This window comes from Streptomyces sp. SID13666 (assembly GCF_010548325.1).
GTDB classification, from domain to species: Bacteria; Actinomycetota; Actinomycetes; order Streptomycetales; family Streptomycetaceae; genus Actinacidiphila; species Actinacidiphila fildesensis.
Genome location: NZ_JAAGLX010000005.1, coordinates 1 through 112714, shown reverse-complemented (window position 1 = coordinate 112714; position 112714 = coordinate 1). Strand labels below are relative to the sequence as shown.

Sequence of the window (112714 nt, the reverse complement as noted above, 5' to 3'; positions counted from 1 at the left end):
GATGCGGCATCAGCTCAGCGAGCTGCGGGCCCGAGGGGAGTTCCTCTCCGTGCTTCTGGCCTCCGAGGCCCTGATCTACCGCAGGTTCGGCTACGGTCCGGCGACCTACACGCAGCGGCTGACGGTGCCGCGCCACCAGGCCGGGCTCGCCCTCCCCCGGGCGCAGCGAACGGCCGACGCCACCGCGACCGGCTCGGACATCGGCGCGATCGAGCTGCTGCGGCGTGCCGAGTGCGGCGAGATCCTCGAAGAGGTCTACGACCGGTACCGTCGCGCACAGCCCGGCGCCCTGTCCCGGCCGCACCGCTGGTGGGCCTCGGGCGCGGGACAGCCCCCGATCTCTCCGGCGCCGCGCTACGTCGCAGTCCACCGGGACGCCGACGGCATTCCGGACGGGTACGCCAGTTACTCACTCGACAAGCCCGACACCCTGACGGTCGACGAGACCATCGCGACCGACGATGCCGTCTCCACGGCCCTGGCCCGGTTCGTGCTCGGGCACGACCTGGTCCATCAGGTCGTGTTCAAGCACTTCCCGCCGGAGCACCCGCTGCGCTGGCAGTTTGCGGACTTCCGCGCCGGCGAGGTGAGCGGCGACACCGACTGGCTCTGGGTGCGGCTGCTGGACATCCCGCGTGCGCTGACCGCGCGCGGCTGGTTCACGGACGGCGAGCTCGTCCTCGACGTCGACGACCCGTTCCTCGGCGAGCACGGCCGCTACCTGCTGACCGTCCGGGACGGCAAGGCCGAGTGCGTCACGACGGACCGGGAGCCCGACCTGTCGCTGGACGTGAGCGACCTGGGCTCGGTCTACCTCGGCGGCACCACCCCGAGCACGCTCGTGCGTGCCGGACACATCCGCGCCCACCACCCGGGCGCGGCCACCCTCGCCGACGCCCTCTTCCGCTCCGAACGGTCCCCGCACTGCCTGCACTGGTTCTGACCGCGCGCTCGCCAACCTGCACAGGACGCGATCGGGTAGCAGCGTCGTCCTCCGGCGCGCGGCCGACGACTGACTCCCGGGTTGCCTCCGTACACTGACACGCATGGCATGCCGCATCAGTGAACTGGTCATCGACTGCGCCGACCCCGAGCGGCTCGCCGCTTTCTGGAGCCAGGTCCTCGGCTACGTCGAACTCGGCCGGGAGGACGACGGAAGCATCGAGATCGGGCCGCCCGACGCCGGCTTCGGCGGCCCGCAGCCCACCCTCGTCCTCAGCCCCAGCAGCGACCCGCGGGCCGGCAAGCTCCCCCTGCACATCGACGTCAACGCCACCGACCGCGACCAGGACGCCGAGTTGGAGCGGCTGCTCGCCCTCGGCGCCAGACACGCCGACGTCGGCCAGACCGGCACCGAGAGCTGGCACTGCCTGGCCGACCCAGAAGGCAACGAATTCTGCCTCCTGCGCACCCAACTCCAGCCACTCTGACCACCTGGGCCTGGCGCCGAGCCGGTCGCGGGTGACCGGCAAGTTGCCGCAGCCGCCCCACCCGCAACCAGCATCCCGACAAAGGCGTCGCACCACCCATGGAACGTGAATGGCTCTTCTCGCTCATCCCGCTGACGATCGGCGCGGTCTTCCTCAGCTTCGGCGTGTACGGACTCCGCCGCTCCAGCGCGCTCCGTCGCACAGGTGTCATCGCAGAGGGGCGAATCGTCCGCCACGATGTCAGGCGCGACAACGAAGGCGCCACGTTCCACCACCCGGTCGCAGCCTGGACGACCCGGGACGGCCGCGAGTATGAGTACGCATCCAGGTTCGGCCGCGGCAGCGTTGGGGGCGACTTCGGAGTCGGGAACTTTGTCACGGTCCAATACGACCCGGAAGATCCCCGTCGGTTTGCGATCAAGGGCTGGGACGTAGCGACGGTCGACCGGCTGTTCACCGTGCTGGGGTCGGCTTTGGCAGCAGGCACGTTGGTCGCGTTGCTTGTCCGCGTACTCATTCTCTGACCGCAGCCGACCCGACGTCGAGAACCTAGGTGATCATGCCGTTGACTCGGGCTTTCCAGAGCAAGGTCCGGGCCTCGGGGGTGTCGAGCTCGGTCAGGCCGGCGGCCGCCCGGAGTCGTAGGGACTCGTCAGGGCTGTTGAGCTGGGCGCCGAGAGTCGGCAGAGCGGCGGGAGATCGGGCTGCCCCGATGAGCTCGAGCAGCCAGCAGCGCAATCCGTGATCGTCCTGCTCCTGTTCGAACTCCTCGATGAGCTCGTCGACATGCTCTGCGGCGTGCGGTAGGAGTTGGTGGAACCCGTCCTCACGACGTTGCGGATCGCGAGTTCGCATCAACCGCATCGCCTCACGGAACCTGTGCGTCACACCCGTCAGGCTATGACCACGATCGGGGCTGTGACACCGAAATGCGTACATCGTTTCGGTGAGCTGTCCGCCCGCGGAGCAGCTACTGCGCACGCTCGCACCCCGATGGATCGACGCGTCTCAGCCCACTCCATCCGCCACCTTGGAAGCTGCGAACGATCACCACGTCCCCCGACCGTCGATGCGGGCCCGATGGGTGATGTTCGTGCGGGTCGGGTGGCCGCTGAGCCGGTCTCCGGGCACTCCAAGCCGATACTGCGCCCATGAGACCAGCCCGCCCGATTACGCTGCTGCGCCTCGCCGCAGCCACCGCCCTCCTTGCCCTCTGCGCCCCGGTCACGACCGCCAGCGGTGCGGCGAGCGATCGCGATCACCGCCACCGGCCCTGCGTCAGTTCTCCGCTGCCCGGCCGCGGCCCGGCACGGGACATCCTGCGGATCGCCGAGCAGGCCAAGGCCGAGATGGATCTCAAGTCCGTGATCCTGCGGGTCACTGTCGACGGTCGCGAGGTCATCACCACCGCGCTCGGCGAGTCGATGACAGGGGTCCCGGCCGAGCCCGCCATGCACTTCCGGAACGGCAACGTGGCGATCAGCTACATGGGCACGGCGCTCCTGCGGCTGGTCGACGAAGGCAGGGTCGCCCTCGACGATCCCGTCGCGCGCTGGCTGCCCGACCTTCCGCACGGCCACCAGATCACGCTGCGCATGCTCGGCGCCTCCACCTCCGGTCTCATCGACTACGTCACCTCCCCCGGTTTCTCCGACGCCGTCTATGCGGACCCGTTCCGCCAGTGGACGGCCAAGGAGCTGGTGGCCATCTCGACCAGTAAGCCGCTGTGGTACGAGCCGGGTACCAACTGGAGCTACTCGCACGCCAACTTCGTCCTCCTCGGTGCCGCCCTGGAGAAGATCACCGGGACCCCGCTCGACGTCCTGCTCCAACAGCAGGTCATGGGCCCGCTCGGGCTGAGCGAGACCCGCAACAGCTTCACGCCCGACATTCCGACGCCCGTCCTGCATGCCTTCACCTCCGACCGCGGAAAGTACGAGGAGTCCAGCTTCTGGAACCCCTCATGGACCACTGCCCCCGGCGCGGTACAGACCACGGACATCTGCGACCTGGCCCGCACGGCCGCAGGCATCGGCTCGGGCGAGTTGCTCTCCCCCGCCACCTACCAGGAAATGCTCAACCCGGGGACGGTGGGCCTGGGCCATCCGACCAAGACCTGCCCGGCAACGGTCTGCATCGCGAACACCGAGGCCACCCACTACGGCATGGGTCTGCTCGTCCTGAACGACTGGGTCTCTCAGCACCCGCTGTTCTTCGGCTACACCGCCGCCCAGGCATACCTCCCCGCTGAGCATCTGGCCATCGCCGTCTCAACCACCAACGGCACCAAAACCCCCGACGGCCACACCGCCCAGACGATCACCCAGCGAATCGCCGCCGCCCTGGTCCCGGACCACCCGATTCCCGACTTCGGCTGAGCCGCACCTCATGGCCTCCGTCACCGCATGAAGTAGTGGCCGATGCAGCGACAGCAGCTGCCGCTCCATAAGAAGACGATCCGGCCGGTCGACCCTTCGAACCGCTCATCCACTTTCCCGACTCGAGTGAGCCTCCCACCCCTGACCGGGCGGGAGGCTCACTCGCGGTTGGCGATCCTGTGACGGTCCGGAGGCCTGCGCTGATCAAAAAGCGGCAACATGCGCCAGGGCGGCGTGTGGTGCCCCACGTAGCGGGCCCGCCTTGATCCGCAGGACATACTCTGGGCCCGTGCCGGCCGGTGCCGGCCTCGACCCAGCCAGGAAGGCACGCCATGTTCGACCCCGCCCGGAAGTACCCGTTTCCCGATGCCTTGGGACCGGACGAAGCGCCGGCGCCACACGCACTGCTCGCCCCGGTGAGCGGGCTACTGGGGACCTGGGCCGGCCGGGGCCGCGGCGGGTATCCCACGATCGGCGAGGAGTTCGAGTACGCGCAGGAGGTCACCTTCAGCCATGACGGGCGGCCCTTCCTCCACTACGAGTCGCGTGCCTGGCTGCTCGACGCGGACGGCGCCCCGCTGCGTCCGTCAGCCCGGGAGAGCGGGTGGTGGCGCATCCAGCCCGAGGGGCGCGTCGAGGCGCTGATCACCCAGCCCACCGGCATCGCGGAGATCTCGGTCGGCAGCGCGGCCGCAGGTGTGATCGACCTCGCCAGCGATCAGGTGGCCCTCGCCCCCACCGCCAAGAAGGTCACCGCCACCCGCCGTCGCTACACCCTGGTCGACGAGGACACCCTCGACTTCGTCCACGACCTCGCGGCGGTCGGCCAACCGCTCCAGCACCACCTCGCGGCCCGGCTCCGTCGCGAGCGCGCCGAGTAGCCCCGAGACCGCCAGCGATCCCGCAGCACCGCCGCCGCTCTCGCGGCCTTGCTGCACCTGTGACGGCCCGTCATCAACGCAGCGCTGCACGGCAATTCGCGCGTTCGCGGCGCGGTACCGGCCCGACGAGGGGCTGGTGCTTTCGGCGATCGGCCTGCGCCCCGGGGCGGGATCGGCCAGGATACTCACGGGTTCGACGGCGCCGACGAACCGGGGGGTGGGGGCGATGACTGCTGCACGGCCAGGCCTGGCCGTGTTCCTCGCCGCGAAGGCGGCGTCGGACACCGGGTACGCGCTGGACTTCGTCTGTCTGTCGGTGTTCGTCTGGGAGCGGACCGGCTCCGCGCTGGCCACCGGGTTGGTCAGCGTCGCGCTCTACGCCGGGGCGATCCTCGGCGGGCAGGCGGGCAACCGCTACGGGCGCGCCTGGAACCGGCGCGGGGTGATGATCGGCGCGGACGCCGTCCGGATGGCGGTCCTGGTGCTGCTCGCCGTGCTGCCGGCCGGGGCGCAGTTGGCGTGGCTGTACCCGGTGGTGTTCTTCCTGGGGGTCGGCCGCTCGGTCTTCGAGGCCACGTTGTCGGCGGCGACGCCGGTGCTGGCCGGCGATCGGGTGCAAACCGTCAACAGCGTGCTGGCCGGGCTCAAGGGGATCGCGTTCGTGGTGGGGATGGGCGCGGCCACGGTCGTCGTGCCGGTCCTCGGCTTCCGGGGCGTGTTCGCGCTCGACGCGGGCACGTATGCGCTGTCCGGGGTCGTGCTCATCGCGTTGCGGCTGCCGCTGCGGGAGGCGGCCGCCGTGCCGGTGCCGGCCGGCGCCGGGGCGGCGGGCCGGGATGTTGGTCGGCCGACGTGGCCGCTGTTGGTGCTGACCGGGGTGGCGTCGCTGGTGGTGCTGCGCGGGTTCGACGCGTTCGGCAGCGCCTCGCAGCAGGTGGGCCTGCCCATTCTGGGCAGCCGGTTGCGGCCGGACGAGCCGGCGCTGTTCGCCGGCACGATGTGGAGCGTCTGGGCGATCGGGCTGTTCGTGGCCGGGTTCCTGCTGCGGCCGATGGCCACCCAGATCGTGGCGCGGGCTCCCGCGCTGGTGTTCTGCCTGTCGACCATCGTGATGTCGCTCGGGTTCATCGGGGTGTTCTGGCTGCCGGGTTGGTGGCTGCGGCTGCTGGCGGCGCTGGTCGCCGGGGTGGGCGACGCGTTCAGCGAGATCACCTTCAAACAGGCCCTGCAGCAGCTGCCGGACGAGGAGCGAGGGCAGGCGTTCGGGTTCTGCCAGATCGTCGTCAACGGCGGTCTGATGGCGGGGCTGGCGGTGACGAGCGTGGTCCTGACCCCCGACCTGGCGGCCCGCTGGGTGCTGCTGCTGCACGGCCTGCCGATCGTGCTGGCCGGCTGGCTCGTGCTGACTTCCCGGCGGTCGCGCCGGGTTCAGGAGCAGCCCACATGACCGCCGCCGACGGGCGTGACCAGGCGCCGCGCGCCTACCTCGACCACGCCGGGCTCGGCCGGGTCCGCGCTCCGGCCGCCGACGCGATGCGCAGCGCCCTGGACGAGGTCTATCCGCACGGCAGCGCCCGGATGGGGCGGATCTTCCCGGCCCGGGCCGCGGCCCGGGCGACCGCGGCCGCTCTGTTGGAGTGCTCCCCGGACGAGGTGGCTCTGGTGCCCAACACCTCCACCGGCCTGCATCTGGTGGCCGATGGGCTGCGCTGGGCGCCCGGCGACGAGGTCGTGGTCTTCGACCGGGACTTCCCGGCCAATGTGCACCCTTGGCGGGCCCTGGAGGAGCGCTGGGGAGTGCGGTTGCGGTGGGTGGCGATGCGCCACGGCGGCTATGAGCCGGACGACATCGCCGCCGCGATCGGGCCGTCGACCCGGCTGATCGCGGCCAGCCACGTGAACTTCGCGACCGGTTTCCGGCTCGACCTCGACCTGCTGTGTGCTCTGGCCGCCCCGGTGGGCGCGCTGGTCTGTGTGGACGCGGTGCAGGGGCTGGGCGCGCTGCCGCTGTCGACGGCCCGTACCCCGGTGGATTTCGTCGCCGCCGGGGCGCACAAGTGGCTGGGCGGCCCGCCGGGCACCGGCCTGTTCTACTGCCGGGCCGGGCGGCTGCCACTGTTGCGCTCGGTTCCCGCGGGCTGGTTCGGCTACGACGGGGCCAACGACATGCTCAGCAAGGGCCCCGGTCACTTCCGGTACGACCTGCCGCTGCGGTCCGGCGCCGGCCGCGTGGAGGGGGGCATGTACGACGTGCTGGGCATGGTGGGGCTGTCGGCCGCACTGGACGAACTGGCGGCGGTGGGCGCCCGAGCGGTGGCGGAGCGGATCGAGTCGCTGACGGGGCGGTTGCGCGAGGGGCTGGCCGCAGGGGGCTATCGGGTCGAGTCCCCGGCGGGCGCGGGCGCGTGGTCGGGCATCGTCAGCTTCACCGATCCGCGAAGGGACGGTGGGCGGTTGGTTCAGGAGCTGGTGGCGCGCGGCATCCATGTGTCGTACCCGGACGGCATGATCCGGGTCTCGCCGCACTACTGGACGGACGGGGCCGAGGTCGAGCTGTTGCTCGACGCCTTGGCCGGACCCATGGCGGGCTCGGATGCCCGCCCCTGAAGGGGCAATCGGCGTGGCAGCAACTGCCCAATGTCTTGCGGCCGTTGGCTGGCCGTGCGACAAAGGACGCGTACCCGCACAGACATGTGCGGGTCTTGCTGCGACGGAGGGGATTCCCGATGGAAAAGGAATACGAGAGCTGGGAGCAGCTCGAGGACGAGGTCGAGATCACGACCGGTGCCGCTGACTGCTGGACCTGTCTGATCGACAGCGGCGCCTGACCGTCGCCCCGCACACCACGCTCCCCGCGGTCGCGCCCTGTGCGCGGCCGCGGGGAGACCTTTTCTCACCCGGGAGCTGCGGATGGAACGGTGGCGGTTCAGCCACGGCGTGGTCGGTGTCAACGCCCCCAGCTGGTTGACGTTCGAGGTGCACCGGCCGTATCTCGATGGCGCCGATTCGCCGTTGGCCGAGATCCAGGCCCGCGCCCCGCTGCTGGCCGCCCGCCGGTTCGACCAGCGCGCAGCGACCGCCCTGCGGTTCGGGATGAACATGCCCACCAGCTACCGCCGGCTGCTGATCGAGGAGTCGCGGCTGCGCGAATACCGGGCCGTGGTCCCCACCGACCTCCCGGCGCACTTGGCTTCGGCGTCCTGGACCCGGCTGACGCGGGCGTACATCCGCCGCGCGGAGCTCGACCCCGTCGACCGGGCCACGTTGGCCCAGTGGCTGGTGGCGGTGTGCCTGCCGGCGGCGGTGCTGGAGGTCGTGCCGGACGATCTGGACCGGTTGCGCTGCCGCGACGAGGTCGAGGCCACCGCGCAGGCCGCACGGGCCGCCGCGCTGTTCCAGGCCGAGGGGCTGTCCGCGCGCACCGCCGCGGCCTTTCAGGTTCTGGTCGAGGACCCGCCGGACACCTTGTGCCACGCCCAGGCCGCCGGTTCCTGGGGCTACCTGCTGGCCCGGCACGCCGGCGACGACGCGGCAGCACCCGATCTGGCCCGCCAGGCCCGGGAGCTGCTGGCGCGAGCGGCCGGCGGGCGCACCGCGTTCGAGTGCGCGATCGCGGCGGTCCGGCTGGACCTGCGCGAGGTCATGCGCGCCGAGCGCGAGGAGGACTTCGACGGCGCCGCGACGCTGCTGGCCGCGGCGGCCGCTTCGCTGGAGCCGCTCACCCCGGCCGGCCCGGATGACGAGTTGCTCCTGCTGGAGGCACGGCGGCGGCTGATCGACCGCCGGCTGGAGATCGCGGTGCGCCGCCGCGAGGACGCCGCAGGCGAGCAGCAAGCGCTGGCCGAAGGCATCGCCCTGGACCCCTACTCGGTCAAGATCCGGATGCAGGCCGCGCAGGCGCAGCAGCGGCTGGGCCGGCCCGATCGGGCACTGGCCGGCTATCTGCACGCCGCCCGGCTCGGTCCGCTCGGCACCGGTTTCGCGCTGGTGGCAGCCGCCGAGTGCGCCCGGCAGGCCGGCCACGAGGAGTTCGCGTTGCTGCTCGCGGAGCGGGCCTTTCGGGCCGCGCCGCGCTCAGCCAGGACCAAACAGCTGCTCGTCGACGGCTACGCCCGGGTCGGCGAGGAGGCGCTGGCGAAGGTGGCGCGCCGGGCCGGCCGCCGCACGTGCCGGCCGCCCGGGTACGAGAACAACTGGCACTACCAGATGTACGCGTCCTACTTCAATCTGGGCCGGTCCCGGTCACCGAACCTGTACGCCGAACTGCCCACGCTCGCCTACCGGCACGCAGCGGCGGGCACCGCTCCGGAGATCACCTACCAGCGCCTGATGCCACCGGCCTTCCGCGGCAACCTGGTGCGCGAGTCCGGGCTCGCGGAGTTCGCCGTCGCGCATCCGGCGGAGCTGCCCCAGCACCTGCGCACCCCCGCCTGGGAGCACCTGTGCGAGTGGGTCGACGGCTTCGAGAAGGCGGACCCGGACCGGCAGCTGCTCACCTCCGCGCTGCTGTTCCGGCTCGGCTTCGGCCGGCTGGTGCTCGACCTCATCCCGCAGCGCCCCGCCGCTGAACTGTCCGGTCCGGCCGAGTTACGGCTGCACCACTGGCGCGACCTGGTGCGCTATGTGGGTTCGGTCGGCGGCGGCCGGCAGCAGGTGGCAGCCCCCACCACCTCCTTCGACGTCGCCCGGCACCCCGACTGCCCACGGCGGCTGCGGTTCGTGATCGCGGTGTTCGCCGTGGTCTTCCACGCTCGGGAGACGAAGTCGCTGGACGAGGCGCTGGCCTGGCGGGCCATAGCCGAGCAGGCGCTGACCGAACTGCTCGCCGACCCCGACTGCACACCGCTGGACCGGCTGATGCTGGAGAGCAGGTTCTACCGCAGCGTCACCTACGTACCGTTCCTGCAGCGCGACGAGGCGCGGTTGACCGCCGAGATGGATCGGGCCGAGGAACTGGCCAGGGCGATCACGTCGGCCACCCCGTACGAGGAGTTCCTGCGGCGGGAGAACCTGCGCGCCTGTTTGGAGAGCCGCTCCAAGGAGGCGCTGGGGTTCGGCCGCGAAGACCTCGCCCACCGGCGGATCACGGAAGTGATCGCCCTCGACCCGTACGAGCCCAAGAGCCATATCGAGCTCGCCGAGTCCCTGGTGCGCCAGGGCCTGCACCGGGAGGCCGCCGACGCCTACCTGCGGGCCGCCCGGCTCGGGCCCACCTCGACCGCGATGAGCTACGGCCTGGCCGGCGAATGCCTGGCCAAGGCCGGACTGCCGGAACTGGCCGAGGACTGCTTCATCCAGTCCCTGCGCATCGACCCGTACGCCGTCTCGTCCGCCCGCGGTTGGGCCAGAACCGGCCGCGATGACGGCATGGGGGCGCTGGGCCGGGAGTACCGCGACGGTCTGGAGGCGTGGGCCGCGACGCGACGCGCGGCCAGGACCGAGGCCCGCAAGGGGATGACGGCGGGCGGGGGTACCGCGGCGCACGCGGTGTCGGCGGACGCGGGCGCCGCTGCGCACCAGGTAACGGCGGTAGGCGGCACGGGATCGGCGGGCGCGGGATCGGCGGACGCGGGCCAGGGGAACCGGTCCTGATGCGCTGGTCGCTCGCGGAGAAGTCCCGGCCCGGCACCGACGCGGTGGTCGTGCCCGCTTTCACGGACCGGCCGGGGCAGGTGCCCTCCGCCGGGTTCGTGGCGGCCTGCGGCTTCACCGGGCGGCCCGGTGAAGTGCTCCGGCTTCCCGGAGAGGCGGGCGGTCCGGCGCAGGTGCTGCTCGGCTTCGGGGCTGGCGCCACCCTGGACGACGACACGGTCCGGTCCGCTGTCGCCGAACTGGCCCGGGCGGTAAGCGGGTTCGGACGGCTGGGCCTACCGCTGCCCGCGCCCGGCGGACGGGCGCCCGGCCCGTCGGCAGTGCGCGCCGCCGTCGAGGGATTCCTGCTCGGCGGCTACCGCTTCACCCGCCACAAGTCCGCCGCCGCGAGCGGCTCGTGCGGGCCCGACCACGTCGACCTGCTCCTGCCGGGCGGCGGCGGGGCGGCCGAGCGCACCGCACTGGACGAGGGCCAGCGGCTGGCCGCCGCCACCCTGCTGGCCCGGGACCTGGTCAACGAGCCCGGCCAGGACCTGACGCCCGCACTGTTCGCCGAGCAGGCGGCGAAGGTCGCGGCCGACAGCGGGCTGCGATGCGAGGTGTGGGACGAGGAGCGCATCGCCGCCGAACGCCTTGGCGGCCTGCTCGCGGTCGGCCGCGGCTCGCTGCGCCCGCCCCGCCTGGTCCGGCTGACCTACCGGCCGGACCGGCCGGTGGGCCGCTACGCGCTGATCGGCAAGGGCGTCACCTTCGACGCTGGCGGACTGTCCCTCAAGCCCAGCGCCGAGATGCTCACCATGAAGGCCGACATGGCGGGAGCCGCGGCCGTGCTCGGCGCGATGTCGGTACTGACCGGGCTGGGGTGCGGCACGCAGGTCGACGCCTGGCTGCCCCTGACGGAGAACATGCCCAACGGCGACCCGGTACGCATCGGCGATGTGCTGCGGATGCGCGGCGGCCGCACGGTCGAGGTGCGCAACGCCGACGCCGAGGGACGGCTCATCCTGGCCGATGCCCTGACCCTGGCCGGCGAGTGCGCGCCGGACGCGATGATCGACGTGGCCACCTTGACGGACGCCGCCCCCATCGCCCTGGGCCGGAAGATCGCCGCTGTGATGGGCACCGACGACGTCCTGGTGGACCGCATCCGACAGGCCGCCGGGCGGGCCGGCGAGCCGGTCTGGCCGCTGCCGCTGTCCGACCGCTACCGCTGGCAGTTGGAGTCACCGGTCGCCGACCTGGTCAACTACACCATCGGCAACCGGCACGGCACCGCGCTGCTGGCCGGCCTGTTCCTGCGGGAGTTCGTCCCTGCCGGCGTCCCCTGGGCCCACCTGGACATCCAGGGCACCGCGTTGTGCGACGCCGAGGACGGCGAGTGGGTGCACGGCGCCACCGGCTTCGGCGTGCGCACCCTGGCCGCGCTGGTCCGCGAACCTCCGGCGACCTGACGCCCACGTTCCGGCACCACCGTGGGCAGCACCGGCCGGACGGGCGGCGCGCCGTCGTCACCGGTCCTCTGATCCGTCGCTCCGGCACGGTACCCGCCGCGCCCGGTAGCAGTTCCGCACGGCGTGCGGGGCCTCTCCGAGCGGCGGGGAGCAGAACGGAGAGGCCCTCAATCCTCCTCAGTGACCGAAGTCGAACAGTTGGCATTGACGTAGTCGGCCGGCTGGCCGCTGGTGAAGGTGAGATACACGTTGTGCGTGCCCGTCACGGCGGAGATGTTCGCCGGCACCGTCTTCCAGGCCTGCCAGCCAACGGAGTTGGCGACCGAGAAGCTGCTGATCGGTGCGGCGGTCTGGCTGTCGAGCCGGACTTCGACCAGGCCGCTGACGCCGCCGGCCGCGCAGCTGGCGACCCGCGCCCGTCAGTCGACGGGCCCCCTCTGCCGGGGTATCCGCGCGGGAATGCCGTACGAGATGAACAAGTCGATGACCGTCGTCGCCCGTTCCCGCGCAGCATTCGCGTCGAGGCCGTCGCTGTCGGGATGGAAGCGCCAGATACCGGGAGCCGGGACGCTGACGGCCCCGGTGGCCGCGATCGTGGCCAACGCCGTGAGCACCATGCCGTCCGTCAGGTTCGTGTGCCGAGCCACCCACTCCCGGTCGGGGATGGGAAACTCCCCCTCCACCAGACCCGCGGGCCGCGGCCCGCTCATGATCCACTCACAGAGCGCCTCATGTACCCGGTCCACGTTCGCCAGCACGATGTCCAAGAGCTGCTCGCGTTCACGGCCGATTCCGAACGGACTCACGCAGATCCCCCCTCCGGGTCCGCGGGCGCGGGCCTCCACCAGTTGCAATGCGGTGGCCCACCCCTTCCGTTGCACCCCGCGCGACTTCAGCCCGAAATGGCTGCCGGAGCCTCCCCCGTCACCCGCTCGCGGGCGGCTGCGTCACCGTCTTCCCGCCCCACTCCTCCGGCGCCACATCGGCCAGCGTCTGCGAGAACGTCCATTGATGCCCCGCCGGGTCCTCCGCCGCGTACTGCCGCTCCCCGTACTCGAAGTCCGTCGGCTCCATGACGATCCGCGCCCCCGCCGCGCGAGCCCGCTCGCAATGCGCCCGGACGTCCTCCACCCGCACCATCACCGCGTGCGTCACTTCTCCCGCCCGCGGCGGCCGGCGATCCTGGCGCACGTCGCCGACGATCACGGCTCCCTCCCCGAAGGCCAGCTGCGCCCGGTGGTCCTCACCGATACGGACACGCTCCACGAACCCGAAAGCCGCACCGAGCCACCCGACGGCCGCACGGACATCTGGATAGATCAGGACGGGGACCACCGTGGCCGCGGGAATGGAACGGTTGGCCTTCATACCCGGCTCCAGACGTTCAACTGGCCTCGCTCGAACCGCCACACTAAACGCACGCAGGTGCCGCCACCGCTCACCCTCGCCGCGTCAGGGGGCGTCGATTTCACGGACACCGCACGTGGAAGGCCGGCCCCCTTCGGGCGCCGCACGGTGGGAGACGATCAGCCGAAGCGGCGGAAGAGCTCCTCAAGGTAGTCCTCCAGCCTGCTGGCGAGCAGGTCCGGAGTCAGGTCATCGCGTCCCACTTCCCGCCAGGGCACCGCGACCTTCTCGGCGTCCGGCGCGAAGGCGAGCGCATCCAGGACGCGCCAGTACAGGTGAGCTGCCGGGTCCTCGTCCAGCGTGCCTCCGGATGCCAGATACCGATCGGCCAGCCGCATTCCCTCCTGGGCGCCGTGCAGGAGAGCCAGGGCCGTGGAACAGTGCGCCACGTCCAGATCGGCAGGGCCCCAGGACGTCTCCACCCAGTCGACGACGCCGGTGATCTCCAAACGGGCGCCCTGCCCGGTGAAGAGCACGTTGCCGGGGTGGAAATCCCGGTGCAGGAAGCAGGGCCGGTAGTCAGGGGGATCGCGCCGGATGACGTCCACAGCGCGCTGCCACAACTCCAGCCGCTCGGTGGATTCGGGCAGCCGCACCCGATCGGGCGACGTCCAGGCCTGGTACACGCGCGGCCGGGACGCGACCGGGAGCCGTACCTGGTGAATGGCGACGAGTTGGCGGGCCAGGAGCTCGGTCCGCAGCCCCGCTTCCTCTTTCCCCAACCGCACACTGCCGGGCAGCAGCGACATCAGCAACGACGGGTGGTCGCAGTACGCCGCCGTCGCATCAACCCCGTGGAATGCCGCCACCGGCACATCGGTATCGCTGAGCAGGCGCAGGATGTCCGCTTCGCGAGTGAGCAACCCCTCGGCGTGCTGCACGAAGAACGGCTTCACGAACGACCTCAGCACCAGCCACTGCGGCTCTCCCGTTCCGCTGATGCGCACCCGCCGCATTTCCGAAGTCCATCCACCACGCAACCGCTCGGCGGCGTCGACGCGGCACCCCGCGCCGACACGCTCCTCCACCCAGGCCCGCGTGGCGGACCATCCCTGGTCATCAACATCCGCCCCGGCAAAGGCCTCACCCTCATTCGCAATCATGCGAACAACCTATCGATCACCGCAGGCGCGGTCCCCGTCGACTCGATGTGGGGCTCGTCATGCCATGGGGCGTTCCGCGGTGACCGTGAAGTAGTCAAGGGTGCCTTCGTGGAAGGCATGCAGGAAGTTGCGCGGCCAGGTGCCCGGCTCCCAGGTTCGCGCCAGCCAGCGGTCCCAACCGGGCCACACCGACGCCCCGATCGAGGTGACACGCACCTCGGCCAGGCCGGCCCCTTCAAGGCTGCCGACCAGCAACGGGATGGTGTGCGCGACATCCAGACCGTTCGCGAACGTTTCGAGCAACTCAGCCAGCCGACCGGCGCCGGCGGGATCGGCGCCGGGGACGAAGAAGCTGGCGACGACGACGCGGCCACCGGGCCTCAGCACGCGTGCGGTCTCTCGGGCGAACGCGCCGAGGTCGCGGAAGTGCTGGGCGGCTTCGACGCTGTACAGGCAATCGAACTCGCCATCACCGAACGGCATCTCCTCGGCCGCGCCCTGTGCGAAGCGCAGCTGCTCGGGGTCACGGGCCAGCAGATCGGCGTTGACCCGCCCGGCGCGCTCGAGCTGCTGTGGATGGATGTCCATACCGGTGACATGCGCCAAGCCGCACTCCTCGAGCGCCACCCCAGCACCGACCCCCAGCCCACAGCCGACCTCCAGAGCCCGTAGTCCCTCCGTGGGCGCCAAGGTACTGAGCACATGGCGGTACAGGGCCTGCTGACTGCTGATCCGGTCGTGTTCGGTCAGCGGCCGGTCCAGGTCGATGCCCTGCCAGTAACCGAAATTGATGAACCCTCCGCCGAACAGCGACAGCGAACTGAGATCGGCCGGACCGTACGTCTCCTGGACCGCGGGCGGGATCGAGGGCTGCGTCGCCCCGGAACGCTGCGTCATCTGCGCCACCTCCATGCTGAAGAGCACCCCGCCCCTCGGCGGACCGCACCCTCAGGTATCGGCGCATTCCGGTCATGGCACAACCCCCGTGGCGGGTGATGTTGCCATCCTCGCCGATCGGCAACGCAGCGGGCCGCCTCCTGATGGGGCCGTCGCAGGGGCAGCCTTGGGCTCCCGCAAGTCCACCGGGAATGCGTCACCGCTGTGGGGTCACCGCGGCCGGGGAGTTGGCGTCGTGGATGAGGAGACGGGGGGCGCCGCTGCCGTCGGCGGGGGCGGACCAGACGTCCCAGCCGCCTCCGTGGCGGGGCAGTCCGTACATCACGGTGTGGTCGTCGAGCCAGGCGGCCTGGTCGTCGACGCTGTGCTCCTCCGCCAGCGGGGTCTCCTTCATGGTGGCCAGGTCCAGGACGTAGAGGCGCCAGGGCCTGTTGGCGCTGGCGTTGACCCGCTTCTTGAACACGATGCGGGTGTTGTCGGGCGACAGGGAGGGGCATTCGACGTTGGTGCGCAGGGTGTGGGCGGTCCACTTCCGGAGGTCGCCCTGGATCAGGTAGGTGCGGCCCGAGGTGCGTGCCGTGGCGTAGAAGGTGTTGTCGTCGGAGGCGAAGGTGACGCCCCAGTAGTTCAGGTCCGCGGCGTGGTACGGCTTTCCGTCGAGGGTCAGCGGGATCTGCTCGATGCTGTTGACCAGGTGTCCGGTCCTGGTGTCGAGGATCGAGGTACGGGTCGAGAAGTCGTCCCGGAGGTAGGAGTCGCCCTGGACGAAGGTCGTCCAGGAGAGCATGGCTCCGCTGGCCGAGACCCGGGCCCGGTTGGGGAAACCCTCGGTCTTGACCTGCCGTACCTGGTGCAGGTCGCGGTCGAGCACCGTGACGTGGGTGGAGGGGACCGGGCCCTTGCGCTGCATGCAGATGCCGGTGCCGTGGGCGGCGTAGAGCCGGTCGCACAGCACGGTGCCGGTGGTCCGTGCCGCGTCGGGGCGGTCGCGGGGTACCGAGGCGATCCGGCCGAACGAGGCGCCCGGCGAGGTGTCGCGGAAGAGGATCTGCCCGGACATGTCCAGCCGTACGATCCCGCTCGCACCGCCGGCGGCGCTGTCGGCACGCGACCGGAGCACGTACCCGGTGACGGTGGTGGCCGCGACCAGGGCCGTCACCAACAGGATCAGAAGCCGGTTCCTGGCACTCATGCCGTGCTCTCCTCACGCAGGGGAAGGGTCATCAGGGCCGCGGCGATCGCGACGGCCAGGACGGTGAGGGCCACCGCGAGTGCGGTGTGCAGGCCCCACGCCGACCAGGCGGCGCCGAACAGCACCGAGGACGCCAGCGTGGCCAGTGACTGGCCGGTCTGGATCAGCGACATCCCTGCGGCCCGCAGGTGTTCGGGCACCATCGGACCGATGGCCGCCATGAGCACCCCGTCGGTGGCCGCGTAGAACAACCCGTGCAGCACCAGTGTGGTGATCACCAGCACGGGGCCGCCCACCGGGCCGAACAGCGCCAGGTAGGCGAGGAGCAGTGCCCCGTAGCCGGCGACGAACACGCGCAAACGCCCCAGCCGGTCGGCGAGTTGCCCGAGTGGCATCGCCATCAGCAGGTAGACGCCGGTGGTGCCCAGGGGCAGCAATGGGAAGTACTCGGCGGAGATGTCCAGGCGTTGCTGGATGAGGAGGTAGACGAACGAGTCGCTGAGCGTCACCGCGCCGAGCAGCAGCACGCCGATGCCCACCCGGCGGAATCCGGGCCGGAGCAGCAGGCCGAGCACGTCGCGTACGGTCGCCCGCTCGTGCTCTTCCAGCGGCTGTCGCCGGTCGCGGACGAACAGTGCCAGGATCACGCACGCGAACGCGGCGATGCAGAAGCTGGCCACGAACACCGTGTCGTACCGGCCTGGCGTCGCCAGCAGCAGTGCGAAGGCCGCCAGCGGTCCGAGGAAGGCGCCGGTGGTGTCCAGCGCCCGGTGCGCGCCGAAGGAGCGGCCCAGTGTCTCCGGGGTGCTGCTCAGCGAGATCAGCGCGTCGCGGGGGCCGGTGCGCAGGCCCTTGCCCGTACGGTCGGCCGCGATGACCGCGCCGAGCGCCGGTACGGAGGAGCCGGCCACGAGCAGGCCCAGCTTGCACAGTGCCGACAGCGCATACCCGCTGCCCGCCACCAGCTTGCGGCGCTGCCAGCGGTCCGCGGCGTGACCTCCGGCGACGCGGACCAGGGCGGTCACCCCGAAGTACATGCCGTTGAGCGCACCGAACTGCAGGGGGCTGAGACCGAGGGTGAAGATGACGTACATCGGCAGTACCGCGGTGATCATCTCGGAGGAGATGTCCGTGACCAGGCTGACCGATCCGAGCGCGAGCACATTGGAGTCCACGCCGGCCCACGCCCGGCGCCGGCCGGAGGTGACAGGGGCGGCAGGGACAACAGGAGCGGCAGGAGCCTCGGAGGATGGAGGACGCGCGGCCCGGCTCGTCGAGATGTACATGACTGTCCTCTCTTGCAGGAGCCTTCACGGGGCGGGGGGCCGCCGGCCGGACCGTTCCGGCCGGCGGGCCCGTGAGCAGGAGATGGATCAGTCGTTGATCGTGTACGGGTCGCCGTAGACCTTCCACTGCAGCGGCGGATTCAGGTTGAGGTTGCCGTTGTTGAGGAAGACCCGCTGTTCGGTGTCGACCCGGCTGGTGTCGCTGTGCGCCTCCTCGGTCTTCATCGCCGCCGCGCGGGCGTCGAGGAAGGCATTCAGGTAGGTGGTCTCGTTGCCGCCCTGGGCCGGGGTCTTGGCCTTCTTCATGGCGGTCTTGCGGATCCCGCCGAAGCTGGTCGCGTCGTCGCCGGGGCCGTGCATCACGATGGCGTCGTAGTAGGCGAACTGGCCGAGTGCGTGCAGGCCGTCGGTCATGGCCTGGCTGACGGCCGGGTTGAAGTACACCCGGTCGCGTTCGTCGTTCTGCGCCCGCTGGAACACGGTGTCCTTGGCCGCGGTGTGCCAGGCGGCCTCGAAGTTCGGGTCGAGTCCGGTGTGCGAGGCGCTGCCGTTGACCTTCTCCAGCGCGGGGAGGTACGCGGCCAGGACGTTCCCGGGCTTGAGGTCGGTGTAGTGCCGGACCAGGTCGAGCATGTCCCCGGTGCCGGAGCAGAAGCCGACGATCCCGGCGGTGTAGCCGCGGCCGTCACCGATGTCCTCGATGTACGTGTACTGCGACTTCCAGTCCAGCGAGGAGTTCTCCGCGCTGGAGACGAGCTCCATCGCGATTTCCTTCTTGTGCGGGTCCGTCAGATCGGCGCTCGACCCCCCGGGCGGGGTGGTGGGAGGTGTGGTCGGCGGCGTGGTGGGAGGAGTCGTGGGCGGTGTCGTCGGGGGCGTGGTGGTGCTCCCGGCGCCGTACACCTCGAACTCGTACAGCGAGTAGCCGTAGGCGGTGCCGCGCTGGCTGGCGGACATCCGCACGTAGCGGCCGTGACCGCTGATGGCCAGGTCGTCGGTGCCACCGTTGCCGGTGGTCGTGGAGTAGGCCGTCGTCCAGGTGCTGCCGTCCGTCGAGGTCTGGATCTTGTACGACTTCCCGTACGCCGATTCCCAGGTCAACTTGACGCGGCTGAGCGCGGTGTCGGCGCCGAGGTCCACCGATATCCACTGCGCGTCGGAGCCCTCCTTGCTGGCCCATCGCGTGGTGGCGCTGCCGTCCACGGCCTTGGCGCCGGAGTACGACGTGCTCTCGGTGGACGAGGTGCTGGTCGGCTTCCCCCGAGCCAGGTTCACCGACCCGGAGGGCGGTGTGGTGGGCGGGGTGGTGGGAGGAGTCGTGGGCGGGGTGGTGGGCGGCGTGCCCGTCACGTCCCAGATGTCGGTGATCGGCTTCGCCGTTGCCGCGCTGCCCAGGGCGGGCAGCCCGTACATGTCCTCCAGCGTGCGCAGGATCGAGTAGTGGTTGTACTTGGTGCTGGAGGTGACGCCCTTCTTGACGTTCGCACCGACGACCATGGTGGCGATCTTGTTGTCGGAGTCGTCGCCGTCGTCCTCGTCCCAGGTCAGGATGAGTGCGCTGTTGTGCGTCTTGGCCCACTGGACGTAGCCGTCGAAGTTCTTCTTCAGCCAGGCGTCGCCCTGCTTGACGGTGCCGTCGTGCATGTCGTTGTCGAGGTTCGGCGTCACGAACGACACGTCGGGGAGCTTGCTGTAGTCCGTGGGGAAACGGCTGTAGCGCAGGTTCGAGGTCGCCGGGACGTTGGTGAAGTTGACCCAGCCGTTGTGCTTGCGGGCGTAGCCGTTGCTTCCGTCGTCGCCGCAGTCCTTCGATCCGTCGGCCGGCAGGTCCTCGGAGTAGCCGACGAAGGAGTGCCCGCTCGTCAGGAGCTGGTTGCCGAGGTTGTCCGACGTGTAGTCGTGCGGACAGTCGTCGTCGTTGACGCCGTGCGTGGAACCCGAGAAGAGCGCGATGTAGTTGCCCTGGCTGGGGTGCGTCGTGCCGTGCATGTTGGAGAACGACGCGCCCTGAGCGGCAAGGGAGTTGATGTACGGGGCGTTGGAGCTGCCGACGACGTCCTCGTAGAACTTGTTCTCCTCCGTCACGACCACGACGTGGTCGAACTGGGGGATCCCGTTGGCGGTCACAGCCGCCGGGGACGCCGTGGCGCCCTTCGTGCCGGCGGAGGACGCCATGGCCGTCGCGGTCAGACCGAGCAGGCCCACAGCCACACTCATGCCGGCGGCGATGAGGGCGCGCCGCGACCGCTCGCCGCGCCGCGCGTGTGCCCCGTGCCCCCCGGGTGGGGGTTCGGTGCGCCGGGAGCGCAGGGGAGGGTAGGGAGGCGTCATGCTGATCTCCTTGAACAGGCGGAAGTGCTGTCGGTGCGATGGACCGACCTGAGCAGCGCCTGGGCGACATCCGGCAGGGCGGCGAGCCGGCACGCGCGGCATGGTGAACGCGTGCGGGACAGACGGCACTGCGGCAACAGGCATGGCGGGATACGACCGCGACGGCCGGGTCAGCTGCATGTCCACGCATGCAGGTGAGCGCGTCAAGTTCGGAACGTCCGCGCCGAGCCGCTGACCGGATTCTTACGCGGCTCGACGATGCCCTGTCAAGCGGTCCGGTTCGACTTGGCGCAGCCTCTTGACGAGGTATCGCAAGCGCTGATAATTCTTCCGGATAGGAAAGTTAACTAACAGATGTCTCCCGAGGGGAACCACGGAACACGGCGAGGTCAGGGCACGCGGCGACCGTGACCCCGGCCGCGCACACCCCCCGGAGCGACCGAAAACCGGCATGCCCGACCGCGGTGGCGAGGTGCTCCAGCCCGCAGCATCGGCGCCTCCCCTGGGCAGGCCGAGTTCGCCGTGGAACAGGTCATGTTCGCCGTGGGGCGGGCCGTGTTCGCCGTGTTCACCGAAGCCGATCCGGCGGCCGGGGACCGGAAGCAAGCCCGTTCCATAACTCACCCGCACCGTTCGCAGCCCGCTCAGCCCCTGGACGCCGGCATGCCCGAAGCTTCGCCGGGAGCGCGAGCGCGCTTCCCCCTGCCCGACTCCTGAAAAGAGACCGGCCACCTTGCGTACACACTGGCACACACAAGCCCGCAACACCGCCGCCGCCCTGACCGTCCTCGGGCTCGCCCTTGGCCTGTCCGGCGCGCCGGCCTCGGCGCAAGCCCAGTCCACGGTCCGCATCAACGAGGTCGAGTCCAACGGCGGCAGCCCCGGCGACTGGATCGAACTCGTCAACACCGGCACCGCCGCGGTCGACGTGTCCAAGTGGATCGTCAAGGACAACGACAACTCCCACTCCTACAAGATCCCCTCCGGCACATCGCTGGCCCCGCATGCTTACCTGGCGCTGAACGTCGAGTCGTCGTTCGGCCTGGGCAGCTCGGATGCGGCACGGCTGTTCAAGGCGGACGGCTCCACCGTGGTGGACTCCTACACCTGGACCTCCCACGCCACCACCACCTACGGACGCTGTCCGGACGGCACCGGCGCGTTCACCACCACCACCGCCCCGACCAAGGGCGCGGCGAACGCCTGCGGCGGGGGCGGACAGCCGTCCGACACCGTGTGGCCGGGCGGCGCGGGGGTCACCATCGCCGACACCTCGAACGCCTTCGGGGAGAACCTCAGCGGTCTGTCCTTCGAAAGCCCCGGTGTGCTGTGGGCGGTGAACAACGGCCCGGGCAAGCTCTACCGACTGGTCCCCAACGGCACGACGTGGCGTCCCGACACGGCCGGCGGCTGGTCCTCGGGCAAAGCCCTGCACTACGCGGGCGGCAGCGGTGACCCCGACGCCGAGGGCGTGGTCGTCACCCCCGACGGAATCTTCGTCGCCACCGAACGCGACGGCAGCCACGATTCCACCAGCCTGCCGAAGATCCTGCGCTTCGACGCCTCCTCCACCGCGTCCTCACTGAACGCGACCGCCGAGTGGAACCTCACTTCTGACCTGCCCTCCCTGCCGGCCAACTCCGGCCCCGAGGGCATCTCCTGGATCCCGGACACCTTCCTGACCGCGTACGGCTTCCACGACGAACACGCTGGCGCCACCTACAACCCGGCCGCCTACCCCGGCCACGGCAGCGGCCTGTTCTTCGCCGGCGTCGAGGACAACGGCACCGTCTACGCCTACGCCCTGAACCTGTCAGGCGGCGGTTACACCCGCATCGCCACCTTCGCCAGCGGCTTCCCGAGCGTGATGGACCTGGAGTTCGAGCCCGCCACCGGACACCTGTGGGCGGCCTGCGACGACACGTGCCAGGGCCGTACCTCGACCCTCGACATCAACGCCCAGGGCAAGTTCGCCGTCACCCACACCTACAACCGCCCCACGGGAATGGCCAACTACAACAACGAGGGCTTCGCCATCGCCCCCCAGACGACCTGCACCGCCGGCCACAAGCCGGTCCTCTGGTCCGACGACAGCAACGACGGCGGCCACGCACTGCGCGCCGGCACCCTGAACTGCACCCCCTGACACCCACCGGACGGGACGGGGCGGCCGTCAACCGCCCCGCCCCGGTGCCGGAGGTGCCGGAGGTGCCGGAGCTCCGACGGAGGCCGTGGTCCACAAGGACCACGGCCTTCGTGATGTCCCCCAAGACGCTGCTCCCCCATCTGCTGTCGGCGGATTGGCATCGGCGGTGCGAACGCGGGGGGGCGGATCTCGTGTCCGATGTGCGTGGGGAGTTCCATCACCGGTGCCGGGCCATGCCGGTAGTAGAGGTTGGGGGCGAGCACGTAGTACCCGTGCCGGGCCGGTTCGCGGGCCCTCTCCTCCAGCTCGGGCCGCACGCCGAAGACGTCCGTGTACAACAGCACCCCTGGGTGCCGCTCGCCATGGTCGGGGAAGGCGGCGAAAGCGTCGGCCTGGCCGTCCGGGGTGGGAATCCGCAGTGTTCTGGTGGGCAAAATCTTCCGTCCTTGGAGTTCACCCAGACAACGTTTGTTGCACTAACGTTTGTGGCGCGAATGAACGTATATCGCTAGTCGAACTAACGCAACGGGTAGGATGGGCGCCATGAGCAACGCCGAAACAGCCGACATGCCCGACGACGGCGCGCCCAAGACGCCCGACAGGCTGCGTCGACGGGCGAGCCGACTGTTGTCGCAGCTGTCCACGCGGTCGGACCGGCTGATGACCGAGGGACTGGCCCAGGCCGACGCCCGCAAGTGGCACTACGCCGCGCTCGCTTCACTGCAGGAGTACGGGCCGGCCAGCCAAGCGGCGCTGAGCAGGCGCACCGGCATCTTCAGCAGCGACATGGTCGGCGTGCTCAACGAACTGGTCGCGCGTGACCTCGTCGAGCGGGGGCCGGACCCCGACGACCGGCGCCGCAACATCATCACGATCTCCGCCCAGGGCCGCCTTCACCTGCTGCGCCTCGACAAGGTCCTGGACGGCCTCCACGACGAACTGCTCGCGCCGCTGAGTCCGGCCGAACGCGACCAGTTCGTGGAGCTTCTCAACCGCTTGCTGGACCACCACACCCGGAGCTCCTGACCCCGAGGGGCCTCCGACGCCCCTCCCCGCACACCGGCCGGACGAGCGCGGCATGCGGACGTCAGCTCCGCGACGACATTTGTACAAGACGGGTGGTCCGCGGCCCATGCATCATCCGTTGCATGAGTCAGGACGACGTTGAGTACAACGCGCACGGAATGCATGTGGTCCACAACGGCCCGCGGCACGCGCCGCCGCTGTTGCTCATCCACGGATCAGGCGCCTCGGGCGCCTCGTGGAGTCCCTTGGTCCCGGCACTGGCTGGCCACCATCACGTCATCCGGGTCGACCTCCCCGGGTGCGGCCAGTCCCCGCCCGCATCGTCATACGACGTGCCCGTGCAGGCGAGCCGGGTTGCGGCGCTGCTCGACGATTCCGGTCTTCGTCGCGTCAATGTGGTCGGGCACTCCAGCGGCGGCTACGTCGCCACCGCGCTCGCGGAGCAGCGCCCCGATCTGGTGGGGTCGCTCGCGCTGATCAGCACCGGCCCGAGCATCGATGCGTTCCTTCCGCAGCCGCTCATCCTGCGGGTCATGTTGACCCCGCCCTTCGGGCCGTTCGTGTGGTCGCGGCGTTCGGACGCGATGATCCGCAAAGGGATCAGCGCGACGCTCGCCCGCCCGGTCGACATCCCGGACGCTGTGGTCGCCGACCTACAAGGCACCACGTACCGAGCGTTCAGGACGGTGCTTCGCCGGAACCTCGCGTACATCACCGAACGGAACGTACCCGAGCGTCTGACCACCCTCGATGTCCCCGTGCTGGCGGTCTTCGGCGCCGCCGATCCCCGCTGGGAGCCGTCCTCGGCCCATCAGTACGACGCGGTGCCGACCGCGCGGGTCGAGCTGCTGCCGGGCGTCGGCCACATACCCATGTGGGAGGCGCCCGAGACGACCGGCCGACTGCTGCTGGGCTTCGCTGCGGAGGGCGCCGACACCCCCTCCGCGATCCCCTCAAAGGATTAGGCTGGTTGCGTGTTATCGACCGGGGTTGCCTTCGACTGGGCGAGCGTGGACGTCACGGTCCCCCGCCCCTCTGATCGGCTGCCGGGAATCAGCATGGCCGGGTTCGGCCAGCGTGTCCCCACCTTCGTGGACATCGCCATGGTCGCGCACCCGTCCGTCGCCCTGCTCGTCGATCTCAGCGAGGGAGAAGGCCTCGTCTACGGCACCGCTGGTCGGCACGGGCGCGGCAGTGTCATCGTGGGGCTCCTCCCCGGAGATCTTCGGGCCTCGGGCCGGGTGGGCGAGTGCCTCCAGATCCGGCTGGACCCGGTCGCGGCGGCCGCGGTGCTCGGCTCGTCGACGGAGTTCTGCGGGACGGTGGAGTCCCTCAGGGATGTCTGGGGCCACGACGCCGAGCGGGCCGAGGACCGACTGCGCGCCGCCGCCTCGTGGGACGAGCGCTTCGCGATCGCGGTGGAATTCCTCGGCCGACGGATGACGGACCGCCGCCCATCGGTCGATGCGGAGGTCGCCCACACCTGGCGGCGGACGCTCACCAGCCGGGGGCGTATGCGGGTGGACGGCCTGGCGGACGAGGCCGGCTGGAGCCGCAAGCGCCTGTCGGCCCGCTTCCGGTCCCAGCTCGGCATCACACCCAAGCGAGCCGCCCGGCTGGTCCGGTTCGACCATGCCGCTCACCTCCTCGCGGCGGGCTTCGCTCCTGCGAGCGTCGCCTCCGCCAGCGGCTACGTCGACCAGTCCCACCTCCACCACGAGGTCAAGGCCTTCACCGGGCTCACCCCCACAGCCGTGGCCGCCGCACCGTGGCTCGCCATCGACGACGTCGCATGGCCGGGGTCATCGCCGACCAATCAACGCAGTACGGCCGCCCTCTACGGCTGTGGCCCGGAGCGGCGGGTATCGGAAGCCGGGACCGAACGTGGCGGCCGCGGGGCCGGAGCGCGGTGACGTCCACGTGCCGCGGCAGGGGCCGGTGGTGCCCAACGTTTCTACGCCCGCCCCCGGGGCACGTCACCCGCCCGCGGCGTCCTCGGCCTCCCAGCGCAGCAGGTCGCCCGGCTGGCACTTGAGCACTTCGCAGAGCGCGGCGAGCGTGGCGAAGCGTACCGCCCTGGCGCGGCCGTTCTTGAGTACCGCCAGGTTGGCGGGAGTGATCCCTACGCGCTCCGCAAGCTCACCCACGGACATCTTCCGCCTGGCCAGCATCACGTCGATGTCGACGGTGATCGGCATCAGATCACCTCGTCCAGCTCGGCCTGCATCTGCGCCGCTTCGACGTCGCGCACCACGGCCTGGGCGAGCAGCATTCGCAGCACGAGCACGATGAGCGCGACCCCCAGGATGGCCACGCCGATCCCGGCCATGATCACGGTGACACCTGGGTCCTCCCGCTGGCCTGGCGCGTTGATGGCCGTGACCGCGAACCACACGAGGGCAGCCCCCACGATCGCGCCGATCACGCCGTCCACGTAGCGGAAGGCGGCGTGGGAGAACACGGTTCCGCGTCGCACCATCGCCACCAGCCGCCATACACAGACCAGGGCGACCTGGGCCGACACCATCCCCAGGATCGTGATCACGCGCAGTGGGGTCAGCGGGATCGATCCGTCCTCCGGGTCGTTCCCGCTGATCAACGTCCACAGCATCAACACCTGTACGAGCGCGGTGCCGGTGATCACCACCACGAGCACGGCGCGCAGCGCACCCACTGCCAGCTTTCCCATGACCCATCCCTCCATCGAGCTACGATGGGAATCTATCGATTTTCGATAGGCCAGGCAAGTCCTGGACCGGAGGTCGGGCGGCGGTTTCACCTCGCGGCGGGAGCCGACCGTTCCGCCACCCGCGCCGGCCGGACACCTACGCCCATCTCATGGCGGCAAGGACGAGAGAGGCGACGGCCCCAGAAATGTAGGCGCATCGCCGTCGCTCCCGAATCCGCCGCCCGCCTATACGCCCGCCCCGGCGTCACCTACCGACCCGTCAGCGGCGTCAGCCCGAGTCAGGTCGGCGTCGCTTGGGCACCCGCCGACGACACCAATCCCGTCATCCAGGACTTCGTCCACTGCTGCCTGGACACCTGACCCCCAACGACGTGAAAGTGCCCAGCCCCTTTCCCGCTCAACGGGCCGACTTCGCGGCACTGGCCTCGCGCCACTAGAACGGGCGGGCGTACGGCTGCGCGCTCACGTCGTCGTAGATCCGGTGCAACCAGGGCTGACGGACGGCGGGCAGCCGGGCCAGCGTGCTGCGGAAGACTCCCGAATCGGGCCGGAACGGCCCCCATGGGTGGAGCGGCAGGGGATCATCGCGCAAGACGCCGTCGGGCAGTCGACCACTCGCGGGAACCAGCAACTGTTCGCTGTGGAAAGCCAGATACGCCCACACCTCGACGGCCAATGGCACGGTGTCCGCGGTGCCGGACGGCTGCCATGCCCTCCCCGTCTGCGGATGCCGCGGAACCAGGACGATGTCGGCGGCGGGGTCCGGGGCCGGCAGGCCCGGTCCGGCCAGGACGGCGGTCTTCGCCGTCGGCCCGGACGGAAGCAGCGCGTCGAGCGAACGTCGGAAGATGTCCGCGACAGGGCCGTCGGGGACGGACACCGCTGTGCCCGCCGAGGCCGCCACCAGGTGGGCCAGCGCCCGCCGACCGCCGCCGCCCATCGAGGGCTCCAGGCCCCGGACGGCTCGACCGGCGGTGTGCCCTCCCGGCCGTTCGCCAGTGCCTCCCAACCGATCCACTCGGTCTCGGGGCCGTCAGTGGGAAGCCGGTGTACTGCCTTCGGGTCGAGCCACACCGCCTGCCAGCGCGAGCAGTCGTCGATGCGGGTCGCCACCGCCCGCCCGCACCCCTCGCATGCCAGATTCGGGCCGTCCCTCCCGTCCAGCCCGCAGCAGCCGCCATCACACTGCTCGAGCATCAGGACGGTACCGCGGGTGTCACCGGGGCTGACGAGGATCGCTCCGGGCGCCCCGAAGGACAGGGCAGAGACCGGCGCGAACACACCGCGGATCTCCGCCTCCCCCTCACCGACCTCGTCCCACAACCGCCACGGTGGCCCGGAGGGCTCCGGATCGACGGCGTACGTCCCCGGGTCCATCAGCACGGGGAACAGCCCGTATCCATAACTCTGGTGAGCATGGTCGGGAAGCGCCACCCGCGACAGAGGAGCAGTCAGCACGGCGCCGCACCCCACACACGCGAACACTCCGGCCATACGCACTCCCCCGCCCCTGGAAAGCCGGATTATCCCGGCCCGACGATCGACCGCCAACACCTTTTGTGACCGCGCGGGGCTCAGGACGGGGCCGGCACCCGCCGACCAGATGATCGGCGGTCGGCCCGGGCCCTGTGCTCCTCCACGAGCCGCACCCTTCCCGATCGCGGCAGATGCCCCCCGCCCGATCGAGCCGGCCGGGGCGGACCGTTCAGCTGTGCGCGAGTTCGGCCAGGGCATCGAGACGGGTGGGCGTCCAGCCGAGCTCGCGTTGGGCGCGGGCGCCGGTGAGTTGCTGGTCGAGTGCGAACACCTCGGCGATCGGACCCATCTGCTGCAGAGCCTCGTCCAAGGTCAGCGACCGGACGCTGCCGGGGCACCCGGCGGCGCGGACGGTCCGGAGGTGGCTCCGGGCGTTGCGCGGTGCCACCCGCGAAGACAGCCGCAACCGGGAGGTCAGTGGTCGTGGGGGACCGAGCGGTGGACGGGTCCGTGGGAGTCGTCGCAGTGCGGGTCCTCGTCACCGCCGGGCGGCGTGGTGATCTGCAACAGGTCCGAATTGTCCTCCTCGCCGACGTGGTCGACCTGCAGGGTCGCGTGCTCGATGCGGTACTCGTCCTGGAGCAGCTGCCGCAGCGTGCGGCGTACGGCGTGGCAGTCCTTGCCGGGCTGGACCAGCACGTGGGCGGACAGGGCGTTCTGGCCGGAGGTGATCTGCCAGACGTGCAGGTCGTGGATCTCCACGACGGTGTCCTGCGCGGCGAGGCGGTCGCCGAGGGCGTCGGGGTCCACTCCGACGGGCGCGGCTTCGAGGAAGATCCGCGCCGAGTCACGGATCAGTCCGTACCCGGCCTTGAGCATCAGCGCGACGACGAGAAGGGAGGCGATGGCGTCCGCGCGCTCGAACCCGGTGGTCAGCACGATCGCTCCGGCGACCGCGGTCGCGATGAAGCCGAACAGGTCGGTGAGGATGTGCTGGTAGGCGCCCTCGACGTTCAGCGAGGTGCGGTTGGCCTTGGAGATCGACCAGGTCGCGACGAGGTTGACCGCCACGCCGACCAGGGCGGTGATCAGGACGAGGCCGCCGGTGACGGCGGGCGGCGAGATCAGCCGCTGGACGGCCTCGTAGGCCAGCCACACCGACAGGAGCAGCAGCGTCAAGCCGTTGGCCTGTGCGGAAAGGATCTCCACGCGCTTGAGACCGTAGGTGTAGTGCCCCTTCGCCGGCCTGGCCGCCAGGCGCATCGCGACCAGTGCCAGCACGATCGAGACGACGTCCGTGAGCATGTGCGCGGCGTCCGAGATCAGCGCGAGGGAGTTCGCGGCCACCCCGACGACAACCTCGGCGCACATGAACACGCCGATCAGCACCAGGGCGATCGTCAGCCACCGCCGGTCCGCATCCGCGGCCACCCCGTGCGAGTGCCCCGCATGACCGCCCCCACCGCCGTCGGGTCCGGCGGCGTGATCATGCTCGTGGTCACTCACAAGGACCTCCAAGGTGTGCGGACGGATGCGGCTGGGGTCAAGTGAACCGCAGCAACGCCGCTTCCACCAAAGGTTGTAATGGGGACCGTTACCACTGTCACCTGCGGCGATGTGGCAGTACTCGCGGCGCACCGGCCGGCTCGACGGGTTTCGCCCGGGTGGCCGCGACGGAGCGGGCACCCGGGACGGACCTTCGCCGTCCGTCGCCCACGTCCGTGGTCATTGCGCCGCCACCTCCTCTCCCACAGGGAGCGTGAACAAGTGGCGTAGGTGGTCGTCAGGGTCCAGGTCGCGGCCCTGCTGGAAGGCGGTGGCGAACGCGTCCGTGCCCAGGGCCTCGGTCGCGCGCGCGGTGGCGCGGGCGACGTCGCCGCGTTCGGCTGGGGGAAGCGGGGTGCCGACCGACTCCCGGAGGGCGGCGGCCGTGCCGAGCAGGCCGGCGGCGGGGGTGGATCGGCTCGCCAGTGCCTGAGCGCCGGCCAGCCCTTCGAGTGCGAGCGCGACCGCCCGGGGATCGCCTGTCCTGCGTGCCGCGGTCAAGCCCTCCAGGTGCAGTACGTACGCCTGCTGGGCGTCGCCGCGCTGCTCGGCGACGAAGCCGAGCTGCTCGAGGATCAGCGCCATTCCGGAACGCACACCCATCCTGCGGTTCCAGTCCAGCCAGGGCCGCAGGTGCTTCTCCGCCGCATCGAGGTCGCCCTGCCGACGGGCTCCGAGGGCGAGTCCGGTCTCAGCGAACTGCTCGGCGGGTCGGTGGGACTGCTCGGCGGCCAGCCGTCGGGCCCGTTCGTGGAGCTCTGCGGCGGACCCGTACTCCGCGGTGAGCAGTGCGATCCTGCCCAGTCTGGACAACCGGAACGAGACATCCGTCCACAGCTGGAGTTCCTCCGCGATGCGCACGCCGTCGCCGTGCAGACGCGCGGCCTCGTCGTAGTCGCCGGCGATCTCGGCCAGGATCCCCAGTTGTTCGGCGGACTGCAGTTGGCCCCATCGGTCGCCGAGTTCGGCGAACCGGGCCGCACTGTCGACGGCGTGCTCTCTGAGGGCTGTCAGGTCGCCCCGGTAGATGGCTTCCGTGGCGCGGGTGCTGTGCGCCGCCGCGATACCCCAGGAGTCGCCGGCGGCGTGGAACTCGGCCAGCAGTTCTGCCGTCGGAACCCCATCGGACGGGACCCCATCGGACGGAACCCCATCCGACGGGATCTCATCGGACGGACCGGCGAAGCCGCACCGGGCGTGGGCCAGGAACCATCGCGCCCTGGGGTCGGCCGCGTCGTACTCCCCGCCGTTCGGCTGCTTCGGTTGCGCGTGGTCGCCGGCCAGCAGCGCGAACCCGGCCTGCCGCGCCAGCGCGCTGCTGCGGCCCGCGGAACGCCGGTCGAGGGCAGGGACGTCGTCACCGAGGACGCCGCAGCCCCCGCAACCCAGTGCCAGGTCGAACGATCGCCTGGCCTCGCCCATGCGACCGCGCAGAAACCAGTACCAGGCCAGCGCGTTGACCTGCCGCACCGCCAGACCCGCATCCCCGTCGGCGCCGCCGTCCAGGCTGGACCCGGATGTGGCATCGGCCAGCGCGCTGCGCAGATTGGCGCTGTCGCTGTCGAGCCGACGCAGCCAGCGGCGCTGGTCGGGGCCGTACAGCCACGGTTCGGCGCGTTCGGCCAGCTCGGTGTAGTGGATCCGGTGCCGTCGGCGGGCGGCCCGGGTCTCACCGGCCTCGTCGAGCCGTTCAAGACTGTAGGCGGCGATCGACTCCAGCATCCGGTAGCGGGGCCCGTCCTCGCTGTTCAGCAGGGTGACCAGCGAGCGGTCCACCAGCCGGGTCACGACGTCGAGGACGTCATCGGCGGGTACGTCCTGCGCGGCGCAGACCTCTTCGGCTGCGGGCAGCGTGCATCCACCGGCGAAGACCGCCAGGCGGCTCAGAACGGAGCGCTCGGAGTTCGTCAGCAGCCCCCAGCTCCAGTCGATGACCGCGCGCAGGGTCTGGTGGCGCGCCGGTGCGTCGCGGCGCCCCGCGTTCAGCAGGCGGAAGCGGTCTCTCAGGCGCTCGGCCAGCTCGTGGACGCCCAGGGCGCGCACCCGGGCGGCCGCGAGTTCCAGCGCCAGGGGCATGCCGTCGAGACGCTCGCAGACCAGTGCCACCGCGTCGGCGTTGGCAGGGCCGAGGGCGAATCCCGGGGCGGCAGCCGCCGCCCGTGCAGCGAACAGCTGCACGGCGTCGGACTCCCGCAGCGGCTCGACCGCGTGCAGTGTCTCGCCGGAGATCGCCAGCGGCTCCCGGCTGGTGGCCAGAATGCGCAGTCCGGGAGCGTGCCGCAGCAGGAACTCGGCCAGGTCGGCGACCGGCTGGACCAGGTGTTCGCAGTTGTCCAGGACGAGCAGGAGGCGTCGGGTGCCGAGCGCGTGGGCGAGCCGGTCTTCGGTCCGCGAGGACGGCGGGTCACCGGCGGCGTGATCGCGGATGCCCAGCACGTCGGCCACGGCCGTGGCCACGTCGGCGGTACCTCCGGTCCGTACGGTCTCGGCCGCGAGTTCGATCAGCCAGGTCCCGTCGGGAAAGGCGTCGCGGGCCGCTTCAGCGGCCGCCAGTGCGAGCCGGGTCTTGCCGACGCCACCGGGCCCGGTCAGGGTGACCAGGCGACCCGAGGCGAGCAACCCGCGCACCTGGACGACATCCTGGCCTCGTCCGATCAGGTCGGTCGATGCGGCCGGCAGGTTGGTGCGCGGCGCAGCCGCAGCGACGTCCGGGCCGGGCATCCGAGCCGCGTGGACGGAGGGGGCAGTAGGAGTCGGGTCGGGCACCAGGTCCGGATCCTGCCGCAGGATCGCCCCGTGGAGGGCGACCAACTCGGGGCCGGGATCGAGCCCCAGCTCATCGGCCAGGTGTTCCGTCAACTCGCGATAGCTCTCCAGTGCCTCGGCCTGCCGGCCCGAGCGGTACAGCGACTGCATGTGGACGGCCCGCAGCCTGTCCCGTAGCGGATGCTCACGGACGAGGTCGCCCAACTCATCGGCCAGCGAACGGTGTTCGCCGAGCTCCAGGCGTATCCCGGCCAGCTCCTCCACCGCCGTCAGCCGTTGCTCGTCCAACCTGATGGCGGCCGGCTGCGCGAAGGCGTGGTCGCGGAACTCCGCGAACGCCGGCCCGCGCCACAACGCCAGAGCCTCCCGCAGCAGCGGCACCCGGCCGTGCGAGTCCGGCATCCGGCGGACCTGCAGCGTGAGCGCGGCGAACCGACCGGAATCCAGCGCGTCGTCCGGTATCTGCAGCAGGTAGCCGGCCGGCCGGTGGACGACCAGCTCCCGGCCGCCGGGCTCGGCGAGCTCCAGCGCGCGCCGCAGTTGCGAGACCTTGGTTTGCAGGGTGTTGACCGGATTCCCCGGCACCGCCTCGCCCCACAGGTCGTCGACCAGACGGTCTGCCGAGATCGGCCGGCCGTGGTGGGCGAGCAGATCGGCCAACAGGGCCCGGACCTTGGGCTCGCGGACGGTGACCAGAGCCCCCTGGTCGGTACGGACCTGCAGCGGGCCCAACACTTCGAAGCGCATGGCGCCACGTTAACGCCCTCCTCAGGGCGGGCCGTGCGGGGCGGTTCCTGGACCGTGCGTGGGCCGTGGGAGCTCGTGCGTGGACCGTCAGTAGATCGTGCGCGGCCCCCGGCAAGGTGGTTCCCATGAACGACAACGGCACCGAACGAAAGAGGAAGCCCACCATGTCGAACCAGGCGAACCACACCAGCCCCGCGACCACAGCGAGCACGACCGGTACGGCGAACATCGTCTCCGGGGACATCCGGCTCGCGGCGCGCCCGGTCGGTGAGCCCACCACGGACACCTTCGAGTTGGTCCGCACCGACGTACCGGAACCGGCCGAGGGCGAGATCGTCGTCCGCAACACCTGGATGTCGGTGGACCCGTACATGCGGGGCCGGATGGACGACCTGCCCTCCTACATCCCGCCGTTCCCCCTCGGCGCCGCGCTGGAGGGAAGCGCCGTCGGCGTGGTGATCGCCTCGCGATCCGACAACGTTCCGGTCGGCGCTACCGTCTCCCACTTCCTGGGCTGGCGCGAGCACGCCGTTCTGGATGCCGCGGCGGCAACCGTCATCGACACCACCATCGCTCCGGCGCAGGCGTACCTGGGCGCGCTGGGCACCACGGGACTGACCGCCTACGCGGCGCTGACCCGGGTCGCACCGGTGCGCGAGGGTGATGTGGTGTTCATCTCCGCAGCGGCCGGGGCGGTCGGCAGTGTCGCCGGACAGCTGGCCCGCAAGCTCGGGGCGTCCAAGGTGATCGGCTCGGCCGGCGGCCCGCAGAAGGCGAAGAAGCTGGTGACGGACTTCGGGTACGACGCCGCCATCGACTACCGCGCGGGCTCGCTGGAGGAACAACTCGCCCAGGCCGCCCCGGAAGGGATCGACGTCTACCTCGACAGTGTCGGCGGTGACCACCTGCGGGCAGCCATCGGCGCGATGCGCACCGGCGGCCGGATCGCCCTGGTCGGCGCGATCAGCCAGTACAACGCCACCATGCCGGCCGCCGGTCCCGACAATCTGTTCCAGGCGGCAGCCAAGGAGCTGACCCTGCGCGGCATGCTGGTCAGCAGCTACTTCGACCTCTTCCCCGAGTGGATCGGGCGCGCCGCGGGGTGGCTGGCCGACGGCACCCTGCGCACCGAGGAGACCGTGTTCGAGGGCATCGACCAGGCCCCGGCCGCCTTCCTCGGCATGATGCGCGGCGCCAACACCGGCAAGATGCTCGTCCGGCTGGACGGCTGACGGCCATGACACAACACGCCCTGCTGGTGCTCGCCCACCCGCGCAGTGACTCCCTCACCGCGCAGATCGCCCACCGCACCCGCGAACGCCTGATCGCCGACGGATACACCGTCGACCTGCTCGACCTGCACGCCGAGGGCTTCGATCCCCGCACCGGCCCTGAGGACGAGCCGGACTGGGCAGACCGTGACAAGCACTACTCCCCCGAGGTCCGGGCCCACATGGTCCGGATCGACTCCGCCGACGTCATCGTCGTGGTCTTCCCGATCTGGTGGTTCGCCCTCCCCGCCATTCTCAAGGCTGGATCGACCGGGTGTGGAACTACGGCTTCGCGTACGGCCGCAGCCGTCCTCGTCTGGGCGCCAAAAGAATGCTCTGGATCGGGCTCTCCAGCTACCCGCGCGAACAGTTCACGGAGCGCGGCTGGAACTCCGTCATCGACCGCCAACTCCGGTTGGGCATATCCGAGTTCTGCGGCATCAAGGACGCCACGGTGGAGTTCGTCCACGACTCCCTGAGCGCCGGCCCCCTCGCGCTCACCGCGGCCGACGCCGCCCTCACCGCCTTCCTCGGCGCGCCTGCCCATGCTGTCGAACCTGTCGCACCTGTTCAATGACCGTGCGGGCGACGCCAGGACACCTGACGACACGTACCACCACCGCGGCACCGCCGCACAACCCACTATTGAAGGAGCCACCACACATGAGCGACAACCGCACCCTCACCAACCCTGCCGGGCTGCACGATCCCACCCCGTTCGGATACAGCCATGCCGCCTCCGCACCCGGCGAGTCGGTGTTCATCGGCGGTCAGTACGCCTCCGACGAAAGCGGCCAGGTCGTTCCCGGCGACTTCGCCGCCCAGGTCGAGCGCTCCGTCGCCAACCTGCGCATCGCGCTCGCCGGCGTCGGTCTCGGGCTGGAACATGTCGTACGACTCGGCTCATACATCGTCGACCACGACCTGGAGAAGCTGGAGATCCTCGGCAAGGCGCTGCACGGCGCCTGGGCCGACCGGCTGCCCGCCCAGACACTCGTCGGGGTCGCCGCGCTGGCGCTGCCCGGGATGCTCTTCGAGATCGACGCGGTCGCGGTCCGCCCGACCGAGAAGACCGACGCCTGATCCAGGACGGGATCCTGATGGACGGGCACGTCAGTCGGTGACGACCGCCGTGTTCTGGCCGACGGTCAGCAGCCAGCGGCCGTCGGCCTGCCGGGAGACGACGTACAGCGGAGCGCCCTCGCTCTCGTCCCCCGGGGCCAGGTAACGCTGACGGACCTTGACCGCCGCGACATCGGGGCGGATGAAGAACACGTGGATCACCTCGTAGGTGACCTTGCCGTCCCAGTTCGCCCCAGGGAGCACCTCGCGGGTGAACTCCGAGATCGCGTCGAGTCCGATGAGGACCTTGCCGTGGGCCGTCGTCCATACCGCGTCCGGGTGGAAGAGGCCGAGGAACTCCTCGGGGTCCTTGTTCCGCTGGGAGCGCTCGACGGTGGCGACGAGTTCGGTGATTGCTTCGATTGCTGCCGCGTGGGCCGTGGATTCCGTGGTCATGTGGATCATCGTTGTACTTCAAGTGGGGTTTAAGTCAAGCGGGTGATCGCATCGCAATGCGAGCACCGGACGGCATGGGCAGGTCTTCGAACCGCCCAGCGCACTCGGCGCGTTCCGCCCGCTCAATGGCCGCCGTTGTTCGAATCCGGCCGGAGCTGTGGCAAGATTGTTGTCTTACGACAACAGATCACTTGGAGCGACCGTGGAATCCATGTTCGCCCCCGTTCCACGGGGCGCCCGCCTGACGGTTTCCCTCGCCCTGGGCGAACCCAGTGTCCTCACGGTCGCCGGAGAAGTCGACCTCGACGGGGTCGGTCCCGTGCGGGACGCGGTGGATCGCGCCCTGGACCATCACCCGCATCTGGTCTTCGACCTGGCCGGCGTGAGCTTCGGCGACTCCACCTTCCTCAGCACCCTTCTGCAGGCCCGCCTCCACGCGCTGGAGCGTTCCGGGAGCGTGATCCTGCTGGCTCCCAGCACCCCGGTTCTGCGTGTCCTGACCATCACCGGAGCCCTGGAGTTGTTCCCGGTCATGGACCGGGAAGAACGCCGACAGACGGAACCCCGCCGGGACCTCGGCGTCAGCTAGCCGGGTGCGCTTGTCGCCGCGCGTGTTCGATCTCGTTGATGTGGTTCTCCGTCCACTCGCGGAGCGCACTGATGGGCTCGGCCAGGCTGCGGCCGAGCGATGTGAGGTCGTAGTCGACCCGGGGCGGGATGGTGGGATGGATCGTGCGGGTGACGAACCCGTCGGCCTCGAGACTGCGCAGGGTTTGGGTCAGCATCTTCTGCGAGACGCCCTCGATGCGTCGACTCAGGTCGGTGTGTCGCATGGTGCCCCCAATGAGGGCGTCCGAAGCCCCGGAAGTCCAGTTCCCCAACGGCTCGCTGGCCACCATGGTCACGCCGACGGACCCCAGCCGGCGGTCGGTGGGGAGACCCGGACTACTGGGGAGGAAGCCCACCCCACTGCGGCGACGGTGCGATGCCGGACACCCCCAGGCCGTACGGTCGGGTCATGCGCATCGTCTCCCTGCTCCCCGCGGCCACCGACATCGTGGCCGAACTCGGTCTGGCCGCGGAACTCGTGGGCCGCACGCACGAGTGCGACTGGCCGCCGGCACAGATCTCGTCCGTGGCGGTCGTCACCTCGGCCGGATTCTCCTCCGAGGAACTGAGCAGTCGGGAGATCTCGGCCGCCGTCGGCGGGAGCACGCACAGCGGGTCCTCGCTCTACACCCTCGACGTCGACGCGCTGGCCGCCGTGGCTCCCGACGTCGTACTCACCCAGGACCTCTGCGACGTGTGCGCGGTGTCGTACAGCAGCGTGGTCGAAGCGGTGCGGGTGCTGAACGGGGACGAGGGCGGGGACGGGCCCAAGGTCCTGAGTCTGGAACCCCGCACGCTGGACGACGTATTGGACTGTCTCGTACGCGTGGGGGATCTGCTGGGCGTCCGCGGAATCGCTCTGGAACGCCGGGCCGCGCTGCGGGGACGCCTCGCCACCGTGCGGTCACTGGTGGCGGGACGACCCCGGCCGCGCACGGTCGCCATCGAATGGCTGGACCCGCTGTGGCCCGCCGGCCACTGGGTTCCTGAGCAGATCACCAGTGCCGGAGGCGAACCGCTCCTCGCGTCGCCGGGCGAGCACACCAAGCCGATGGAGTGGCAGGCGGTGCGCGCCGCACAGCCCGAAGTCCTTCTGCTGCTGCCGTGCGGCTTCCACCCGGACCGCACCGAACGCGAGCGCGAGCTGCTCACCGGGCTGCCGGGCTGGGACGAACTGCCCGCCGTACGCAGCGGCCAGGTGTGGGTCCTGGACGGTCCGGCGTACTTCAACCGGCCGGGCCCGCGTGTCGTCCGCGGTGTGGAGGTGCTCGCGCATGTCCTTCATGGCGTGCCGGCGGGGGAACCGGTTGGGGCACACGAGGCGAGGCGCCTGAGCTGAGAGATGGCTCGAACCCAGCGAGCCCCTTTCGGACGACGGCCGAAGAGAGGCAGACACGTGCCGCGTGCGGAGCATGTCACCAGGGGCCGTGGTAGGCCAGGTTCACCGTCAGGGCTGCCACCGCGGTGACGAAGAAGACGGCCCATCCTTGGAGCTGACGGGAGCCCACCCGCAGGTGGGCGATGAGTGCACCGGTGAAGTACAGCACGAGGCCGGTGGCGGCGAGAGTGCCCAGCAGTGGCACCGCGAACCCGGCGAGCAGCCCCAAGGATCCCATCGCCAGTAACGTGCCCAACCGTGGTACCCAGGACCGGGGCACACGCTTCATGTCCGCCTGGGCCTTGGGGTAGTCGTGGCCGATCAGGTAAGTGACGGCGGCTATGCCGTTGAAGACCGCGCCGAGGATGGTGACCGTGACGTAGGCGGCGAACATGAACTCTCCTTGTCCGTGGGGATCATGCGGGTGAATGCTCGCTCGACGACGGGTCAGTCGTGGGACTCCGATGCCGCGGTCGAGGCGAGGAATTCCAGGATCCGGGTGTCCACTTCTTCCGCCTCGGTCATCGGGAGGCCGTGGTGGGAGACCCCGGGAATGATGGCCACCGTGGCGTTGCCCAGCAGCATGCGGGCAACGGCGGCCGCCTGGTGACTGTCGTGCGCGCGGCTGTTCTCCGCGAACAGGGCCAGGGTCGGTACGTCGAGCGCCCGTAGCCCGGCGGGCTGGGGGCGGCCGCCGGTGACGATGCGGCCGCGCGGAAATTCTGCGGCCCGGGCGTACAGCTGGAGCCACGCGTCGCTGAATGCGGCACCGCCGGTCTCCCATGCGAGGAAGGCGCGGGCGCGCCGTGCCGTGGGCCGCGCGAGCATCGGGAGTGCGTGGAGGAGGTAGCCGGGCTTGAACCCGGCGAAGCTCTGGGTCGGGTCGAGCAGTATCAGGCGGCGCACTCGCTCAGGGGATTGGAGGGCGTGGTTGAGCGCGATCCAGGCCCCGTACGAGTGCCCGCAGATGTCGGTGCGTTCCAGGCCGAGGCCGTCGAGGGTTGCGTCGAGCCAGTCGCACAGGTCCGTCGTGGTGCGGATGCTCTGCCCGCCGCGCACGCTGAGTCCGGGTTCGCCGATCCGGTCGATGGCGTACAGGCGCCGGGTGCGGCTCAGTCGGGCCGCATTCGCGTACCAGCTCGCGGCCGTCGTCCCGCCTCCGTGGAGCAGCACCAGAGGTTCGCCGTCCTGCGGTCCGCAGGCGTTCACGTGGGTGACGCCGTAAGGGGAGGTGAGCGCGAGCGGTTCGACCGGCATTCCCCAGTCGGCAAGAACCGCATGGTACGCAGCGTCGAACTGCGCGCTGTCGCCGCGCGTCGGGCTGCCTGTCATCGGACCTCCTCCAGCACACCCCAAAAGTCTCTCGTTCGACGAGATACTCGTTTGGCGAGATACTATGCACCGACGTCGATCAGGGGAAGGCCGGTGGCATGGGCGAGACAGACGACCCCCGGATGCAGACGGTGCATCTGCTGCGCGCGATCACCGTTGAACTGCATTTGTCCGCCGGTGGGTTCGCCGAACGCAATGGCCTGCACCCCACGGACCTGCGGGCGTTGATCTCCCTGCTGGACGCCGCGCGCGCGGGCACGCCGGCGACTCCGGGGTGGCTGGGCGCCCAACTGGGCCTCAACTCGGCCGGAACGACGGCACTGGTCGACCGACTGGAGCGGCTGGGACATGTGCGGCGCACGCGGGACGGGCAGGACCGACGACGCGTGCTGATCGAGGTGTCCGATGCGGCTGCCGCCCTCGGGCGGTCGTTCTTCGGACCGCTGATCGAAAACGTGCTGGGCGTGGCCGATGCGTTCGATGCCACCGAACTCGCCACCATCGACCGCTTCCTGCGCGGCGTCACGGAAGCGGTGGCCTCGCCGAGGACCCGTGGGTAGTCGGACCGAGGCCTGTTTGCATGTGTTCGCAATTTCGGTCGGTTGTGTTGACAGGTGTTCAGGTCCTCCCCTTTGCTGGCCTCGACCCCGCCGCCCTGGTCACGTCTGACAACGTTGTCAATGGGTTGTGGACGGCAGAGCGACCACGAAGCGAAGCGCCTCATGAACTCCTCCTCCCCCGCTGAAGGAAGTCAACGATGAGACATCTGTGGAGACTCGGACCCCTGTGGGTGCTGGCGCTGCTGGCCACCGTGCTGGCCGTGGGCAGTGAGCCGGCGCAGGCCGCGACCACGTCGATCAGCGTGGACGGCAGCCAGGGCGGGCGGACCTTCGACGGCATCGGCGCGATCAGCGGAGGCGGCGGCAACTCCCGGCTGCTGACCGACTATCCGGCCGCGCAGCAGTCGCAGATCCTGGACTACATGTTCAAGCCGGGCTACGGCGCGAACCTGCAGTTGCTGAAAGTGGAGATCGGCGGGGACGCGAACTCCACCGACGGGTCGGAACCGTCGATCGAGCACTCCCGCGGCACCGTCAACTGCAACGCCGGGTACGAGTTCTGGCTGGCCGAGCAGGCCAAGGCACGCAACCCCGACATCGGGCTGTACGGTCTGGCCTGGGCCGCACCGGGGTGGATCAACGGCGGTTTCTGGTCCACCGACACCGTCAACTACCTGATCTCCTGGCTGGACTGCGCCAAGCAGCACAACCTGACCATCCAGTACCTCGGCGGCTGGAACGAGCGCGGGCATGACGCCAACTGGTTCGTCCAGCTGCGCTCCGCGCTCAACTCGCACGGCTACAGCGGCGTCCAGCTGGTCGCCGACGACAGCGGCTGGGGCGTCGCCGACGACATGGCGAACAACTCCGCGTTCAACAACGCCGTCTCGATCATCGGCGCGCACTACTCGTGCGAGGGCGGTGACGGCGGCAACGCCCACACCTGCTCCAGCACCACGGCGGCGAAGAACAACGGTAAGCCGCTGTGGGACAGCGAGAACGGCTCGCAGGACATGAACACCGGGGCCCCGGCCCTTATCCGTTCCATCACCCGCGGCTACATCGACGCGAAGATGACCAGCTACTTCAACTGGCCGCTGATCGCCGCGATCTACCCCAACCTGCCCTACAACACCGTCGGGCTGGCCACCGCCGGCTCCCCCTGGTCGGGCAACTACACCATCGGGGCCAGCACCTGGGCCACCGCGCAGGTCACCCAGTTCACCAAGCCTGGCTGGAAGTTCATCGACTCCGCGTCGGGGTACCTCGGCGGCACCGAGTCCAACGGCACCTACGTGACGGTCAAGTCCAACACGAGCGCGGACTACTCCACCATCCTGGAGACCACAACCTCCGGCTCCTCGCAGACCGCGAACTTCATGGTCAAGGGCGGCCTGTCCACGGGCACCGTCCACGTGTGGGCCACCGACGTCAACAGCCCCAGCAGCGCGTCGTCGTTCGTGCACACCCAGGACATCACACCGAACAACGGGTCGTACTCGCTGACCATGCAGCCGGGCTATGTCTACACGGTGAGCACCCTGGGCGGCCAGGGCAAGGGCACCGCGACCGCGCTGGCCGCCCACGCCCTGGCGCTGCCGTACAGCGACACCTTCGACGGCAACGGCAGTGGCACCGAGGCGAAGTACCTCTCGGACATGCAGGGCTCCTTCGAGGTCCAGCCCTGCACCGGCCGATCCGGCCAGTGCGTGCAGCAGATGGCTCCGGTCAAGCCGATCGAGTGGCAGGACGACTCCGACTCCTACGCGCTGATCGGCGATCCCACCTGGTCGAACTACACTGTCAGCTCCGATGTCTACCTGCGCGGCGCGGGAACGACCGAACTGCTGGGGCGCGCCAACACCCAGCAGCGGCCGCAGTCGCACATGAACGCGTACTACCTGCGGATCCGTGACACCGGCCAGTGGTGGATCGAGAAGATGTACACCGACGGGTCCAACCACACCCTGGCCACCGGGACGACGACCGCGCTGGGCACCGGGCAGTGGCACAACCTGTCGTTCACCTTCCAGGGCTCGCAGATCAGCGCCAGGCTCGACGGCAACCAGTTCGGGTCGGTGACCGACTCCTCCTTCCAGACCGGACAGGCCGGTCTCGGTATCCAGGGCTACCGCACCGACCAGTTCGACAACCTGTCCATCATCCCCGGCACCGGAGGCAGCACCGGAACCGGCCAGGTCAGCTCGGTGCTCAATGCCGCCAAGTGCCTGGACGACTACACCGCCTCGACCACCCCGGGCGCCGTCGTCGACCTCTGGGACTGCAACGGCTCCTCCGCCCAGCAGTGGACCATCGGCAACGGATCCGTGCGCACCGCCGGCCTGTGCCTCGACGTGATCGGCGGGGCCACCGCCAACGGTTCGCTCGTGAACCTATGGACCTGCAACGGCGCCGGAAACCAGCAATGGACGGTCAGCAACGGCACGCTGGTCAACCCCGCGAGCGGCCGCTGCCTCGACATCCCCGGCTTCACCACCACCAACGGCACCCAGCTGGAGATCTGGGACTGCAACAACGGATCCAACCAGAAGTGGAACCTTCCTCTGTGATCCGGCCGTGACGGGACTCGGGCGGGGGCCGGCGACGGTTCCCGCCCGAGCTGCTCTCCGACCCCCGCGTCCGTGGCGTGCACTCTGCCGGGAAATACTCCGGGCATGGATGAGCGAGCGCGGGTGGACGGAGCGCGGACCGCGCCCTACCTCGCGCCGCACCATCAGGGCCGGGGCCTTGGATCGGCCGTCCTGCACGCGGTATTCGCCCGCACCGACGCTCAGGGCGCGACCGTCCGCCTGAACGTCCTGCAGGGCAGTGCCGCCCGACGGTTGTACGAACGCCACGGATTCTCCGTGGAGGCCCAGGACCCGATCGATGTCTTCATGGTGCACCTCCCGGAGGCGGGCACCGACCTGTCCGGCTGACCGGCATCGTCCTGAGGGCCGGCAGCCGCGCCGTCGGGCCCCGGACCGGCGGGCGGAGTGCTTCCGCGAGCGGATCCGGGGCCCGACCGTAGCGAGGAAAGGCATCCGCGAGGGCCTGAACGGGGGTGTCAGCCGTCGCGCGGGCCGGTTACGGCCACGGGTTCGGATTGTCCGGGCATTCCTTCCAGGCGAGGCGGTAGATGGTGTTGACGCTGCCGTCCGTCGAGTCCATCGTCATGAAACTCGTGGTCTTCTTGTCCGAGCTCCCGAGATTGACCCGCAACTCCGTGTTGATGTTGAAGTTGCGAATCTCCCCGCAGGGGGCCCAGACCAGGGCGCCGACGTCGGTCACGTCCGAGGTCTGCCAGTTGTCGCTGTACGGGCCGCGGAACGAGTGGACCTTGCGGTCCGTCTGCGATGAGCCCTGGAAGTAGTAGCCGGCCCGTTCCTCGCTGCTGGCCCCTCGCTCCAGGGACGCGAAGCCGCGGTAGTCGGCCTGGGCAATCGCGTAGGTGAAGCCCTGGGGAACGAAGACCCGCAGGTTGAGCTGGCAGTTCTTGCGGAAGTCGGTCGGCAGGGCCCCGGCGCCCACCTGAGCGAGGTAATCGCTGTAGGTGACGGTGAAGGCGGTGTTGTCGGGAGAGACGGCGATGGCGGCCGTCCCTTCACGACAGCCGGAGCCGTTGACGGTCGCGACCTTGATCACGATCTTGTCGGGCGGCGGTTCCGCTGCCGACGCCTGCTGGGGGGAGACGGTCGCGGCCATGAGGGTCACGATGGCTCCGCCTGCGGCAAGGAATCCGGACATGAATTCTCCAATCGGCCGTGTTCACGTCGTGGAGGCTGGGTGAGCCTCCGGTGAAGGCCGTGTACATGCCAGCACCTCGGGGGCCTTGCTGAACAGAGCGAGAACCGGCCGCGGATAGCCGCCCGGAATTCGACCGCAGAGATACCGGCCACAATCGCTTCGACCGGAAAGAGCATTGCGGCGGGCGACCGGACGGAATCGAATTCACGTGCCCGACGGAAATCAGAAATCGGAAACCACCCGGCGGGGCGCTGCCGGCAGGTGTTCGTCCCCTCGGCCCGGCCACCCGGACGGACCACGGGTGCCCGCCTGGCCGACGGCGGCGCCGCCCGGGGTGTTGCTCCGCACTCCGGACGGCTGGCGGATCGAGCGCCTCATCCAACATCGCAGCTGGGAGTACGGCAACAAGACCTCGGTTGCCGAAGCGATCGCCCGCTCGGAGCGGGTCTGAGAACATCAACCGCCGGGTTGGCACCGCCGCCGAGCAGCGACCCGCCCCGAGGCCCTGGGGATGCACTCAATGAGGCAGCGGGACGAGCTCCATCTCGTATGCGGTGATCACGAGTTGAACCCGGTCCCGGGCGCCCAGTTTGGCCATCAGTCGTGATACGTGCGACTTGGCGGTGGCCACCGTGATGAAGAGATCGTCCGCGATCTCGTGGTTCGTCCGGCCGAGTCCGATGAGGGTCAGGACCTCCCGTTCCCGCTCGGTGATGCCCTCGACGGGTCGTGGGGAGCGCTTCGGGGCGGTACCGGGGCGCCCGACGAAGTCGGCGATCAGTCGGCGTGTCACACCTGGCGCGATCAGCGCATCGCCGGCGGCGACCACGCGGATCGCCGCGAGGATGTCGTTCAGCGCCATGTCCTTCACCACGAAGCCGCTCGCGCCGGCCCGGAGCGCGCCGTAGACGAGGTCGTCCTCGTCGAAGGTGGTCAGGACGAGGACCCGGGTCGTTGCCGGGCCGGCGGTGATCAGGCGAGTGGCCTCGATGCCGTCCATGCCCGGCATCCGGATGTCCATCACCACGACGTCGGGGCTGATGTCCCGCACCAGTTGGACCGCCTCGATGCCGGTGGCGGCTTCGCCGACGACCGCCAGGTCGGGATGATCGGCCATGATCATGCGTAGACCGGACCGCACCAGCGGCTGGTCGTCGGCGAGTACGACGCGAACGGTCATCGGGCCTCCACGGGGATGGCGACGGGTTCGGGCAGCGGCAGCCGGGCCGCCACCCGGAAGCCGCCTTCGGGACGCGGCCCGGCGCTGAGGTGACCGCGCAGCAGGCCGGCCCGCTCCCGCATGCCCACGATGCCGAAGCCGTGGGCCGAGCCGTTCGCAGCGGTGCCGCGCCCGTCGTCGACGACCTCCACGGACAGCGCCTCGTCCCCGTAATCGATGAGCACCCGGCAACGTCCGATGCCCGCGTGGCGGACCACGTTGGTCAGCGACTCCTGGACGATACGGTAGGCGGACAGGTCGATGTCGGCCGGCAAGGAACGCTGCGCCCCACTGCGGTGCACGTCGACACGCACCCCCGCCTCGGCCGTGGCCGCTGCCAGCCGTTCGATGTCTGCCAGACCCTGTGAGGGCGCGAGCGGTGCCTGCCCCGAGGCCGCCGCGTCGAGGTCGGCCTGACGGAGCGCCACCAGGGTGCGCCGCAGGCCCGACAAGGTCTCTCTGCTGGTGGCCTCGATGGCCCGCAGCGCCTCACCGGCCTCCGCGGGCCGGGTCTTGACGACCTGGCTTCCCGCGCCGGCCTGGATGGCGATGATGGCGATGCTGTGCGCGACCATGTCGTGCAGTTCCCGTGCGATCCGCAGCCGTTCGGCGGTCACGGCCTCGGCCACTTCCTGCGAACGCAGCGCCACCGCGTGCTCGCGGCGCTCGCGACTGAGCAGGCCGACCGTGCAGGCTGCGGCCATCGCCAGGAGGGCGATCACGACGTTGACGGTCACGTTGTCGCCGTGAGCGAAGCCGCCGATGACCAGGAGCTGCACGGCGAACGACACGGCCACGCCTGCGATCGCAGCTCGCCGTGTACAGGTGGCGACGATGAAGCCCAGGACGAGGTCCACCGCCAGATACGACAGGAACTGGCCCTGGTATCCCACGGCCCGGTTCACATGGACGGAGCTCGGAGTGCCCACCACCACGGCGGTGGATCCGACGAGCGCCATGGCCAGAGCCGGCAGCGGCATCCGTCGCAGCACCCCGACGAGCAGGCTCACGGCCAGCATCGCACCGACAGCGTGGAGCGTGCCCGAAGCCTGATTCGCACCCCCGATCAGCAGACCGACCACCAGGACGTAGAGCACGCCCCCCACCCAGGCCATGGCCTTCGTTCTCGTCATCGGCGGTGTGCTCGGTCGACAGGGAGACCGCGATGCGCAAGGCACACGGACAACAGGGTGGTCGGTATGGCGTCCATGCCGCAACATTAACCTGTCGCCGCCCGCCCGGCATTGGCCCGTGGACGTACGTCCCTGGGCGGAACCGGCCGCGCGATTGCCGTCCCTGGCCGCATGACCGGGAGTGGGTGTCCCGGCAGGGTTGCTCCTGTGATCGAAGTCAACGAACTCACCAAGCGCTACGGCGGCAAGACCGCCGTCGACCAACTGTCCTTCACCGTGCGGCCTGGTCAGGTGACCGGGTTTCTCGGCCCCAACGGAGCGGGCAAGACCACCACCCTGCGGATCATCCTCGGCCTGGACGCGCCGACCGGCGGCACCGCCACCGTCAGCGGCGTCCCCTTCCGCAGCCACTCGCGCGAACTACGGCACGTCGGTGCCCTCCTCGACGCCGGCCAGGTCCACGGTGGACGCAGCGCGGTGGCCCACCTGTCCGCCATCGCCCGCAGCAACGGCATCCCGCTGCGCCGGGTGGACAACGTGCTGCAGGAAGTGGGGCTGGCCGACGTGGCGACCCGCCGCATCGGCGGGTTCTCGCTCGGCATGAAGCAGCGGCTGGGGATCGCCACCGCCCTCCTCGGCGACCCGCCGGTGTTGATGTTCGACGAGCCGGTCAACGGTATGGACCCGGAGGGCGTGCTCTGGATGCGCCGCCTCTTCCGGCGCCTGGCCGCCGAAGGCCGCACGGTCTTCCTCTCCAGCCACCTGATGTCGGAGATGGAGAACACCGCCGACCAACTCGTCGTCGTCGGCCGGGGCCGGCTCATCGCGGCCGAGTCGGTACGGGACTTCGCGGCCCGCAGCACCCGCCTCAGCGTCGTGGTGAGCACCCCGCGCACCGCCGAGCTGGCGGCGGTACTGACCGCCGCAGGCGCGTCGGTCGAGGTGGAGGGCGCACCGGACGCCGACAAGCTCGCCGTGACCGGGTTGCCGGCGGACCGGATCGGGGCACTCGCCTTCGACAACCGGATCCTGCTGAACGAGCTGACCACCCGGACCGCCTCGCTGGAGGAGGCCTTCATGGAACTCACCGCCGACAGCGTCGAATACCTGGCAGGACAGCCCCGATGACCACACTCACCACCGTCCCCCCGACCACCTCGGCCGCACCCCTCGCCGAGCCGCCCGCCCACTTCCGCGACCTGCTCGCCTCCGAGTGGATCAAAATACGGTCCCTGCGCTCGACCCCGTGGACGCTCGCACTCACCATCCTGTTCGTCATCGGATCCGCCGCCGTCGCCGCCCTGGCGGAGAACAACACCCTGAAGAAAATGAGCCCGGCGGCCAGGACCGACCAGGGGTTCATGGTGTTCGACGCGTTCCCGCCGGCCGGCTACATGACCCTGATGCTCGTCGCCGGAAGCATCGGCGCCCTCACCGTCGTGAGCGAATACAGCAGCGGCCTCATCCGCACCACCACCATGGCCGTACCGGCCCGCGGCACGGTGGTGCTGGCCAAGACGGTCGTCACCGCCGCGCTCTGGACCGCGGTCGGTACGGTCATCTCCACCGGTGGTTTCCTGGTCTCCCAAGCCATCCTGAACACGAACCACGCCGGGGTCCCCCTCACTCACCCGGGTGTATTCCGGGCGCTGGCCGCATCCGCGCTGCTGGCCCCGGTCTGCGCACTGATCGGCCTCGGCTTCGGCGCCCTGATCCGGCACAGCGCCGCCACCATGGTCACCAGCGTCTTCACACTCCTGATGCTGCCTCCGATCTTCTCGCAGAGCTCCCACTGGTCCGCCGCCGTCAGCCACGCGATGCCGGTCACCGCCTGGAAGCGCCTGGTCCAGAACTGGCCCCCGGATCCGCACTCCCTCGCCTACAGCGCCACAGTCCCCGGTTCCTGGACCGTGTACGCGCTCTGGCCGCTGATCGCAGTCGTCCTCGCGGTGACCGCCGTGCGACACCGCGACGTGTGACCGTACCGCCGGGACACGCGGACCGGCCGGTGGGGCAGGGTCCCGGTGCCACAGGACCCGAGTGGCGCAGGGGCCCCAGTGGCACAGGGGCAAGGCCTCGAAGCTCTCCGCAGGCGGCTCCCCGCGCACAAAGAGCTACTCTTTGCATGCATGGCGTAACTTCATCTTGATCAGTGCAGTGTCATTGAGCAGAGAGGAGAGCAACGATGCACGCCTCAAAAGGGGACCGTCTCGTCATGCACGGGCGCGTCGTAGGCCAGCACGACCGAGTCGTCGAGATCGTCGAGGTACTCGGCCCGGACGGAACGCCGCCCTACCGGGTGAGGGCCGAGAACGGCCATGAAACCATCATGACCCCCGGGCCCGACACCACGGTCGACCATCAAGAGTCGTCCGACTGAGCCTGCCCGATTCACGCCGCACCACCCCGAGGGGCCCGTCACCGGCGGGCCCTTTCTCGCATGTCCCCGAGCGCTCACGGATGGCCGCCGCCCATGCCCGAGGGTCAGTACATGCAGCGGCTCACCCCGGCCCATCCACGCGAGCCAAAAAAGATCGGCCGGCGATGTCGAGATCCTGTGTCCGGCTCCGTCCCCGCGGTGAAGGCGACCACAATGGTCGCACCAGTACCGAGGAGAACCACGATGGCCAAGTACCTGCTGCTGAAGCACTACCGAGGCGCCCCGGCGTCGGTCAACGACGTGCCCATGGACCAGTGGACGCCCGAGGAGATCTCGGCACACGTGCAGTACATGAAGGACTTCGCGGCTCGGCTGGTGAAGACCGGCGAGTTCGTCGACAGCCAGGCGCTCGCCCCCGAGGGAGCGTGGGTCCGCTACGACGGCGAGGGGCGCCCGCCGGTCACCGACGGCCCGTTCGCCGAGACGAAGGACCTCATCGCGGGGTGGATGGTGATCGACGTCGACAGCTACGAGCGCGCCGTCGAGCTGGCCGGGGAACTGTCGGCCGAGCCTGGCGCGGGCGGGAAGCCGATCCACGAGTGGCTGGAACTGCGCCCGTTCATGAGCGCCGAGCAGCACACCATCACGGAGTGACCACAACGATGGACGAGGCCCTGCTCCGGAGCCTCACACCGAGCGTGCTCGGGATCCTCGTCCGCCGCGGAGCAGATTTCGCGGCGGCCGAGGACGCCGTGCAGGACGCGCTGGTCAAGGCCATGAGCGTCTGGCCGGCCGACCCGCCGCGGGACCCGAAGGGCTGGCTGATCACCGCGGCCTGGCACCGGTTCCTCGACGCGACGCGGGCGGACGCCGCCCGCCGGCGGCGGGAGGACGTCGTCGACGAGGACCCGGCGCCGGGACCCGCACCCGCGGTGGACGACACGCTCCAGCTCTACTTCCTGTGCGCCCACCCCTCGCTCACGCCGTCGTCGGCGGTCGCGCTCACGCTGCGCGCCGTCGGCGGGCTGACCACCCGCCAGATCGCCCAGGCCTACCTGGTGCCCGAGGCGACCATGGCTCAGCGCATCAGCCGGGCCAAGCGCACCGTCTCCGGCGTGCGGTTCGACCAGCCCGGCGACGTCGCCACCGTGCTGCGCGTCCTCTACCTGGTCTTCAACGAGGGCTACTCCGGCGACGTCGACCTCGCCGCGGAAGCCATCCGGCTCACCCGGCAGCTCGCCGCCGCGATCGACCACCCCGAGGTGGCAGGACTGCTCGCCCTCATGCTGCTCCACCACGCCCGGAGCGCCGCCCGGACCGCGCCCGACGGCAGCCTGGTACCGCTCGCCGAGCAGGACCGCGGCCGGTGGGACACCCGGTCGATCGCCGAGGGCGTCGCGATCCTGCAGGCGGCCCTCGTCCGCGACCGGCTGGGCGAGTTCCAGGCCCAGGCGGCCATCGCGGCGCTCCACGCCGACGCGCCCACCGGCGAGGAGACCGACTGGGTGCAGATCGTCGAGTGGTACGACGAACTCGCGCGCCTGACCGACAGCCCGATCGTCCGGCTCAACCGCGCGGTGGCCGTCGGCGAGGCCGACGGACCGCGCGCCGGCCTGGCGGCGCTCGTCGCACTGGACGGCTCCCTGCCCCGCCACACCGCGGTGGCGGCCTACCTCCACGAGCGCGACGGCGATCTGACAACCGCGGCACGGCTGTACGCCGAGGCGGCCCTCAAGGCACCCAACCTCGCCGAGCGGGACCATCTGACGCGCCAGGCCGCCCGGCTCAACACCCACCGGCGGGACTGACGGGTCGGCCTCGGATTCGCCCCGCCGGCCCGGGCAGCGCTGCGCCTACGTCGCCGGCTCGGGGGATCACGTGCAGCCGGTCGGCCGCCGCGTCGTACGCGATCGGGTCACCTGGCTGCTGGAAGTGGACGGCAAGTCCGCCGCCCATCCGATAGGCGTCGAGGCCGGCCCGGCAGTAGGCCACCATCGGCGCCGCCAGGGCATCGAACGGGTACCAGTCCATCGCGTCGCACACGGCGGGTTCCCTGACCCGGGGTGTTCCCTGCCAGCGCCGGACTTCGAAGAAGAGGCCGATGCGGGCGCTCCCGCCGGGGCTGCGGTGGTGCACGGTGACGGTGGCGCGGACGTCGACGGGATCGATGAGTACACCGGTCTCCTCCTCCGACTCGCGGATCAGCGCGGTGACGACGTCCTCGTGCGGTCCGTCCAGGTGGCCTGACGGGAGGTGCCAGAGTCCGGCCGCGTACACCGTCCCGGCCCTGCGGGACAGCAGCACCTCCGGCCCGCCCTCTCTGTCGCGGCGCAGGATCAGGTGGACGTCGAGTGGCTCGGTGTGCCGCTCCCCCGCGCTCACTTCTCACCTCCGGGCAGGCAGTCCCGCTTCGCGAATCGTTCCACAGCCTTGATCGACCGCGCTGGCGTTCGTCACCTCTGTCACCCTTCCAGCAGCGGACGCAGCTGGGCATAGGCCCAACCGCTGAGCTGGGTGGGGGTCGTGGTGACCAGGTCCCGGGGCTGCTCCGGCACCAGGTCGCGTGATCCGGCGGCCATCCCCACGATGCCCTCCACCGCCGACGGAGGCAGGCCGGCCGAGCGCATCGCGTCCCGCGCCGCGTCGTCGGTGACGGGGTTGATGTGGACCGGGTGCCCGAGCGCCTCGGTGAGGATCTGTGCGACCTGGTTGAAGGTGAGGTCCTCCGGCCCGTGAACGGCCTGCACCACCCGGCCCTGCCATGTGTCGGTGAGCAGCCGGGCCGCGATCACGTCGCCGATGTCGCGCGGATCGACCCACGGCATCGGGTGGTCGGGGTCGAACGCCGTGGTCAGAACGCCCTTCGAGAGCCCTTCGAAGTCAAGCAGCAGGTTGGTGAAGAAGTACGCGCACCGCAGATGCAGTACATCCGCTCCGGTGGCATCGAGTTGTTCCTCGATCGCGGCCAGGGCGTCGATGTGTCCGGCCCCGTGCCGCTTCTCCGCCCCGATACTGCTCAGCAGCACCACCCGCTCCACATCACCCACCTGGGCGGCCTCCACCAACGGCGTCGCGGTGCGCACCGAGACCTCGATCGGATCCTCCACCGCGTGAGGAGTGGGATCCACCCACAACACCGAACGCGCGCCCGCCACCGCCTCACGGACGAACCCGGCGTCCGTCAGATCACCCTGGCGCACGTCGACCCGCGCTCGGGTCTCCTCATCCAGGCGGGCAGGGTCACGGACCAGAACGCGCGGACGAACGCCCGCCTGCAGCAGTAACCGCACCACGCGCGATCCCACGTGTCCGGTTGGTGTGGTGACCACGATGCTCATCGAAATGCCCCTTTCCTGCATAAAAATTGCGATCGATGCACTCAGCTCCGTGTGACCGCAGTCGCCTCACGGGGCAAGCCCGCACCCGCGAACCTGCCCCTTGCGCACACGGACCTCCAGCGGTGGGAGCCTGCCCGCCAGACGCGCATCCATGACCGGCGTTCGGAACCTCGGGGCGAAAGTTCAGCCATACGCGCCCAACCGGGCTCGGCTGATAGGACGGGTGACGGCCCTTGTTCAGGGCCGGTTCGGGTCAGGGTGCAGCACCACGAAGAGCGACCAGGCGGGCGCGGTCGGGTCGTCCGGGCGGGCGGCGAACTCGTCGAGCAGTGCGTGGAGCCGGGCCTGCTCGTCGACGCGGTGAGCTTTCTGTGGTCGGCCGCGTGGGTGACCCGGATCAAGGTCCGGCCACCGCGCCCCGAGCACAGCCCCGACGCCCATCTGCTCCGCGAGATCCGCGACGGCCTGCGGTTCGTGCTCAGCAACCGGATGCTGCGCGCCATCGCCATGTGCACCAGCTCGGCCAACCTGTTCGGTTCGGTGATCTCCGCCGCCTTCTACGTGTTCCTCGCCCGCCAACTGCGGCTCTCGCCGGGAGTCATCGGCCTGCTCACCTCGACCGCGGCGGTCGGCGGCCTGATCGGCGCGCTGGTGGCCGGACGGTTCGCCGCGAAGGTCGGCCAGGGCCCGGCCATCTGGGTCGCGAGCACGGTCGCCGGACCCTGCGCGCTGGGCACCCCGTTCGTACAGCGTGACTGGACGGTGGGGCTCCTCGCGGTCGCGCAGATCGCGATGTGGATGGGCATCGTGGTCTACAACATCAACCAGGTCAGCTTCCGGCAAGCACTGTGCCCGCCGGGGCTGCTCGGCCGGATGAACGCGACGATGCGGTTCCTGGTCTGGGGCACGATGCCCTTCGGGGCGCTGCTCGGCGGCCTGCTCGGCTCGACGATCGGCGTCCGCGGCACGCTGCTGGCCGGAGCGATCGGCCAGTCGCTCACCTTCCTGCCCGTCTTCCTGTCACCGCTGCGCCGCATGCGCGAACTGCCGTCCTACGGGGAGGAGCCGGCGGCCGAGGGTGGCACTGCCGCCGGCTCGTTGGTGCCGAGCAAGCCCTGAGGAGAAGGTGAGTACCTGTCTCGGCACCACCAGCGCGGCCGCCGCCCGGTGCGCCGATGGCCTGTGGTCGCCCTCCGGTATCCACGGCGCCAGGATGTGAGAGCTGGCGAACGTCGAGCTGTCCTCGACGACGTCCATCACCGGGACCGGGTCGATCTCCGTTCAGCAGCACGAGCCGCCGAATATCCGGTCCGGCGCGGCCGCTCCTCCGGGGAACATTTCCTTCGGCCGAAATGCCCATAACCCGTAGCCCGTACTGGCCGTGGACGGAGGAACGGCACGCCCTGAGATCCGTCCAGGTCAGCCGACGCGCTCGATCCGGGCCTTACGGATGAGGAACTTGCCGGGCTCGCGGACCTGCTCGAAGGCCGCGTTGTTGAGCAGGGCGCAACTGCCGGACGTGGAAGCGACCTTGACGGTCGTCGACTTCTGGTTGTCGAGGTTGGTCACCTTGAGCGTGGTGCCGACCGGGAACTGATTGCTGGATGCGGCGGGGACGCCACCCTCACCGGAGAGGGTCACCGTCGATCCAACGCAGACGACGTCACCCACGTTGGTCTGGTCGCCACCCGTCTGGTCACCACCGGCCTGGTCAGCGCCGGAAGGCTGTTCCTCGGCGGGCGGCTCTTCCGCGGCCGGGGGCTGCGCCTCCGCCGGCGGCTGCTCCTGGGCCGGCGGCGCGGCAGCTTCGCCGCCTCCTGTGACCTCGCACCCGGAAGCCGCCTGCATGCGGTTGATCTGCTGGATGACGGCCTGCCGGTTGGCGATGCGCGCCTCGGACTGGGCATCGGGTTGGGCGCGCTGACCTGCGATGAACTGCTCGTTGTTCTGGAGGGCGGTGGTCAGCCCGTCGCAGACACCCGATGCCTGGCTGGTGCCGGTCATCACCACTGCCGTACCGCCGATCGCTACGGCGGTTCCGATGAGCAGAGCGATCTTCTTCTTCGTGGTGAGCGTCTTCTTGCGTGACACGTGGGACTCCTGTGGGGTCGGTTCCGTGTGACGCTAAGTACGAGTAGCGGTTCCGGTTCTTCTCAGCCGACTCACCACAACTTCCTTAACTTTCCTTAAGGTTGTGGTGCCCCCGATGCGAATGCGCTCACACAACGGCGCGCCCCTACGACCTTCGGGCGGCGAGGCCGCTGGCTTCCTCCCGGTTCCTCGGTCAGTTCTCGGGGAGCGGCGGTTGCACGGGTTTCAGTCCGTCCAGGGTGCGGGCGAGGAGGCGTTCGGCCTGCTCTCGCTGCTCGGGCCTGGCCGAGGTGAGGGCGATGCCGGCGAGGGCAGCGAACATGTCGGTCGGGCTGATGTCGGACCGGATCGCTCCGGCAGCAGTGCCGGCGTCCATGAGGGCGGTCAGGGCGGCTTGAATCACCTCGTGACTGTCGGCATAGGGATTGGTTCCCGAGGCGACGACGGCTCGCAGGGCGTCCGCCATGCCGAACTTGGCAGTCGCGTAGTCGATGAGGCGGCGGGTCCACGCACGCAGAGCCTCGGGCGGCGACATCTCCGAGAGGCGACCAGGGACGGCGTCGCACAGCCGGGCCACTTCATTGCGGTACGCCGCCTCGATCAGTGCCTCCCGGGTCGGGAAGTTGCGGTAGGGAGTGCAGGTTCCGACGGCGACAAGTTCGAGTGCTGCCGGAGCGTGCGTGCGCAGGAGGTCGGGGGCCCGACGGGAGACGTCACCGATGTTGTAGCCCGTCAGAGCGCGATTGTTCTTCCACAGCCCCAGGATCGGCAGGTTCAGGTCGGAGTGGCGAGTGGCTTCACCGTAGACGGCGACGCGACCGAAGGGACCCAGCGCGTCCAGGCTCGCCAGGCGCGTGAGACCGCCGACCGGATCGAGAATCACGTCCACGCCCCGCCCGCCGGTCGTGTCCCGCACCGCGTCGGGAAGGCCGTCGCGCCGGAACACCGCGTCGTAGCCGAAACGCTTCGCGTACTCGGCCTTGTCGATGCTGCTGACCGTGCCGTACACCGTGGCCACGCCGAGGGCACGTGCGATCTGGGCGGCGACGGAACCCACGCCTCCTGCCGCCGCATGGACCAGGACGGAGTCGCCGGCGCGGAGCCGCGCCGCCTCGGCGAGAATGCCGTAGGCCGTGGGCAGGACGAGTGCGGCTCCGCCTGCGGTCAATCAGGTCGATCTCGCCCGCAGGCGTGCTCAGCGGAAAGGCGAAGCGGGCTGGGGCGACCGCGTATTCGGCGTAGCCCCCGCCTTCGGGAAGGTATACGGCGACGGGGTCCCCGACGGCGAGTCCGGTGACACCCGCGCCGACCGCGGCTATGTGCCCGGACGCCTCCATGCCGGGATGTCGAGCGGGTCGGCGGGCCGAAGTCACCGAGGCGGTGCTGCACTTCGGCGTAGTTCACTCCTGCCTAGGCCACGCGGACGAGTACTTCTCCAGGGCCGGCTTCCGGGGTCGGCACCTCGACGGTGCGCAGAACCTCGGGCCCGCCGTTGACTTCGCATCCGATTGCCCGCATGGCATGTCCTCCTGTGATCGTCCTGCCCGTGGCAACCCGGGCTCGGATCTCCGGTATTCCTACGGTTCCTGCTCTTGCCGCTGCTCCCGCGGGCCTTGCTGTGGAGGTTCGGGGAGATCCGGTGAATTGCCCGGCCGGGGGGTGACCGTCCGCCGCGTGCCGTTGGAAGTTCTGACTGATGAGCGAGCGGCGGCGTGCGGACGGCTTCTGGAAGAGTCGACGGGGCCTGGGGAGCAGATGGGGAGCACAAACATCTGCGGTTCGCGCTCATGACGCCCGCAATACGGTGATCCTGGCGGGGAACGATCCTGGTAGGAACCGAGAGATCTGGTAGGGGCATGGGCACGATGCACGCGGACGAAGCGGAGACCGACGCCGACCTGGTTCGGCGCCTGCTGCGTGCGCAGTTCCCCCAGTGGGCGAACCTGCCGATCACCCGACTCGCCTCTGGAGGCACCGTCAATGCCATCTACCGGCTCGGTGAGGACCTGACCGTACGGCTGCCACTGCGCCCCGGCGGCGCCGAGGCCATCGCGATGGAGGCGCGGCTACTCCCCCGGCTGGCACCGCTGCTGCCACTGCCGATCCCGGAAGTAGTGGCGACCGGCACCCCGGGAGAGGGATACACCCTGCCCTGGGCGGTACACCGGTGGATCGACGGCCGTAACCCGGCCGAAGGTGACCTGGCCGAGCCCGAGCTCGTGGCCCGCTCCCTCGCGGAGTTCGCAGTCGCCATTCGCACGATCGATCTCCCCGACGGCCCGCCTGCGCACCGGGGCGAACCGCTGATCGCCGAAGACCAAGAGATGCGGGCGGCGATCGAGGCGCTGCGCCGCACCGACGAACCCTTCGACGCCGACGAGATCGCCGCGGCCTGGGAGAAGGCACTCGCGGCACCGCTGTGGACTGGCCCGGCCTGCTGGACGCACTCCGACCTCATGCCGAGCAATCTGCTGCTCGCCGGCGACCGCGTCTCGGCAGTCATCGACTTCGGCACCGTGGGCATGGGCGAACCGGCCACCGACCTCATCCCCGCCTGGAACCTGCTGCCCGCCTCCGCGCGGCGGGTGTATCGCGAAACGGTGGCCGTGGACGACGCGACCTGGGCCCGCAGCCGGGGCTGGGCGCTCTCCATGGCAGTCATCCAACTGCCCTACTACCGGACGACCAATCCGATCATTTCAGCCAACGCCCGACACGTCATCCGGGAGATCCTCGCGACCTCCGCATAGTCGCCGACCACCTTCCCGCGCACGACATCGCTGCCCTCAGCGCTCCCCGACGCCGTCTGCACCGCACCGTCGCATTCTCCAACGAACCACGCTGTCGCCGGGATCTCCGAGAGCAGCCAAATCCCCGTGCGCGATGCCCTGCCCGGGTCTCACACTGCGAGCATGGATGCAGATGCTCTCAGCCCCTCCGTCGTCCCGCCTTCTCTTCAGTCGAGTGAGTTGCTGGGGTTTCCGCCTGATGCCCGACTGCTGATCGTCAACTGCGATGACTTCGGGATGTACCCCGAAATCAACACCGCGGTGGTCGAGTCGATCGAGCAGGGAATCGCCAGTTCCTGCAGTCTGATGGCCCTGTGCCCGTCGGCACCGCACGCCATGCAACTTCTCGGCCGACGACCCGGGATGGCATTCGGCATCCACCTCACCTTGGTCTGCGAGGTGACCCACTCCCGGTGGGCACCGATCACCGCGCGAGAGAAGGTGCCCTCCCTGCTGAACAAGGAAGGGGAGCTGTTCGCACCGACGCCCGCCGGACGGGCGACCCTGCTCGGCCAAGCCCGGCTTGACGAAGTCGAACTCGAGCTCCGCGCACAGATCAATGCCGTCGCCGACCGAGGACTCACGCCGACCCATCTCGATTTCCATTGCCTGGCCGACGGAGGTCGCGATGACATTCTCGACCTGACCGTAGGACTGGCTGCAGAGTACGGCCTTGCGGTGCGGGTCTGGCTTGCTCCCGGGCGTCGGACGGTACGGAGCCTAGGCCGGCCGGTGATCGACAACGACTTCCTGGACAGCTTTTCCCTCGACATCGCGGGAAAGGCCGCCCGATACGAACAGTTGCTGCACGATCTGCCGGCCGGCCTCAATGAATGGGCGGTGCATCCCGGCCTCGGCGGCCAGGAGTCACAAGCCGTGGATGACGGCTGGCTGGTGCGCCGAACGGATCATGAGTTCCTGACATCGCCACAGGCCCATGAAGTTCTCCGCCAGGAGGGAATTGTGGTGATCGACTACAGAGCGATCCAGCAGGTCTGGTCCCGGAACACCGGCCCTTGATGCGCTGACTCGCTCTGCCGCCCGGGAGGACGGGCCCATGGAAGTGAGTGCGGTTCACTTGGTCCCTTTCTGAGACAGCGTCAGCCCTGGGACCGGGGATGTTGCGCCGCCCGTGGAGTGTCGCCGGGCCGCTCGTGCGCGCTGTGCAGTTCTGCTCCCGTAGTCATTGGTTCGGCCACGTTCGAGTGCGTGGGCGAGCAGGTCGCCCTGGTCTCGGTTTCTGAGCGGCATCGCGGATTCCGAAGTCAGGATTCCGAAGGAGGAGAAGTGCTCTCGGACGAGGGCCGGAAACAGCTCGCCCGCGATCTACGCAGCCGCTGACCCGGCAAATTCGGCGGCCTCATCCGATGCCGGATGTGATCCTGCCGGCGACCTGCTCCGCAGTACGGATCGACGTGGACGGCAGGTGCTTTTGTCCCACTCTGGCGGACAGAAGGGCAATCGCCGAGCCCAGTGTGAGCCTCGTCATATGACGCACGCCACATACGACTCTGGATAGTGGTCGATTCCTCCAGTACGCCTGGCGAGGATATGGCGGGAATCGGCTACGGTTTCAGCGGCCAACGATGCCGATTAGTAGCAAGGGTGGTTGCTGAGTCGTTTTACCTGACGCTAGACATCTCCCCCAACCGAAGAGTGCGCCCGCAGAACTTCCGTCCCATTTCTGCCCGTTGAGGCCACTCGCACACCCGGAGAGATGGGGTCAGTCATGGGCAAACACGCCCGGAAACGACCGAATCGGACTCGCGTTGCCGTCGTTGCCACCGCGTCGGCTGCCGCTGTGACGGCGACCATCGCCTGCACCGTGCTGCCAGGAACTCCGGAGGCCGATGCGCAGAACGCGTCCGCGTCGGATGCCGCGCTCGGGCGCGACCTGGTGCCCGCGAACCACGTCATGGCTCAGCAGGCCGGCATCGCCCGGCAGAATCTGCAGACGGCCGAGAACGAAGCCAGGGCCCGCTCGCAGGCGCAGGCGGCCGCACGGTCGCAGGCTGAGGGCCGCAAGAAGGCCGAGGCCATCAGAAAGGCCGAGGGCGCCAGAAAAGCGGAGGCCCGGGCCAAGGCCGAGGCCCGCAAGCGTGCCGAGGAGGCCGCGCAGAAGCGTCAGGACTCCGCAGAGCGCGCCGCGCGATCGCAGACGCCGAAGCCCACTGCCAGTGCGAAGCCGACCGCCGGCGCGTCGGCCACACCCTCGGCCGGCAACTACACCGACGACCTCGACGGCTGGATCAAGGAATCGCTGGCCGTCATGGCCGCCCACGGCATACCCGGCACCTATGACGGCATCTACCGCAACATCATCCGCGAGTCCTCGGGCAACCCGCAGGCCATCAACCTGACCGACTCCAACGCCGCGGCCGGCACCCCGTCCAAGGGCCTGCTCCAGGTCATCGACCCGACCTTCCAGGCCTACCACGTCGAGGGCACCTCGATGGACATCTACGACCCGGTCGCCAACATCACCGCCGCGTGCAACTACGCGGCCGCCAACTACGGCTCGATCGACAACGTCGACTCGGCGTACTGAGCCCGGCGCACTCTCACCCCCGGCTCGGGCCGCACGGCTGTTGCTGTGTGGCCCGGGGTCGTACGGGCGATGGGGCGCCCTGGCGCTTCATGCGGGACTGCCCGGCCATCGGGTCCGGGTCAGGCGGCGGACCAGGAACCTTCGTCGTCAAGGGCCCGGTTGGAGGCTTCCGTGAAGGTGCGGAAAGCGGTGTGGAATCCGGTTTCCATCGACGCGTAGTCCGACGTCCGGAGCGACTGCCGCGAGGCGCCGGCGATCCGTAGGGGCATCTCCATCCAGATGTGGACGCGGTCACCGACGGCTTCGGCCGCCGCGATGACGTAGTCGGGGCCTTCGATCGATATGACCGAGCGGGCGCGCAGTAGCTGAGCATGCGCGGCGGCGGCCTCGCCGTGAATGAGGGCGAGGGCCGCTCGCGTGTCGCCCGTCTCGGCGATCTCATGGATGCGAGCCACGATCTCCATGAAGGTGTAGAAGCACGCGGCGTAGGCCGCGTACGCGCCTCTGCGGGAGTCCCGGCGGACCCGCACGTGGTCCGCGAGTCCTTGCTGTTCGAACTGCGCCCGCTGCTGCTGCAGTTGGGTCAGCATGCCACGGAGGCTCAACCGCACCGTGACAAGGGCCGCCGCGGCAGCGCCCGCCGCACCGATGACCGCGCCGACGAGTGCGGCGACCCCCTGATCCATGCAGGCAGTCTGACCCACCGGGCATTGCTCCGTCAGGGGCATCGAGGAGAAGCCCGACATCCGCTCCGCCCCACCACTCTCGCAGTGAAACCCCCTCGACCTGATGGCCTCCTTGACGAGACCCTGGGGCATGGAGTTCTTCTGCTACCACCGCGACCGGCCCGACTCCGTAGCGCTGCGCGACGAGCTGCTGGAAGAGCACTGGTCCTATATGGACCGGTACGCGAAGGAGCTGATCGCCCGCGGCCCGACTCTCGACGGCGACGGCGACACACCCACCGGCAGCATGCACATCGTCGACCTTCCCGATCCCGCCGCCGCCCGCGCGTTCGCCTTCGACGAGCCCGGCTACCAGGCGGGCGTGTACCGGGATGTGCTGCTGCGACGGTGGCGCAACGCGCTGGGGCGCACCATGTGGGACTTCCCCGGCGGCCGGACCGGTGGCAACCGGTACCTGGTGCTCGGTCTTGGCACGGGGCCTGCCGCCGACCTCGCCGTACCGACCGACCAGGAGGAGCTGATCGCCTACGGGCCACTGCTGTCCGACGACGGCGACACCTGGTTGGGCACGGCGGCATTGGTCCGGGCACCGGACCCGGACACGGCCCGCGCCGTCCTGACCCAGGACCGGTACGCCGATATCGAGGTGCACAACTGGCAGTTCGGCGGACGGTCGTCCTGACCCGGGGACGGCCAAGGGCGCCGGGTGTGTTCAGTGACCGCTGAAAGGTGTTAGTGATTCAGCTTCGAGAACACCAGGTTGAAGCGAATTCCCGTATCCGTAAGTGGTTGGGGTTTCCTGCACCGTCGGCCGTGCCCAACGGTGCTCGAGCCACGGTCGTGTCCGCGACCGGATCCGGGAAGACCTGCACGGCCGCGGCTGCCGCACTGGACTGCTTCCGGGACGGCCGGATCCTGGTCATGGTCCCCACGCTGGCCCTGCTGGTGCAGACCGCCGCCGTGTGGCGCACCATCGGCCACCGCGGCCCGATGGTCACGGTGTGCTCGCTGGAGTCGGACGAGGTTCTGGAGCGGCTCGGGGTGCGCGGCACCACGAATCCGGTCCGGCTGGCCTCGTGGGTGGGCTCCGGTCCTGTCGTCGTGTTCGCCACGTACGCGTCCCTGGTGGACCGGGAGAGCCCGACGGACCCCGAGGCCTTCGGAAGGTGCGAGGGCCCTGGAGCTGGCGCTGGCAGGTGGCGAGTTGTTGTACGGGCAGGCCATGGCCCCCTTCGACCTCACGGTCGTCGACGAGGCCCACGGAACCGCGGGGGATCTGGGGCGGCCGCGGGCGGCGATCCATGACCAGAGCCGTATCCCGGCCGACTTCCGTCTCTACCTGATGGGCATAGCCGGGGACAAGCCAGCTCTCGTCCGCCCCGAACCGAAGGTCCCGCTCAGTTGGGCGCCCAGCTGGACGATCAACCGAGGATGAGCGGAAGTCTCGCGGCCAGCTCGCCCAGTTCGGCCTTCTCCTCGTCGGTCGGGGCACGCCGTCCGGTGCCGACCAGCAGCGCGTCCGTGTCGCAGAACGATGCGGGGAACGCGGCCCCGGCGATCTTCTCCAGCATCTCGCGGGACCGTGCGAGCCCCTCCGCGGGCGGTTCCGCCGCGTCAGAGAGGTGCGCGACGAGGTCGAGATGGTGCAGCGTCCATTCCAGGACGTAGACGGAAAGGTAGTCCGCCACGGTGAGGACCTGGTCGCGGGTCGCGACCCGAAGGCCCGGGTCGGCGAGTTCCGCGGCGCGGCCGGCGGCGGAGCCGACGTCGTCGAGATGGAACTTGAGCAGCCACGGCTCCCCGTACGCGGCGGCCAGCCGCACGGTCAGCGCGTCGAGCGGGTCGTCGCCGGTCGGCGGGGTCTCGGCGACGTCCCAGTAGGTCACCGCGTCGCGGGTCGGCTCTGTTTCGGCGGGGGTGACGAGGGTGATCAGAACGTCCTGGGCGTCGATGACCAGATGGCACACCAGGTCCTGTACGAGCCAGCCGGTACAACCGGACGGCAGTGCGAACGCCTCGTCCGGGAGTTCGGCGACCGCCGTGCGCAACGCCGCCCAGGAGCGTGAGAAGAGATCCACATCGGCACGGTAGTGGGGTGCCGCAGTGGCGGACAAGGGCATTTCTGCCTGTCGTCGCCGCGTGGAATGGGTGGTGCGTTTCACGCGCTATCCGTCGCCGGTGCCGAGGAGCCGACAGTGACCTCGGATGGTCGGCCCGCGGTGGGCAACGGCAAGGACCGGCTTGACCCTGACGTGCGGGTCAGGGGTTAGCGTCACCGCGCCCCGGCTGCGGACGCTTCACGTTCCGCTGCCCCGACCTGCCCACGGAGCTCGACCATGACCGCATCCCTCCCCCGCACCGCTCGCGAAGTCCGCCTCGCCGCCGTCCCTGAGGGACTGCCCACGCGAGAACACTTCACCGTCGCCACGACGCCGCTGTCCCAGCCCGGTCCGGACCAAGTCCTCGTCAGGAACCGGCACTTCCTGGTCTTCCCGGGCCTGCGCACCCTCATCGGCGCAGACGGTGACGACCTGCCCCTCCCGCCGCTGCGCAGCGGAGACACGCTCTTCGGTCCCGCCGTTGGCGAGGTGGTGGCCGCTCCGGCCGACAGCCCGCTGCGCACCGGCGATGCCGTTGTCCATATGCTCGGTTGGCGGGATTACGCGCTGGTGAGCGCAACCGACTGCACTCCTGTGGACGACACGCGGCCACCGGAGAACCGGTCTGCTCGGTGCCCGTGCTCAAGGCGGGCGGCAGCGGCAGCGAGAACTCCCCCATCGCCGCCGGCAACTCCGTCTTCGTCGCCGGCACCTACGGCTACCCCTACCCGAAACTCCCCGCCGACGCGGGCGCCGGCGTGCCCGCCTCCGACAGTTTCCACGGCGGCTTCTCCCGCGTCGACGTCCGGGCCGACGGCTCGGGCTGCGACCTCACATGGGACAACAGGGTGCGCTCAGCAGCGGTGCCGCGCCTGTCGACCAGCGACAGGATGATCCACACGGTCATCCGGAACCCCGTCATCCCCGGTACCAACGGAACCTCGATCCTCGACCCCTACTACTACGGCGAGATCGACCCGGAAACCGGCAAGGTGGTGCGCACCAAGTACCTGGGCGCAGGCTTCATTTTCGACACCCTCCAGATGGCCGGAACCATCGCACCGGGCCGGGTGGTGCTCCAGGGGACGACCACAGGGGTGCTGCGGATCACTGCGCAGTAGAGCGTTGCAAAGCGTCCGCCGGCAGGCAACCGGAGCGGCGCCGGCAGTTGATGTCCATGCCCACGATCAGCCGCGGTCGAAGCAGTGCGATTGGCCGATGGCCGTGAAGCCGTGGCGCTCGTACCAATGACGCGGCCAGTCCACCGCGTCGGCGGTCAGGAACCGCGTATCGCAGTCCGCGTCGGCGGCCCGGCGCAGGGCGGTGGCCAGGACCGCGTTCGCGTATCCGCGCCCGAGGTGGGCTTCCGAGGAGATCAGGTCCTCGATCTGGGCGATGCCTGATGCCGGATCCAGATAGAGATCTGCCCAGGAGGCGACCTCGCCTCCCTCCATGCGGGCACCGATGAACTGCACGACGTCGGCGCCACGGCGGCGGGCCTCACGTCGGTCGACGAGGTGGCGGATGACCTCGTCGTCGACGTCCGGCAGGAAGCCCCGCCAGCGCCGGGTGAGCGGCAGGCGAAGTGCGTCGAGGTCCACCTCCTCCGCCCGGCCGTCGGCCGGCACCGAGCCGGTGTGCAGCATGACCAGATGGGTGGACTGGGTGTATCCGGCCCGGAGCAGCGGCTCTGCGCACGCTGTCCCGACCGCGTCGTCGAGCACGGAGATCATGCGGTGCGGCAGATGCGCCAGCGCCTCGTCGGCGATGGCGGGCAGCGCCTCGGGGTCGACCGACGACTGGTCGATGACGACCTGGTTGTTCGCGCGGGAGTGTGCGAAAGCGTCGTCCAGTACGGCGAAGCCTCCCGGGAGGGAGACGGTGCGCGCAGCCTGACGCCGGACGAAGTCCGACAAAAAGGCGTTGATCCGCCATAGTTCTGAGCTTGCCATGGGGGGAGCCTACGCAGCCGGGGTCCATGACCACCTCCGAATTATCTCGGTCGGCGGGCTCCCGCCCCCGCCCGAGCCCCCTGGCCCAGGCCGACTGCGAGGCGACGGAAGGCCGCTGGACGCTGGTCTTCACCCGCGACCTGCGCCACCCCACCGAGAAGGTGTGGGCCGCGCAGACCGAGCCCGGGCAACTCGCCGCCTGGGCGCCCTACACCGCCGACCGCGATCTCTCGGAGACGGGCGGTGCCACGATCACGATGATCGACGACGAGAATCCGTAGGACATGGCGGCCGAGGTCGTGCGCGCCGAACCGGCGGTATTGCTGGAGTAGACCCTCGGCGCCGAGCCAGCAGCAGGGCGCAGGCAACAGTGCCGAGCGCCACCGTGGCGAGTCCTGAGCCGCCGAGCGTCGCTCGCGGGCCCAGCGCTGTCGTGAGCGGTCCGCCGAGTGCTGTGCCGAGCGGCGATGCGGTGAGCAGCGCCGCGCTCCGGGCCGCGAGCATCGCGGTGAGGTTCTGCGGGGGCGACTTCTCCTGCATGAGCGTCACCGAGAGGGCCACGAACGGTCCGTAGACAGCGCCGCCGAGCGTGAAGCACGCGACGGTGACGGCCGTCGGCACGTCGAACCCGAACGGCAGCAGGCAGAGTCCCCAGGTCACCACGATAGACACGGTCACAGGCCACAGCGGCAGCCGCCGCAGTCCGCCGACCGTGAGCCCGCCGAGCAGCGCGCCGATGCCGAACAGCATCCAGTAGAGGCCGAGGAGCGTTCCCGGTGCGTGCAGGTCGGCAGTGACGTGGAGCGGCAGGGCGACCTCGACGGGACCGTACAGGAGGTTGAAGAACCAGGTGAGCGTCAGCAGCCCGAGCAGTTCGGGGTACGACCGCAGCGCCGCGAGCCCACCGCGGGCGGCCGCCTGGTCGACGGGGGAAACGTGCCCCGACGCCGGCAACTGGGTGCGGACGACGAGCACGGCGAGGAACACGTAGGTGAGAGCGTCCAGGCCGAGCACGAGCGCGGAGCTGACGTACGCCACCAGCACACCGGCGATCGCCGGCCCGGCGATCGTGGCGGCGAAGCCGAGCGAGCTGACGAGGGTGTTCGCGGCGAGTCGCTGCTCGTCGGGGAGCAGCTCGGCCAGCAGGGTGTACTTTCCCGCGCTCCCCCACGCGTGCAGCAGCGACGAGACGGCCAGCAGCCCGAGGTAGAGCGGCAGCGTCAGCAGCCCGGCGAGCCACGCCAGCGGTACGGCGCCGAGGAACACACCGCGCACCACGTTGTCGGCGAGCAGCAGCCGTTTGGCCGGCATCCGGCGCAGACGGCGACCGAACGCCAGGGCGCCGATCACGCCGGGCAGGGTATAGGCGGCCACCGCGCCGCCGACCCACAGCCCCGCGGTCGCCTGCGGCGCGAGTTCGATGGCGAGCCACGCGACCGCGACGAAGCTCATCCCGTCCCCGAGATACGAGACCGCGAAGCCGAGGATCAGTCGCCGGAACACCTGGTGGGCGAGGACGGGCCGGTAGGCGTGGGGGACGAGGCGTCGGAGCGCCAGGGGCACCTTGTGAGGTCGCACCGGAGATCGGTCTCGTCTCAGCGGATCTCGTTGATGCGGATCAGGTTGCCCGCGGGATCGCGGACGGCGCAGTCGCGCACCCCGTACGGCTGCTCGGTCGGCTCCTGGACGACTTCGGCATCGGCCTGCAGCCGTTCGAAGGTGGCGTCGAGGTCGGCGGTGGCCAGGGTGATGATGGCGTAGGTGCCCTTGGCCATCATCTCGGTGATGGTGCGCCGCTCGTCGTCGGTGACCCCGGGGTCCGCGGCCGGCGGGTGCAGGACGATGGACGTGCCGGGCTGGTCGGCGGGCCCGACGGTGATCCAGCGCAATCCGCCGTATCCGACGTCGTTGCGGACCTCGAAGCCGAGGATGTCGCGATAGAACGCCAGGGCGGCGTCCGGGTCGTCGTGCGGGAGGAACGTCGAGTGAATGGTGATGTCCATGGCGCTCACGCTAGTTGCGGTCCGGTGGGCGGCGCTTCTCGATTCCTGACCGGTCCGGCCGCCCGCACCGACCACAACCGTCCACGGTTGCTGAGCAGTTGTCCTGCCCCGTAATCGGGCCGCATCGCATGTGTGGTGCGCGCCCCGGGTCAGGCCGATGCTGCATCCCATGCGAAGCCGTCCGGGTCGGTGAAAGGCCCGCCATCGGTGCCGATCATGAGCCGGTGCGAGCCGGTGCCGTCCACGGGGACGCCCGCGTCCTTGGCGAGGGCACGGCGCCCGTACAGCGCGAGCTTGACGGGACTCGACGGGGTGGCGAACTCGACGTACTTGCGGCCGAAGCTCTTCGCCACGGTCAGGCCGCGGTCGAGGTAGAACCGCTTGCCCGCGACCATGTCCGTGACTCCCAGCAGGAGCACGATGTCGTCGATTTCCCGGGTGGCCGGGCCGGTGTCCTTCTTCGCCGAGGTGGCGACCTTCCAGATCGTCCCGTCCGGGGCCCGTACGACGCCGCCGTGGCCCCAGAGGGACTTCGTGACCGGCTTCAGCGGCGTGGCACCGGCTTCGACGGCGGCGTCGATGAGGCTGTTGACGTTGGCCGGCTGGGACACGGTGAGCGACAGTGTGAACCCGCGGAAGCCGGTCGTGGGTGCCTCCGAGGCCCGCAGGAGCACCTGGGTGTCCAGGCCGAAGGCGGCGGTGTAGAAGTGGGTGGCGGCCTTGGGGTCGGCCACGTCAAGGGTGATGGATTCGATGGAGGACATGGCTTCACGCTAGGCGTGGCGGTGCGGCCGGCGCTTCTCTATTCCTGACCGGTTCCGTCACCTGCGCCGCCGTGCACGGCGACGCCCCCAGCGCGGCGCCCGTCGGCCAGGGGGTGCAGTTGTGGGCGACGGTGTCGGCGAAGGTGCGGGCCAGCGGGCTCAGGGCGTCCCAGCGGCGCACGGCCCATCCGGCGGACAGGGCGGGTAGTACCGGGATCGGGATGAGCCGGAGTCCGGGGTGGCTGGGCCCGCTCCAGCCGGGAAGGGCGGGCACGACGGCATGGCCGAGTCCCAGTTCCGCGAGGAGGATCGCGGTGTCCCAGTCGGCGACACTGGTGTCGGACGCCAGCTGGATCCCCAACTCGGCGAAGCAGGTGTCGAGATGGGCGCGCGAGGTCGAGTTCTCGGGGAGCCGGATGAGCTGGACGGACGCCAGATCGGCGGGCTCGATGCGGTTCTTGGCTGCCAGCGGATCGTCGGCTTTGACGGCCAGCACCCAGGGCAGTTCGACGACGGGACGTTGTTCGATGCCGCGGACGGCGGCACCGATGGTGATCCAGGCAAGGTCCAGGTCGTTGGCGGCGAGTGCGTCGAAGCAACTGCGGCTGGAGGTCTCGGTCTGGAATTCCAGGCTCACCTGGGGAAAGCGCTGCCTGAAAGCGACGACGGCCTCGGACATGAAGTGCCGGACGGTCGTGGCACCGGTCGTGATCCGTACCGATCCGCCGTCCCCACGTGCAAGGTCCCGCAGTCGGCGCAGTGCCAGGTCGATGCCGCCGATACCGTCGCAGGCCGCCTCGTGGAGGATGCGTCCGGCAGCGGTGGGTGCGACACCTCGGGGATGCCGTTCCAGCAGGCTGAGGCCCAGTTCCCGTTCCAGTCGCCTGACGTGCTGGCTCACCGCCGACTGCGTGCACGAAAGGTCCCGGGCGACGGCGCTGAGATTGCCTGTTCTGCACACCGCGACGAAGACACGGAGGTCGTCAAGAGTCACGCGATTCAAGGTATCGCTTGGGGAGTTGCAAGCAAATCAGAGGATTGACTTGGGTCTTGTCGCGGACGACGATCGCTTCCGGTACCAGGGCGGCAACCCGCCCAGCGGTTGGGCGAGGGTCCGGACCCTCGCCCGGGCGCTGGAAGGGTGCCGACCCGACCGTCCGAAGGGAGCTGTCGATGGAGAACGCAGCGTCAGCGCCGACCGGACACGGTCCGGCGCGGGACAACGCCGTAAGTGATGCCGTCGCATTCATGCGCACCTTGGGTGCGGCAGAGATCGAGCATCCCGGAGGGACGCTGCTGAAGCATCTCCTACGGGTCAGCCGGCTGCTGAAGGCATGGGGCGCCCGGCGCGATCTGCAACTGGCCGGCCTGTGCCACGCCTTCTACGGAACCGACGGATTCGCAACGGCGTTGTTGCCGCTGGAGTCCCGAGGCGAGTTGGTCCGACGCATCGGAGCGGGCGCGGAGGAGCTCGTGTACTTCTACGCCAGCTGCGACCGGAAGGCCTCCTACCGCACCCTCACCAGCGAGAGCGGGACGTTCCGCGACAGGTTCACCGGGCGCAGCTTCCTCCCCGGCCCGCACCAACGGCGGGACTTCGCCGAACTCACCGCGGCGAACGAACTGGACCTTGCCGCCATCAACCCGGCCTTCCCCGCAGAATCGGGAGACGACCTGCTGGGTCTGCTCACCCGGCTGCGGCCGCTACTGAGCGACCACGCCTGGGAACACACCCAAAAGGTCCTGACCTGACCTGACGTCCGCTCCGAACTGGGCCGGCCCGGGCCGGCAACACCTTGACCGGGTCCCGCACCTGGAACAGGTGGTCGCCGAGCTCACCCGGAAGGGCGTTCCCATCAGGCCGCGTGACGCGCTCAGGCGGGAAGGAAGAACCCGGTCACGTCGGCGAGGCGGCCATTACGGTGCACCGCGCTGCTCACGCCTGACATGAAAGCCCCGCCGTCCGGTCCGATCTGGGTCCAGCGGGCCAGCGACCGGTCGTGGTGGTCGAAGACCTCGTCGATGCGGAAGCGATGTCCGGGGAACGCCCCGGCGAAGCCGTTCATGTAGGCGTCCAGTTCGGCCAGACCGCCGACCTCGGTTCCCGGGTCCCGGTAGGCGACGTCGTCCACCGCGACCGCGCCGAGCGCGGTGAGCCGTATCGCGGGGTCGGCCGACCAACACGCGGCGTAGTCGTTCCAGAGCTGCTGTTGGTCACTCATCGTTGTTCCTCATTCTTGATGCGTTGGCTTGCTGGGGTGTCTTGGCCTGCCCGGCGCCGATCGAGGCCAGGGCCCCGTCGGTGATGGCGTGCAGTTTGGCGGCGGCCGTACCGGAGCGGACGAGGACCAGGAGGCCTTGGTAGAGGGTCAGGAGCTGGACGGCCGACACCTCGACGTCAAGTTCCGCCGGCAGGAGCTGCTGGGCGCGGGCGCGCGTCAGTGCGTCGGCGAAACCCGACTCGATCGTCTCCAGCCCCCGGCGTACGCCTTCCGAGGCCTGCGGAACGGTGTAGGACTCCACCGCGGTGTTGGTGAGCAGGCACCCCGGATCGGGTTCCGGGCCGGGGTTCGCGTCGAACGCCGAGGTGAAGAACGAGCGGATGCCGGCCACCGGGTCCTGCGTGTCGAGCAGGTGAAGGCGGACTCTGCCCTCGACCACCTGCTCGTTGTAGGCGTCCAGTGCGGCACTGAACAACCCCTCCTTGCTCTGGAACGCGCGGTACAAGCTGCCCGGGTGCATCCCGGTCGCTTCTTCGAGGTCGCGCAGCGAGGCGCCGAGGTATCCACGACGGCGGAACAGCCCCATGGCGGAGGCCAGTACCTCCCCCCGGTCCCACACCTGTTGACGACCCATCACCGCTCCTCGTAGTTGAACGATCGCTCACAAAATAGCATGCGCGACGCCGCGACCGACGCAGAAGCTGTCGTCAGACCCTCCGCCTGAGCGCTCACACCTCGGATAACATCCCATACCCGAGGCAACAAACCGGATATGACGCCCTGTCGGACCGGCGCCCGTGACCGAGGGGAACCGCTGCACGTGACCGAGCCCGCCGAGTCTGCCGAGCCCGCAGAACCCGAGCGCACCCTGCACTACGCCGACGACATCTCCGCCGCCGACGTGGACGCCCTGGCCGCCTTCCTCGACGACCGGCTCAAGGCCCTGGCCAGCCGGCACCGGGGCCAGCCCGAGGAGCAGCGCGCCACCCTGGGGCTGGTCAACGTGACGCACCATCTGATGTCGTCGCTGCGTCACCATCTGGAGCAGCGCTCGGCCCGGCCCGGCGAGGCGGCCGCCGAGGCCCTCGACCGCTGCCTGGACATTCAGCGGGACTGGAACCTGCTGTGCGAAGCGGTGTCCCCCTGGCGCGATGCCGAGGGCTACGACACCGCGCGCTGGCACCACCTGCAGCACCTGGACGCCGCGGCCCGTACCCGGTCCAGCCACTGCTGAATCGGGCACGACGGGCACGACGGACACGCCGGGCCCGATGATGCGGCTAGCGCGGCGCGGTGTCGTCGGACGTGAACGGGCCACCGTGGCCGGGCACGATCAGGTCCGCGGCGGCCAGGACCCGGAGCCGGGAGGCGCGCAGTACGTCGCGGTCCGGGGCCACCGGGTCGTCCGCCGGGCCTTCCGAGTGCCACCACAGGTCGCCCGCGAACGCCACCACTCCCGAATCCGTGCCCGCCAGCAGCGTGATGTCCTCGGGGCTGTGTCCCGGCGTGCGGATCAGCCGCAGCGACGGGGTGAGTTCGTAGCCCTCCGCGTCCCGGTTCGTCCACTGGTCACCCAGGTACTCCACCTTGTGGTCATGGACCCGGGCTCGTCCGAACAGGCCCACGTTCATGGTGTTGTCCGGGTGGTGGTGGCTGAGCACCACGTCGGTGATGTCGTCCGGGCCGAGGCCCAGCTCCGCGAGCGGGTCGAGGATACGGTCGCGGCTCGCCACCATGCCCGGGTCGAAGATCACATGCCGTTCGCCGTCGGTGATGTAGGAGACGGTGGCGGCGACTCCGGGGCCTGTGGAGCCGACGTAGCCGGTAGTCAGGATCGTGTACACGGCGCTGCGGCCGAGCGGTGCGTCTGTCATGCCCCCAATCCTTCCGGGCCGGCCGGCCGCTCACGAGTGGCACTGCTGCCCCTGATCGCAGGATTCGTGCCACAGATGCGACACTGCTCCTGTGCCGCCTTTCGTGACTGTCGCCGCGTACGTCCCGCCGGGTGTCGGCATGCTCGCCCTCGGCATCGTCACGGAGGTGTTCGGCCCGCACGGGGAGGGGCTGCCCGGCTTCGACTTCGCCCTGTGCAGCGACCGGCCGGGGCCGGTTCCCACCGACCTCCGCGTGCCGCTCCTGATCGAGCACGGCCTGGACCGCCTGGCCGCGGCCGATCTCGTCATCGCCCTGCCGTGGGCCGGTTTCCGCACGCCGCTCGAACCCGCGGTGCTCGACGCGCTGTCGGCCGCGCACGAGAACGGCGCGCTGGTCGCGGCCCACTGCGTCGGCACGTTCGCGCTCGCCGCCGCCGGACTGCTCGACGGCCGACGGGCCACCACGCACTGGCGGTTCGCCGAACTGCTGGCCCGCCGCTACCCGGATGTCGCCGTCGAACCCGACGCCCTGTACATCGACGAAGAGCGGATCACCACGGGTGCGGGAGCGGCCGCGGGCTTCGACCTGTGCCTGCATCTACTGCGGCGGGAGTACGGGGCCGCGATGGCCAACGCCGTCGCGCGGGACATGGTGCTGCCCTCCCACCGGGACGGCGGGCAGGCCCAGTACCTGGCAGCCCCCGTCCCCGAGGACTGCCAGGACGAACGCCTCACCGAGGTGATCGCCTGGGCCCGCGAACACCTCCACGAGCCGCTTCCCGTCGCGGAACTGGCCCGGCGCGCCGTGATGAGCAAACGGTCCTTCGCCCGCCGCTTCGCCGCCGCGACCGGTACCACCCCGCACGCCTGGCTGCGGAGCCTGCGACTGAGCAGCGCCGAGGAGCTCCTGGAGACCACGGACCTGCCGGTCGAGGAGATCGCCCACCGGGTCGGTTACGGCAGCGCCGCCGTACTGCGTGCACAGTTCGTGCGCCGCCGGGGTGTGCCACCCCGCTCCTACCGCCGCTCCTTCACCCGCGTGCCGTAGCGAACAGCCCGCGGTCGCCGCTCGCGGACTCCCCCGACGCCGAGCTCCTCACGCACCACCCGTTGCGGCAGCGGACTGCGGGACGCAGTCGAGGACCACGTGGCCGAGTGGTGTCGTGCGGACGCCCGCGACATGCAGCCCGCTGCCGGCCGCCAGGGCCGAGTACTCGTCGACGCTCCGCTCCCGGCCGCCCGCCAACACCAGCATGCGCAGGTCCATCTCCGCGAAGCCCGCCGGATCGTCGCCGGACGTACCGTGCCCCTCGATGACGACGACCCGGCCGCGCTCCCCGGCCGCCTCCGCGCACCTGCGCAGGACGGCGCGGGCCTGCGCGTCGTCCCAGTCGTGCACCACCCGTCGAAGGACGTAGACATCGGAACCGGCCGGCAGCGGGTCGAAGAAGCTCTGCCCGACGACCTCGCACCGGTCCGTCAGCCCGCGCGTGGCGAGGAACTCCCGGCCCCGCTCGGCGGTCGCCGGAAGGTCGACCAGAGTGGCCCGCAAGTCCGGGTGGGTTTCGAGCAGCTCGGCGAGCAGGGCGCCGGTGCCCCCGCCGACATCGGTCACACGCCGGACCGCGGACCAGTCGTAGCCTCCCGCCTCGTCCGTCACGAAAGCGGCCCTGGACGACATGTTGGCGTCGAAGGAGGCGCCCATCCGCGGATTGGCCGCCAGATAAGGCCAGAACGGGGCGCCGAAGACCGTCTCCCAGGCAGGCTCCCCGGTGCGGACGGTGTGCAGCAGGCCGGCGAACGCCAGATCCATCGTGCCGCCGAAACCGTCGAGGTCGAGCCCGCGCCGCAGTTCCGCCGGATGCCCGGAGCGCAACAGCTCCGCGATCTCGTTGACCGCGAAGTGCCCTGGCTCCGGCTCGGTGAAGACGCCATGGCACACCAGGTGCCGCAGCATCCGGCCGAGCGCGTCCGGATCGGCCTCCGAGCGCCGGGCGAGTTCGTCGATCTGCCCGGAGCCGTCGGCGATCAGGTCGGCGAGGCGCAGCGTGGCGGCTGCCCGCAGGGCCATGGGGGTGATCAGATCCATCAGCGGCGCGATGGTCCGCCAGGCGCGCAGCACGCTGTCACCCTCGTCCGCGTCCTCCGGGGCCGTCCGGTCCATGGTCGTCTCCCTGCGTCGGGCGACCCGCCGGTGCTCGCGGTGGGCCGCGATGCGTTGTCCGCGGAACCGGACTTCGTTGCCCGTATCAGACCAGACGGAAGCCGGCTGCTCCAGCCAACAGGTGCACCACGGACCAGGACCAGCCGACCGTCACCGAGTTCATGGGCTTCAGCCGCTGTTTCCAGGGAACCGGGCGATGAATCCCCAGGTCAGGAGCCCCAAGGAGATCCTCGCGACACGTCACCGGCCCCGCGTGACCGCAGCGCCGCCCGCCCCGGAGGAGGGGCCCTCACCCTCGTCGGACACCCACTGTCGCAGAGCGGCTCATACCGTTGATCGGTAGTGTCGGAAGGGATCGCCGCTCGCTTCCCACGCCCGGAGCGCGGACCGGGGCGGCCGAGCGGAGGGAGGCAGGCTGTCATGACCGTGATCTCCCTGAAGTCCGCCGTGGTGCGGGGAGGCGTCACCCTGCCCTACGCCGAGGCGGGCTATCCCGGTGGCACACCGGTGGTCTTCGTGCACGGGCTCTCCGACTCCTGGTGGTCCTTCGAGCCCCTGCTGCAACGCCTCCCGGCGTCCCTGCACGGCTACGCGCCGACCCAGCGCGGCCACGGCGACGCCGACCGTCCCCCCGACGGATACACACCGGAGGATTTCGCCTCGGACCTGGTGTCCTTCCTCGACACCGTAGGCATCGAGCGCACTCTTCTCGTCGGATCCTCGACCGGCGGGGTCACCGCCCGGATCGTCGCCGGCAGCCACCCCGACCGGATCTCCGGACTGGTCCTCATCGGCGTCCCGGCCACGCTCGCGGACAAACCCACCACGGCCGAAATGAACGAGACGGTCCAAAGCCTCTCCGACCCTGTCCCCCGCGCATTCGTCGAGACCCCCCTGTCCGGCATCATGGCCCGCCCCGTTGCCAGAGGACTCATCGAGACCATGATCGACGAGCGTCTCAAGGTCCCCGCCCGCGTCTGGAAGGACACCCTGCACGGACTGCTCGAAGCCGACCTCGCCGCGACGCTCGCAGGCATCCTGGTGCCGACGCTCGTCATCTGGGGCGACCAGGACGACTTTCTCCCGCGCAGCGACCAGCAGGCCATCCTGGACGCCATCCACGGCACACGTCTGCTCACCTACGAAGGCGCGGGCAACGTCGTCCACTGGGAACAGCCCGAGCGCGTCGTCGCCGACATCGCCGCATTCGCCACCGGCCTCGCGCGCCCCGGCTCCAGCACACCGTGAGTTCCGGGCCGGCGCCGGTCGGACCGGACGTCCGGCCCGAGTTGGCCGGACGTCCGGCGCCCTGAAGGGTGGTGCTCGGTGGGGTGGGCGCGGATCCTGTGTGGATGGATGACACGCGAACCGTGGTGTTCCGCTGGCAGGCGCCGTACAAGAAGCCGTGGGTCTTCGAGGAAGGAGCCGTCACCGTCTGCGTGTTGCTCCCGCTGACGGTGTTGTTCTCGTTCGTCCTGCCGGTGGTGGCCTTCCTGCTCGTGCCCTGCGTCATCTACGGGATCGGATGTTCGGGACGCGAATGGGTGCGTACCTGGAGGTCGGTGGTCGATGTGCGGGTGGAGACGGGTGCCCGGCGACGGCTGGTGCTGCGGCAGCGGTACGGGCGCCCCCGCTCCTACCCGCTGGACGCGGTGACTGCGGTGCGCCCGCTGCAGGTGGGAAGCGTCTCAAGAGTCATGGTGGACGCGGGAGAGGACGACGAGCGGGAGGAGACCGACGAGATGGCGCTGCTCCTGGAGGTGGGCAAGGTGTCCCACACCACGTACAAGGCACCCCACCTCTCCACGGCCACCATGTGGCCGTTGGTGGAGGAACTGCGACGCGCGTGCCCTCACATCGTCGTGGCGCCGACCGAGTACCGGATGCGCTACTTCGTCGACGTCGAACGGGGCATGTCCCCCGGCTGAGCGCGGAATGCCTCCCGCTTCGTTGCGCGAGTGCCTGACGATGGTGACACCTTCGCTACTGGCGAGTAGGGTCAGGCTCCGACGAATGGAGTTCCCATGGCCCGCACGTTCACCGTGTCGCGCAGCATCCTGATCGAGGCCGCCGCGTCGACCGTGTACGAACAGGTCAGCCGGCCCGCGCAGATGGGACGGTGGAGCCCCGAGAACCTCGGCGCGACCCTCTCCGGCGAGGACGAGTGCGCGCCCGTCGGTCTCGTCTTCGACGGGCACAACAAGCGCGGCCCGTTCCGCTGGACCACCCGCTGCACGGTGACCGCCTCCGATCCCGGCCGCCGTTTCGCCTTTCGCGTCCATGCGATCGGGCTGCGCCGTCCCCGTCTGTCCGCCCCCATCGCCTCCTGGGAGTACCGCCTGGAGGACTCCGGAACCGGCACCAAGGTGACGGAGACCTGGACGGACGACCGCCGCTCGTGGCCCACCTTCGTGGCCAACGCCTTCGACCGCGTCGCCACCGGCGGCCACACCTTCGCCGCGTTCCAGGTCCGCAACATCGACAGGACGCTCCGCAACCTGAAGCGCGATCTGGACGCCTCGACCAACGCCTGACCACGGTCGGCTCTGTCGTCGGGGCGCGGTAAGCACCCACGTCGGCAAAGAGCGCGCCTCACGGGATCGGCACGATGGGCTCCCGCTCCCGGTGGACGAATCCGGTCACACCCTCTGACGCGTCCCGGTCTTCTTCCTGTGGTCTTCGGCGGGAGAACGCTGGTCCTGGAACGGCTCACGTGGCCAGGCCCGGGGCCGGAACCGTCCCCTGGTGAACCTGCCGCGGGACCGCTCCGCGAGGGGTATCCGACGTGCACCACTCCGGGACGTCTGGATCCGGTCAGCCGGCCGCGTCACAGCACGCCGGTTGCCGAGCACCCATTGCTCCGCGATGAGCAGGAGTCGACCTTCGTCCTCGACCACACCCCACCTCCACAACCGCCCCCGGGTTGGCTGCTGCGGTCCTGGTTCTTCCCGGACACCGGCACCTTCCACTGCTCGCAGGAGGCTGCCTCGTCGGGTCGTCTGCGGGTACGGACCCCGCGCACCGCGGACCGCGAGCAGGCAGCGGCGCTTCTGTCGGCCTGGCGGGCAGTGACCGCCGAACTGGACGCCCAGCCCGGTCTGACGCCCGACGCCCTGACCGTCCCGCCCCGCGCCTTCGTCTTCGCCCACCGCTCCCCGGTCCGCGACTGACCACCGGCAGGTCCAGAACGTGGCGCATGGCTTCTGAAGGCCACAGCCCCTGGCCGACGGGCTTCACCGACGTTTCTTCGCGCCCTTCGGACGGTACTTCCGGACCTACCGGCCGACCAGCGGCAGCGCTGGGAAGGTGTGGTCCTGCCAGATCAGGCGGGAGGTCTCCTCCGGGTAGGCGGTGACCGTCGGGCTTGTGTCGAAGAGCTGCACGAGGCGTTGCTCGGTGTCGTACGCGGGCCAGCCGGGGTCGCCGTGGGTGGCGAATGCCGTCCACGCGGCGCGCATGTGGGCGGAGAGCGCCTCTGCCTCCGGGGACGGGCTCTCACCGATCAGCAGGGCGGGCTGGCCGCGGTCCAGGTTGCCGAAGACGAGCGGCACGTCGAGGCCGTGGCAGGCGCCGAACGCACCGCCCATGCCCGGGGCGGACCAGGTCAGCTCGTAGACGTGGGCACGGCCGCCGCCGGCGGTCTGGGCCTGGGCCAGATGGAGGGTCGGCATACGGAACAGCCAGTCGGAGTGGACCAGTTCGTACAGCTCGTCCGGGCCGGCCGCCGGGAACCCGTCACGGTATCGGCGTGCGCCGTCCCCGTCCGGGGCGAAGATCTGCAGGGCAGCGGCCGCCTGATCCGGCGTCACCTGGCCGAGCAGGCCTTCGAGCGCGGTGAGCAGCCGCTGCTCGTCGCGGGTGTGGCCGACGAGGAGTTCGATGTCCCGGGCGGCGCCGGCGGCCAGGGCCTGCCATGGCGTGACCGGCAGCGTGTCTCCGTCGACGACCGGCGAATACGGGATCGACCGGTGCGCGACCTGACCCCAGCGTTCCACCCACTGGGCCATCTTGGCGCCGACCGCATCGCCGGCGGCGGACAGCCGGGCCGGGGCCACCGTGGACAGATCCGCCACCGTGGGCCGCAGCCCCAGTTCGGTGGCGCAGGCGGTGGCGATGTCGGCGGCGAGCTCCGGCGAGAAGAACGTGCCCGGCACGCTCTGCGCGACGGCCCGGCCGAAGAGCCCGGCCGCACGCGGCATCGCCAGGAGCGCGGCGACGGATCCGCCGCCGGCCGACTCGCCGAAGACGGTGACGCGGTCCGGGTCGCCGCCGAAGGCCCGAATGTTGTCGCGCACCCACTCCAGAGCGGCGACCTGGTCCAGCAGGCCCCGGTTGGCGGGCGCCCCTTCGATCTGGCCGAACCCTTCAAGGCCCACACGGTAGTTGAACGTCACCACGACAACGGCACCGTCACGCGCCAGGCGGCCGCCGTCGTACTCGGGAAGACCGGACATGCCGACCGTGTAGGCACCGCCCTGGATCCACACCATCACCGGCAGCCCCGCACGGGGGCCCGGCTCCGGTGACCAGACGTTGACCGTCAGCCAGTCGTCGCCCACCGCGTCCCGCGCCAGCGCGGCCATGCCCAAAGCGCCGCCCTGAGGGGGCGGCGGGCCGTACGACACAGCCGGCCGCACGCCGTCCCATCCCGGCACGGGCCGCGGCGCCGCGAACCGCAGCGAGCCGACCGGCGGCTCGGCGAACGGGATCCCGCGGAAGACCGCGACGCCCTCTTCCCGGCTGCCGCGCAGCGCCCCGGCCGCAGCGCGGACTTCGGGCTGGGACCCGGACGGCTCGGACGCGACAACATTCATCACAATTCCCTCGCTGGGCAGGTGGGGCGCGATCACAGCGGTTCGCCTCGGCCCGGGCACCAGGAATTCGCGTCGGCCCGGACACTCGGATCATCTCGCTGTACCACGATGCCCGCCAGCCATTTACGGACAGCCCGGACTTCCGGACCGGTCGACAGGGCTGCCATGCCGTAGAGGAATATCTGCGAGGCCACCCTGTCCGGAGGGCGCTGTCGCCAGGCGGTCGTCGCCAGTGCGCGGTGCGCGGCCAGGTGGTGCGCCAGGACGTCGTGACCGATGTTGTGCGCCTGGCCGAAGCGCCGGTAGGCCGAGCGGAAGTCCCGTGCGGTCAGGGCCTGGTGCCCCTGCCGCATCGCGGATTCGTAGTTCGATTCGGACATGATTCCCCGTATTCCCCGTTTCTCCTGTGAACGCAGGGGATGACGGACCGCCGGACCGGGTCGGGTCACAGCCCCGCGATGAGCATGTCGAAGGCCTCGTCGAGAAGGTCGTCCAGATCGCGCGGGTCCACCCGGCCGTGGTTCTCCGCCGCCTGCAGTGCCGCGAAGGCCGCGCCGATCAGCAGCGAGGGGTACATGCCGGCGGACCGTGGCGGGCCGACGCGCTCGGCCACCTCCGCGGCCAGGGCCGCGATGGTGGCGTCCACCTGGTCCAGGCGCATCCGGGAGAACAGCTCCGGATGACGCCGGTAGAGCTCCTGCAGCAGCTCCCACTCCTCGGCCTGGTGCGCGAAGTCCGCCGCGCGCACCATCGCCTTGACGGTCTCGCGCACCGAAACGACCACCGGCTCGTCGAGCGGCCGGGCGCGCAGCTCGGCCACGATCTCCTCGGTCGTCCACTGGTGGGGCTCGATCGAGAAGACGTCGTCCTTGGTCGGGAAGTAGTTGAAGAAGGGCCGGTCCGGCTGCTCCATGTAGCGAGCCGCGCACGAATCGGCTAACTTTCCTGCTAGTAGTCGTGGATCCGAAGTCTCAGCGCCCGCGGTTCGCACCGTGGGCGTCGTGCTGTGCGGCAATGTCCGAGGACCAGGGCGATCACCTCAACACGGGGGCACTGACAAGACAGTGCCCCGAGATCCTGGACAAGGGGACAAACATGGCCACCGGTGTCGTGAAGTGGTTCAACGCGGAAAAGGGCTTCGGCTTCATCGAGCAGGACGGCGGCGGGCCGGACGTCTTCGCCCACTACTCCAACATCGCCGCCCAGGGCTTCCGTGAGCTCTTCGAGGGCCAGAAGGTCCAGTTCGACGTCACTCAGGGCCAGAAGGGCCCGCAGGCGGAGAACATCGTAGGAATCTGACCCACGTCTCGGCGCCCCGCACCGGTTCTCCTTTCCGGTGCGGGGCGCCCTGCCCCACCGATCCGGTGGGCAGCGCGCTGGGCAAGATCATGCGCGTGCTCCCGGAGCTGGTCGCCAACCCGGCGCAGGCCGTAAGAACGGTCACCGCGCTGGGCCCGGACTCCCAACCGGGCGGCCCCCAGCCCCGAAACCACGGCCGCGCTCGTCGAGTTCCGCGCCGCGCACCGCGGGCTGCGACTCGGCTACCGGATGGGCCCCGACCGGGAACGGGTCATGGACGACGACCCGTGGGCGGTCGTCGTGCGCCATGGCCGCTGGTATCTGCTGTGCTGGTCACACACGAAGAACGCGCGACGGGTCCTCCGCGTGGACCGGATCATCACCGTCGACGCCCTCGGCTCCGCCGGCGCCCCTCCGGACGGCCTCGACCCGGCGGAGGCACTCGAGGAACATCTGGCCGGGGGCTGGAAGTACGAGGTGGAGCCGGGACCCAGCACGCCGCGCAGCTGCGCGGCTTCCTGCGGCGAGGCGACCACACCATGGCACCCGGCCCGGTCGGCCAGCCGTGTAGAAACGGCACTGGTCGCCCAGCCGGTCGACGATCTCCTCAGCTGCTCGGCGGCTGTCGAAATCCAGGGCGGCGATGATCGGGTCGCTTGGCTGCACCGCGCCATTGTCGCCGGTCGCGCCGGTCGTCCCGCAGTCGGTCGTCTGCCGTGGGTCTCGTGCCCTGGATCTCGGCCGCGTGGGCCTGGACCTCCCGCCGTCAGCCCCTGGCGGGAGGTCCGTCATGCGCTGCCGGTCGTGTCAGGGCTGGGACGGCTTGCCCGCCGTACCGATCCACGTGTGGAACAACCTGTCCAGGTTCTTGCCGGACTGCCGCTCCGCGAGACGGATGAACTGCGCGGTGGTTCCGTGACCGTCGCGGTTGTCGGTTGCCCAGGTACGCAGGATCCGGAGGAACGTCTTGTCACCGACCGCCTGGCGCAGCTTCTGCAGCGCCATGGCGCCGCGTGAGTACACAGGTGCTTCGAAGATGTGCTCCCCGCTGCCGGGGTCGGCGGGCGGGAACGACCACAGTTCGTCGTCCGCGGGAGTGGCGTACAGGTCGTCGAAGGTCTTCTGCGCGCTCTGGCCGCCGTGCTGCTCGTCGTAGAACCATTCGGCGTAGGTCGCAAAGCCCTCGTTGAGCCAGATGTCCTTCCACGTGGTGAGGGAGACGGAGTCACCGAACCACTGGTGCGCGCTCTCATGGACCAGGGTGCTCAGGTCCGGCGCCCGGTCGTACACCGGCCGGGTCTGGGTCTCCAGCGCGTATCCGACCTTCGGCGCGTGGTCCACGATGGCTCCGGCGGCCCGGAAGGGATAGGGGCCGAAGACCTTGCTCTCCCAGTCCAGAACCGACGGAAGCTTCTTGAGTACGGGTGCCGAGGCGGCCGCCTCACGAGGGTCGACGGCGTTGTAGACCTTGAGGCCGCCCGGGGTGGTGTACTGCTCGACCTTGAACGTGCCCACGGTCGCGGTGGCCAGGTACGCGGCCATCGGCTCCGACTGCCGCCAGCGGAACGTGGTGCGTCCGCCGGAGGTCGTCTGCCCGAGGAAGACACCGTTGGCGACAGCGCTGCGCCCCTGAGGGACGGTGACGGTGAAGTCGTAGCTCGCCTTGTCCTTCGGGTGGTTGTTGGCGGGGAACCACGTCATGGCGCCCTGCGGCTCCCCGGCGACGAACGCTCCGTCGTCCGTGGGGATCCACCCGTCCAGGGAGCCGTCCGGGTCGGTGACCGGCTCGGGTATGCCGGCGTACGTGACGACGGCACGGAACTCCCGGTCCTTGGCGATGGACTTCCTCGGGGTGACCACGAGTTCCTGTCCGTCACGGGAGAAGGCCGCGGTGGCCTGATCGACCGTGATGCTCGTGACCTTCAACCCGTTCAGATCCAGATTGAAGCGGCTCAGCTGTTGGGTGGAACGCGCGGTGATGACTGCCCGCCCGTCGAGATGGCGGGTCCCGGGGTCGTAGCCGAGGGTGAGGTCGTAGTGCTTCACGTGGTAGCCCCCGTTGCCCGCCAACGGGAAGTACGGGTCGTTCACACCGGGCGAGCCGGCGGTGCCGGCCGCCGCGGGCCCGGCAGCGGAGGCAAGGAGCGCCACGACGGCGATGGGGAGGCCTGCCGCGACAAGGGCTCCTCTCCGGCTGATGGCCGAGCGCCTGGTGGGCTGCTGCAGGGATGGCGTCACAAGTGCTCCTCTGAACGTGCCGGGATGGCGGCGGTGTGCGGTGGCGAACCTCGTCTGGCCGTTACTGCGTTTGCTTCGTTCCGCAGGTGTCGCCACCTGTTAGTGATCAGTGTTGAGGGAAAGTCCCACGGGCACCAGCGAGCCCAGCAGACTGGCCCGCCCCCGGCCCTCGACCCTGGCCCTGGCTCTGCCCGCCAAGAGACCGCCCCTGGCCGGTGTTCCGTGCGGCTCCCCAGCACTCCACCTGGCCATCGCCGAGGTGCGTGCGCCTGGTCGCTGGTCCCTTCGGGTGAGGCAACCCCCAACACGGCGCCTCCCACCACGCCTGCGGCAGCTCCTATCGGCCCCCGGTTCCTCGTCGATTCCACATAGGCCACGTGAGGGAACGCGCCCCGGCCCAGGGTGGGAGCCAACTCCCGGCGAGGGTTTCGCGGCCGCTATGCGTGCGCCAGGAAGGACGCTTGGAAGGCGAGTCGGCCGTCGGCGCCGTTGCCGATGTCCTCCAGCAGTCCATCAAGCGCGAGGTACTCGTCCCAGCGCGGCCTTCCGGTTGCTCGGACCAGCCGCGAGATGATGAGGTCTTCGAGGTCTGGGACGCGCTTGTTCTTCCAGACCTTGTCGGCTGCGCTCACCAACAGGTCCTCGAGCGTGATATCGGGATCCGACCATGCCGCGTGCGTGCCGGCGAAGCGGGCTCGCTCCGGGACGAACCCGTGCGCCAAGAGCAGTTCCCTCCCCGCCTCTTCGTGCGACGAGCCGGGCCCGGACAGCTCAGCTATGTGCACCGTTTTGCCGATGTCATGCGTCGCCGCCCCGAAGAGAACAGCTTCGCGGTCGAGGGCGAGGCCGGGGCAGCGATGAACCACCCACTCGACCAGCTGAACTGCGACATCGTGGACAGCACGCAAATGGGCAGCCAACCGCGGCGGAGCGTTCAGGGCCAGAAGCAGGTCTGCCACCGGCGGCGGGAGCGGCCGCAGTGGCGGGTCGGCAGAGTCGTGCAGAGCTCGGGAGAGGCTGTCTGATGGTGCCATCGGGGCAGACTACTGAGATTCGAACGGACGGCGCCCCGTCCACAGGTCATATCCGGTTGACGGTGATCAGGGTGGTTGCTGTACTTCGCTGCTGTACCGACGACCGGAGCGGAGGGGTTCATGAGCGGCGGACTGCCCGAAAGCGTGGACCACGACATCGCCGAGGGCCGAACCATCGTCGCCATCAAGGGAATCTGCGACTCCCTGGGATGCTCCATCCGTGAGGCCGTGGACATCTACGCGGCAAGGCACGAGGAACTTCTGCGTGACCGCCCGACGATTTCACCGTCGGACCGGACGAACAGCTCACCCTGCCCGGAGTCTTCTCACCGACCGAACGCGAACAACTCCTCGCGGCAGCGGTCGACCGGATCGTGACGCCGTAACCCCTCGCCGGGAATGCGTCGGCCCGCCGGACTTGGTCCGGCGGGCCGAGGGTCGGGAACTCATCCCCGCGAGTGGCCTCTCCTCCTGGAGAGGCCACTCGCGGGTTCTGTTACTCCGGGGCTGTCACGTCCGATACCGCTTGGACGAGGCTCAAGGCCAGGGCGTCGAAGTTCTCCCGATGGAAACTCAACTTCACGTGGAAGTTCTCCGCCGCGAAGTATGTCCTGTCGATGAGGAAGACGGTGGCTGCCGCCGTGAGTGCCGCATGGATGGCGTGCAGCTCCCGCAGATCCAGGACGTAGTCGCGGGTGGCCTTGTGATCACCCGCGAGCCTGGTCGGCACCCTCACCGGAACGGCACCCGCGGACGGCGCCGCCGTCCACCGCCTGGCCCGGGCGCTTCGGCCGTCGGCCCCGTCCTCGCACACGTGAGACCGCCCTCCGCACCGCCGACCAGCACGACGTTCCCGAGTAACCTTGCGCCGTGACGATGCACAGAACTGCCGACGCGAGTGTTGAAGCGATGCTCGAGGACCTCAGGACACTCGTCGAAATCGAGTCTCCATCGCGCGACCTCAACGCCCTGACGGCATCGGCCAAAGCTGTCGCCGCCGTCATCGAGAGCCGCCTCGGCGGGGCGGCCGTCCTTGTCGAGAGCGAAGCGGGACCGCACGTCCACTGGTCGGCCGGCGGGGATCCCAAAGTGCTGATCCTCGGTCACCATGACACGGTGTTTCCGCTCGGCACCCTTGAACGCCGCCCGTTCAGGGTCGAAGACGGACACGCGACCGGCCCCGGAGTCTTCGACATGCTGGGCGGTCTGGTGCAGGCCGTTCACGGCCTGGCGACGCTCGACGACCGTTCAGGCGTCGAGATCCTGATGACCGCCGACGAAGAGGTCGGCTCCCACTCCTCGCGCGCCCTCCTCGAAGAACGAGCCATCGCCTGCGGCGCCGTGCTGGTGCTCGAGGGCGCCGCTGACGGCGGCGCTCTGAAGACCGGCCGCAAAGGCTGCGGCACGTTCCACGTCACCATCACTGGACGGGCGTCGCACGCGGGCCTTGAGCCCGAAGCCGGCGTCAACGCCCTGATCGAAGCCTCCCACCAGGTCCTGGACATCGCGGCGCTCGGCCGACCCGGCATCGGCACGACCGTCACCCCGACCGTCGCGTCCGCGGGAACCCAGGACAACGTCGTTCCCGCGGAAGCGACCGTCCTCGTCGACGTCCGCGTCGAGTCGGCCGATGAGAAGGAACGCATCGAATCCGCCTTCGCGGCCCTCGCTCCGCATCTCGAAGGGGCCCGGATCACCGTTCAGGGAGCCGTCGGCCGACCCCCGATGCCCGAGTCGGCATCGACGCAGCTCTTCGCGCTGGCACAGCAGCTGCTTCCCGACCTCGAAGGCACGGCGGTCGGCGGCGGAAGCGACGGCAACTTCACCGCGGCCCTGGGCGTGCCGACACTCGACGGCCTCGGAGCAGTCGGCGGCGGCGCCCACGCCGACCACGAGTACCTGGTGATCGAAGCGATGGCCGAGCGGGCGCATCTTGTCGCCGGCCTGGTGAACGCGATCCAGAACGCGTAGAGGGGCATGCGGAGTGCGCGACCTGCCGCGGATAACGCGATCCGCGCGGGTCGCCGCTCGGAAGCATGAGGCGCGCTCACCCCCGCGGCAGCGGAACTGGGCGGCGCGGCCAGCGGCCTGCTCACCGCCGGCCCCGTCGCGCGCCATCTTCATGAGCTCGCCACCGCACTCCGCAACGCACCATGACGCCACGTTGACTCCCGTGACTGCCGTGACTCCCGATCGCCGGGCGAGTGCCGCATTCCAGAGATCGGCTCCATGGCCATGAATTGAAACGATATCGGCGGAGTGTGTCGACACGGTGGAGTACGCCCGATCGCACGGAAGCAAGCGCAGGCGAACGGTGGCAGACGGGCCACGTTCCGAGAACAGGGCTGGCAGGCGCAGGTCTCTGGACAGCAACAACCATCGAGATTAGGGGTGTTGGACCTGCCAATCGACCCGTAGGGATCAGGCCACCGGCCCATTCAACACAGGGTTGCCGGGCTCAGGTCCCGCCGTGAGAGCGGCTGTCGAATCCCTGGACGGCATGGGGGTGGACGCCGTAGCATCCCGCCGAATGAATCGATTCATTCCTAGGTGGGAGTAGCCATGCCGCTGGACGAGCCGTCCCCCTCCGGGCACGACCGACGCATGATTCTGAAATGGGGGCTCGGCGGAGCCGCACTCGCCGCGGCGGGATTCCCCGCTCTGACGGCCGCCTCCGCGAGCGCCGCACCGGCCGCAGGAACCGTGCTGCCCGTCGCCCTCACCGGTGCGCACTGGGTGTGGTTCCCGGAGGGCAGCCCGGCGAGTTCCGCCCCGACCGGTGACCGGTACTTCCGCCGGGCGTTCACCGTCCCGGCGGGCGCTGTCACCGAGGCGCAGTTCGTCGTCACCGGCGACGACACCGTGGACGTCTGGCTCAACGGCACTCCCCTGGCCTCCTCTCCCCGGGCCGCCGACTCCTGGGCCCAGGCGCTGTACGTCGACCTCCAGTCCGCACTGCTCCCGGGGACGAACACCCTCGCGGTCGTGGCCCGCAACGCCTCCACCGGTCCGGCCGGCCTCATCGGGCGGGTGCACGTCGTGGCCGGTGGCACCGGCGTCGACCTCGTCACGGACGGGGCCTGGAAGGCGTCGCAGACCCCGGCGGGTGACTGGGAGCAGCCCGGGTTCAACGACGCGTCCTGGCCTGCCGCCGCCGACCTCGGGGCCTACGGGTCGGGTCCGTGGGGAAGCCGCGTCACCGCGCCCGACCCGGCGGCCGCCTCACCGCTGAGCGTCGCCTCGGCCACCACCGAGCGCCGCACCGACCCGCTCGGACTGGACGCCGCGCGGCCCAGGTTCGGTTGGAAACTCACCGGGGCCGGTGGGCAGGCGCAGGGCGCCTACCAGGTCATCGTCGCCACTTCCGGTGCGTTGGCCGATGCCGGTACCGGCGACGTCTGGGACAGCGGCCGCGCACCGAGCGGGCAGTCCGTCGACGTCGTGTACGGCGGCCCAGCGCTGGCCTCGCGGACCCGCTACTACTGGCGGGTCAAGATATGGGACACCCAGGGACGCGTCAGCGCGTGGGGTGCCGTCCGGACCTTCGAGACCGGTCTGCTCGCCCCGGCCGCCGAGTGGAAGGGCGCTTTCATCGGGCAGCCGCTGTCCACCGCCGGGCTCAGCGGCGCCACCTGGATCTGGTACCCGGAGGGCGACCCGGCCTCCGGCGTCCCGGCCGGGACCCGCTACTTCCGCAGGACCGTCAGCTTCACGGCCGCCCCGTCGTCCGCCACCCTCGTCGTCTCCGGCGACGACACCGCCACCGTGTGGGTCAACGGCACCCAGGTCAGTTCCGCCACCGCGTGGCAGCAGGCCTCCGTCGTCGACGTCACGAGCCGGCTGCACGCCGGATCCAACACCATCGCGGTGTCGACGCAGAACACCAGCCAGTCGCCGGCGGGCATGATCGCCCAACTGACCGCGACCGGCAGCCCGGTCGTCAACACCGACGCCACCTGGAAGGCCGCGCAGACGGGACCGGCCGGCTGGGAGCAGCCCGGCTTCAACGACTCCGCCTGGGTGCAGGCGAAAGCGGTGGCGGTGTATGGGGGCGGGCCCTGGGGATCCGGTGTGGCGATACCGCAGGCCAAGCCGTCCCCGCTGCTTCGCAAGGCGTTCACGGTCTCCAAGCCGGTGGCCACGGCACGGCTGTTCACGACGGCCCTGGGCCTGCACGAGACGCGGCTCAACGGTGCCAAGGTCGGCAACGACGCGCTCGCACCCGGTTGGACGGACTACTCCAAGCGCGTGCAGTACAAGGAGTACGACGTGACCGCCCAGATCGCGCAGGGCGCCAACGCGCTCGGCGCGTGGCTGGGCAACGGCTGGTACACCGGCCATATCGGCTGGCACGGGCCCCAGTTCTACGGTGCGCAGCCCTGGTACTCGGCGCAACTGCACCTGACCTACACCGACGGAACGACCTCGCTGGTGGCCACCGACAGCAGTTGGAAGTACGCACCCGGCCCGATCCGGGTCGACGACCTGCAGATGGGCGAGGAGTACGACGCCCGGTCAGCCGTGGCGGGTTGGGACGGCGCCGGGTTCAACGACGCGGCCTGGAGCGCCGTCACGGTGCGCTCGGGTGCGCTCCCGAACCTGGTGTCGCAGGTCGACGAGGGGGTCCGGGTGCAGTACGACCGCGTCCCTGTCGCCCTCACCCAGCCGAAACCCGGTGTGTGGATCTTCGATCTCGGGCAGAACGCCACGGGCTGGGACCGGTTGCGGGTGTCGGGGCCCGCGGGCACCGTCGTGACGCTGCGGCACGGCGAGATCCTCAACGCGGACGGCACGCTCTACACCGACAACCTGCGGGTGGCGGGCCTGGGAACCGACCGGTACACCCTCGCGGGCACCGGGACGGAAACCTACGAGCCACGGTTCACCCTGCACGGGTACCGGTACGTCGAAGTGACCGGCTTCCCCGGCACCCCGACGACGTCCGCCCTCACCGGTCGCACCGCCTGGACGTCCGCCGCTCAACTGGGCACTCTGACCACGTCCAACGCGCTGCTCAACCAGGTGCAGCAGGCGATCGTATGGGGACAGCGGTCCAACATGCTCGCGGTCCCCACCGACTGCCCGAGCCGTAACGAACGGCTCGGCTGGACCGGTGACATCGCGGCCTTCGTCGATACCTCGACGTACAACATCGACATGTCGTCGTTCCTCAACAAGTACACCGACGACCTGACGGACGCCCAGCACGCCGACGGATCGTTCACGAACACCGCACCGGACACCCAGGACGGCTCGGGCGTCGCCGGCTGGGGGGACGCGGGCGTCATCGTCCCGTACACCCTGTGGCAGCGCACGGGTGATGTACGCGTCGTCGACGAGCACTTCGCCGCGATGGTCCGGTGGGTGGAGTACCTCCGGTCGACCGCCGACGCGAATCTGATCCGTGACCAGGGCGGTTTCGGGGACTGGCTCAACGTCAACGACGACACCGCCCGCAACGTCATCTCCACGGCGTTCTTCGCCTGGGCGGCTCGGCTGGTGTCGAGGATGGCGCGGGCCACCGGGCGCACCGCGGAGGCCACCACCTACGGCACCCTCGCGGACCAGGTCGCCGCCGCTTTCACCAACTACTTCGTCGCGGCCAACGGAACGGTGTCCGGCAACACCCAGACCGGGTACGTGCTGGCGCTGGCCTTCGGACTGGTCCCGGAGAACCGGGTGCAGTCGCTGGTCGACCGGCTGGTCTCGAAGGTCGCCGCTTCCGGCGGGCATCTGTCCGTCGGATTCCTCGGGGTCAAGGACCTGCTGCCGGTCCTCACCGACCACGGCCGCGCCGACATCACCTACCAGATCCTGCTCCAGCCCGGGTACCCCGGCTGGGGGTACATGATCAGCAGGGGCGCGACCACCATCTGGGAGCGCTGGGACGGCATCCGGACCGACGGCAGCCTCCAGGACGCCGGGATGAACTCGTTCAACCACTACGGGCTCGGCTCGGTCGGCGACTTCCTCTACCGCCAGGTCGGCGGCCTCGGCCCGGCGTCCCCCGGCTACCGGGCGCTGCTCGTCGCACCCCGGCCCGGCGGAGGGCTGACCTCGGCACGTGCCGCGTACGAGACGCCGTACGGTCAGGCGGTCAGCGACTGGTCCGTCTCCGGCGGGGTGTTCACCCTCAAGGTCACCGTGCCCGCCGGTACGTCGGCGACCGTCCGGGTGCCGGCCGGCTCGGCAGCCGCGGTGACCGCACCCGCCCAGGCGGTGCCTTTCGGCTACGCCCAGGGCGCCGCGGCCTTCCGGCTTCCCGCCGGGAACCACACCTTCACCGCTCCGGCCTGAGTCCTGGTGTGAAGTCCTGGCACGAGCCCGGGCCTGAGCGCCGACGCGATGGGCGGAGGGACCTGCCCGGCGGCGCCTAGGCCATTCGGGTGGGCACCGAAGCCGTTCCGGTGAACGTCATCGCTCGCCTGCGGCACCTGTGCGGTCCCCTTCTCGGCGAAGGGGACCGCACAGGTGCCGCCCTCATGCCACAGGCAGGGCGAATTCCGGGTCCGCGGTGGCGATGTCGACGCCGTCCGGCCAGACGTCGATGCGCACCAGGCGGAGGTCCGACCATTGGGACGGATCGACTTCAGGGTGTTCGTCCATGGCCAGGATCTCGTCGCGCTTGGTGTTCGCATAGCTCTGCGCGTCGGGGGCTTCTTCCGGGTGGTCGGCGATTTGCACGGTACCCAACGGTCCATTCGCCTCGAACGTAGCCACAGCTATGTACAGGGGCATGTGAAGATCACCTCTCCTCCACGATGCACGTACCGAGGCGTACGTGCACGTCGAAGGGGTCACCCCCAGCGCCTGGGCGGGGCGCTTGCCTCGTATGGGGGGCTTCTTACCCCGCTGAAATCCTTACTGAACGGCGGTACGCGAAACCCCGCGGGCCGACGTCAGTAGATGGTGATCCCCGTGTCCGCCCCACGGCCCCGGACCACCCGCAGCGCGGGCAGCGTGGCGATGGTGACGGCGGCGGTGACCACCGCTCCCCCGGCCAGCAGCAGCGTCATCAGGGCGGGCGTCCGCGCTATGCCCGCGCCGATGCCGCTGGAGCGTCCTTGCAGGTCGATCAGCCAGTGCGAGGTGAGGACACCGAGGACGGTGCCGGCCAGCGCCGCCGCCAGGGCGATGACTGCCGCGCTGATCTGGATGACCGCGACCGTCTGGCGGGGAGTCAGCCCGATGGCGCGCAGGGCCCGCAGATCCCGGCTGTGATCCCGCACGGCGGCGGTGATCGAGGTGGAGAGGTCCACCAGGCCGATGAGTGCCAGCACGGCGACGAGCCCGGCGATCACACCGCGGATCGGGGACAGCTCGTCGGCGGGGCCGGCCGTCGTGCGGATCTCCAGCCGGCCGTCCGAGGCCTGGGGCAGGGCGCGGGACACCGCGGCCGGGTCGGCGCCCGGCCGCAACGCCAGATGGTAGAACTGCGGGCGCAGCGAGTCCTGCCCTTCCTGGAGAGTGTCCAGGGAGGTGGAGATGACCATCCCGTTGTGCTCGGTTTCGATGCTGCGTCCCACGATGTGCAGGATGTGCGGTGTGCCGGCCACGGTGACCCGGACCCATTCGCCGACCCGGACGTCCATGGCGTCGAGCAGTCCCTGTCCGGCCATCGCCTCGTCCGGTGCCGTCGCGACCCGGCCTTCCGCCGCGGCGAAGGGGTAGCGGTGCTCGGCGGTGCCGAGCCCGCGCAGGGTGATGGTGCGGGTCTGCCCGGGCACGAGCGCGGCGACCTCGGTCGCCGGGTACACGCCGGAGACGCCGGGCAGCTGTGTCAGCCGGGTCTCCAGCCCGGTGGTGGACGCGCCGTCCTCGCGCGCCGTCAGCTGTGCCGTCAGTCCGGCCCTCTCGGGGGGATGCTGGAAACGGTCCAGCGTGGCGGCGGCGGAGAGAGCCACGGTGATCATGACGATGGGCAGCGCGAGCCGGGCCACGGACGCCGCGAAGCGCCCCGGGCGGTGCACGGCTCCGCGCCATCCGAGCACCAGCGACGGGGGTGTCCTGAAGCGGAACGCCGTTCGTGACCGAGCCGAGCTCCGTCGCCCCGGGGCGGTGATCCGGGCGGCGGGTATCGGCGGGATCCGGGCAGCACGCCAGGCGGCGAACATCGTGGCGGCGGCGATGGCGGAGACGGTGGCGGCGCAGGTGTACACCAGGGACGAGCTCTGTCCGGGCAGCGCCTGCCAGAGCGTCACCGCCTCGCCGATCGGGCCGGGCACGGCGGTGCCCGCGATCTGGACGGCGGCCGTCCCTACGGCGGCGCCCAGCACCGCGAGCACGGCGTGCTGCGCGAAGAACATCCCGGCGATCTGTCCGGGGGTGAACCCCACCGCTTTGAGGACCGAGATGTCCCGGACGTGGGCGAGGACGCGGGTGCTGACACCTCCCGTCACCGCCACCGCGGCGGCCAGGAGCGCGCCGAGCCCGAAGATCCTCAGCAGCAGCCCCAGCAGCCGGTTGTCGCCTTCGGCGGCGGAGCGGGCATCGCGCCAGGTGGAGACGGAGAGCACATGGTCGGGGCCCACCGCGGCGACCGCCCGCTGCACCACGAAGTCCGTGTCGCCCGGGTCGGCGAGCCGCAGTCCGACGGTCTGCCCGGGGTGCGTCTGCGCGGAGGCCAGGGCACCGACCAGGTCGGGCGAAGCCCAGCCCACGCCGGGGACGTCGCCGCGGACGTATCCCCGTTCTGCGGTCCTGGCCGTTCCGACCACGCGCAGCGTACGGACGCTCGTACCGCCGGTTTCGATCTGCAGGGTGTCACCGGGCTGGGCCCACAAGGCGCCGGCCACGGACTGCTCCAGCACGATCCCGTCGCCTTGCGTGCCGTCCAGCCAGCGCCCAGCGGCGATCTTGGGCTGGGCGATGTCCTCCCTGTGCGGTCCGGCGGCACGCAGGTCGAGCGCGGCCGTCTCGGCGCCGAGCCGGACGGTCACCGAATCGGTGCGGAACGGGCCGGACAGCGCCTGCACTCCGTCGAGCCCGCTCAGCGGCCAGGTAGGGGTGCCTGCCGTGGTGCGCAGCCACACATGGCCGCCCTGGGTTTCGGTGAACAGCCGCTGCCAGGGGCTGACCGCGTACTGCAGCAGCGCCGCGGAGAGCAGCAGGGCCACGGTGATCCCGGCGGTGGCGAGGACGATGGACAGGGCCTGGCCGCGGTGTGTGCGCAGGTCGGCGAGTGCCCAGCGGGTGATGGCGCGCATCTGGTCAGCCCGTCAGTTTCACGATGTCGGCGGCGGCTGCCCGGTGCTGGTCCGTGGTGTCGAGGGTGGTGTCGTCGGTGATCCGGCCGTCGTAGAAGCTGATGACGCGGTCGGCCGCGCTGGCCACCCTGGCGTCGTGGGTGACCAGGACGATGGTCTGGCCCTGCTGGTGCAGCTCGGTGAGCAGCCTGATCACCTCCCGGGTCCCCTTGCCGTCCAGGGAACCGGTGGGCTCATCGGCCAGGAGCAGATCCGGCTCGTTGACCAGGGCTCTCGCCAGCGCCACCCGTTGCTGCTCGCCGCCGGCGAGGTCGCCGGGCAGGCTGTTCTCCTTGCCGCCCAGTCCGAGCCGGCCGACGAATTCCTCCCGCGACGCCCGCGCCTGGCGGGGCGTGCGACCCGCGAGGAGGGCGGGCAGTTCGATGTTGTCCGCGACGGTGAGGGTGGAGACGAGGTTGAAGAACTGGAAGACGATGCCGATCCTGCGGCGGCGCAGTACGGCCCAGCGCGCTTCGCTGAGATCGTCGACGCGGCGTCCGTCGAGGGCTATGCGCCCGCTGTCGGGGCGCTCCAGACCCCCCAGGAGGTGCAGCAGGGTGGATTTCCCGGCTCCGGAGGTCCCGGTGACGGCCACGAACTCGCCCCGCGCCACGTTCAGGTCCACACCGCGTACGGCCCGTACCCTGGCGCCGTCGGTGGAGTGGGTCTTGGTCAGGCCCGTCACGCTCAGCAGGTGCGGCGCTGGACCGGTGGCCGGCTCGGTTCGTGTCATTCGAGTTCCTCCTGGCAGCGCTCCAACCAGTCGAGGTCAGCCTGAAGATGCAGGCTCGCGCCCTCGATCAGCAGTTGTGCGATGCGGTTGTCCTGGTCCTCCCCTGCGGCCAGCTTGGACAGGGCCCGCATGAGGTTCAGGTAGTGACGGCGCTGCTTGTTGATCAGCGTGACCTGGTCCGCCCTGCCGGTCCGGGGGGCCAGGGCGAGCTTCATGAAGAAGTCGTCCCGTACCCGGGGGGTCGGGGACGGCTCCTCGAACCAGGCGTCGACGCTCTCGCGGCCCGCCTCGGTCAGTTCGTAGATGCGTTTGTTGGGGCGGTCCGGCTGGACGATGTCCTCGCCCGCGATCAGGCCGGCCTTTTCCAGCCGGCCCAGGGTCACATAGATCTGCCCGATGTTGGGCTGAGGGTACGCCGCTCCGAAGAGCTTCTCCAGGCCCTGCTTCAGTTCGTAACCATGAGCGGGACCTGCGGCGAGCAGGGCGAGCAGCGGAAGACGCACGGTGGTTGAGCCTCCTCCCCGGCTACCTGCTTGTTAGGGGTATTGGCCGTGCCCGGACAGGCAGCTGACCGCGGCCCCTAGTATCGCGCATGCTCAGCAGGTATACAGGACGCCTCGGCCATGCGGAACATGTCGCGGGCGGAGCGAGGAGTGGAGGGACCGATGCGCTGGGCGCGAATCATGGGCAGGGGACTGCTCGTGGGCGCCCTGGTGATGGCCGGCTACGCCGGTTCGGGGGCCGGTGCGGACGCCGCACCGCCGGGCGCCTCCGACGGCAGGGGGCCCATGACCCTCGTCACCGGCCGGGACCTCACCGGCTATCTGCAGCCGGTGCTGGACGGCTGGAACCGGAGCCACCCCGACGAGCCGGTGAAGCTGGTCGAGCTGCCCGAGGCGGCGGACGAGGTCCACGCGCAGATGGCGGACAGTCTACGGTCGGGCAGCAGCCGCTTCGACGTCCTCAACATCGATGTGGCCTGGACCTCCGAGTTCGCCGGCAACCACTGGATCGCCCCCGTGGACGGGCGCGGTCTGCCCATGGACCGGTTGCTGCCCTCCGTCGCCGACACGGCCACGTTCCGCGGCCGGCTGTACGCCATGCCGTACGTGACCAACGCGGGGCTGCTGTACTACCGCAAGGACATCCTCGACCGGGAGGGCCTGCCCCCGCCGCGAACCTGGGCCGAGCTGGAGAAAGAGGCCTCCGCCCTTTCGGCCAAGTACCGGATCGGCGGCTACGCCGGGCAGTTCCTGCCGTACGAGGGGCTGACGGTGAACGTGGCCGAGGCGGTCCAGTCGGCCGGCGGATCGATCCTGGGCGGTGACGGGCGACAGGCGACGGTGAACTCCCCCGCCGCACTGGAGGGCCTGCGGTTCCTGACCCGGGGCGTGACCGACGGCTGGATTCCCCGCGAGGCGCTGACCTTCAAGGAAGAGGAATCCCGGCAGGCGTTCCAGGACGGCAAGCTGCTGTTCCTGCGCAACTGGCCCTACGTCTACAACCTCGCCTCGGGCCGTGACTCCGCGGTGGCGGGGAAGTTCGGCGTGGTCCCGCTGCCCGGCCCGGACGGGCCCGGCAGCGGCGTGCTGGGCGGCTCCAACCTGGCCGTCAACGCGCACTCGCAGCACCAGCGGTCGGCGGCGGAACTCATGGCCTACCTGTCCAGCGAAGGCGTGCAGCGCCAGGTCCTGACCGACGGCGGGCTGCCGCCGGTGTGGGCATCGCTGTACTCAGACCCGGCTCTCATCCGGCGCTACCCGTATCTGCCGGTCCTCAAGGAGAGTGTCCGCACCGCCAGGCCGCGCCCCAAGAGCGCGCGGTACGAGCAGGTGAGCCTGGTGGTCGCCGCCGTGACCTATGACGCGCTGGCCCTGCGGCAGACGCCCGAGCAGGCGCTGGCCCGGCTGCAGCGAGAACTCCAGGACGTCGTACGGGGCGGCTGACCCCCCGCTCCAGATTCACCTTCCTAGTTACTTGTTAGGCATCTCCGTCGGGATGAGTCGCTCCAATTTCCCGCACATATCGGGATGAATACCCCTCCATGAAGGCCTGATGGCCCGAGAGCGTTGACACCTCCCCGACTCTCCTACTTAACATGCATGCATCACAGGGTGCGGCTGCCGTTGGCAGTGCGCACCCCACCCCAACCCCGCCGATCGCACCGTGGTGCGCCGCTGCCCCCTGCCCGCATGCCGCGGGCCGGTCCCGGTACACCGATCGGTTCTCACGGTTCCAACTCCAACGACGGCCGCTCGCGCGTCAGATTCAGGATGGTGACGGGATGCTCGCAGTCCCAGTCGAGAACCCCGCAGGCCGCACACCTGCGGCCCGGCCGGCCGAAGGGCAGCGCCCCTGGTGGCGCGACGCCGTGGTCTACCAGGTCTACATCCGCAGCTTCCTCGACAGCACCGGGGACGGCGTCGGTGACCTCGCGGGAGTCCGGGTGGGACTGCCCTACGTGCGCAAGCTCGGCGTGGACGGCATCTGGCTCAGCCCCTTCTATCCCTCCCCCCAGCACGACCACGGTTACGACGTCGCGGACTACAGCGCCGTCGACCCGCTCTACGGAGACCTCGCCGAGTTCGACCGTCTCGTCGCCGACGCGCACCGGCTCGGGCTGAAGGTCGTCATCGACGTCGTCCCGAACCACTGCTCCAGCGCCCATCCCTGGTTCCGGGCGGCGCTCGCCGACGGCCCCGGCGGCCCGGCCCGGTCCCGTTTCCACTTCGCCGACGGCCGGGGGGAGCACGGGGAGCTGCCGCCGAACAACTGGCGCGCGATGTTCGGCGGTCCGGCCTGGTCGCGCGTCAAGGAGACGGACGGCAGCCCGGGCCAGTGGTACCTGCATCTGTTCACCCCCGAGCAGCCCGACCTCAACTGGCGTGACCCGCGGGTCGGGGACCACTTCGAGGAGGTGCTGAGGTTCTGGCTCGACCGGGGGGTCGACGGCTTCCGCATCGATGTCGCCGCCGGGCTGTTCCGGCACCCGGAACTGCCGGACTCCCCCGACCCGGAGGCCGACGAACGCACCCGCGACTCGGTGAACCCGCTGGCCTGGAACCAGCCCGAGGTGCACGACGTGTGGCGCCGGTGGCGAGCGCTCTGCGAGTCGTACACCGCACACGACGGACAGGACCGGCTGCTGGTCGGCGAGGTCTCCGTACCCACCGCCGCGGATCAGGCCCTGTACGTGCGCCCCGACGAACTGCACCAGGCGTTCTTCTTCCACCTGCTCAGCGCCCCGTGGAACGCCGCCGACTTCCGCCGCAGCATCGTCGAGGCGCTGCGCGACATCGCCGGAACCGGCTCCACGGTGACCTGGGTGCTCAACAACCACGACCAGGTCAGGACCGTCACCCGCTACGACGCCGACAGCGGCGGCGTGGGCGCCACCCGCGCGCGGGCCGCGGCGCTGCTGATGCTGGCGCTGCCGGGCGCCGCCTACATCTACCAGGGCGAGGAGCTCGGCCTGCCCGAGGTGCTCGACCTGCCCGACGACGCGCTGACCGATCCGATCTTCCGCCGGACCGGCAGCCGCCGTTACGTCCGTGACGGCTGCCGGGTCCCCCTCCCGTGGTCAGGACACGCCTCACCGTTCGGGTTCACCGCGCCGGGCTCCACCGTGCAGCCCTGGCTGCCGCAGCCCGCCTGGTTCGCCGAACACACCACCGACCGCGCTCTGAGCGACACCGGCTCGTTCTGGCACCTGTACCGCGACGGCCTCAACCTGCGCGAACAGCTTCCCCAGCTCGGCGAAGGCAGCCTGCGCTGGCTGGAGTCACCACCCCAGGTACTGGCCTTCGTGCGCGGCGACGGCATGGTCTGCGCCGTCAACTTCGGCGAGGAGCCGGTACCCGCCCCCGTTCCCGGGCCGCCGCTGCTGGCCAGCGCCCCCTGCCCGGCGGGGCTGCTTCCGGGCAACACCGCCGCCTGGTGGGTCTGCGACCTGCCCGCGTCCTGAGCCGGTCCGCCGGCCCCCGGCCCGACCGGAAACCTCACCACCGCCCCCGGTTCCGCGGGCGGATTCGACGAAGGGATCTACCCAATGAAGCGCATCGTGGCAGCGACAGCAGTGGTACTCGGCCTCACCATGACGGCCACGGCCTGCGGAGGCGGCCAGGACAAGACCGCCGCGCAGGACGGCAAGCAGGAACTCAAGGGCCAGTCCCTCACCGTGGCGGCGGTGTGGACCGGTGTGGAGCAGCAGAACTTCAAGAAGGTGCTGGACGCCTTCTCGGCGAAGACGGGTGCCAAGACCTCCTTCATCTCCACCGGTGACAACGTCTCCACCGTCGTCGGCAGCAAGATCGAGGGCGGCAACGCACCCGACGTCGTCATGGTCCCGCAGGTCGGCGTGGTCCAGCAGTTCGCCCGCAAGGGCTGGCTGCGGCCGCTGTCCCCCGCCGCCCGCACGGCCGCAGCGGCGAACTTCGCCAAGGTGTGGCAGGACTACGGCACCGTCGACTCCGCCTTCTACGGGCTGTACTTCAAGGCCTCCAACAAGTCGACGGTCTGGTACAGCCCCAAGGCGCTCGCTGACGCCGGGGCCACCGTCCCCAAGAGCTACGAGGAGATGATCACCACCGCTTCGGCCGTCACCGACTCCGGGCTCCCCGGCTTCTCCGTCGCGGGTGAGGCCGGATGGCCGCTGACCGACTGGTTCGAGAACATTTACCTGTCCCAGGCGGGACCGCAGAACTACGACAAGCTGGCGCAGCACAAGATGCCCTGGACCGACCCCACGGTCGTCAAGGCGCTCACCACCCTGGGCGCTCTGTTCACCAAGGACCAGCTGATCTCCGGCGGCCGCAAGGGCGCTTTGGAGACCGACTTCCCCGAGTCGGTGGAACAGGTCTTCGGCAAGCAGCCGAAGGCGGGGATGGTCTATGAGGGCGACTTCGTCAGCGGCCTGATCTCCGGTGATCTGCACAAGAAGGTCGGCGAGGACGCCAAGTTCTTCCCGTTCCCCGCCGTGACGGGCGGCACCGCTCCGGTGGTCGGCGGCGGCGACGCCGCCGTTGCCCTGAAGGCGGGCAAGAACCAGGAAGCCGCGATGAAGTTCATCGAGTACCTGGCCACCCCCGAGGCCGCGGCCGTGTGGGCCAAGGCGGGCGGATTCCTCTCCCCCAACCAGAAGCTGGACATCGCCAACTACACCGACGACACCACCCGGCAGACCGCCAAGTCGCTGGTCGACGCGGGTGAGACCGTCCGCTTCGACATGTCCGACCAGGCCCCGGCGGCCTTCGGCGGCACCCAGGGTTCGGGCGAGTGGAAGATCCTGCAGGACTTCCTGCGGGACCCGTCGTCCCCGAAGAACACCGCCCAGGTCCTGGAGACGGCCGCGCTCAAAGCCTACAAGGGCTGAGGGCGGCCGACATGTCCGTCATGAACCACCGGAGCCGGCCGGGCGGTGCGGCCCGGGGCGCCCGCACCGCCCGTCAGCGGTCGGTACGCCGCCGCAAGATCAACGCCGTGGTCTTCGCCCTCCCCGCCCTGCTGCTGCTGGGCGCGCTCGTCGGCTACCCGATCGTCTTCGCCGTCGTGCGGTCGCTGTTCGACGCCTCGGGGGAACACTTCGCCGGCCTCGACAACTACGCCGAGATGTTCGGCGACCCGGCAACGCTCAAGGCGATCCGCAACACCGCGATCTGGATAGCGGTGGCCCCCGCACTGCTCACCGGCCTGGGGCTGATGCTGGCGGTACTCACCGAGAAGATCCGCTGGGCCACCGCGTTCAAGGTCCTGATCTTCATGCCGATGGCGATCTCCTTCCTCGCCGCCGGCATCACCTTCCGGCTCGTCTACGAACAGGACCCGCAGCGCGGGGTGCTCAACGCGGTCGCCGTCGGCGCCCACGACGCCTTCACCGATGCCTCCCCCTACCCCGGCGCCCGCACCCGCGGCTCCCAGGTGCTGGAAGCGGAGAAGGACGGCGGGTACCGGACCGCGCGGCCGGTGCGTCCCGGTGACTCGCTCACCCTCGGGCTGGTCGGCCTCAAACCGACCGCCCTTCCCGCCACGGCCGCCCAGGCGAAGACCGCCTCGGCCGCGGCGGGCGCGGTCACCGGAACCGTCTTCCTGGACTTCGTCCCCGGAGGCGGCGGCCGGCCCGACGCGGTCGACGCCAGGGAACGCGGACTGCCGCAGATGACGGTCGAGTTGGTCCGCGACCAGCAGGTGGTCGGACACGCCGCGACCGGGCCGGACGGAACCTTCCGCTTCGACGCGCTGCCTGACGGCTCCTACACCGTGCGCCTTCCGGCGGCGAACTTCGCCGAACCGTACGGCGGTGTGTCCTGGTTGGGACCGGCACTGATCACCCCCGCCATCATCGGTGCCTATCTGTGGATCTGGACCGGATTCGCCATGGTCCTCATCGGCGCCGGACTGTCCTCGCTTCCCCGCGAGGTCCTGGAGGCCGCCCGTATCGACGGCGCGGGCGAGTGGCAGATCTTCCGCCGGATCACCGTGCCGCTGCTCGGCCCGGTCCTGACCGTGGTCTTCGTGACGCTGCTGATCAATGTGATGAAGGTCTTCGACCTCGTCTACATCATCGCCCCAGGTCCGGTCCAGCAGGACGCGAACGTGCTGGCGCTGCAGATGTGGCTGGTCTCCTTCGGCGGCGGAAACAACCAGGGGCTGGGGAGCGCCATCGGAGTGGTGCTGCTGCTCCTGGTGGTACCCGCCATGGTCCTCAACATCCGTCGCTTCCGCAGGAGCCAGACATGACGACCCAGCACACCGCACCCGTCGGGGCCGCGCCGCGCACGACCGCGGCGCCCCCGGCCGCGCGCCGCCCCGTGCGGCTGACCTCCCGGCTCACCGCCTTTCTGGGCAAGGGCCTGGTCCAGGCGCTCCTGGTGGTCGTCGCCCTGGTCTGGCTGGTGCCCACGTTCGGTCTCTTCGTCTCGTCGCTGCGGCCCTCGACCGACAACGCCACCACCGGCTGGTGGACGGCGCTGGCCCACCCGGGCGGCCTGGGGTTCTCCAACTACAGCTCGATCCTGGCGGACAGCGGAATCACCCATGCCTTCTGGAACACGGTGCTGATCTCCGTGCCCACCACGATGGCCGTCGTCGTCCTCGCGTCCCTGGCCGGATACGCCTTCGCCTGGCTGGAGTTCCCGGGGCGCGACGTGATCTTCCTGCTGGTCGTCGCCATGCTCGTGGTGCCGGTGCAGATCGGGCTGCTGCCGGTGGCCAAACTCTTCGGCGCGCTCGGCATCTTCGGGTCGCTCACCGGCGTCATCCTGTTCCACGTCGCCTACGGGCTGCCGTTCGCGATCTTCCTGTTGCGGAACTACTTCGCCGACATCCCCCGCGAGATGCTGGAGGCGGCGCGGATGGACGGCGGCTCCGAATGGCTCATCTTCCGGCGGCTGATCCTCCCGGTGGCCAAACCGGCGATCGCGAGTCTGAGCATCTTCCAGTTCCTGTGGGTGTGGAACGACATGCTCGTCGCACTGATCTTCGCCGACAGCGGTTCGCAGCCCCTCACCGTCGCGCTGCAGTCGCAGATGCGGCAGTTCGGGTCCAACATCGACGTCCTCGCTCCGGGCGCCTTTCTGTCGCTGGTCGTTCCCCTGATCGTCTTCTTCGCCTTCCAGCGTCACTTCGTCCAGGGGGTGATGGCCGGCTCGGTGAAGTGACGGTCCTTCGGCGGCCGCGTCGCTGTTCCCTCCCACCACGATCGGGAAGGCCCCGCGCGGCGGCCGGAGATGGCCGCGCGGGGTCCGCTGTCAGGTTGTCACTGGCGCTTCCACTGCTGTGACGCGGAGCCCGAGCACTTGGCGGTGGTCGCGCCACCGCCGAAAGCCAGGTCCAGGCATTTGCCGTCGTACTGTTCGGCGAGGCTGCTGTGGGAGCCGGAGTACCAGGACTTGAGACCGCTCTGGGCGCAGTCGCTGATCGTGGACACGTTGTTGAACATGCCTGCCTGGAGGCACTGGCCGGTCCCCTTGTTGACCACCTGGAAGCCGCCGCCCGAGACGGTTCTGGACGACCACAGGGCCGCGTTGCCGGTGCACGACCCGAGGGTGAGGGCGTTGCCGAACTGGTTGACGCCCAGACAGTCCCCGCTGCTGCCGTTCCTGAGTACGTAGAAGCGGGACCCGCTCGACGGGGTGGGGGCCGGTGGTGGCGCCGCCGTGGGCTTGGTGCTGGGGCCGGCGGTGTTGCCAGGCCCGCCGGTACTTCCCGCGCTGCCAGTGCCGGTGTTGCCCGAGCCATTGCTACCGGTGCCGGTGTTGCCCGTGCCGTTGTTGCCGGTCCCGTTGGCGCCGCCGGCACCCCCGCCACCGCTCGCAGCGGGGACTCCGGCAACGCTGCCCGGCGACGGCGCGGCCGACGGCTGGCCGCTCGCGGACGGCACGCCCGAGGGGCTCGTACCTGCGGACGGCGAACCTGAGGACGCGGATGCCCCTGGGCCCGCCCCACCCGGGCCGGAGGCCGGCGGGCCGCTCTCCGCCGCGCGGGGTGCGGTGAGCTTGGGGAGCAACTGCACGCCGATCGTCGTGCCCGCCACCAGGACGATGGGAACCACCGCCAGCAGCAGTCGGGTTCGCCGCCGCGGTCGCCCGGCCGCGGTGATCGGCGCGTTCCGCCCCACTACTACGGGCTCGGCCTGTTCCGGAGAGTCCGGCTCCGGCTCGAGCACCACCTGCGGTGCCGTCCGGGCCGCGAACGCCGCGCGCCCGGCCAGCCGGTCCATGACCAGCGCGGGCCAGCCGGGCCTGGCCGGGACGGTCCTCTGCTCCGCGAGCAGGAACAGCCGGTCCGCCGTGGGGCGTCCGAGCGGGTTCTTGTCCAGGCACGCCTCGACGACCTCCGCCAGGTCCTGGTCCAGTGCGCGCAACCCGTCCAGGTCGGGCTCACCGTGGACGATGCGATAGAGCACGTCCACGCCGGAACCCTCACCGAAGGGCGGTCTGCCGACGGCCGCGTAGCCGAGCAGCGCGCCGAGCGCGAACACGTCCGTGGCGCCCGTCAACTCCTTGGACGCGGAGGCCTGTTCCGGCGACATGTAGGCCGGTGTGCCGACCACCACGCCGGTCCGGGTGAGCCGGCTCTGGTCGGCGGCGCGGGCGACCCCGAAGTCGATGAGCGTGGCGCCGTCCTGGGTCAGCATCACGTTGGACGGCTTGAGGTCCCGGTGCACCATGTCGAGGGCGTGCACCGCTCGCAGTCCCGCGGCCGCCTCCCGGAGCAGCAGCCACAGGGCCTGCACCGGAAGCGGCCCGCCGTGCAGGGCCATCGCCTCGGTCAGGGTGAGGCCGGGAATGTAGGCGGTCGCGAACCACGGCGGCCGTGCCTGCCGGTCACTCGCCAGCAGCGGCGTGCTGACCTCGTTCGGCAACCGGGCGAGGTTGTCGAGTTCGTGGCCGAAGTGCCGCAGGAAGTTCTCATCCGCGGCGAAGTGCGGCAGCACCTGTTTGACCGCGGCGTAGCGGCCGTCGACGACGCCCAGATACACCCGCCCCATGCCGCCGGAACCGAGCTTGCCGAGCAGTGGGATCGTCCCGATCCGCCGCGGGTCCTCCCCTTCGAGTGGCTCGGCCCCACTGCCACTGACGTCCAACGACTCTCCCCCGTTCACTGTCACAACTCCGCAGCGTACCCAGGATCCGAGGACCCGTCAGGAGCACCCGGACGCAGTGGCATTACCGCCACAACCGGCCCCTGCGGCTCCGTTGTCATCCACACGAGATCCCTGCCCGTGCCGACCGTCGCCGCCATCAGGGGTGCCGTGCCATCAGGGTCCCGCCGGAGCTTCGCGGTCCCGGGTGCCGCCTCGGATGCAGCCCAGTTGCGGCCTGGATGCGGCCCAGATATTGCCTCCGATTTACTTCCACCCCCTTCTCCTGCGATGTGACATGTGCAATGTTATTGCGCGCAGGCTGTGTCCATGTCAAACGACACAGCGCGGCCCGCAGGCAGCCCTCGTCACGCCCCGAACCCGTCGGAAGTCATCGGCGACCGGGACGCTCGAAGCCCGCGGATCCCCCCACGCCGTGCAGTGCAGCACGGCCTTCACACCGCTGGGAGGCGGCACGTGAACACCCAACCGCTACGACGAAGTCTCACCGGATTCCTGATACTTGCCCTCGCACTGTGCCTGGGCATAGCCATGCTGATCCAGCCGGGCCGAGCCACGGCAGCGGACAGCCGGCAAGGACCGGCAACGCAGTCCCCCAAGGTTCCCCCGCCACTCGGCTCGACCGCCGACATATCGGACCGCGCCGAGGTGCAACGCCACCCGCTCGACACCGCTCAGCTTCCGCCGCAGAGCCCGGTCACCTCGCGGGCCCCGTCGAAAGCCCCACCAAGAGGGAACACGGCGAGCGGTGTTGCCGCGGCGTCCTGCACCCCGGCCGACTTCAGCCGGACCGGATCCGCGCTGGTCGCATTCGTCCAGGCCTCGACCACGGCCTGTGTCAACACCCTGTTCGGCCTCACCGGCACCAACGCGTACAACGCCTTCCGCGAAGCACAGATGGTCACCATCGCCAACGCCTTCAAGAACACGGCGAGGACCTACCCCGGTGACAACTCCGGCAACGTGTGGCAGCTCGTGCTGTTCCTGCGCGCCGGATACTACGTGCAGTCCTACAACTCCTCCGCCGTCGGACCGTACGGCCCGACCCTGGCCACCGCCTCCGAGGGCGCGCTCGACACCTTCGTGGCGTCCCCCCACTTCCTGGACGTCAGCTCGGCCAACGGCGACATCCTGGGCGAAGTCCTGGTCCTGACGGACAGCGCCAACGAGCAGGGCCGCTACCTCAGCACCTACAAGAGGGTGCTCAACGCCTACAACAGCTCCTACGACGCCTACTGGAGCATGGACTCGGCCGTCAACAGCGTGTTCACCCCGATCTTCCGCGGGCACTGGAACCCCGCGTACATCACCGCGGTCACCGCCGACCCGAGCATCATCGACACCCTCAGCACGTTCGCGCTGAACCACCGGGACATCCTGAACGGCAGCTGGTTCTGGCTGGACGCCAACGCCGGCACCGAGATGGCGCGCTTCCTCGACACCCCCGCGCTCCAGGCCAAGGTACGACCGCTCGCGAAGGGCTTGCTGGGCGCCTCGTCGATCACCGGCACGACCGCACCGCTGTGGGTCGGGGTCGCCGGCATGACCGACGCCCACGACCAGGCCCAGTGCTCGTACTACACGACGTGCAACTTCACGGCCCAACTCACCGCCGCATCACTGCCGATCACCTACCCGTGCGACGCCGGGCACACTTTCCGCGCCCAGTCCCTGACCAACGCCGCGCTGTCCGCCGCGTGCACCAGCCTCAAGGGTCAGGACGCGTACCTCCACGGCATCGTCAAGGACAGCGGCCCGGTCGCCAACGACAACAACACGAACATCCAGATCGTGACGTTCGCGAGCCCCAAGGACTACCAGGTCTACTCCGGCTGGATCTTCGGCAACAGCACCGACAACGGCGGCGAGTACCTGGAGGGCGACCCCGCCACCCCGGGCAACCAGGCCCGGTTCCTGTCCTACGTGAAGAGCGTCAACGACGGCTTCCCCGGCGACATCTGGAACCTCAACCACGAGTACACGCACTACCTCGACGGACGCTACGACATGTACGGCGACTTCACCGCCGGCCAGGGCGTCCCGGACATCTGGTGGATCGAGGGCTTCGCCGAGTACGTCTCCTACAGCTACCGCAACCTCCCCGACACCGAGGCGATCGCCGATGCCGGCCAGCACACCTTCGCGCTGAGCACCCTCTGGCAGAGCACCTACGGCAACAGCAGCCTGGACCGCACCTACCCGTGGGGTTACCTGGCCGTCCGCTACATGATCGAAAAGCACCCCGCCGACGTGCAGAACATGCTCGCCAAGTTCCGCACCGGCGACTACAACGGCGCCTACGCGGTCTACAGCACCGGCATCGGCACCCGGTACGACGCCGACTTCAACACCTGGCTCGACGCGTGCGCGGCCGGCGCCTGCGGCGGAACGAGCAGCGGACCGACCGCCGCCTTCGACGCCGCCGTCTCCGGCCTGACCGTGAACCTGACCGACAGGTCCACCGACGCCGGCAGCACCATCACCGCCCGCTCGTGGAACTTCGGCGACGGCACCACCTCCACCGCCACCAACCCCGCCAAGGCGTACACCGCCGCCGGCACGTACACGATCACCCTGACCGTCACCGACGCCAAGGGCCTGACCTCCACCACGGCCAAGCCCGTCACGGTCAGCGGCGCGCTGCCGACCTGCACGAGCGCCGACCCCCGCGTCATGGGCCAGAACTGCTCCCGCTCCGCCCGGTCGGCCTCGACGGGCAACCTGGACTACCTGTACCTCTACCTGCCGGCCGGGACCACGACGCTGAACATCACGACAACCGGCGGCACCGGCAACGCCGACCTCTACTACAACCCCAACACGTGGGCGACCAGCACCACCTACACGGCACGCTCGGCCAAGGCCGGGAACACCGAAGCCATCACGGTCACCAACACCACCGCCGGATACCGGTACATCAGCCTGTACGCGAAGACAGCCTTCAGCGGTGTAACGGTCACCACCAAGTACTGACTCCTGTCTCCTACCCGTCTTGAGGCGGCGACTCTGCGGGCAGCGGTTCACACCGCTGCCCGCAGTGCGTCGCGTCCGCCATCGCCGCTAGGAACGACCTCCGCCACGCAACTTGTCCATGTGCATCAGGTAGGCATCCTCCGCGACCCGCCGGGCCGCGCCGTTCGCTCCTGCTGCCAGCCGCTTCCTCGCCGTGTCATGTCCGGCGTCCGCCGCCTGCCGATACCAGGGCTCCGCCTGAGCCCAGTCCCCCAGCCGCTCCGCGTACAGACGCCCCAGCCAGAAGGCCGCGTAGAGGTCTCCACGGTCGGCAGCCGTCCGGTACCAGCGCGCCGCCTCGACGAAATCCCCCTGGACTTCGGCGGGGAGCCTGTTCTCCAACTTCGCCTGAGTCCGGCCTTCGCAGAGGAGTCCGAGTCGGCCCATGGCCTCGACCAGGCCCGCCTCGGCGGCATCGCGGTAGTGGGTCCTCATCGCGGGCAGGTCCTCCACACCGCCCCAGTTCTCCAACTCCCGGCCGAGTCCGAAACTGGTTTCAGCATCCATCCGTCCAAAGTGGCAGCGCGCCAACGGGATGTCCAGACCGTTGGGCCGGGAGCGCAGTCACGCGAGAAGGTCGTCGGCAATCACCGTCAGGACATCAGGCTGCAGCACGGCAAGGACATCGGCTGCCGCATGCCACGGCCCCAGTCGCAGCGCCCACGCGATCAGCGGGCGCGCACGGGTCTTCCCGGCATGGCGGGCCAACGCCGTCAGGGCCCATGCCTGACGGTCCGGGTCGGGGATGGTTCTGACCATCGACTCGGCGCGGTCGATGTTCCCGCCCCGCGCCATCACCTCCGCCACACTCGTCAGTGCACGTGCCCTCGCCCGTGGCCCCGGGTTGATCGCGTCCCCGGCCATCATCTCGACTTCACGGGCCACGAGTTCGGCGCTGTCGAAGTCGCCTGCCTCGGCCATCGCCTCCGCCACGCCGGTCAGACCCCATGCCTGCCAACGCGGGTCGGCGACCGTGCGGGCCAGGCGTTCCGCACGGTCGACGTCACCCTGGTGCGCTGTCTCCCGGGCCACGTTCGCCAGCGCCGATGCCCGAAGTCCCGGTTCGGTGATCATGCGGGCCAGGCGTTCCGCACGGTCGAGGTCTCCGAGCTTCGCCACGGTTCCCGCCACCACCTCCAACGCCATCGCCTGGGTAAACCCGGGTTGGCGCAGGGCCATGGCCTCAGCCTCGCGGGTCAGCTCCTCGGCACGGTCCGCCTCCCCCATCCGCGCCACCGCCCGTGCCACCGCTGTCATCGCGTTCTCCTGCGCGCACAGGTTCGTGGGAGGCAGGGCACGAGCCCTCGACTCGGCCACGCCGGCCAGCCTCCCGGCGGCGGCGACATCTCCCGCGCCCGCCAGCGCCTCCGCCACCTGCGCCAGTCCCTCCGCCTGGAACTGCCGGTCGAGAGGGTGCTCGGTACGGTCGGTGATGGTTCCGGCCACGGTCTCGGCGGCGGCGGTGTGGCCTTCCTCGGCCAGCGCCCGCGCGACGCGTGCCAGCTCCATCGGCGTCGAGCGATGGATGGTCCGGACCACCGCGAGAGCGCGGTCGACGTCTCCGGTCCGCGCGACGATCTGCGCCACCTCTTCCAATGCCCTTGCCTGCTCGAACCCCATGGCCTGCCCGGGAATGGTCCTGGCAACGGCCACGGCGCGGTCCACCTCTCCCACTCGGGCCAGCCCCGCCGCCAACGCGTGTGCCGCTTCCGCCAATTGCCTCCGGTACAGATCGGTGCCGGTCCGGGCCACAGCTTCGGCTTCGCGGGCCAGCCGTCCGGCACGGTCGACAGCGTTGGTCCGCGCCGCCATCCGTGCCGTGGCGGTGAGCACCATCGCCCGCACCTCCGTGTCCTTCTCGATGCTGCGGGAGCGGGCCTGGGCCTCGGCGCGGTCGACGTCGTCAGCCGGGGGCCACGCGTGCGCTATCCGTCGCAGGTCGTGGGCCCGTTTGTACGTACCGACGTGGTTCATCGGCATGCCTTCGGCCTCACGGCCGAGGTCCCCGGTGCGGTCCGCCTCGTTCACCTCCCGCACCATCCGCAGCACCGAGTCCTGCAGTTCCGGGTGAGTGACGGTCAGGGCCAGGGCCTCGGCCTCGCGGGCGAGGTGCCGAGCGCGATCGGCGTCCCCGATCCGTGCCACCACGCGTGCGACCGCTGCCAGCGCGGATGCCCGAAGTTCCGGGTTGATGATCGTCCGGGCCACGGATTCGGCTTCGTGGGCGACGTCACCGGCGTCGTGAGCGGTGTCGTCGGTCCCGCTGGGAGGCCGGTTGCCGGCATCGCACTCGGCCAGCGCCTCGCTGAGTGCCCCCAGCGCACGCGCGCGTCTTTCCGGGGAGGGGATGGATCGCGCCATGGCCGCGGCGTGCGCGGGGCGCCCCAGGAGGGCCCAGACGGCGGGCAGCCCGACGGGGATGTTGGTGTTGCGTTGGGCGAGGCTGTCGCGACGCACCGCCAAGAGGGTCATGGCTCTCAGATCGAGGCCCGGATCGCCTCGGTCGAGTATCGCGTCCTGCGTGGTCGTGATTTCGGCGAGCGCGGCGTCATCCCCGCCGCCCGCGTCGCGCATCCGTTCGTGGCGGGTCTCGTCGAGGGCGCAGGCGATCATCCTGGTGAGATCGCCGTCGGCGTGCAGCATCCGGAAGTAGCCGCGGAACAGATAACCGGAGGTGTGAGCGGGCCAGTGTCCGGCCCGGTACCGGTCGGCCCAGGTGTGCAGGCGCTCCCGGTACTCCGTCAGGCGCCGCTCGCCCAGGAACCGTACGGCGATCTGCTGGAGTTCCTCGTGGCCGAGCATGTAGACCCCACGCACTGCCACCTGGCCGGACGAGCCGGGGGCGGGGGCAGTGGCGGGGCCGGGGGCGGGGCGCCAGGCGAACATCCGTCCGGCCACGGCGCCCAGGACCTCCTCGATCTCCCACTCCAGGCGTCCCGTCAGCTCGGCCAGGTCCCGGCCGCTGAGGCCGCCGCCGGCGGCGGTCACCAACCCCAGGAGGTCCTGCTCCGCCGTCGTGCCGCGCAGCAACCGCTTCAGCTCCCGCTCCGCGTCGTTGCGCACGATCTGGGCGTACGGGGACTCCTTCAGCGTCCGTTCGACCCCGGGGTCACGCAGCGGATGCCCGCTGGGCACGTCGGAGGGGAGCGGCGGGTCGTGCCGTCCGGCCACCACGATGCGCATCCCCGGCGCTGGCCGGGCCGGGAGCAGCGCGGCGATGCTGTGTGCGATGGCTCCCCTGTCCTCGTCGAGACCATCCACGACCAGCACCAGGCGCTGTTCTCGCTGCCGGCAGGCGGCGGCCGCGGCGTCGAGCAACTGCCACATGTGCGCGGCACGGGTGGCGGCAGTCAGGTAGGGCGAGACAGGTTCGCCGAGGAGGGTCGCCAGCTGCTCGATGACGACGGCCAGGAAGGCTTCACGATCGTCCTGGGCGGCCAGGCGCGCGGTGATGAAGAACGAGACGATGCGGGTGCGCGGTGGCGGGTTCAGAACGAACCAGGACAACAAGGCGGACTTCCCCGCCCACGCCTTCGCGCGCCACCACAGGTAGTCGCCGGCATCGGGCCGGGTGCAGAAGTCCGCGAGCTCGGCCAGCTCCTCCTCCCGGCCCAGCAGCACCTCGGGGGCGATCGTCCGTACCTGGTGGAGATAGCCGGACTGCGCAACCGGGTGGGCGGCTGCGAACACGTTGATCTGCGTGTTGCCGCTGCCGATCTGCACCCCTCGCGCACCACGGGCGTCGACGTGGTGGCCGCTCTCGTCCGCTCCCACTGGCAGGCCCGGTCAGTTGAACGTGTTGGTCTGCGTGTTGTTGTCGCCGATCTGCACGCCCTTGGCGTCCCTGGCGTCGACGACATTCGCCCCGGCCACCCCCAGGTCCCGCAGCAACAACCGTGCGGCGGCGAGGATTTCCGCGTCCTGGTCCGCGCCCGTCGCGGCCAGCAGCTCCCTCAGCCGGGCCTCCCAGACCCCGGGCTCGACCTCACGGGCGTCCAGGACCCGTGCGCCGTCCTCACCCCCAGCGGCAAGACGCCGGCGCACCGCCTCACGCAACCCCGCGTAGCCGTCCCGGACCGCACTGCTCGCGGTATCCGTGAGCCCCGCCGAAGCACCCGCGGCCAGCGCGGCCATCACCAACTCCACTCCAGACATCCTCGCCCCGTCATCGAACCGAATCGGCCTGGTATCGGCCGGCCGCACAACTGGTGCTACAGGCAGCCAGTTTCACACCTTGCCGACCTCGGCGCAGTGGAACACTGGACACGTCATGATGCTCACAGACCGCTCAGGAGGTCCTGGGCCGTGGCTGCTTCGGGCGCGCCCAGGTCCCGGTACGCCGATACGGCCCGTTGCAGATGCTCGCGTGCTGTCACTGGGTCAGCGCGCGCCAGGGCGAGCCGGCCCGATTCCAGTTCAACCCTGGCGGCTCCGGATCGATCACCGATCGCCGCGTAGGTCCTCCCGGCCTGTTCCAAGCGCTCCGTGGCCGCTTGCCACCGTGCTTCCCGCAGGTCCAGCACACCGAGTTCGATGTTCGCCCACGCCGTACCGCGCCTGTTCCCCAGGCGCTCGTACTCATCCCGGGCGTCCGTCACATGGCGTCGTGCGGCGGCGAGATCTCCCATGGAGCGATACAGGGAACCGAGCTCCACCCGCGCGTCGGCGGCGTTCCTGGCGCTGTCCATGGATGTGAAGACGTCCAGAGCTCCTTCGAGCAGGGCCTGGGCATCGGCGTACTGTCCGAGGATCCGCTTCGTGATGCCGGTCTCACGCTCGGCCCACGCTCGTCCGCTGCGGTCGCCGGTGTCGGAGCAGATCGCATGCGCGGCCGCGAACTGGTCCAGGGCACTCGGATAGTCACCGAGGAGTCGGTCGAGTGTGCCGAGTTCGATGCGGATCCATGCCTCGTTACGCAGGTTCCGCAGGCTCTGATAGATGCCGAGCGCCTCGTCGAAGGAGACCCGGGCCGCGGCATAGTCGCCGGTCGCCCTGCTGAACAACCCCAGCGTGCCGCGGCCGTTGGCGACGCCCCGGAGCCCGCCCATCCGTCCGTGGAGGGTGACAGCACGCTCCATCGCGTTCCGCGCGGGGGCATACTCCGCCAGATGGTAGTGAATGACGGCCAGTTCGGCGTAGCAGACGGCCCGGCCACGATCGTCGCCCAGGGTCTCGAAGTGCCCCAATGCCGCCTGTGTGTGTCCGAGTGCGCTGCGGTACCGTCCGGTGCACCGGTGCAGGACCCCCAATTGGCTGTGGCTGCAGCCTTGTCCGAGGACATCCCCAGTCGTGACAGCCAAGTGCAACGAGGACTCGTTCAGCTCTTCGGCCTGGACGATGTTCCGGTGGATCCGCAGGAAATAGCTGAGACCGCAGGTCAGCTGCCAGGTCGTCGCCCATTCCTCGTCGACCGCGAGCCGGGCGACCGCCCTGAAGTCCACCAGATAGATCTCCAGCCACTCCAGAGCTGCCTTCTCCTCCGTGGGAACATCGGGTTCGGTGGCGGCGTCGGCCGGCAGGTCGATGACCAGAGGAGAACCGATGGCGGCATTCGCCAGGGCAAGCTGGCGTGCCGTCAACCGGAACAGCCGCCGCATTGCCGCCGTACGCGATGAACTGCTGTCATGAAGCTCGGACTCCCGTAACGCAAGCGCGCGTACCGAATCGTGCACGCCGTATCCATGCGGGTCCGGTCGGCCGATGATGCCCCGGCGGTGGAGTTCGTTGAGCGACCGATCTGCTTCCTCCACCGGGATGCCGGCCAGCACCGCCGCCGTTTCGCCGGTGACATGCGGCCCGGGATGGAGCGCCATCCGACGGAAGACCAGCTGGTCACGTGGGTCCAACGCCGTCACTGACCAGCCGAAGGGATCCACGTTCACATCGTCTCCTGGTCGGTGCGGGACGCCGTCCCCGCTACAGAGCCCGGATCCGTCCGGTGCGGTGATGAGGCGGTCCGCCACATGTCTGACGGTCAGAGGCAGCCGGTAGATCTCGGCCAGCGCGCTGATGACGGAGGTGTCGATGTCGTGTGAGGCTCTCGTCAGGACGGCGGTGATGACGGAGCACGCCTCGTCCCGGGTGAGACCCCCCACTTCGAGGTGCAGGTCGGGATCAATGCCGGCAACAACACGCCGGCTCGTGACGATCACCATGGCGTGGCGGGAGTTCGGCAGAATGGGCCGCACCTGTTCCGCCCGGGTGATGTCGTCGAGAACGATGAGGAATCGTCCGTTCCCCACCGCGGACCGCCACTGGCCGCTCATGTCGTCGACACCGAACCGTGTCTGCGGAGCGGGCGCACCGATGGTGGTCAAGGCACTCGCCAGGACGTCCTGGGCGCTGAGTCTTCCCGCCGGTTCCGAATGCCTCCGGTACCTCAGGAACAGCTGGCCGTCAGGGTAGCGGGCCACGAGGCGATGAGCCGCCTGCACAGCCAGAGCCGTCTTCCCGCTGCCGGACGGACCCGTGATGGAACACACGAACGGTCGTGACGCGCTGAGCTCCGGCGTGCTTTCCACGAGCCGGCGCAGCTCCTCCTGTCGGCCGGAGAAGACTGCCGCTTCCGGCGGGAGGGTGTTGACCCGGACCCGATGAGGAGGCGGATCGTCGTCGGTGGAGACCGGGGTGCGATCTGAGCCCGGCACGAGGGCTGCGCCCACGGCTGCGAGTGTGATGAGGACGAGCAGCGAGGAGAAGAGCCACCAGTTCCAGGTCGAGGTGATGATGTTGGTGACCACCCCCACCGCGGCGCCGAGCACGGGCCCGGACGCCAGGACCGCCATCTCCCGGCGCCGGCCCGGACGGTCACCGCTCATCCGATCTCCCCCGGTCATCGATCAACGAGCACCTCGGATTCGACCGAATGCCGTCCCGCCAGTATTCCGGCGTCGCGGCGACGAGGACGGGGCGTTCTCGGAATCGAGTGGAAGGCTGTGGCGGGCGTCCTTGAGGGCGGCTCCGGCCACGTGCACGGTCAGGGCCGCTCCCACACCGTCACCGCCAGCGTCTGCCGGCCGCCGCCCGCGCCGCCGCCCGCCGTGAAGAACCCGACCCGACCGCCGTCCGTCCCGAAGCACACGATGGAGCCCGCCGTAACGTCCGCCGTTCGCTGCCCCAGGTGCGTATTGAGAAGGATGACGCACTGCTCCCGCTTCGGCGGGGTCGCGCCGTTCCAGGACACGACTGTGGTGCCGACGATCTGGCCCGGTTCGCAGCTGAGTTGGCAGGCGAGTCCGAGATCCCCCATCGGTGCCCGCTGGGGCGGTACGGAATCCAGCGACCAGCCCGTGATCGGACTCCCGCTCGTGCTCCCGTCATCCAGCGTCAACGTCCCCTGCCAGCGCACGTGTACGGCCGCGGGAGCCGTCGAGGCGGGCGGCTCGGTGGCGGGCGGCGTAGCGGGTTCGGTGGAGGGCGGCGGGGTCGTGGTGGAGGGTGCGGTGGTCGGGGTGCGCGGCGGGTCCGGCGTGGGTCCCGGCGGCGGGGCGCTCGCGCCGCTCGCCGAGCTTCCACCGGACGGAACCGCAGCCGACGAGCCGGCGGTCGACGATGATCCCTCGTGCTGGAACAGCACCGTCCCCAGCACGATCGCCGCCACTCCGACGAGCGCAACCACGAGCTGAGCCCTGGTCGTTGTGATGGCCGGGATCTCCACCCCGCCCAGTTTCACCGCTTTCCCCACCACGGACGCGACCAGGCACCCCACACCGAAGATCCACAGCGGCGCGATGTAAGCGATCACAGCTGTCCCTCCCCCTGCCTGCACACCACGCCACCGCGGTGCATGCGACGGTAGCGGCCCGCCAGGACCGAGAGAAGAAGACGTCACCCAGTGCCGTCCGACCTGCCTTTCAGCACCCCTTCGGCCCGGTCGCGGCGCTCGGCCGGAAACGGGCGGCGGCGCGGAAATCGGCGCCGCCGCCGTCACCTGCCGGACTTCACTGGGCCCAGGGAGCGGTCCTAGACCCTTTCAGCCGTCCGCTGCGGCGTCAGTTCCGCCCCGACCGGGCGCAGATACAGGCGCAGAGTGTGGGCGGGCTCGGCCGTCCCTCGGTCCCAGCGGGTATCGGCGACGGTGCAGGCGGGCCCGTCGCTCAGCCAGTCCGCGGCCGCTTGGAACAGGGCGGCGGGGTCCTGGCCGGCCAGGATCAGCGTCCCGTCGTCCTCCACGGTGACCCACAGATCGACGTGCGAGTTCACGAACGCACCGGCCCGCTCGCGGAGCTCTTCGACCAGCGTCGCAGTACCAGGATCAGTCATCATCGCTCTGCCTTCCCCGCACGATATGTCAGTGACTGTTCGTGCGCCCCGCTTACCTTCCGTTACTCCCCCGAGTCCCTCCGGATCGAGCGAGCGCCGAAGAAACCGCGTGAACGCGAGGAAATGCCAAGAGCCGCCCCACCCCCGACATCGGAGATGGGACGGCTCTTCGGCGGCGTCGGCTGCGGCGTTACGCGGCGGTGGTGGTCGTGCGGGGCGCGGGGCGCTCGCCTGATCCGGAGCGGCGGGCCTGGGCGAAGCGGCTGCGTCGGCCGCGGGTGGCGGTGGCGCTGCGCTTGGCGCGTTCCACGACCGGTGCGGCGATGACACACGGGATGCCGCTGGGGGCCTGGGCGCCGGTGATCCGGGTCAGTTCGGCCTCGTCGGGGCGGACCTGTGCGGTCTGCGGGGTGATGCCGGCGTCCCGCATCAAGCGGATCATGTCGCGGCGCTGGT

The 112714-nt window shown here is 70.2% G+C and carries 99 protein-coding genes and 14 pseudogenes (1 of these 113 cut by a window edge); 55 read left to right on the top strand and 58 right to left on the bottom strand.

Annotated features, from left to right (window positions below):
- From G3I60_RS11130 to G3I60_RS11120, 3 genes are all read left to right on the top strand, one after another.
- Positions 1-943, top strand: the 3' portion of a protein-coding gene (locus G3I60_RS11130; RefSeq protein ID WP_164293174.1) for a GNAT family N-acetyltransferase. The gene continues 293 nt to the left of window position 1, outside the view; the window shows 943 of its 1236 coding nt (coding positions 294-1236); the start codon falls outside the window, past its left edge; it ends in the stop codon at positions 941-943.
- 103 nt (positions 944-1046) lie between these two features.
- On the top strand, positions 1047-1430 hold the full coding sequence (locus G3I60_RS11125) for a VOC family protein (RefSeq protein WP_164293173.1): 384 nt from the start codon (positions 1047-1049) through the stop codon (positions 1428-1430).
- Between the two features lie 98 nt (positions 1431-1528).
- The gene (locus G3I60_RS11120; RefSeq protein ID WP_164293172.1) at positions 1529-1954 is read left to right on the top strand and encodes a DUF3592 domain-containing protein; all 426 of its coding nucleotides are present in this window, start codon (positions 1529-1531) and stop codon (positions 1952-1954) included.
- Positions 1955-1979: 25 nt separating this feature from the next.
- On the opposite strand, the gene G3I60_RS11115 is transcribed toward G3I60_RS11120, so the two are convergent.
- Positions 1980-2318, bottom strand: a complete 339-nt coding sequence (locus G3I60_RS11115) for a HEAT repeat domain-containing protein (protein WP_203672715.1) — start codon at positions 2316-2318, stop codon at positions 1980-1982.
- Positions 2319-2581: 263 nt separating this feature from the next.
- Between G3I60_RS11115 and G3I60_RS11110 the strand changes: the two genes are divergently transcribed.
- The 6 genes from G3I60_RS11110 (at position 2582) to G3I60_RS11085 (ending at position 11732) form a co-directional block, all read left to right on the top strand.
- Positions 2582-3808 carry a serine hydrolase gene (locus G3I60_RS11110; protein WP_164293171.1) on the top strand — a complete coding sequence of 409 codons (1227 nt, stop codon included), beginning with the start codon at positions 2582-2584 and terminating at the stop codon, positions 3806-3808.
- 332 nt (positions 3809-4140) lie between these two features.
- Entirely contained in the window at positions 4141-4689 is a 549-nt protein-coding gene (locus G3I60_RS11105) for an FABP family protein (protein ID WP_164293170.1), read from the top strand.
- A gap of 226 nt (positions 4690-4915) precedes the next feature.
- Positions 4916-6136, top strand: coding sequence for an MFS transporter (locus G3I60_RS11100; RefSeq protein WP_164293169.1), 1221 nt, complete (start codon positions 4916-4918; stop codon positions 6134-6136).
- Positions 6133-7296: an aminotransferase class V-fold PLP-dependent enzyme gene (locus G3I60_RS11095; RefSeq protein ID WP_164293168.1), complete on the top strand. Its 1164-nt coding sequence runs from the start codon at positions 6133-6135 to the stop codon at positions 7294-7296. The genes G3I60_RS11100 and G3I60_RS11095 overlap by 4 nt, the downstream gene beginning before the upstream one ends.
- A gap of 303 nt (positions 7297-7599) precedes the next feature.
- Positions 7600-10281 (top strand): hypothetical protein, encoded by a 2682-nt coding sequence (locus G3I60_RS11090; protein ID WP_164293167.1) that lies wholly within the window; start codon positions 7600-7602, stop codon positions 10279-10281.
- Positions 10281-11732 (top strand): leucyl aminopeptidase, encoded by a 1452-nt coding sequence (locus G3I60_RS11085; RefSeq protein WP_164293166.1) that lies wholly within the window; start codon positions 10281-10283, stop codon positions 11730-11732. Before G3I60_RS11090 ends, G3I60_RS11085 begins: the two co-directional genes overlap by 1 nt.
- A gap of 177 nt (positions 11733-11909) precedes the next feature.
- Here G3I60_RS11085 and G3I60_RS11080 read toward each other — a convergent pair.
- The 9 genes and pseudogenes from G3I60_RS11080 to G3I60_RS45310 form a co-directional block, all read right to left on the bottom strand.
- Positions 11910-12148: pseudogene (locus G3I60_RS11080) on the bottom strand (carbohydrate-binding protein); the annotation flags it as partial.
- A 3-nt stretch (positions 12149-12151) separates the two neighbouring features.
- Positions 12152-12538: a hypothetical protein gene (locus tag G3I60_RS11075; RefSeq protein WP_164607058.1), complete on the bottom strand. Its 387-nt coding sequence runs from the start codon at positions 12536-12538 to the stop codon at positions 12152-12154.
- 118 nt (positions 12539-12656) lie between these two features.
- Positions 12657-13100 (bottom strand): VOC family protein, encoded by a 444-nt coding sequence (locus tag G3I60_RS11070; RefSeq protein ID WP_164293164.1) that lies wholly within the window; start codon positions 13098-13100, stop codon positions 12657-12659.
- A gap of 158 nt (positions 13101-13258) precedes the next feature.
- Entirely contained in the window at positions 13259-14242 is a 984-nt protein-coding gene (locus G3I60_RS11065) for a phosphotransferase family protein (RefSeq protein WP_164293163.1), read from the bottom strand.
- A 57-nt stretch (positions 14243-14299) separates the two neighbouring features.
- Entirely contained in the window at positions 14300-15154 is an 855-nt protein-coding gene (locus G3I60_RS11060; protein ID WP_164293162.1) for a class I SAM-dependent methyltransferase, read from the bottom strand.
- Positions 15155-15335: 181 nt separating this feature from the next.
- The gene (locus tag G3I60_RS11055) at positions 15336-16331 is read right to left on the bottom strand and encodes a hypothetical protein (RefSeq protein ID WP_164293161.1); all 996 of its coding nucleotides are present in this window, start codon (positions 16329-16331) and stop codon (positions 15336-15338) included.
- On the bottom strand, positions 16328-17617 hold the full coding sequence (locus G3I60_RS11050) for an MFS transporter (protein WP_164293160.1): 1290 nt from the start codon (positions 17615-17617) through the stop codon (positions 16328-16330). The genes G3I60_RS11055 and G3I60_RS11050 overlap by 4 nt, the downstream gene beginning before the upstream one ends.
- Before the next feature lie 87 nt (positions 17618-17704).
- Positions 17705-18403: pseudogene (locus tag G3I60_RS45315) on the bottom strand (chitosanase); the annotation flags it as partial.
- A gap of 135 nt (positions 18404-18538) precedes the next feature.
- Positions 18539-19792: pseudogene (locus tag G3I60_RS45310) on the bottom strand (alkaline phosphatase family protein); the annotation flags it as partial.
- Positions 19793-20681: 889 nt separating this feature from the next.
- Between G3I60_RS45310 and G3I60_RS11040 the strand changes: the two are divergent.
- Positions 20682-22094, top strand: coding sequence for a lamin tail domain-containing protein (locus G3I60_RS11040; protein WP_239069719.1), 1413 nt, complete (start codon positions 20682-20684; stop codon positions 22092-22094).
- 179 nt (positions 22095-22273) lie between these two features.
- Here the strand turns inward: G3I60_RS11040 and G3I60_RS11035 are convergent.
- Positions 22274-22528: pseudogene (locus tag G3I60_RS11035) on the bottom strand (dienelactone hydrolase family protein); the annotation flags it as partial.
- Positions 22529-22637: 109 nt separating this feature from the next.
- On the opposite strand from G3I60_RS11035, the gene G3I60_RS11030 reads away from it, so the two are divergent.
- From G3I60_RS11030 to G3I60_RS11020, 3 genes are all read left to right on the top strand, one after another.
- Positions 22638-23120, top strand: a complete 483-nt coding sequence (locus G3I60_RS11030; RefSeq protein WP_164293158.1) for a MarR family winged helix-turn-helix transcriptional regulator — start codon at positions 22638-22640, stop codon at positions 23118-23120.
- A gap of 122 nt (positions 23121-23242) precedes the next feature.
- Entirely contained in the window at positions 23243-24085 is an 843-nt protein-coding gene (locus tag G3I60_RS11025; protein ID WP_239069718.1) for an alpha/beta fold hydrolase, read from the top strand.
- A 93-nt stretch (positions 24086-24178) separates the two neighbouring features.
- Positions 24179-25033 carry an AraC family transcriptional regulator gene (locus G3I60_RS11020; RefSeq protein ID WP_164293283.1) on the top strand — a complete coding sequence of 285 codons (855 nt, stop codon included), beginning with the start codon at positions 24179-24181 and terminating at the stop codon, positions 25031-25033.
- Positions 25034-25096: 63 nt separating this feature from the next.
- Here G3I60_RS11020 and G3I60_RS11015 read toward each other — a convergent pair whose 3' ends face one another.
- Positions 25097-25318 (bottom strand): helix-turn-helix transcriptional regulator, encoded by a 222-nt coding sequence (locus G3I60_RS11015; protein WP_138352014.1) that lies wholly within the window; start codon positions 25316-25318, stop codon positions 25097-25099.
- Positions 25318-25809 (bottom strand): DUF2975 domain-containing protein, encoded by a 492-nt coding sequence (locus tag G3I60_RS11010; RefSeq protein WP_138352015.1) that lies wholly within the window; start codon positions 25807-25809, stop codon positions 25318-25320. Before G3I60_RS11010 ends, G3I60_RS11015 begins: the two co-directional genes overlap by 1 nt.
- A 198-nt stretch (positions 25810-26007) precedes the next feature.
- Here G3I60_RS11010 and G3I60_RS45305 point away from each other — a divergent pair.
- A pseudogene (locus tag G3I60_RS45305) lies at positions 26008-26169 on the top strand (LysR family transcriptional regulator); the annotation flags it as partial.
- A gap of 73 nt (positions 26170-26242) precedes the next feature.
- Here the strand turns inward: G3I60_RS45305 and G3I60_RS46755 are convergent.
- The 4 genes from G3I60_RS46755 to G3I60_RS10985 all read right to left on the bottom strand — a co-directional run bounded on the left by G3I60_RS46755 (position 26243) and on the right by G3I60_RS10985 (position 32343).
- Positions 26243-26749, bottom strand: a complete 507-nt coding sequence (locus G3I60_RS46755) for a hypothetical protein (protein ID WP_343240870.1) — start codon at positions 26747-26749, stop codon at positions 26243-26245.
- 765 nt (positions 26750-27514) lie between these two features.
- Entirely contained in the window at positions 27515-27655 is a 141-nt protein-coding gene (locus G3I60_RS10995) for a hypothetical protein (RefSeq protein WP_187145181.1), read from the bottom strand.
- Between the two features lie 104 nt (positions 27656-27759).
- On the bottom strand, positions 27760-28791 hold the full coding sequence (locus G3I60_RS10990) for a cation diffusion facilitator family transporter (RefSeq protein WP_343240869.1): 1032 nt from the start codon (positions 28789-28791) through the stop codon (positions 27760-27762).
- Between the two features lie 219 nt (positions 28792-29010).
- A complete protein-coding gene (locus G3I60_RS10985) occupies positions 29011-32343 on the bottom strand; it encodes a BTAD domain-containing putative transcriptional regulator (protein WP_164607056.1) in 3333 nt (1110 codons plus the stop codon).
- Positions 32344-32468: 125 nt separating this feature from the next.
- Between G3I60_RS10985 and G3I60_RS10980 the strand changes: the two genes are divergently transcribed.
- From G3I60_RS10980 to G3I60_RS10970, 3 genes and pseudogenes are all read left to right on the top strand, one after another.
- Complete coding sequence (locus tag G3I60_RS10980; protein ID WP_239069717.1) at positions 32469-33575, top strand: NADP-dependent oxidoreductase; 1107 nt, start codon at positions 32469-32471, stop codon at positions 33573-33575.
- Between the two features lie 5 nt (positions 33576-33580).
- Positions 33581-34191: pseudogene (locus tag G3I60_RS10975) on the top strand (NAD(P)H oxidoreductase).
- 86 nt (positions 34192-34277) lie between these two features.
- The gene (locus G3I60_RS10970; protein WP_164293156.1) at positions 34278-34697 is read left to right on the top strand and encodes a RidA family protein; all 420 of its coding nucleotides are present in this window, start codon (positions 34278-34280) and stop codon (positions 34695-34697) included.
- 30 nt (positions 34698-34727) lie between these two features.
- Here the strand turns inward: G3I60_RS10970 and G3I60_RS10965 are convergent, their stop codons facing one another.
- Positions 34728-35132 (bottom strand): SgcJ/EcaC family oxidoreductase, encoded by a 405-nt coding sequence (locus G3I60_RS10965; RefSeq protein WP_164293155.1) that lies wholly within the window; start codon positions 35130-35132, stop codon positions 34728-34730.
- 211 nt (positions 35133-35343) lie between these two features.
- On the opposite strand from G3I60_RS10965, the gene G3I60_RS10960 reads away from it, so the two are divergent.
- Positions 35344-35721, top strand: coding sequence for an STAS domain-containing protein (locus G3I60_RS10960; protein WP_164293154.1), 378 nt, complete (start codon positions 35344-35346; stop codon positions 35719-35721).
- Here G3I60_RS10960 and G3I60_RS10955 read toward each other — a convergent pair.
- The gene (locus G3I60_RS10955) at positions 35714-36031 is read right to left on the bottom strand and encodes a helix-turn-helix domain-containing protein (protein ID WP_164293280.1); all 318 of its coding nucleotides are present in this window, start codon (positions 36029-36031) and stop codon (positions 35714-35716) included. The two genes, G3I60_RS10960 and G3I60_RS10955, sit on opposite strands and share 8 nt — an antisense overlap.
- A 119-nt stretch (positions 36032-36150) precedes the next feature.
- On the opposite strand from G3I60_RS10955, the gene G3I60_RS10950 reads away from it, so the two are divergent.
- Positions 36151-37080: a cobalamin-binding protein gene (locus tag G3I60_RS10950; protein WP_164293153.1), complete on the top strand. Its 930-nt coding sequence runs from the start codon at positions 36151-36153 to the stop codon at positions 37078-37080.
- A 76-nt stretch (positions 37081-37156) separates the two neighbouring features.
- Here G3I60_RS10950 and G3I60_RS10945 read toward each other — a convergent pair whose 3' ends face one another.
- Entirely contained in the window at positions 37157-37513 is a 357-nt protein-coding gene (locus G3I60_RS10945) for a DoxX family protein (RefSeq protein WP_138352026.1), read from the bottom strand.
- 53 nt (positions 37514-37566) lie between these two features.
- Positions 37567-38451 (bottom strand): alpha/beta fold hydrolase, encoded by an 885-nt coding sequence (locus tag G3I60_RS10940; protein ID WP_164293152.1) that lies wholly within the window; start codon positions 38449-38451, stop codon positions 37567-37569.
- A 98-nt stretch (positions 38452-38549) separates the two neighbouring features.
- On the opposite strand from G3I60_RS10940, the gene G3I60_RS10935 reads away from it, so the two are divergent.
- From G3I60_RS10935 to G3I60_RS10925, 3 genes and pseudogenes are all read left to right on the top strand, one after another.
- Positions 38550-39011 carry a MarR family winged helix-turn-helix transcriptional regulator gene (locus tag G3I60_RS10935; protein WP_239069713.1) on the top strand — a complete coding sequence of 154 codons (462 nt, stop codon included), beginning with the start codon at positions 38550-38552 and terminating at the stop codon, positions 39009-39011.
- Positions 39012-39208: 197 nt separating this feature from the next.
- A complete protein-coding gene (locus G3I60_RS10930) occupies positions 39209-41581 on the top strand; it encodes an RICIN domain-containing protein (RefSeq protein WP_164293151.1) in 2373 nt (790 codons plus the stop codon).
- 147 nt (positions 41582-41728) lie between these two features.
- A pseudogene (locus G3I60_RS10925) lies at positions 41729-41950 on the top strand (GNAT family N-acetyltransferase); the annotation flags it as partial.
- Between the two features lie 148 nt (positions 41951-42098).
- On the opposite strand, the gene G3I60_RS10920 reads toward G3I60_RS10925, so the two are convergent.
- The gene (locus G3I60_RS10920; RefSeq protein ID WP_164293150.1) at positions 42099-42758 is read right to left on the bottom strand and encodes a DUF4360 domain-containing protein; all 660 of its coding nucleotides are present in this window, start codon (positions 42756-42758) and stop codon (positions 42099-42101) included.
- A 301-nt stretch (positions 42759-43059) separates the two neighbouring features.
- Here G3I60_RS10920 and G3I60_RS10915 point away from each other — a divergent pair, with 301 nt between their 5' ends.
- Complete coding sequence (locus tag G3I60_RS10915) at positions 43060-43209, top strand: hypothetical protein (RefSeq protein WP_164293149.1); 150 nt, start codon at positions 43060-43062, stop codon at positions 43207-43209.
- Between the two features lie 66 nt (positions 43210-43275).
- Here the strand turns inward: G3I60_RS10915 and G3I60_RS10910 are convergent, their stop codons facing one another.
- Complete coding sequence (locus G3I60_RS10910; RefSeq protein ID WP_164293148.1) at positions 43276-43938, bottom strand: response regulator transcription factor; 663 nt, start codon at positions 43936-43938, stop codon at positions 43276-43278.
- Positions 43935-45110, bottom strand: coding sequence for a sensor histidine kinase (locus G3I60_RS10905; protein WP_164293147.1), 1176 nt, complete (start codon positions 45108-45110; stop codon positions 43935-43937). Before G3I60_RS10905 ends, G3I60_RS10910 begins: the two co-directional genes overlap by 4 nt.
- Before the next feature lie 207 nt (positions 45111-45317).
- Here G3I60_RS10905 and G3I60_RS10900 point away from each other — a divergent pair, with 207 nt between their 5' ends.
- The 5 genes from G3I60_RS10900 to G3I60_RS10880 all read left to right on the top strand — a co-directional run bounded on the left by G3I60_RS10900 (position 45318) and on the right by G3I60_RS10880 (position 49298).
- Complete coding sequence (locus tag G3I60_RS10900) at positions 45318-46238, top strand: ABC transporter ATP-binding protein (RefSeq protein ID WP_343240868.1); 921 nt, start codon at positions 45318-45320, stop codon at positions 46236-46238.
- Positions 46235-47089 (top strand): ABC transporter permease subunit, encoded by an 855-nt coding sequence (locus G3I60_RS10895; RefSeq protein WP_164607054.1) that lies wholly within the window; start codon positions 46235-46237, stop codon positions 47087-47089. The genes G3I60_RS10900 and G3I60_RS10895 overlap by 4 nt, the downstream gene beginning before the upstream one ends.
- A 206-nt stretch (positions 47090-47295) precedes the next feature.
- Entirely contained in the window at positions 47296-47490 is a 195-nt protein-coding gene (locus tag G3I60_RS10890) for a DUF1918 domain-containing protein (RefSeq protein WP_164293144.1), read from the top strand.
- A 243-nt stretch (positions 47491-47733) separates the two neighbouring features.
- Entirely contained in the window at positions 47734-48144 is a 411-nt protein-coding gene (locus tag G3I60_RS10885) for a YciI family protein (RefSeq protein ID WP_138352035.1), read from the top strand.
- An 8-nt stretch (positions 48145-48152) separates the two neighbouring features.
- The gene (locus G3I60_RS10880; protein ID WP_164607091.1) at positions 48153-49298 is read left to right on the top strand and encodes an RNA polymerase sigma factor; all 1146 of its coding nucleotides are present in this window, start codon (positions 48153-48155) and stop codon (positions 49296-49298) included.
- On the opposite strand, the gene G3I60_RS10875 is transcribed toward G3I60_RS10880, so the two are convergent.
- The gene (locus G3I60_RS10875; RefSeq protein WP_138352036.1) at positions 49276-49872 is read right to left on the bottom strand and encodes an NUDIX domain-containing protein; all 597 of its coding nucleotides are present in this window, start codon (positions 49870-49872) and stop codon (positions 49276-49278) included. The genes G3I60_RS10880 and G3I60_RS10875 overlap by 23 nt on opposite strands.
- An 80-nt stretch (positions 49873-49952) precedes the next feature.
- Positions 49953-50828, bottom strand: a complete 876-nt coding sequence (locus G3I60_RS10870; RefSeq protein ID WP_164607052.1) for an NAD(P)H-binding protein — start codon at positions 50826-50828, stop codon at positions 49953-49955.
- A gap of 258 nt (positions 50829-51086) precedes the next feature.
- On the opposite strand from G3I60_RS10870, the gene G3I60_RS10865 reads away from it, so the two are divergent.
- Positions 51087-51947, top strand: a complete 861-nt coding sequence (locus G3I60_RS10865) for an MFS transporter (protein ID WP_164293142.1) — start codon at positions 51087-51089, stop codon at positions 51945-51947.
- Positions 51948-52247: 300 nt separating this feature from the next.
- On the opposite strand, the gene G3I60_RS10860 is transcribed toward G3I60_RS10865, so the two are convergent.
- The 3 genes and pseudogenes from G3I60_RS10860 to G3I60_RS46750 form a co-directional block, all read right to left on the bottom strand.
- On the bottom strand, positions 52248-52919 hold the full coding sequence (locus G3I60_RS10860; protein ID WP_164293141.1) for a hypothetical protein: 672 nt from the start codon (positions 52917-52919) through the stop codon (positions 52248-52250).
- Between the two features lie 193 nt (positions 52920-53112).
- Positions 53113-53568: pseudogene (locus tag G3I60_RS45300) on the bottom strand (TetR/AcrR family transcriptional regulator); the annotation flags it as partial.
- Between the two features lie 96 nt (positions 53569-53664).
- Positions 53665-53928, bottom strand: a pseudogene (locus tag G3I60_RS46750) (zinc-binding dehydrogenase); the annotation flags it as partial.
- A gap of 856 nt (positions 53929-54784) precedes the next feature.
- Here G3I60_RS46750 and G3I60_RS10845 point away from each other — a divergent pair.
- The 3 genes from G3I60_RS10845 (at position 54785) to G3I60_RS10835 (ending at position 58256) form a co-directional block, all read left to right on the top strand.
- Positions 54785-55669, top strand: a complete 885-nt coding sequence (locus tag G3I60_RS10845; RefSeq protein WP_164293278.1) for an aminoglycoside phosphotransferase family protein — start codon at positions 54785-54787, stop codon at positions 55667-55669.
- A 162-nt stretch (positions 55670-55831) separates the two neighbouring features.
- Positions 55832-56728, top strand: coding sequence for a polysaccharide deacetylase family protein (locus tag G3I60_RS10840; RefSeq protein WP_164293140.1), 897 nt, complete (start codon positions 55832-55834; stop codon positions 56726-56728).
- 781 nt (positions 56729-57509) lie between these two features.
- Positions 57510-58256: a transglycosylase SLT domain-containing protein gene (locus G3I60_RS10835; RefSeq protein ID WP_244809698.1), complete on the top strand. Its 747-nt coding sequence runs from the start codon at positions 57510-57512 to the stop codon at positions 58254-58256.
- A gap of 119 nt (positions 58257-58375) precedes the next feature.
- Here the strand turns inward: G3I60_RS10835 and G3I60_RS10830 are convergent, their stop codons facing one another.
- Positions 58376-58942, bottom strand: coding sequence for a hypothetical protein (locus G3I60_RS10830; protein ID WP_164293139.1), 567 nt, complete (start codon positions 58940-58942; stop codon positions 58376-58378).
- A 130-nt stretch (positions 58943-59072) separates the two neighbouring features.
- Between G3I60_RS10830 and G3I60_RS10825 the strand changes: the two genes are divergently transcribed.
- Positions 59073-59624: a YciI family protein gene (locus G3I60_RS10825; RefSeq protein WP_164293277.1), complete on the top strand. Its 552-nt coding sequence runs from the start codon at positions 59073-59075 to the stop codon at positions 59622-59624.
- A gap of 47 nt (positions 59625-59671) precedes the next feature.
- Positions 59672-60284: pseudogene (locus G3I60_RS10820) on the top strand (DEAD/DEAH box helicase family protein); the annotation flags it as partial.
- Between the two features lie 79 nt (positions 60285-60363).
- On the opposite strand, the gene G3I60_RS10815 reads toward G3I60_RS10820, so the two are convergent.
- Entirely contained in the window at positions 60364-61020 is a 657-nt protein-coding gene (locus tag G3I60_RS10815; protein WP_164293138.1) for a maleylpyruvate isomerase N-terminal domain-containing protein, read from the bottom strand.
- A 258-nt stretch (positions 61021-61278) separates the two neighbouring features.
- On the opposite strand from G3I60_RS10815, the pseudogene G3I60_RS45290 reads away from it, so the two are divergent.
- Together G3I60_RS45290 and G3I60_RS45285 are read left to right on the top strand one after the other, a co-directional pair.
- Positions 61279-61578 (top strand): annotated as a pseudogene (locus tag G3I60_RS45290) (NADP-dependent oxidoreductase); the annotation flags it as partial.
- Positions 61579-61652: 74 nt separating this feature from the next.
- Positions 61653-62162 (top strand): annotated as a pseudogene (locus tag G3I60_RS45285) (hypothetical protein); the annotation flags it as partial.
- A gap of 66 nt (positions 62163-62228) precedes the next feature.
- Here G3I60_RS45285 and G3I60_RS10805 read toward each other — a convergent pair.
- A complete protein-coding gene (locus tag G3I60_RS10805; RefSeq protein WP_164293137.1) occupies positions 62229-62993 on the bottom strand; it encodes a GNAT family N-acetyltransferase in 765 nt (254 codons plus the stop codon).
- A 26-nt stretch (positions 62994-63019) separates the two neighbouring features.
- Between G3I60_RS10805 and G3I60_RS10800 the strand changes: the two genes are divergently transcribed.
- Positions 63020-63274 (top strand): hypothetical protein, encoded by a 255-nt coding sequence (locus G3I60_RS10800; protein ID WP_164293136.1) that lies wholly within the window; start codon positions 63020-63022, stop codon positions 63272-63274.
- Here the strand turns inward: G3I60_RS10800 and G3I60_RS10795 are convergent.
- The 4 genes from G3I60_RS10795 to G3I60_RS10780 all read right to left on the bottom strand — a co-directional run bounded on the left by G3I60_RS10795 (position 63246) and on the right by G3I60_RS10780 (position 66754).
- Positions 63246-64571 (bottom strand): MFS transporter, encoded by a 1326-nt coding sequence (locus tag G3I60_RS10795; RefSeq protein ID WP_343240867.1) that lies wholly within the window; start codon positions 64569-64571, stop codon positions 63246-63248. The two genes, G3I60_RS10800 and G3I60_RS10795, sit on opposite strands and share 29 nt — an antisense overlap.
- A 17-nt stretch (positions 64572-64588) precedes the next feature.
- Positions 64589-64996 (bottom strand): VOC family protein, encoded by a 408-nt coding sequence (locus tag G3I60_RS10790; RefSeq protein ID WP_138352047.1) that lies wholly within the window; start codon positions 64994-64996, stop codon positions 64589-64591.
- A 149-nt stretch (positions 64997-65145) separates the two neighbouring features.
- Complete coding sequence (locus G3I60_RS10785) at positions 65146-65760, bottom strand: VOC family protein (protein WP_164607050.1); 615 nt, start codon at positions 65758-65760, stop codon at positions 65146-65148.
- Positions 65761-65764: 4 nt separating this feature from the next.
- Complete coding sequence (locus tag G3I60_RS10780; protein WP_164293134.1) at positions 65765-66754, bottom strand: LysR family transcriptional regulator; 990 nt, start codon at positions 66752-66754, stop codon at positions 65765-65767.
- A 254-nt stretch (positions 66755-67008) separates the two neighbouring features.
- Here G3I60_RS10780 and G3I60_RS10775 point away from each other — a divergent pair, with 254 nt between their 5' ends.
- The gene (locus G3I60_RS10775; RefSeq protein ID WP_164293133.1) at positions 67009-67512 is read left to right on the top strand and encodes a DUF6817 domain-containing protein; all 504 of its coding nucleotides are present in this window, start codon (positions 67009-67011) and stop codon (positions 67510-67512) included.
- A gap of 122 nt (positions 67513-67634) precedes the next feature.
- Here the strand turns inward: G3I60_RS10775 and G3I60_RS10770 are convergent, their stop codons facing one another.
- Positions 67635-67982, bottom strand: coding sequence for a nuclear transport factor 2 family protein (locus G3I60_RS10770; protein ID WP_164293132.1), 348 nt, complete (start codon positions 67980-67982; stop codon positions 67635-67637).
- On the bottom strand, positions 67975-68616 hold the full coding sequence (locus G3I60_RS10765) for a TetR/AcrR family transcriptional regulator (protein WP_164293131.1): 642 nt from the start codon (positions 68614-68616) through the stop codon (positions 67975-67977). Before G3I60_RS10765 ends, G3I60_RS10770 begins: the two co-directional genes overlap by 8 nt.
- 186 nt (positions 68617-68802) lie before the next feature.
- Between G3I60_RS10765 and G3I60_RS10760 the strand changes: the two genes are divergently transcribed.
- Complete coding sequence (locus G3I60_RS10760; RefSeq protein ID WP_138352053.1) at positions 68803-69216, top strand: hypothetical protein; 414 nt, start codon at positions 68803-68805, stop codon at positions 69214-69216.
- 46 nt (positions 69217-69262) lie between these two features.
- Here the strand turns inward: G3I60_RS10760 and G3I60_RS10755 are convergent, their stop codons facing one another.
- Positions 69263-69856, bottom strand: coding sequence for an MBL fold metallo-hydrolase (locus G3I60_RS10755; RefSeq protein ID WP_138352054.1), 594 nt, complete (start codon positions 69854-69856; stop codon positions 69263-69265).
- A 139-nt stretch (positions 69857-69995) separates the two neighbouring features.
- On the opposite strand from G3I60_RS10755, the gene G3I60_RS10750 reads away from it, so the two are divergent.
- Entirely contained in the window at positions 69996-70904 is a 909-nt protein-coding gene (locus G3I60_RS10750) for a GlxA family transcriptional regulator (RefSeq protein ID WP_164607089.1), read from the top strand.
- Positions 70905-70952: 48 nt separating this feature from the next.
- Here the strand turns inward: G3I60_RS10750 and G3I60_RS10745 are convergent, their stop codons facing one another.
- The gene (locus tag G3I60_RS10745) at positions 70953-72020 is read right to left on the bottom strand and encodes a methyltransferase (protein WP_164293130.1); all 1068 of its coding nucleotides are present in this window, start codon (positions 72018-72020) and stop codon (positions 70953-70955) included.
- Between the two features lie 420 nt (positions 72021-72440).
- On the opposite strand from G3I60_RS10745, the gene G3I60_RS10740 reads away from it, so the two are divergent.
- The 4 genes from G3I60_RS10740 (at position 72441) to G3I60_RS10725 (ending at position 75190) form a co-directional block, all read left to right on the top strand.
- Positions 72441-73268: an alpha/beta fold hydrolase gene (locus G3I60_RS10740; protein ID WP_164607048.1), complete on the top strand. Its 828-nt coding sequence runs from the start codon at positions 72441-72443 to the stop codon at positions 73266-73268.
- Between the two features lie 104 nt (positions 73269-73372).
- On the top strand, positions 73373-73948 hold the full coding sequence (locus tag G3I60_RS10735; RefSeq protein ID WP_164607046.1) for a hypothetical protein: 576 nt from the start codon (positions 73373-73375) through the stop codon (positions 73946-73948).
- 96 nt (positions 73949-74044) lie between these two features.
- A complete protein-coding gene (locus G3I60_RS10730; protein WP_138352058.1) occupies positions 74045-74554 on the top strand; it encodes an SRPBCC family protein in 510 nt (169 codons plus the stop codon).
- Between the two features lie 321 nt (positions 74555-74875).
- The gene (locus tag G3I60_RS10725; RefSeq protein WP_164293127.1) at positions 74876-75190 is read left to right on the top strand and encodes a hypothetical protein; all 315 of its coding nucleotides are present in this window, start codon (positions 74876-74878) and stop codon (positions 75188-75190) included.
- A 105-nt stretch (positions 75191-75295) separates the two neighbouring features.
- Here G3I60_RS10725 and G3I60_RS10720 read toward each other — a convergent pair whose 3' ends face one another.
- The 3 genes from G3I60_RS10720 to G3I60_RS10710 all read right to left on the bottom strand — a co-directional run bounded on the left by G3I60_RS10720 (position 75296) and on the right by G3I60_RS10710 (position 77747).
- Entirely contained in the window at positions 75296-76834 is a 1539-nt protein-coding gene (locus tag G3I60_RS10720; protein WP_164293126.1) for a carboxylesterase/lipase family protein, read from the bottom strand.
- A 32-nt stretch (positions 76835-76866) separates the two neighbouring features.
- A complete protein-coding gene (locus G3I60_RS10715; RefSeq protein ID WP_164293125.1) occupies positions 76867-77214 on the bottom strand; it encodes a DUF3703 domain-containing protein in 348 nt (115 codons plus the stop codon).
- Between the two features lie 65 nt (positions 77215-77279).
- Complete coding sequence (locus G3I60_RS10710) at positions 77280-77747, bottom strand: hypothetical protein (protein ID WP_164293124.1); 468 nt, start codon at positions 77745-77747, stop codon at positions 77280-77282.
- A 182-nt stretch (positions 77748-77929) separates the two neighbouring features.
- Between G3I60_RS10710 and G3I60_RS10705 the strand changes: the two genes are divergently transcribed.
- Both G3I60_RS10705 and G3I60_RS47055 read left to right on the top strand, forming a co-directional pair.
- A complete protein-coding gene (locus G3I60_RS10705; protein WP_164293274.1) occupies positions 77930-78133 on the top strand; it encodes a cold-shock protein in 204 nt (67 codons plus the stop codon).
- 213 nt (positions 78134-78346) lie between these two features.
- A pseudogene (locus G3I60_RS47055) lies at positions 78347-78595 on the top strand (helix-turn-helix transcriptional regulator); the annotation flags it as partial.
- Between the two features lie 345 nt (positions 78596-78940).
- On the opposite strand, the gene G3I60_RS10695 reads toward G3I60_RS47055, so the two are convergent.
- The gene (locus G3I60_RS10695) at positions 78941-80371 is read right to left on the bottom strand and encodes a M1 family metallopeptidase (protein ID WP_164293123.1); all 1431 of its coding nucleotides are present in this window, start codon (positions 80369-80371) and stop codon (positions 78941-78943) included.
- A gap of 437 nt (positions 80372-80808) precedes the next feature.
- A complete protein-coding gene (locus G3I60_RS10690; RefSeq protein ID WP_164293122.1) occupies positions 80809-81405 on the bottom strand; it encodes an HD domain-containing protein in 597 nt (198 codons plus the stop codon).
- Positions 81406-81525: 120 nt separating this feature from the next.
- On the opposite strand from G3I60_RS10690, the gene G3I60_RS10685 reads away from it, so the two are divergent.
- On the top strand, positions 81526-81783 hold the full coding sequence (locus G3I60_RS10685) for a hypothetical protein (RefSeq protein WP_164293109.1): 258 nt from the start codon (positions 81526-81528) through the stop codon (positions 81781-81783).
- Between the two features lie 118 nt (positions 81784-81901).
- Here G3I60_RS10685 and G3I60_RS10680 read toward each other — a convergent pair whose 3' ends face one another.
- Positions 81902-82141: a hypothetical protein gene (locus tag G3I60_RS10680; protein WP_138352065.1), complete on the bottom strand. Its 240-nt coding sequence runs from the start codon at positions 82139-82141 to the stop codon at positions 81902-81904.
- 140 nt (positions 82142-82281) lie between these two features.
- On the opposite strand from G3I60_RS10680, the gene G3I60_RS10675 reads away from it, so the two are divergent.
- Complete coding sequence (locus G3I60_RS10675) at positions 82282-83376, top strand: M20 family metallopeptidase (RefSeq protein WP_164293273.1); 1095 nt, start codon at positions 82282-82284, stop codon at positions 83374-83376.
- Between the two features lie 633 nt (positions 83377-84009).
- Entirely contained in the window at positions 84010-87702 is a 3693-nt protein-coding gene (locus G3I60_RS10670; protein ID WP_164293121.1) for a family 78 glycoside hydrolase catalytic domain, read from the top strand.
- A gap of 183 nt (positions 87703-87885) precedes the next feature.
- On the opposite strand, the gene G3I60_RS10665 is transcribed toward G3I60_RS10670, so the two are convergent.
- The 4 genes from G3I60_RS10665 to G3I60_RS10650 all read right to left on the bottom strand — a co-directional run bounded on the left by G3I60_RS10665 (position 87886) and on the right by G3I60_RS10650 (position 91886).
- A complete protein-coding gene (locus G3I60_RS10665; protein WP_164293120.1) occupies positions 87886-88089 on the bottom strand; it encodes a hypothetical protein in 204 nt (67 codons plus the stop codon).
- Positions 88090-88304: 215 nt separating this feature from the next.
- Entirely contained in the window at positions 88305-90611 is a 2307-nt protein-coding gene (locus G3I60_RS10660) for an ABC transporter permease (RefSeq protein ID WP_164293119.1), read from the bottom strand.
- A gap of 4 nt (positions 90612-90615) precedes the next feature.
- Positions 90616-91383, bottom strand: coding sequence for an ABC transporter ATP-binding protein (locus G3I60_RS10655; RefSeq protein WP_138358655.1), 768 nt, complete (start codon positions 91381-91383; stop codon positions 90616-90618).
- A complete protein-coding gene (locus G3I60_RS10650; protein WP_138358653.1) occupies positions 91380-91886 on the bottom strand; it encodes a PadR family transcriptional regulator in 507 nt (168 codons plus the stop codon). Before G3I60_RS10650 ends, G3I60_RS10655 begins: the two co-directional genes overlap by 4 nt.
- Positions 91887-92048: 162 nt before the next feature.
- On the opposite strand from G3I60_RS10650, the gene G3I60_RS10645 reads away from it, so the two are divergent.
- The 5 genes from G3I60_RS10645 to G3I60_RS10625 all read left to right on the top strand — a co-directional run bounded on the left by G3I60_RS10645 (position 92049) and on the right by G3I60_RS10625 (position 99038).
- Positions 92049-93329, top strand: a complete 1281-nt coding sequence (locus tag G3I60_RS10645) for an ABC transporter substrate-binding protein (RefSeq protein ID WP_164293118.1) — start codon at positions 92049-92051, stop codon at positions 93327-93329.
- Between the two features lie 338 nt (positions 93330-93667).
- Positions 93668-95347 carry a glycoside hydrolase family 13 protein gene (locus G3I60_RS10640; RefSeq protein ID WP_164293117.1) on the top strand — a complete coding sequence of 560 codons (1680 nt, stop codon included), beginning with the start codon at positions 93668-93670 and terminating at the stop codon, positions 95345-95347.
- 84 nt (positions 95348-95431) lie between these two features.
- A complete protein-coding gene (locus G3I60_RS10635; protein WP_164293116.1) occupies positions 95432-96754 on the top strand; it encodes an ABC transporter substrate-binding protein in 1323 nt (440 codons plus the stop codon).
- Between the two features lie 11 nt (positions 96755-96765).
- Positions 96766-98118, top strand: a complete 1353-nt coding sequence (locus tag G3I60_RS10630) for an ABC transporter permease subunit (RefSeq protein ID WP_164293115.1) — start codon at positions 96766-96768, stop codon at positions 98116-98118.
- Entirely contained in the window at positions 98115-99038 is a 924-nt protein-coding gene (locus tag G3I60_RS10625) for a carbohydrate ABC transporter permease (RefSeq protein ID WP_138358645.1), read from the top strand. The genes G3I60_RS10630 and G3I60_RS10625 overlap by 4 nt, the downstream gene beginning before the upstream one ends.
- A 98-nt stretch (positions 99039-99136) precedes the next feature.
- On the opposite strand, the gene G3I60_RS10620 is transcribed toward G3I60_RS10625, so the two are convergent.
- Positions 99137-100990: a protein kinase gene (locus G3I60_RS10620; protein WP_343240859.1), complete on the bottom strand. Its 1854-nt coding sequence runs from the start codon at positions 100988-100990 to the stop codon at positions 99137-99139.
- 450 nt (positions 100991-101440) lie between these two features.
- Between G3I60_RS10620 and G3I60_RS10615 the strand changes: the two genes are divergently transcribed.
- On the top strand, positions 101441-103957 hold the full coding sequence (locus tag G3I60_RS10615) for a collagenase (protein ID WP_343240858.1): 2517 nt from the start codon (positions 101441-101443) through the stop codon (positions 103955-103957).
- Positions 103958-104044: 87 nt separating this feature from the next.
- On the opposite strand, the gene G3I60_RS10610 is transcribed toward G3I60_RS10615, so the two are convergent.
- From G3I60_RS10610 to G3I60_RS10580, 7 genes and pseudogenes are all read right to left on the bottom strand, one after another.
- On the bottom strand, positions 104045-104503 hold the full coding sequence (locus tag G3I60_RS10610) for a tetratricopeptide repeat protein (RefSeq protein WP_164607044.1): 459 nt from the start codon (positions 104501-104503) through the stop codon (positions 104045-104047).
- A gap of 57 nt (positions 104504-104560) precedes the next feature.
- Complete coding sequence (locus tag G3I60_RS10605; protein WP_164607042.1) at positions 104561-107719, bottom strand: hypothetical protein; 3159 nt, start codon at positions 107717-107719, stop codon at positions 104561-104563.
- Positions 107720-107782: 63 nt separating this feature from the next.
- Positions 107783-108151, bottom strand: coding sequence for a hypothetical protein (locus tag G3I60_RS10600; RefSeq protein WP_164293112.1), 369 nt, complete (start codon positions 108149-108151; stop codon positions 107783-107785).
- A gap of 122 nt (positions 108152-108273) precedes the next feature.
- The gene (locus tag G3I60_RS10595; protein WP_164293111.1) at positions 108274-110814 is read right to left on the bottom strand and encodes a tetratricopeptide repeat protein; all 2541 of its coding nucleotides are present in this window, start codon (positions 110812-110814) and stop codon (positions 108274-108276) included.
- Positions 110815-110972: 158 nt separating this feature from the next.
- Positions 110973-111740: a hypothetical protein gene (locus G3I60_RS10590; RefSeq protein ID WP_164293110.1), complete on the bottom strand. Its 768-nt coding sequence runs from the start codon at positions 111738-111740 to the stop codon at positions 110973-110975.
- A gap of 218 nt (positions 111741-111958) precedes the next feature.
- Positions 111959-112261, bottom strand: a complete 303-nt coding sequence (locus G3I60_RS10585) for a hypothetical protein (RefSeq protein WP_138359675.1) — start codon at positions 112259-112261, stop codon at positions 111959-111961.
- A gap of 187 nt (positions 112262-112448) precedes the next feature.
- Positions 112449-112714: pseudogene (locus G3I60_RS10580) on the bottom strand (ATP-dependent helicase); the annotation flags it as partial.

What these genes read in the sequence shown, in the direction of transcription:
- G3I60_RS10950 (WP_164293153.1), top strand. Translation starts at nt 36,151, where the DNA reads ATGCGCATCGTCTCCCTGCTCCCCGCGGCCACCGACATCGTGGCCGAA.
- G3I60_RS11010 (WP_138352015.1), bottom strand. Translation starts at nt 25,809, where the DNA reads ATGGGAAAGCTGGCAGTGGGTGCGCTGCGCGCCGTGCTCGTGGTGGTG.
- G3I60_RS10890 (WP_164293144.1), top strand. Translation starts at nt 47,296, where the DNA reads ATGCACGCCTCAAAAGGGGACCGTCTCGTCATGCACGGGCGCGTCGTA.
- G3I60_RS10715 (WP_164293125.1), bottom strand. Translation starts at nt 77,214, where the DNA reads ATGTCCGAATCGAACTACGAATCCGCGATGCGGCAGGGGCACCAGGCC.
- G3I60_RS10635 (WP_164293116.1), top strand. Translation starts at nt 95,432, where the DNA reads ATGAAGCGCATCGTGGCAGCGACAGCAGTGGTACTCGGCCTCACCATG.
- G3I60_RS10845 (WP_164293278.1), top strand. Translation starts at nt 54,785, where the DNA reads ATGCACGCGGACGAAGCGGAGACCGACGCCGACCTGGTTCGGCGCCTG.
- G3I60_RS10870 (WP_164607052.1), bottom strand. Translation starts at nt 50,828, where the DNA reads ATGAGCATCGTGGTCACCACACCAACCGGACACGTGGGATCGCGCGTG.
- G3I60_RS10880 (WP_164607091.1), top strand. Translation starts at nt 48,153, where the DNA reads ATGGACGAGGCCCTGCTCCGGAGCCTCACACCGAGCGTGCTCGGGATC.
- G3I60_RS10930 (WP_164293151.1), top strand. Translation starts at nt 39,209, where the DNA reads ATGAGACATCTGTGGAGACTCGGACCCCTGTGGGTGCTGGCGCTGCTG.
- G3I60_RS10640 (WP_164293117.1), top strand. Translation starts at nt 93,668, where the DNA reads ATGCTCGCAGTCCCAGTCGAGAACCCCGCAGGCCGCACACCTGCGGCC.
- G3I60_RS11020 (WP_164293283.1), top strand. Translation starts at nt 24,179, where the DNA reads ATGGCCGGGTTCGGCCAGCGTGTCCCCACCTTCGTGGACATCGCCATG.
- G3I60_RS10970 (WP_164293156.1), top strand. Translation starts at nt 34,278, where the DNA reads ATGAGCGACAACCGCACCCTCACCAACCCTGCCGGGCTGCACGATCCC.
- G3I60_RS10920 (WP_164293150.1), bottom strand. Translation starts at nt 42,758, where the DNA reads ATGTCCGGATTCCTTGCCGCAGGCGGAGCCATCGTGACCCTCATGGCC.
- G3I60_RS10790 (WP_138352047.1), bottom strand. Translation starts at nt 64,996, where the DNA reads ATGGACATCACCATTCACTCGACGTTCCTCCCGCACGACGACCCGGAC.
- G3I60_RS11085 (WP_164293166.1), top strand. Translation starts at nt 10,281, where the DNA reads ATGCGCTGGTCGCTCGCGGAGAAGTCCCGGCCCGGCACCGACGCGGTG.
- G3I60_RS10800 (WP_164293136.1), top strand. Translation starts at nt 63,020, where the DNA reads ATGACCACCTCCGAATTATCTCGGTCGGCGGGCTCCCGCCCCCGCCCG.
- G3I60_RS10660 (WP_164293119.1), bottom strand. Translation starts at nt 90,611, where the DNA reads ATGCGCGCCATCACCCGCTGGGCACTCGCCGACCTGCGCACACACCGC.
- G3I60_RS11050 (WP_164293160.1), bottom strand. Translation starts at nt 17,617, where the DNA reads ATGTACATCTCGACGAGCCGGGCCGCGCGTCCTCCATCCTCCGAGGCT.
- G3I60_RS10630 (WP_164293115.1), top strand. Translation starts at nt 96,766, where the DNA reads ATGTCCGTCATGAACCACCGGAGCCGGCCGGGCGGTGCGGCCCGGGGC.
- G3I60_RS10655 (WP_138358655.1), bottom strand. Translation starts at nt 91,383, where the DNA reads ATGACACGAACCGAGCCGGCCACCGGTCCAGCGCCGCACCTGCTGAGC.
- G3I60_RS11095 (WP_164293168.1), top strand. Translation starts at nt 6,133, where the DNA reads ATGACCGCCGCCGACGGGCGTGACCAGGCGCCGCGCGCCTACCTCGAC.
- G3I60_RS10595 (WP_164293111.1), bottom strand. Translation starts at nt 110,814, where the DNA reads ATGAGCGGTGACCGTCCGGGCCGGCGCCGGGAGATGGCGGTCCTGGCG.
- G3I60_RS10895 (WP_164607054.1), top strand. Translation starts at nt 46,235, where the DNA reads ATGACCACACTCACCACCGTCCCCCCGACCACCTCGGCCGCACCCCTC.
- G3I60_RS10945 (WP_138352026.1), bottom strand. Translation starts at nt 37,513, where the DNA reads ATGTTCGCCGCCTACGTCACGGTCACCATCCTCGGCGCGGTCTTCAAC.
- G3I60_RS10965 (WP_164293155.1), bottom strand. Translation starts at nt 35,132, where the DNA reads ATGACCACGGAATCCACGGCCCACGCGGCAGCAATCGAAGCAATCACC.
- G3I60_RS10840 (WP_164293140.1), top strand. Translation starts at nt 55,832, where the DNA reads ATGGATGCAGATGCTCTCAGCCCCTCCGTCGTCCCGCCTTCTCTTCAG.
- G3I60_RS10600 (WP_164293112.1), bottom strand. Translation starts at nt 108,151, where the DNA reads ATGTCTGGAGTGGAGTTGGTGATGGCCGCGCTGGCCGCGGGTGCTTCG.
- G3I60_RS11125 (WP_164293173.1), top strand. Translation starts at nt 1,047, where the DNA reads ATGGCATGCCGCATCAGTGAACTGGTCATCGACTGCGCCGACCCCGAG.
- G3I60_RS11110 (WP_164293171.1), top strand. Translation starts at nt 2,582, where the DNA reads ATGAGACCAGCCCGCCCGATTACGCTGCTGCGCCTCGCCGCAGCCACC.
- G3I60_RS11065 (WP_164293163.1), bottom strand. Translation starts at nt 14,242, where the DNA reads ATGATTGCGAATGAGGGTGAGGCCTTTGCCGGGGCGGATGTTGATGAC.
- G3I60_RS11055 (WP_164293161.1), bottom strand. Translation starts at nt 16,331, where the DNA reads ATGAGTGCCAGGAACCGGCTTCTGATCCTGTTGGTGACGGCCCTGGTC.
- G3I60_RS10910 (WP_164293148.1), bottom strand. Translation starts at nt 43,938, where the DNA reads ATGACCGTTCGCGTCGTACTCGCCGACGACCAGCCGCTGGTGCGGTCC.
- G3I60_RS11025 (WP_239069718.1), top strand. Translation starts at nt 23,243, where the DNA reads ATGAGTCAGGACGACGTTGAGTACAACGCGCACGGAATGCATGTGGTC.
- G3I60_RS11070 (WP_164293164.1), bottom strand. Translation starts at nt 13,100, where the DNA reads ATGAAGGCCAACCGTTCCATTCCCGCGGCCACGGTGGTCCCCGTCCTG.
- G3I60_RS11100 (WP_164293169.1), top strand. Translation starts at nt 4,916, where the DNA reads ATGACTGCTGCACGGCCAGGCCTGGCCGTGTTCCTCGCCGCGAAGGCG.
- G3I60_RS10740 (WP_164607048.1), top strand. Translation starts at nt 72,441, where the DNA reads ATGACCGTGATCTCCCTGAAGTCCGCCGTGGTGCGGGGAGGCGTCACC.
- G3I60_RS11090 (WP_164293167.1), top strand. Translation starts at nt 7,600, where the DNA reads ATGGAACGGTGGCGGTTCAGCCACGGCGTGGTCGGTGTCAACGCCCCC.
- G3I60_RS10745 (WP_164293130.1), bottom strand. Translation starts at nt 72,020, where the DNA reads ATGGACCGGACGGCCCCGGAGGACGCGGACGAGGGTGACAGCGTGCTG.
- G3I60_RS10755 (WP_138352054.1), bottom strand. Translation starts at nt 69,856, where the DNA reads ATGACAGACGCACCGCTCGGCCGCAGCGCCGTGTACACGATCCTGACT.
- G3I60_RS10955 (WP_164293280.1), bottom strand. Translation starts at nt 36,031, where the DNA reads ATGGTGGCCAGCGAGCCGTTGGGGAACTGGACTTCCGGGGCTTCGGAC.
- G3I60_RS46755 (WP_343240870.1), bottom strand. Translation starts at nt 26,749, where the DNA reads ATGGGCGGCGGCGGTCGGCGGGCGCTGGCCCACCTGGTGGCGGCCTCG.
- G3I60_RS10905 (WP_164293147.1), bottom strand. Translation starts at nt 45,110, where the DNA reads ATGACGAGAACGAAGGCCATGGCCTGGGTGGGGGGCGTGCTCTACGTC.
- G3I60_RS10625 (WP_138358645.1), top strand. Translation starts at nt 98,115, where the DNA reads ATGACGACCCAGCACACCGCACCCGTCGGGGCCGCGCCGCGCACGACC.
- G3I60_RS10685 (WP_164293109.1), top strand. Translation starts at nt 81,526, where the DNA reads ATGAGCGGCGGACTGCCCGAAAGCGTGGACCACGACATCGCCGAGGGC.
- G3I60_RS10825 (WP_164293277.1), top strand. Translation starts at nt 59,073, where the DNA reads ATGGAGTTCTTCTGCTACCACCGCGACCGGCCCGACTCCGTAGCGCTG.
- G3I60_RS10690 (WP_164293122.1), bottom strand. Translation starts at nt 81,405, where the DNA reads ATGGCACCATCAGACAGCCTCTCCCGAGCTCTGCACGACTCTGCCGAC.
- G3I60_RS10705 (WP_164293274.1), top strand. Translation starts at nt 77,930, where the DNA reads ATGGCCACCGGTGTCGTGAAGTGGTTCAACGCGGAAAAGGGCTTCGGC.
- G3I60_RS10750 (WP_164607089.1), top strand. Translation starts at nt 69,996, where the DNA reads ATGCTCGCCCTCGGCATCGTCACGGAGGTGTTCGGCCCGCACGGGGAG.
- G3I60_RS10645 (WP_164293118.1), top strand. Translation starts at nt 92,049, where the DNA reads ATGCGCTGGGCGCGAATCATGGGCAGGGGACTGCTCGTGGGCGCCCTG.
- G3I60_RS10730 (WP_138352058.1), top strand. Translation starts at nt 74,045, where the DNA reads ATGGCCCGCACGTTCACCGTGTCGCGCAGCATCCTGATCGAGGCCGCC.
- G3I60_RS10775 (WP_164293133.1), top strand. Translation starts at nt 67,009, where the DNA reads ATGCGCACCTTGGGTGCGGCAGAGATCGAGCATCCCGGAGGGACGCTG.
- G3I60_RS10770 (WP_164293132.1), bottom strand. Translation starts at nt 67,982, where the DNA reads ATGAGTGACCAACAGCAGCTCTGGAACGACTACGCCGCGTGTTGGTCG.
- G3I60_RS10960 (WP_164293154.1), top strand. Translation starts at nt 35,344, where the DNA reads ATGTTCGCCCCCGTTCCACGGGGCGCCCGCCTGACGGTTTCCCTCGCC.
- G3I60_RS11105 (WP_164293170.1), top strand. Translation starts at nt 4,141, where the DNA reads ATGTTCGACCCCGCCCGGAAGTACCCGTTTCCCGATGCCTTGGGACCG.
- G3I60_RS11015 (WP_138352014.1), bottom strand. Translation starts at nt 25,318, where the DNA reads ATGCCGATCACCGTCGACATCGACGTGATGCTGGCCAGGCGGAAGATG.
- G3I60_RS10735 (WP_164607046.1), top strand. Translation starts at nt 73,373, where the DNA reads ATGGATGACACGCGAACCGTGGTGTTCCGCTGGCAGGCGCCGTACAAG.
- G3I60_RS11060 (WP_164293162.1), bottom strand. Translation starts at nt 15,154, where the DNA reads ATGGAGGTGGCGCAGATGACGCAGCGTTCCGGGGCGACGCAGCCCTCG.
- G3I60_RS10720 (WP_164293126.1), bottom strand. Translation starts at nt 76,834, where the DNA reads ATGAATGTTGTCGCGTCCGAGCCGTCCGGGTCCCAGCCCGAAGTCCGC.
- G3I60_RS10675 (WP_164293273.1), top strand. Translation starts at nt 82,282, where the DNA reads ATGCACAGAACTGCCGACGCGAGTGTTGAAGCGATGCTCGAGGACCTC.
- G3I60_RS10710 (WP_164293124.1), bottom strand. Translation starts at nt 77,747, where the DNA reads ATGGAGCAGCCGGACCGGCCCTTCTTCAACTACTTCCCGACCAAGGAC.
- G3I60_RS10585 (WP_138359675.1), bottom strand. Translation starts at nt 112,261, where the DNA reads ATGATGACTGATCCTGGTACTGCGACGCTGGTCGAAGAGCTCCGCGAG.
- G3I60_RS10940 (WP_164293152.1), bottom strand. Translation starts at nt 38,451, where the DNA reads ATGACAGGCAGCCCGACGCGCGGCGACAGCGCGCAGTTCGACGCTGCG.
- G3I60_RS11030 (WP_164293158.1), top strand. Translation starts at nt 22,638, where the DNA reads ATGAGCAACGCCGAAACAGCCGACATGCCCGACGACGGCGCGCCCAAG.
- G3I60_RS10610 (WP_164607044.1), bottom strand. Translation starts at nt 104,503, where the DNA reads ATGGATGCTGAAACCAGTTTCGGACTCGGCCGGGAGTTGGAGAACTGG.
- G3I60_RS10935 (WP_239069713.1), top strand. Translation starts at nt 38,550, where the DNA reads ATGGGCGAGACAGACGACCCCCGGATGCAGACGGTGCATCTGCTGCGC.
- G3I60_RS10765 (WP_164293131.1), bottom strand. Translation starts at nt 68,616, where the DNA reads ATGGGTCGTCAACAGGTGTGGGACCGGGGGGAGGTACTGGCCTCCGCC.
- G3I60_RS10885 (WP_138352035.1), top strand. Translation starts at nt 47,734, where the DNA reads ATGGCCAAGTACCTGCTGCTGAAGCACTACCGAGGCGCCCCGGCGTCG.
- G3I60_RS10985 (WP_164607056.1), bottom strand. Translation starts at nt 32,343, where the DNA reads ATGCGCTTCGAAGTGTTGGGCCCGCTGCAGGTCCGTACCGACCAGGGG.
- G3I60_RS11120 (WP_164293172.1), top strand. Translation starts at nt 1,529, where the DNA reads ATGGAACGTGAATGGCTCTTCTCGCTCATCCCGCTGACGATCGGCGCG.
- G3I60_RS10830 (WP_164293139.1), bottom strand. Translation starts at nt 58,942, where the DNA reads ATGGATCAGGGGGTCGCCGCACTCGTCGGCGCGGTCATCGGTGCGGCG.
- G3I60_RS10980 (WP_239069717.1), top strand. Translation starts at nt 32,469, where the DNA reads ATGAACGACAACGGCACCGAACGAAAGAGGAAGCCCACCATGTCGAAC.
- G3I60_RS10785 (WP_164607050.1), bottom strand. Translation starts at nt 65,760, where the DNA reads ATGTCCTCCATCGAATCCATCACCCTTGACGTGGCCGACCCCAAGGCC.
- G3I60_RS10805 (WP_164293137.1), bottom strand. Translation starts at nt 62,993, where the DNA reads ATGGCAAGCTCAGAACTATGGCGGATCAACGCCTTTTTGTCGGACTTC.
- G3I60_RS10670 (WP_164293121.1), top strand. Translation starts at nt 84,010, where the DNA reads ATGATTCTGAAATGGGGGCTCGGCGGAGCCGCACTCGCCGCGGCGGGA.